A 105,632-nucleotide genomic window follows, 5' to 3' on the forward strand; every position below is an offset into this window, starting at 1 on the left:
TCAGAAGGTTCAATGACACCATATTTAGACACTTCTTCATGCGGCACTTTCATAACGGCAATTGTTGATGCGTGGGTTTTATCATAACGATCAATCAATTGTTTGGTTAATGGTTCTTTGTCATCCATTAAGTCGTCGCCAAGCATAACAGCAAAAGGCTCATCCCCAACGAAGCGGCGGGCCTTTAAAATAGCATCTCCTAAGCCGTTTGGATATGGTTGCCGAGTAAAGTACAAATTAACACCCAAATCGGTAATATCTTGCGTTAACTTAAGGAGTTTATTTTTACCTGTTTTGGCTAAGTCCTGCTCAAGTTCTGGGTTGGAATCAAAATGATCCTCAATTGAACGCTTATTTTTGCCAGTTACGATTAAAATATCTTCGATACCTGATTTTTTGGCTTCCTCAACGATAAATTGAATCGTAGGCTTATCAACAATTGGCAGCATTTCTTTTGGCATTGCCTTAGTTGCTGGTAAAAAACGGGTGCCAAGACCTGCAGCTGGAATAACTGCTTTTCTAACTTTCATAAATACACACTTTCTATTATTGATGACGTTTTTGCTGAATGTAAGAAGCAATTCGACCTGATGAATATTCTAAATCACCATATTTGATTCTAGTGATTGTCGCGTTAATGCTTGTTCCAAATAAGAAAAGCAAAGAAATAATGTTCAGCCACAACATGAAAATAATAAAGGTTCCAATAATGCCATAGTTTTCCCAACTGATAGGAAAATGATGCAAATAAAAGCCAAACAAATAAGACAGTGCTGACCAGCTAAGAACCGTAAAAATTACGCCAGGCCAAATAATTCTTTTCCGCAGCTTAATATTCGGCAAAACATAATTAAGATAAGCTACCGCAACTACCATCATCAGAATGATGACCGGATAGCGATAACTAAATATCTTTTTAATCTCTCCAACTGAAATGGACATAATTGGACGCAAGAACTCCAATACTTGCTGACCAAAAATCATTACTAAAGCAATTGCCGTAAAGACAATAATCATGAGCGCCGTCAAAAGAATAGTAAATGACCTTGTCCACAAAAAATTCAGAAAGGATAATTTTAACTCAACTGCATGAACGCCATAGAGTCGGTTCATTCCAACTCTAATTGCATTTACCATGTTCGAGAAAGACCAAATGGCCAAAATAATACCGAATGAAATATATCCGGTCGAATTATTTTTCAGTAAAGTGTTAATAATTGGCATGATATATTTGGAAACCTGATCCGGAAAAATAAGGTCCAAATAGTCTGCAATTGGCTCTGTATTGATATGAAATAGTGGCAGAACATTCCCAACAATAATTATGATTGGAAAGATTGAAAACAAAATATAATAGGCAATTACAATTGAACTTTGAAAAATTTCACCTTCAGCAAGCACTGAAGACAACTTTTTATAAAAAGAACCTGCTTGCTCTCTAAAGCGCCTGACAGAAGTCTTCATCCATATACCTTAGTCATCCATCTCATCAAAATGAGGCAAGTATTTTTCATAACCATCATATGGCTTTTGCAAAGTCAAAATCTTAGGACCATCTTTGGTAATTGCAAAAGTGTGTTCAAATTGGGCGGCTTTTGAACCATCTGAAGTAGCATAGTAAACCCAATCATCATTTGGATCATCAACAGTTCTTTGATCAATATGCCAATCGCCGCCTGCTTCAACCATTGGTTCACATGTAATAGTCATGCCCTCACGCAGGCGAAGACCATGACCGGCTTTCCCCCAGTGTGGAACTTCAGGATCTTCATGAATAGATGGTTGAATGCCATGACCAACTAATTCGCGAACGTCACCATAATGATGCTCATCTTCAACAAAAGTTTGAATAGCATGGCCGATATCACCAATTCTGTTGCCAAGAACAGCTTGATCAATCCCGAGATACATTGCTTTTCTGGTAGTTTCGATCAAATCTTGATCTTCTTTTGAAATTTTGCCTACAGGATAAGTAGTACATGAATCAGTTTCATAGCCATTAAGGTTGCAAGTTACGTCAACCTTAACAATGTCGCCTTCATTTAAAATGCGATCTTTTCTTGGAGTTTGGTGTGCAACTTCATCATTAACTGAGATGCAGGTACCATATTTATAGCCTTCGAAACCTTGTTCTGAAAGACGGCCACCCTTTGATTTAACGTATTTTTGGCACCATTCTTCAATATCCCAAGTTGAAATACCTGGTTTAATTACATCACGCAAGCCTTCAAACATTGATGCAAGAAGTCGGCCGGACTTTTGCATTCCTTGCAATTCACGAACAGATTTTATCGTTATCAAAATATTCTCTCCTCATCAAAAAAATAGTTATTTTTATTATAGCGTTTTTTAAAAGTTTGCTAAAGGATTACGATAATTATCAGAAATTATGTATAATAAAGGTTATATATGAGACGCATGAAAGGTAGAGTTATCATGAAAGCCAAAATTGTTTATGCCAGCCTGACTGGTAATGACGAAGATATAGCTGACATGCTTGAAGAAGATTTACAAGACTATGGCTTTGAAACAGACTCAAGCGACGTCAGTTTTGCGGATGCAAGTGAATATGAGGATGCAGATTTATGCATTTTCATTACCTACACTTACGGCGAAGGCACGATGACCGATGATTTGGCTGACTTTTACGACCAACTGAAAGATATTGATTTAAACGGCAAAGCTTTTGCGGTGATGGGTTCAGGAGACAAAACCTATGGTGAACACTTCTGTGAAAATGTTTTTGACTTCGAAAAAGCATTTAAAAAGTGCGGCGCCAAAGAAATCACAGCACCGGTAACCATTGAAAATGCTCCAGATGATGACGATATTGCGTTAATCGATCAAGCCGCAAAGGAAATGAATGAAAAACTAAATGGATAAAAATATGCAGCAAAATAAACGGGCTGTGGTTAGCGACGAAAAAAATATTCGTCATTTGGGGCAAAAGCTAATGAGACGTCATAGAAATTTATGTGTTTACATGCTTTTCGGTTTTGTCGCGGCTCTAATCAATACTGTGGCCTTCATGATCTTGCATCAGTGGTGGCACAGTGCCGTGGTGATTTCCAACACGATTGCTTTCATCGTTTCTAATTTGGCTTCTTTTTACTTTAATCAAAAAGCTGTCTTTATCAACAATGTCGACCATGAACATTCAACTTGGCATAAACTAGTAGCCTTTTTTACTTATAGAATCATTTCACTGATTCCAGATACATTGATTATGTTGGTTGGTCTTTCATGGCTCCATCTTAATGCCTTGCTTGTCAAAATTATTGATCAAATTTTAGTCGGAATTTTCAACTATCTGACGACCAGATCAGTCTTCCAAAAGCAAGAACATACAATGATTGAACGAGCAAAAATTCGGCTGGAACAACAAAAAGAAAAACATGAACACAAAAAAAGCAATGAGTAATCAAAACTCATTGCTTTTCTTTTATTCAAAATCCTTTGGTCTTGGACCTGTCTTGTCTGAGAAGTAGTATGCAATATCATCCATGATCCGATCAGCCGCATGACCATCCCCATATGGATTCTTTGCATTGGCCATCTTGTCATAGGCATCCTTGTTTTCCAAAAGCTCAAGCATGTTCTCTCTGACTTTATCCACTTCTGTACCCACAAGTCTTAAGGTTCCGGCTTTGACTCCTTCTGGGCGCTCAGTGGTATCTCTTAAAACAAGAACGGGCTTGCCAAGGCTTGGTGCTTCTTCTTGTACACCGCCGGAATCGGTCATGATGAAGTATGAACGTTTAGCCAAATTGTGGAAATCGACCACATCCAATGGTTCAATCAAGTGAATTCTCGGGTCACCGCCAAGAACTTCGTTGGCAACTTTTTGCACTCTTGGGGATAAGTGGACTGGATAAATGATTTCCACATCATCATGGCTGTCGATAACCTGCTTTATGACTTTGAAGACGCGGCGCATTGGTTCACCCTGATTTTCGCGACGGTGCATGGTTACCAAAATCACTTTGCTCCCAGGCGTAATTTCATCCATCACAGCGTGATGATAATCTTTTTGCACAGTTTCATGAAGAGCATCGATTGCAGTATTACCGGTCACAAAAATGCCATCTGGTTTGTGATTTTCTTTTAACAAATTAGACTTAGACAATTCAGTTGGTGCAAAGTAAAGATCAGCCATATCATCAGTCATTTGCCGGTTCATCTCTTCAGGAAACGGTGAATACTTGTTCCAAGTACGAAGTCCGGCCTCAACGTGGCCCAAAGTCGTTTGTTCATAAAAAGTGGCTAAGCTGGCAGCAAAACTTGTTGTGGTGTCGCCGTGAACTAGAACGATGTCTGGCTTTTCTTCTTGGATGACTTTAGCTAAATCATTCAAAACTTTTGAAGTAATATCCTCCAAAGTCTGGTTCTTGTGCATAATGTTAAAGTCATAGTCAGGCTTAATTTTAAAAATATCCAAAACCTGATCCAGCATTTCACGGTGCTGCGCACTAACAACCGTTACTTCATCAAAACGCTCATCTTTTTTCAGTTTTAAAACAAGCGGTGCCATTTTGATTGCTTCTGGACGCGTACCGAAAACCGTCATTACTTTTATTTTTTTCATTACGCTTTTTTTCCTTTATTTCATTGGATTAAGCATGATCACTGTCACTAAGCCCCAAACAAGAAATACACAAATTAATGCTGTGTATAACAAATATTTTCTTGTCTTTGGTGGCCGATTTTTATCCAAACCAAAAACCAGGCAAAAACAACCAATAATAATTGCGGCAGCTGCTAATAATAAATAAAGCATAAGTCTCTTTCTTATCCTAACTATTAAAAAATATGATCCTGGTGAGATTTGAACCCACGACACACGGTTTAGGAAACCGATGCTCTATCCAGCTGAGCTACAGGACCAGCACAAATTAACTTTATCATAAAATGACAGTTAATTCACTATGTAATAGATTAATATTTCCGACTAAAGAACGTCCGCGGATGATTCGTATCAGCGATTTTATCAGCAGCAAAAACAAACGGTGCCCAAATCGCCAATGCAATTAACATGTTGATTATTGCCAAGATAATTGCTCGCCAGTCATAATTGCAGGCCAAAAAGGAATTAAAAATCGGCGGCACAACCGATGGAACGGCAACTTGAACCGGATTGACCAAGCCCATAACGGTTATCCAATAAGAGAAAGCGACATTAACCAAGGGTGCCAGTATAAATGGAATAAAGTAAATTGGATTCAGAACAATGGGTAAACCAAAAACAACCGGTTCATTTATATTGAAAATTCCTGGAGCAAGTGCAACTTTGGCAATCGTGCGGTAATCACTACGTTTTGAAAATAGCAGAATCGCAATAATCAGCATCAATGTACCGCCCGTTCCGCCAAACCAGGCAAAAGAATCAAATGATCCTCTTACCCAAATAAATTTCGGAACTTGAGCATTTCGAGCAGCCGTGACATTGACATTTTGCGCAGTTAACCAAATTGAATCCAAAATTGGCGATAAAACAGCCAGACCATTTAGGCCGAAAAAGCCAAAGACTTGAACTAGCAGCGTGACAAGCATGACCACACCAAAGCCTTGACCTAATTTGACTAAAGGAATTTGAATTGCTTTCAAGAGCCAGTTGCCAAAATAAGTGCCCACAAATGTCTGAAAAAGATAATTGATTGCACCTACACCAAAGATTGCAAGAATTCCTGGAATCAAGGAATCAAATGCAGCTTGTTCAGCATGCGGCAAATTGGCCTGCAAATGAATCATGATCCGTGCTTTATAACATAATACATAAATGCCAAAGCCGAGTGAGCCGAATAAAATGGCAGTGAATATTCCCGTGGTTGAAAATTGCTCAATGCCAAAAGCTTGTTTGACCGTAACGTTTTCACCATGAAGCTTAATCTGTGCATAATTGGCAACGCTGATCATAAAACTGGACAATGAAATAATTGCTCCAGCCAAACGATTTGCTTCAAATGTCTTTGCCAACTGATAACCCAAGGAAACCGATAAGAATAACGCAAACAAGGCAAAACTGCCGCGCCAAACGATATTGCTGATTCTGGTCAACGGCTGCATGGCAAAAGCAAAGGTATCCCAACCCAATTGTGTTCTAGCAGCATCAATCAAGCTTTTAATCAGGACCGCTACTGATCCAGCAATTGTAATCGGCATTACTGAAACAAAAGCATTCCTCAAAGCTACCAACCACCGAATTTGAGCGATTCGGTTAGCAATTGGCAACAGATTATTCTCCATCCAATAAACTAATCGATTCATTTTTTCACCTTCAAATAATGTGGATGATAACCTTTACTCTTGTTCTTTCTCTTCTTATGCTTTTTAACTTTGGCAGTGACCACTGCCGTTGCCTCTTTTTTCTTTAGTTTTGGCTTCTTTTGCGTCAAATGATAGCCCGCAAAATAAACTCGCTTAACTTCAACTTCTCCAGCCAATAGCTTTTTCAGATCACGAAAATCATGATCATCGCCTAAAGTAACAACATAGCCTTCTTTATTCATCCGACCCGTTCGTCCAGCCCGGTGAAGGTAGGTATTAACCTCGCTTGGAATCTCATAGTTAATTACATAAGTTAAACCTGGAATATCCAAACCTCTCGCCGCTAAATCCGTTGCCAGCAGCAATTTGGTTTTGCCATTTGCTAAATCATGCAAGGCTTCTTCGCGACGCTGCTTGCTAAATTCATTAGCCAACAATTCAAATTTGGTTTTGGTGTGGCCGAAAATTCCAGCAAATCGGACCATAGTTTGATTTGAATCAAAAAAGAGAATCCCCTTAAATTGATCAAGTTTGGTCATTCTTTGCAAGAATTCTATTTTATGAGCATTATCGACTTGCAAGAAGTAGTGTTTGGTTGTCGTCTTTTGCTCTGGACGCACATCAATTAGTAAAAAGCGGCGGGCAAAAACATCTTCGGCATCCTGCGTTATTTCGGAATCAGTTGCGCCAAACAGCAAAATCTGTGCCTCACTTGCAAGATTCTGCCCTAATGAACTAAGCAATTCCATCTTAGTAAATTCCAATATGTCATCAGCCTCATCGATAACCAATGACTTAATCTGGGCTACTTTTATACGTCCGCTAGAAAAGAAGTCAAAAAAACGTCCTGGAGTGGCAACAACTACCTCTGGATGCTTTTTCTTCAGTTTATCTTCTTGACGCCCGCGATTACCAGCACCTACCAAGGACACTCCGCTTAAGCCTAGGGCATGCAAATAAGGATTAATTGCATGTCTGATTTGAACGGCTAATTCAGTAGTCGGCGCAATAATTACAGCGCTATTTGCTTCGCCCTTTTTGATTCTTTCCAAAACCGGCAACGCATAAGCTAATGTTTTACCAGTTCCTGTTTTAGCCAGGCAAACACAGCTGGCACCATTCAAAATGGCGTCATAGCTTTCTTTTTGAATTAAGGTTGGTGTTTCTTTATGTTCTTTTGCGAGAACTGCTTTAATTTTTTCTTGATACATTATTGTGTTAATTGTCCATATTTCTGTTTATATTGAGTAACCGAACCGTTATAAGAAAACATCGTTACTCCCTTTTCCAAGCCACTAACATCCTTGACTCGACCATTAGTAGTATAACGCCAAAATGCATATTTCATTTTATTTGGCTGCTTGCTGCCAGACGTGATAAATTGCGTTTTTGCCGGGAAAAATTTTGCATAATGATAATCGACCGCTACAATCACTTTCTTACCTGATTGCATTAATTTTTCTGCAAGCTGCCCCATTTTGCTTAGGTAGCTGCTCTTTGTACTGGCAACAGCCGGAATAAGCATAATTGGCAAACTGCCAGAATTATTGCCGACTTTTTTAACAAAATATTGATACTGCTGCTGAGGTGTTGACTGATTGCTAAAGTAAATCTCCGTGCCAAAAGCCAGCTTCGTTCCTTGAATCTGATCACGATAGGACAGATAGTTATCATCAAAATAAGATTGTCCTTGTGTGCCGCGCAAATAAACAAAAGAAATTCCGTTTGCCTGCAATTTATGCAAATCAATGTAATCAAAATCCTGCGTCAATTCTACGCCGATGACACTGGTATTCGAATTGCTGGGCAAGGTTGTTTGCCGGCGAAAATTAAGAAAACCGATGAAAAGACCTGCCACTGCTAAAACAAGCAACGTTAAAATCAACGGCAAAGTAAATTTATGATGAAACCTCTTCATCGCTTTTTCCTCCCTAACTAACTATTTTAACCAATCTTTTCTTCTATACCAAGCCCTTAATATTTTGTATAATAAAAAGAGTTTGATTTATGTTCTTTTCTGAAAGGTTGATACAATGAAAAGACAGATTTCCTTCACCCAGGCTCTGGCGACCGTAGTCGGATCAGTCATTGGTGCTGGAGTTTTTTTCAAAATAGGTACAATTACGGCCCAGACAGGCAGTACTTCAATGACCTTGTTTGTCTGGATATTAGCCGGAGTAATTTCAATTGCTTCCGGCTTAACCGTTTCTGAAATTGCGGCCAGTTTGAAAGTCAACGGGGCAATTAAATATTTAGACTATACATATGGCAGAGTGTGGGGCTTTCTCTTCGGTTGGGCACAAATGATCGTCTACTTTCCCGCCCAAATCGGAGCCTTAAGTTCTATCTTTGGCGTTCAATTTGTTTCTTTGTTTGGCATCTCCAATAAATTTTCCAATCTAATTGCGATTTTACTGGTTCTATTCTTATTTGGAATTAACCTAATTGGAACGAAAGTTTCCAGTAAAATGCAATCAGTAATTACGGTATTAAAAATTATTCCAATTGTTTTAATCATTATCTGGGGAATTTTCAATCAAAATCGAATCAATATTCAAATTTTGCCACTTACAGTTGGTGCCGGCAAATCAATGGCTGGTGGCCTAAGTCAAGGTCTTCTTTCAGCACTTTTTGCCTTTGAAGGCTGGATTGTAGTTACTAATCTCGCCAACGAAGTAAAGAATCCTGAAAAGGACCTTTCAAGAGCCATTATTGCTGGATTGTCCATTATCACTTTGATCTACGTACTGATCAATTATACCTTTTTGACTGTTCTGCCAATTCATCAATTAGTCAATAACAACAACGCTGCTTTTGAAGCATCGAGTAAATTATTTGGTCAATTTGGCGGCAAATTGGTAACTGTCGGCATTTTGATTTCGGTCTATGGTGCAGTTTTAACGCCTTTATGCTAACAGGGATGAGAACGCCGTATATTCTTGCTCAGGACAATTTGCTCCCTTATTCTAATAAGATTGGTAAAACTAATATCCATACTGGTGTACCAATTATTGGCGCCGTAATCGTCAATTTGATTGCAATCATTATGATTTTGCTAGGCAACTTTAATGTTCTAACTGACATGCTGGTCTTTGTCATGTGGACCTTCAATACAATGCTTTCAATTGCAGTTCTTGTTTTGCGCAAGCGGGAACCTGAATTAAAGAGACCATTCTCGGTTCCTTGGTATCCATTGATTCCACTAATTTCAATTATCGGTGGTGTTTTCATTGTTGTTTCCACAATTATCAACCAATTCATTCTTTCAATGATTGGAATTGGCTTAACCTTGCTAGGAATGCCAATTTATTATTACAAGCAAAAACAAAATAAGGCCAACAATAATTTAAAGAATTAATTTTTGTAAAAAAACCTTGCCGCTTTTGGGCAAGGTTTTTTATTTACCTTTTTTAATTACTTGGCATATTTATCAATAATTTCTGGCTTTAATACACCGATATAAGGAATATTACGATACATGTTTAAAAAGTCTAAACCGTAGCCAACAACAAATTCGTTGCCAACTTTTGAACCATAATAATCGACTGTGACGTCAGTTGTTCTGCGAGCGTCCTTATTCAAAAGAGCACAGCACTTAACGCTCTTAGCTCCGCGACCCTTAATTAGGTCCCTCATAAACTTCAACGTTAAGCCAGTATCAACAATATCTTCGATAATCAACACATCGCGATCTTTGACATCGGCACTAAGATCTGTCACTACTTTAATTTTTCCAGTAGATTCAAAACCATTGCCATAACTGGAAACATCAAGGAAATCTAATTGATGGGCAACATCCATTTGCCGGGTAACATCAGTTAAGAAATAAATTGCGCCTTTTAAAGCACCAACAACCAATGGTTTTTTGCCAGCATAATCTTCAGTTAATTGCTTGCCCAAGCGGACGCACATTTCATGAATGTCATCTTCAGTGAATAACTTATGATCAATAATTTGATTAATATTATCTGCCATTTTGTTTAAATATTCCTTTACTAATAATCATTAATAAATACTCGATAAAAGTGATTATAACATCTTTATATAAAAAAGCGCTAGTCTCAGCGCTTTCTCTTAACCTTTTTAAAAATTATGCTTATTCTTGATCAGCATTTTTTTCACTTTCAGGTTTAACAATAAACCATCTCATAAAACCTTGCTCAATACTATCAAGTTTGAAATTGTAACCTTCAATTGTGATGGAATCACCCTTTTTAAGATCAGGATAATGTTCCATCATATAACCACCAATAGTAATAATATCGCTATCTTGAAAGCTCTTCAAATTAGTATGGAAGTAGCGTTCAAAATCATACAGGGTAGTTTTACCAGAAACGTGAACATTGCCTTCTTTATCCTTAATGATGTAATCATCAGAAACATCATCAATTTCATCTTTAACGGAACCAAAGAGCTCTTCATAAATATCTTTATCAGTTACAATTCCGCTCGTACCACCGTATTCATCAACTACCAAAACAATTGGTGTATGTTTTTGAATCATCAAATGCAAAATATCTTGAATTGGCATTGATTCAGGTACAGCAATAATTGTCCGAATAATTCTGGTTACAGGGACGTTGTTGTCCACTTGGTTTTGCTGAACTATGTCATAAGCATAAACATAACCAACGACGTCGTCTTTATCATTATCACGAACAACTGGAAAACGACTGAATCCTTCATCCAAATACATTTTAAGGGCTTGTTTAATTGTGTCAGTTGAATCAAGAACCGTTAAGCGTGTCCGGTCAGTCATAATGTCCTTTGCAACTTTATCATTAAGCTCAAAGGCACGTTCCATGTAAGTTAAATCATATTTATCAAGTGATCCACCATGAACGGCATTTTGCGATAACTTAATAATTTCAGACTGTGAATAAATTTCGTTTTCTTCGTCAGCCGGCTGGAATCCCATTAACTTTAATAGTCCATTGGAACTCTTGTTTAAAAGCCAAACAAACGGATAAACCAAGGTATGGAACCATTGCAGCGGCGTAATGATACCCATTAAAATTTTGACCGGCATATCAATTGCAATATTCTTAGGCACGATTTCGGTAACGACAACTTCCAAGTAAGTTAACAAAATCAAAGCTAAAATAGTACTGACTGATTTTACCAATGAAAGATTCATTGGCGTCAACTTAAATAGTTTTTCAAGAATGGCAGCAATTGTATCACCCGAGAACCAACCTAAAATAGCACCAACTAAAGTAGTACCAACCTGGGTAGTTGACAAATACTCATTCAGATTGCGAACCATATGCAATCCCCGTTTTACTTTTTTCTTGTTGCCCTGACCATTACTAAGCATATCTTCAAGTTGACTGGCACGAGTCTGCACTAACGCAAATTCGGCAGCAACGAAAAAGGAAGCAAAGATAAAAATAATCAGTGTTGCAATCAAATTTTCAATTATTTCAGGATCACTCAAAATTTTGTCACCTTTTTAATAAGAATTTATAAAATCTTCCGTTTACTTTCATTCTACCATTCTTATAAAAACTTATTTACTCAACTTATAAATCTTTTCAAATGGTACTCTGTCTGGGTAGAACTTTGGATCATTTACTTCTGCACCATTGTCGCGATAGCCAAGTGCAATTGCCATTCCGACCATTTCATTTTCAGAAATGCCGGCATATTTGCGAACCAGGTCAGGATAAGAAACCGATGAGTGCGCGGGCATTACTGAAATACCGTTATTAATTGCTGAAAGCTTCAAGCTTTGTGCAAAGATTCCCAAGTCAAAAACAGACCAAGCTGGGGAAATCTTAGGAATGGTCAAAAATGCAATTGCTGGTGCATTAAACATTTCCTTATTTGCTTCATTAAACAAATTAAGCTTATTTCTAAAAAAAGTATGTCTGCGAAGCACCCATTGTTGCCATGTTGCGACTTGGAAAAGTATCCCAATCAAGCGAAAGCATTGATGCAAAGTCTTCGCTTGGCTCTTTGCCAGAATCAGCGTTTTCCATTTGTGCCTGCTTTAATTTAGCTAAACTGCCACCCGTTACCATGTAGACGTGCCATGGTTGAGAATTAAGCAAGGATGGTGAATGCTGCGCATCTTTAACAATTTTAGCCAGCAATCTTTCATTTACTTTCCGGTTAGTAAATTTACGGGTTACTCTTTCCTTTTTAAAAACTTCATCAAAATCCATTTAGAAGGCCCTCCTTATTTCTTAGTTTAAATTATATTAAAACCAGAATAATTTTTCTTACTTTTGCTCTTCTTTCTTTGCTTTTTTTTCGGCCTCTCGCTTTTTAATTGCTTCTCGCATCGCCAAGTCATTCTTGTGAACAGTATTAAGAGCCGTTATTGTCAATTCTAAACCACCAATACAAATTAATATTAGACCTAATGGAAACAAAAAGAAGAAATGCGGATTATTTTTTAATGGCGCAACAATCCCCCAACAGAGAATTCCTGCAATCATAATTACAATTCCTATAACAACACTTTTGGTACTTGGTCTATATCTTTTCATAAAATCACTCTTTCAAATATTTCTTTAAGGCTGTTACCTGCTTCTGCCCTTCATTAATTCCAATCTGGTAAATGCGCTTTAATTCATCCTTATTAGTCTCAACCGTACCAATTTCAAGCGGATATGGCGGACGAATCACAAAAATCTTCTTTTCCTTTTCTTGCCGTTCAATTTCATCAAGACAGCGATTATAATCTTGTGATCGTGTTTTTATTTTCTTTAAAATGGCTGGATATTGCCGTAAAACCATTTTCTCAATTGGCCACAATTTATCTTTGCCTTTGCGATATTCTCTAGGCTGAGTAGTTATCACGACGTTTAAATCATAATGCTTTTCTACAAAGGTCAATGGTATTGAGTCGGAAACCCCACCATCAAAATAGTAATGTCCTTTAATGGCGACAGGATGTGCAAAAAATGGAATAGAAGCCGAAGCTCTAACCCATTCAAGGTCCGTATAACTGCCATCCCTTAAAAGATGATAGTCAGCTTCACCAGTCTCAACATCAGTGGATACGCTCCAAAATTCCATTGGATTTTCTCTAAAAGTTTTTTTATCAAACGGATCGTACTCTTCAGGAATCAAATGGTAGCAAAAATTTGCCGCATATAAATTGCCCGATTGAAACCAAGACTTCCAACTGGCATAACGTGGATTGCCAGCAAAACGTAAATTATAACGCAATACTCGTCCAGGCTGTTTAGATTTCAGATTAACGCCAAAAGCCGTACCAGCTGATACGCCAACTGCTCCGTCAAAAGTTACATTGTTTTTCATCAAGACATCAAGAACGCCAGCGGTAAACATTCCACGCATTGCACCGCCTTCAAGAACTAGTCCCTTTTTCACCTGAACACCTCCATATTTACTCTACTTATTATTTTATAACAAAAAAGTCCCGACTAAACGTCGGAACTTCAAAACTATCAAATTACCTATTATCAAATTGAGGTTAATTTAACTCTCGGGGGGGAAAAATATTTAACAAAACAATTAGTTAAAATGAATAGTTTGTGCTTTTTCGGAATGCTGAATGCTTCGCTTTTCAATTGGATCAACAGCCTTAAGCAGATCCATGTTAGTGTAAACAACAATTACACTGTCATCATAACCGGCATCAGTAATTTGTTTCAGGTCCATTGTGGCTAACTGATCACCTGCTGAAACTTGATCGCCTTGTTTAACATTAGTAGTGAAAGGAGCACCTTTTAACTCTACTGTATCAAGACCTAAGTGAATTAAAAGCTCAAGACCCTCTTTAGTTTTAATTCCAATTGCATGCTTAGTTGGGAAAACAGTAGAAATTTCACCGCTTACAGGAGCATAAACATTGCCATCATTTGGCTTAATTGCAAAGCCATCACCTAACATCTTTGTTGAAAAGACGTCATCTTTAACATCAGTAATTGGCATCAATTCACCACTTACTGCTGCTAAAACTTCAGTACCAGTAGCTTTCTTTTTCTTAAAGAAATTGAACATAATTATAACCTCAACTTTTTATAAACTCATTAAAAGGATAAATCCGAAACAAATTACTAAAAACAAACCGGAAACAATGCTGACAACTGTTACTGTTGCATCACGCTGCCCATTCTTAAGACTTTTTGCTTCGTGAATTCCAATTAAAGCCATCACAAAACAAAGGAAATTGCCAACAAGAATTTGACTTATAGCTTGCCACATCATGAAGAAACGATAATTCTCATAAGTTTCAAGCACTTCTTGTTCCTTCAGTAATAAATAGTATCCTGTCATCAAATCAACGAATGCGATGATCACACCCACTGCAACCGCTGGTTGTTTGAACATTACTGTCCATGATTGCTTGCTAGCGAGAATGCGCATTTCAATCATTAACCAAAGAGCAATTGGGATTAAAAACAAGATGTAAGAATACCATTCAATGGTTCGATTTGCATCTAAATGTACCGTTCTTGCAATTCGGTCAAGTAGATTCGAAAATTTGCGTTTACTTACTGCCCACATCACGGTTCCTCTTTTCATTATGAAAGGCTGAATAATCACTAACCAATAGATCAACTAAACAATAGGCTGGAGTAAAGGCAACCTCTTGGTTATCTTCAGGTCCTTCCAAAAAACTACAGTTGGAAAATACATATTGTATTTCGTTAAAGATGCTAATTTATTTTGCTTCATGTTGGTTAATGAAACCAAAACAAACTTATCCGTCCGCAACTTCAATTTTGCAATTTCTTCATTGATGATCTTACTGTCACCCGAAAATGAAATAATGAATAGTACATCACCTTTTTTAGCATTTCGACTTGCAGCCTTAAGCTCATCGACAGCAGAAGGCAAAATTGTCGTATGTAAACCAACCATGAATAACTCATGTGAAATGTATTGTGCAATTAGCTGCTGTTCCCATCCAGTTGAAAAAAGATAGACCATGCTTGCATTATCAAAAGCTTGATATAGATTTTTCAAATTCAAGCTATGAAAATACTTTACAACATCAGCTGTTGCCTTTAACAAATCATGAGCAAAATCACTATGGGCTCTAATTGCTCGATTCTCAGACGAAGCAAGTTCATGGAGATCAAACTTTAATTCACTATAACCACTAAGTCCTAATTTCTTGCAGAGTCTGAAAATAGCGGATTCTGAAACATACAGTTTTTTTGCTAATTTAGACAAACTGAGTTTGCTGCAAGATTCTGGGTTATTTACAACAAATTGAATGATCTTTTTTTCAGAATCATTCAATTTATCGTTATTATTTAAAATCATTGTTTTTAGATTTGCCATAACTCGTGCCTTTAAATACATTCAAAATGTAAATATATTTTAGCACAAGTTAACAATCGCTTACAATTACATTAAACTCTTCATGTTATCGACAATTTGATCTGCGTCTAAGCCAACTACAATGTCAACTTCTTTTTCATTATCTTTACGTTCGACTTCTTTAGCATCGTACTTCTTGAAGTCAACATCGTTAGCAACTTTGCTCATATCAACAACATGAGCTCTTACTCTAGTTGAGCAGCTGATCAAATCATTAATATTGGATTCGCCACCAAGCAAGTCGAGGTAAGCAGTAGCTCTTTCAATATATGGATTATCTTGAGCAGTTGATACTTGAGCAGCGCTTCCGCTTTGTTTTATCAAGTCGTTCATTTTATCAAGAACTTGAGGAACATCAAGACCTACAATAACTTGAATAGCTTTACCATGGTGAACAACGTTAACAGCCTTGTTTGCCTTGAATTCTGAGTCAGGAGCAACCTTGCTTGGATCTGCAACAGATACACGTAATCTAGTAGCACATGAGCTCAATTCGGTAATGTTTGAAGCACCACCTAATAAGTCAAGGTAAGCAGTAGCTCTGGCAATGTAAGGATCGCTAGCATCTTTGCCAGCTTCCTTAGCAGCCATCTTTTGTTTGTATTCTTTCTTGTTAATAAGTTTAACATCTTGATCATCAGCTTCACGACCTGGAGTGATGTAGTTAAACTTTTCAATCATAATCTTGAAGACGAAGTAAGTAATAATACCGAAGATAATACCAACGATAAATTGCATTACATAAATCTTCCAGTGGTGTTCCCACAATGGCAACCAGTTCTGGGATGCGATACCAATAGCACCGTCTGACATGAAACCTCTTAAACCAAATGCGTACATCACAGTGTTCATCGTAGCTGACATTACTGAGTAAACAACCCAAAGAACTGGAGCTGCGAACAAATAGGTAAAGTCAATAGGTTCAGTAATACCTGCTAAAACTGAAGTTAAAGCAGCTGGGATAAGCAAAGCTGAAGTTTGCTTCTTCTTGTTCTTCTTAGCAGTTGCGTAGAAGGCAAGACAAATAAATGGAACTAAGAATACTTTTTCGTTACCGTAAAGCTGGAATCCTTCCATTGGTGCTAATTGAGCCAAAGGACGAGAACTTGCGGCATATTCTGCCAAGTGCTTCAACCAGTATGGTTGCAAACCACCGGCAACAACGGCTGGACCGAACTGGAATGGAATGTATACCAAGTGGTGAAGTCCAGTAGGAATCAAAATACGGTTTAAGAAGTTATAAACCCAAATACCGATAAATCCACTGCTTACAATGAAGTTTTGCATAGCGGCAATACCGCTTTGGACTTTTGGCCAGCCCCAGCAAGTAAGAAGTGCTAATGGAATCATTGCAAAGAATGCAAGGAAATAAACATAAACTGAACCTTGGAAAATACCTAACCAATCAGGCAACTTCTTATCGAAGTATTTGTTGTGAAGCCATCCAACGATCAAGGCAACTACCAAGGCACCCAAGATACTGGTATCAAGAGTCTTAATACCGGCAATGGTAGTCAAACCGTTGTTAGTAGCGTTTGAGACAATTTGAATCTTGTCAAAGTTTGGAATACCAAATGCGCTGCCCCAGTGTGACAACATAGCACCGATAAAGTAGTTATAAGTCAAGTAAGTGATTACTGACTCCATGGCAGCTCTACCTCTAGCTTTGTTAGCTAAACCAATAGGTAAACCTACCGTGAACAAAATTCCTTCTTGGTTGAAGACTGTCCAACCACCGGCTGAAATTGTATCCCAGATGTTGTACCAAGTGGTACCTGGGTTTGCAAGTGAACCGAACAACGTTGCGTTATTGAACAAGCTACCAAGAGCTACGACAATACCCGCAAATGAGAATAGCATAACTGGGACGAACATCGCAGCCCCAAAACGCTGTATTTTCTGCATCATAATTATTTCACCTCTAAAAACTATTTAAGTTCTGGCCAATATGGTTTATTAACAACCATCATGTCATCAAGAATCTTCTTAGCAACGCTTGCATCTGGAACAGTCTTGTTCAAAGTGAAGGCTTGAAGCATCTTGTTGTATGAATGTTCAACATATGCATCAACAACTAATTTTTCACAAGTTTGTTGTTCCATCATCAAGCCGCGTTGGAATCTACCAGCCTTACCAGTAGCAAGTGGTTGAATACCATCTGCGCCGTAGAGGCAAGGAACTTCGACAATTGAATCTGGATCCATATTGGAGATAGCACCATTGTTAGGACAGTTGGCTAAGAACTTTTCATGAGTGTTGTAAGCAATTGCGTGGCAAATATCTACAATATATTCTGAGTGAAGTCCTGAAATGTCCCAAATGTTATCTTTAGCAGTACCAGCTTCAACAATTCTCTTGCATTCGCCAAAGACAATCTTTTGACGGTGTTCAAGAATTTCATCAGTACGAGTGTGCTTTGGATTTGCATTAGCAACTTCGTATTGTGGGAAGTAGTAGTATTGCATGTAAGTGTTTGGCAAAGTGGTTGGATCTAATGAGTAGCAGTCTTTAGCTTTCTTAAAGGTTGCTTCCCAACTAGCTTCAGTATCTTTATCATAGTCGCCGCCAACCCAGTAGCCATTTTTAGAAACGTAGTCCTTAAGCTTAGGCATTAAGTCTTCGCCAGTCTTCTTATTGCGAACTGACTTCCACCAGCCGAAGTGGTTTAAACCATAGTAAGTGAAGTCTAAGTCGTGGAATGAATCCAAACCACAGATCTTAGCCATTCTGTTCATAATGTCGATAGGCATGTCACAAATGTTGATAACCTTTGCATTTGGACGAAGACGACGACAAGCTTCAGCAACAATGGCAATTGTGTTTGAATAATTAATCATCCAAGCATTTGGTGAATACTTTTCCATCCAGTCAATAATTTGAATAATTGCTGGAATAGAACGTAAACCATAGGCCATTCCTCCGGGTCCGGTCGTTTCTTGACCATTAACACCGTACTTCAAAGGAATCTTTTCGTCTAAGCTTCTCATATGATACTTACCAACACGAATTGAACCCATTACGAAGTCAACATCAGTAAAGGCTTTCTTTGGATCGGTGGTGTATGAGAACTTAATTTGTGGCGCTCTTTCTTTAATGATGATTTCTACGGCTTTTGCAATTTTTTCTTGACGTTCTGCATCGTTGTCATAGAACTTTAATTGTCTAAGTGGAAACATGTCTTGACTTTTGATCAAGTCAAGCACGAAGCCTGGTGTAAACGTGCTACCGCCACCGGCGATAACTACCGAATACTTCTTATCATTAGCCATTTAAAATTACCTCTCAATATATCTAAAACCTAAGGCTAAATCGAATGATATCAACTTTTGAAAAGCCTTATTAAGCAGTCAGCTAACTTACAGTTTTATTTATACCATAATTTTAGAGTTATGTAATCGCTTTCTCTGACTATTGAAAATTTATTTCAGCGTTTGAATGATTTGTTTCATTTTATGAAATATATTTCAAAGCTAAAGAAAATTATTAAGCCTTTATTTTAAGACTAAAATAAACTGATGTATAAGTGCTTTCTTTTGGTACAAATGTTATTTTATTTGAGTTATAACTTGACCGTCAATTTTGATGCTTGGAATTCGTTTCAGTATTTACGAAACTCTTACATGCTCTAATAAATAAAGACAAAATAAAAATCACAGCCTTTCAACTGTGATTTCTATTAATCTATTCTATTGTTTTGTCCTAATTAAGACCTTCCCATTTCCATCCGGTAACTTCAGGAATATCCTTACCATTATCACGAATGTATTGATGGTGCTTAGCAAGCAAGTTATCCATTTCATTTACAAAGTCCGCATTCTTGCCAGCCAAACTTGGAATGCTTTCAACAGCATCTTTAGCCAAATCGAAACGATCAAGGTGGTTCAAGACACGCATATCAAATGGAGTAGTGATATCACCATTTTCTTCATAGCAGTGAATATGAACATTGTAACGTTTACGGCCGAACCAGATTGATTGCATCATGCTCTTGTAGCCGTGCCATGCAAAAATAACTGGAACATCGCTTGGGAATAGACGATCAAATTCTTCTTGTGAAATAGCGTTAGGATTATCCGTCGTGTTCATCAATTTCATGACATCCACAACATTGATGTAGCGAATCTTAAGTTCTGGGAACTTCTTGTGCAAAATATCAATCGCTGCTAAAGTTTCCAAAGTGGGTTCAGTTTCAGTTGAAGCAAAGACAACATCTGGTTTTGCACCCTTGTCAGTTGAAGCCCAATCAATGTAGCTTAAGCCTTTGTCAGCAAGTTTTTCAGCTTCTTCAATTGAGAACCATTGTGGACGAGGTTGTTTAGAAGTTACCAAGACGTTGATACATTCACGATCTTGAAATGCCTTATTAGATACAGCAAGCAAGGTATTTGTATCTGATGGCAAATATTCATGAATCAAGTCTGGACGATTCTTTTCATATAAGTGAGTCAAAATACCTGGATCTTGGTGAGTGTACCCATTATGGTCTTGTTGGAATGCTGTTGAAGTTGCCACGAAGTTAAGAGCTGGGTAATCGTGACGCCAATATTGTTCCTTAGCTTTACGAAGCCATTTCATGTGTTGCGTAAGCATTGAATCAACTACGCGACCGAATGCTTCATAAGTTGCAAAGAAGCCATGACGACCAGTCAAAACATATCCTTCAAGGAAGCCTTCATCTTGGTGTTCTGATAATTGTGAGTCAATGATGCGGCCGCTTGGAGCCAAGTTTTCATCATTTGGTTCATGAATTTCTGGTTCCCATTGACGCTTTTGATCATCAAGTAAGCTGAACAACCGGTTGGACTTAGATTCATCAGGTCCAAAGCCTCTGAATGTATCAGGGTTAAGTTTAGCAATTTCATCCAGATACTTAGCCCATTCAACCATGTCTTGTGCTTCCATTTGACCTGGCTTAAATTTCAAAGCATACTGGCGGTAATCTGGCAAATTCAAGCGCTTAGGGTTCTTACCCCCATTAGTGATTGGGTTCATAGCCATTCTGTGATCGCCCTTAGCAGTGTTTTCGGTAACGATTTCTTTAGGAGAGCCGTCTTCATTGAACAACTCTTCAGGCTTGTAGCTCTTAAGCCAATCAACAAGCATATCCTTGTGTGTCATATCGCCTTGTGCGACTGGAATTGGAATTTGGTGAGCACGGAATGAGTTTTCAATTGGGTTGCCATCCAAGTCCTTCTTTGGGCCAGTCCATCCCTTTGGGCATTGGAAGATAATCATTGGCCAATGTGGCAAACTTGCGTCATTGTTTTCACGAGCATGCTTTTGAATAGCTTTGATTTCTTCAATGACTTCATCCATGGTCTTAGCCATTTCTTCATGAACTTGCATTGGATCCTTTTCACCATCGAAACGGCCACCCTTAAAGACAGAAACAAAATGTGGATCCCAACCCATGCCGCGGAAGTATTCAGTTAATTCTTCATCGCTCATTCTCGCAACGATTGTTGGGTTAGAAATCTTGAAACCATTAATTTGCAAAATAGGAAGAACGGCACCATCTTTGATTGGATTGATGAACTTGTCACTGAACCAACTTGCTGCAAGTGGGCCAGTTTCAGCTTCACCGTCACCGATTTCAACAGCGGCAATTACATCAGGATTATCCAAAATTGCACCGATACCATGTGAAAGTGAGTAGCCCAATTCCCCACCTTCGTGGATTGATCCTGGAGTTTCTGGAGCAGCGTGAGAGGCAACACCACCTGGGAAACTGAAGCGCTTGAATAATTTTGCCATACCCTTTTCATCTTGAGTAATTTCTGGGTAGCGTTCAGTGTATGAGCCGTCAAGGTATGAGTTAGAAACCATTACTTGGCCACCGTGACCGGAACCTTCAATATAGAACATATCTAAATTATATTTCTTAAGTACACGGTTTAAGTGAGCGTAAATAAAGTTTTGTGGAGCAATTGTTCCCCAGTGACCGATTGGCTTTGGCTTTACATCTTCAGCAACTAAAGGGGTCTTAAGAAGAGGATTCTTCATTAAGAAAAGCTGCCCAACTGACAGATAGTTGGCTGCACGCCAGTACGCGTCAACACTCTTTAAGTATTCTTTTGAATCGTAATCGACTGACATTTTCTTCTCCTTTTAAATAATTTTGAAAAGCTGATACATTTATATTGATATTTTGACTACGACTATATAATACCAATTTCTAGCAAAAGTTCAACTATTTTTTAAATTGGTACCTTCCAATTATGATAAGTGCTTTATTTCTGCTGTCACGCTTAAAAGATTGTTATAAAAGCATTTATCATTTTTGGGCTAAGTGTTTGCTTTGCGATATGCTTAATAATGCTTATTTAATACTGCTAAAATGCTTACTAAACTAAATAACTTTTTGAAAAGCTGTTAGCCTTTGAGATGGAGGAAGAAAAATGACTCAAAAAGAACGTTTGCTAGAAATTAAAGAAATGCTAAAAAGCAGCATCGGCTTTCTACACGAAAACTAGCTGAACATTTTAGCGTCGCCTTTGATACAGCAAGACGCGATGTATTGTGATTAACTTCAAGCGGTCAAGCCGTTCGTATTCACGGCGGTTTGATGGAGCTTGAACATAATACCGTTCCAGACTTCTTAGTCAGAAGTCAAATTCAATCCCCCGCTTAAAGAAAAAATGGCTAGAAAAACCAAGCGTTTTATTCATCCTGGGCAGTTAGACTTTATCGCTCCTTCGACAACCTTGGAGCAGCTTTGCCATATGATTGCTGGCATTGATTTACAAGTTGTCACTAATTCAGTTGATAATGCTTTTGCTTTGATGAATTCTCCACTTCCTGGTGTAACGATTTTAGGTGGCAAGCTCTATAAAAAAGATCATTATCTTGCTTCATCTGATGCTCTAGAGCAAATAAAAAAGCTGCGTTGAAGCGCAGCTTTTATCGGAACATCCAAAGTTTGTCAAGATGGTATCTAATTCTTCCCCTTACTTATCAGCTCCATTGAGCAAAATTGATGTCGTCATTACTGACACGCCAATTCCTACTGAATTTAGAAATGCGTTTACTGAACGGACGCAAATTATTCCGGTGATGAGGAAGGATAGTTATGCTTAGTCTCTTTAACAAATTTAATCCTAATCAGCAAAAAAGAAACCGATGAAGTTTATCAATTATTGCAAAAATTTTATGATAGCTTTTTTGGCAATATGTATGGCCATGAAGCATTTGCCGTTAACGAGTCAGCAGCAAAAGCTGATGAACGAATTGAATTTAAAAACAAAGCGGGTAAGCTTGAGCTATGTTTACACCAGTCCCCTGAATGATGCCAAACAGTTCATGCCTTTCTAAAGACCTGTTCTAATTACGATGAATATAAAAAGAGTGCAAGCCGCACATGGTTTGCACTCTTTTTTAACGATTTAAATTGACGAAAGTATTAAACCGCATGTAATGATAATGAACGCGCATATTAGAAACTTCAAATGGCGTCCCATCATCCAAGAAGAAAATCCCTTCCATTACCCCTACAGGTTCTGTTGACTTCAACTTCATTTTTTCTTGATCTTCTTTGTTTGATGGCTCAACAGTAATATTCAAAAAGGATTTCGTTACTGTTTTATTCTGTTCATCTTCCAAATAATTAAACAAAGACTGCTGCAAGGTTTCTGGTTTTAGTTCCGGCATAATCTTGATCGGCAAATAGCCGCGCTCAATTAGGAAAGGCTGCTTATCTAGCAAACGCAGACGTTTAAATTCATAGACAAAATCATTTTCATTCAGAAACAGGTCCTGGGCAATCTCCTTGGGAGCCTTAATAACATGAAAATCCAGCAATTTAATTTGCTGCTTTTTGCCTGGAACTTTAAAACTATCTGTCAGTCCCAAGTTTGATCCTTCATAGCGAAATAATGCTTGGTTTTTCAAATACAGCGGATTGATAAATGTGCCGCTGCCGCGTTTTTTAAAAACAATTCCCTGATCAGCCAGCAGCGCTAACGCCCGCTTCATTGAAGAACGACTTACTTGATAAGTCTGAGCTAAAGTCCGTTCATCAGGAAGGCGCATCCCATTAAAACTATTACTCAAAATTTTGTGCTTTAAATCGTGCATCACGCTGCGATAAACATAATCTGCCATTTATTTTATTCCTTGATCTGCTTGGTTAATACTATTAGTAAACCAGCGACTAAATTTCTCAAGATCAACATCAACTGCCACTTCGGCATTCGGCTGACCACTCATAAAATCAATTACGCTTGCTCCATAAGTAAAACGACCGGCAAGTTCAATCTCTACTCTCGCCTTTTTTATCACAAAAGCCTCAGGACAAAGAATCAGTGCTACTGCGGTTGGATCGAAAATCTTAATTCTTGGATCGCCATCTGGTTCTTTAATATGCGAAAACAAGCCGTACAGCATCTTGCCAACCTCACCGCAATTTTTAATTTCTTCCATTTGTTGCGGCGTAATGTGAGTTTTATTGCCAATTTCCAAAGGAGCTACCTTAATTTCAACCCCGCTGTGGAAAACCACTTGAGCGGCTTCTGGGTCGCCAGCAATATTATATTCTGCAAGTGGACTGTGATTGCCGCGTCCAATATTGCCACCCATGATTACGATTTGAGCAATATTTTCTACAACGTTTGGATATTGTTTTATTAAAAGCGCAAAATCTGTTAACGGTCCAATGCCGAGCAAAGTTACCTTTTTAGGACTATCCATAATGGCATTGTGCATAAGGGTTGCAGCCAGACCTGGGACAAGCAACTGCTCATTTGCCTCAGGAAAATCATAACCTGCGACCCCAGTCTTGCCGTGAACCGAAGCGGCAGAAATCATTGGTGCGACTAGTGGTTGATTTGCACCTGCAACTACCGGAACTTTTGTATGCAAAAATTCTTCTAAATTTAAAGTATTCTGCAGAGTATATTCTAGTGCAACATTGCCCCAAGTTGGCACCAGCATTTTGACATCAAACTCAGAAGCAAACAAGCTGATAGTCATGGCAGCAATATCGTCAATTCCGGGATCTGTAGAAATAATTAATGGCTGTTTTGTCATTTAAATCGTCCTTTCAGCATTTATTCGTGTAAGTTAATCATACCAAAACTCGACTGGACTTGTTGTTTTTATTCAAATAAAAAAGGAATGGGCAACCATTCCTTTTCAATCTTTATAATTTATTTTCTCTTGTCTTCGATGCTGCCATCACTGTGAGCAATGATCACTTCATCGCACATGTCCAAGAACAAGCCGTGTTCAACTACGCCCACCGTATGATCCAAATAGTCAGCCAATCCATGTGGTGCTGGTACCGGATCAGCGGCCAAATCAATGATGTAGTTGCCATAGTGCGTTACGTAGCGCTTGCCGTTTTCATCCTTGCGCCATTGCGGCTTTAATCCTTCCTGCTCGAACTTTCTGAAGTTTTGTTCACAGGAAATTGGCAATACTTCCACTGGAAGCGGGAAGCCGCCCAAACGATGAACTAATTTTGATTCATCGACAATCCAAATAATCTTCTTGGAATTGATGGCGACGTTTTTCTCCAAAGTCAATGCACCACCGCCGCCTTTGATGCCGTCCAAATTATCAGCCACTCTGTCGGCACCGTCTACCGTCAAATCGACTTGATCAATATCGGCCAGTTCGTCTACTTTGAAGCCAAGCCCTTCAAGCTGCTTCTTGCTACGGTTGGAAGTGGTGACGATATGCTTTAAAGTGAAGCCCTCTTTTTCTTTTCTCTGTCCCAAGGCATCGATAAAGAAGGCAACGGTTGAACCGGTTCCAACGCCTAAAACCGAACCCGGCTTAACAATTTCGGCTGCCTTAGTGGCTGCTTCTTTTTTTAACTGATCTTGTTGCTTTTTGTCCATTTTATTTCTCCATTAAATCTTTAACTTCTTTTGCTGTTGGAATTGAAGGCTGAGCTCCCAAACGCTGAACGGCAATTGAGGATGCTCGACTGGCGATTACTGCAGCCTGTTCAATATTGGTTAAATCCTTATTTAAATTGCCAGCCAAAAATCCAAGGAAGGTATCACCAGCAGCAGTCGTGTCAACGGCGCTTACTTTAAATGCTGGCACTAATTTTTCAGAAACGGCAGTAGAAATATAAGCACCTTTGTCACCATAGGTGATTACTACATTGCTGACGCCCATTTCATGCAACTTGGCAGCACTAAGCTTTAAATCATTCTCTTCATTGATTTCAATCCCAGTAATTGCGGCACTTTCAGTCTCATTGGGTGTGATAACATCGGTTAACTGCAACAATTCTTGTGGAATATTTTTAATTGCTGGAGCTGGGTTTAAGATTGTGACTGCACCTTGCCGCTTTGCCAATTTAAAAGCCTCAATCGTTGCCTCAAGCGGAGTTTCAAACTGAGCAATGACGCAATCTACTTCACCAAGCAAATTGCTTGCAGCATCAATATCTAAAACGCTCAAACTATAATTGGCGCCATGATCAATAATAATGTCATTTTGACCATTGTCATTTAAGGTAATGTAAGCATGACCTGTATTTTGTCCAGCAGTTGTTTGTATATATTCAAGGCTAACACCATAATTTTTCAACTGCTTAAGCATGAATTCACCGGTACTGTCTTCACCAACACGCGAAATAAATTGTGTTTCGGCACCGCTTTTTGCGGCAGCTACAGCTTGATTAGCTCCTTTTCCACCAGCAGCCATCGTTACCTCAGAAGCATTGATGGTTTCGCCTGGTTTAGGAAAATCCTTTACATGCAAAGTTGTATCCACATTGCTTGATCCAACAACAACAATTTTTTTCATCTTATGCAATCCTCTTAATTAAGCATTTTTATCAAGTCAATTATAACAAAAAAAGCACTTTCATCGGTGCCTTTTCCATTCTTTTACCATTTATCTTTAAAGCAAAATGCCGCCATTTACAAACCCATGCAGGCGTTTAGCCTCCCACTTGAGAGTATTGGAATCATCAACTTGAGAAATCTTATAGCCAACAAAATATGGGGAAGCGTAAAAACGTGGAATAATCTTGCAGCATGTGCCTTGACCATCATTGATTGGATAGAAAAACAAGTTATAAGAATCCACACCATGTGATAAAACTGAGCGGACATACTGCGTTCCTTTTTGAATTAAATCTGCCCAGATATTCAAATCTTGATTATGGTGCGTCAAAATATTAACTTCTTGATAGCCTTGCACCGGATAGGCCGACAAATTCATTTCAACATCCCCGGACTTGCCTACTTCAAACCCTGTAAAGTTTCCAGCTTCAATATCCTGGTAGCCATCTTTGTGATATAAGCCAACGATCTGCATATGCGGATGAGTCAAAGAACCATCTGACTTAGGACCGAAGTTCTTATACCAAAGAACGCTCTCATATTTGCCAGAATTATTCATTTTTTGAAAACATTTGAGTGCAAAAGCCATTAATTCTTCATTTTCTTCACGGGTATAAGTGGAAACATCCCCTTGGTGATCGCTAGACTCAATTAAAATGGTTTGGTCAGTATCCTGTAGAGTTGGATACTTGTTCTTGAGCCAGATCATGTCGCCCTTTTTATCATAAATATTTTCCAAATGAGCTACATCACAGAAAGGACAGCCTACACTCTTATTGCCCTGCCGGTTGCCATAATCATAATCGTAAGGCTTACGTTTACCAATTGAATAATTATATACTAAGGGATTTTTGTCCATATTCTCACCTAAAAAATAAAATTTATCTACACAATATTTATATTCTTAATTTTAATTTTATTTTGTCAACTGTCATAGGAACATTAATTTAAATAGTCACTTCAAAAGTACGTTTTTTATGCTAAAATGAACGCTGTAAGGTTTTAAAAAGAAGGGAGAATTAAGTTATTATCATGAAACTTATTCATAAAGCAGCTGCAGTTGCAGCATTAGCAGCAGCTGCATTAGGCTTGAGTGCATGCTCAAATAGCCAAAGCAGTTCATCATCTACTAAAATTCCAACCAAAATTACTAAGAAGACAACTGTTACTTTTTGGTATTCATTAACAGGTTCCTCACAAAGTGCCTTAAAGAAATTAACGAAAGAATTTGAAAAGAAGAATCCGAATATTACTATTAAGTTGCAGAGCCAGGGTGGAAACTATTCTGACTTGCAAGCCAAGTTAACTTCTGGTCTGCAATCGCCAAAAGATTTGCCAACCATTGCTCAAGCTTATCCAGATTGGCTATATAATGCAGCCAAAAATAAGATGCTGGTCAACCTCACTCCTTATGTTAAAAATAAGAAAATCGGTTGGGGTTCATATAAGAACAGCAAGATCCAAAGTGGACTGTGGAACGGTGCAAAAATCGGTGGAACTCAATACGGCGTTCCGTTTAACAAGTCCGTTGAAGTGCTTTTCTACAACAAGACTTTGCTTGACAAATATGGTGTCAAAGTTCCAACCACAATGGCAGAATTAAAGACAGCATCACAAAAGATCTATGAAAAGAGCAATCACAAGGTTCGGGGCATGGGCTTCGATGCTTTGAACAACTACTACATGCTTTCAATGAAGGAAAACGGCGTTAGCTTCAACAAGAATCTTAACTTTGCTAGTTCCACTTCCAAAAAAGTCATTAATTACTATGCCGATGGCGTTAAAGCTGGCTACTTCATGCAAGCCGGAACTGAAAAATACATGTCTACACCATTCAGCAACGCTCAAGTTGCGATGTTTATCGGTTCAACTGCTAACGAAGCTTACGTTAAGCAAGGTCTTTCAAAGAAATACACTTACGGCATTGCACCACGTCCAAGCAAATTGAACGTTCAACAAGGTACTGATATTTACATGTTTAGTCACGCTACTGCTACTCAAAAGGCAGCCGCCTTCATGTATATGAAATTCTTAACCAGCAAATCTTCTCAACTTTACTGGGCTCAACAAACCGGTTATATGCCTGTTAACTCAGACGTTTTAAATTCATCAACTTATAAAGCCGATAAAAGCAGCAAGGTACCTGCAATTTTAGCAAAAACTACCAAGAATCTATACTTCTTACCTGTAACTAAGAACGCTACCTCTGCTTATGACCAAGTAAATGCCAATATGCAATTTATCCTCGCTTTAGCTGCTAAAAAGCAAAGCTGGAACAGTGCAATTACTACTGGCAAGAGCAAACTGGACAGTTCTTGGAATCAATAGAATATTAAAGTAAACAAAAAGGACTTAGTTTTTCAAGGCTAAGCCTTTTTTAGTCATTTTTATCTTTTAAAGGGCCTGACTTGTTCAAAAAATCATTAATTTTTGACCAGCCACGCTTGTCTGGCCAACGCTGCTGCAACTCTTTAAATTTGCGATTGGCAAGCTGCCGTATTTCGCCAGCCTGGCCCATTTTTTCAACGGAGTGTGCCAAATCATTTGAACGGGACAACAATTTATGCTCACTCATGCTTTCCTGCAAAAAGGCGTCATCAACTTCCCGCAGCTTCACATTGCCATTTTCATCAAATTGATAACCACCCCATAAGTGCTGTTTGATTGGTGGCATCTTTTCACTATCGACATAGCACAATTTGCCAATCATATGGTGACTGGCAGTAATTCCTAAAGTTACCGGATCATAGATATCAACATAATTATAAATCTTCTGTCTCATCTCATTCACGCGGTGGCGCTGCCTCTGATCCAGCAGAAGCCAGATATTGGTTCCTTCATAAAGATATGCCCCGGCAATTCGATCTGGGTGACGACAATTAGCTAAAGCATACTGCGCATTGATAGCGCCTAAAGAATGACCATAAACGTAGAAGTGCTCACCCTTATATTCATGAATAGTCTGATTAAGCAGATGAGCCGCACTTTTTAGTTGACTAGGAATCTTTCTTTCATTGGCCAGTAATGCGACCAAAATCGGTAAGTTGGTTCGCAGCCATTCATCCCTCCAAGTGGTAGGATTGCCTTTTGCGATACCGTATGAGCCCTTAAAAAGAATAGTAATTTCTCTTGTATTAGCAATTACAAAAGCTCGCAAACCATCTTCTTCATAAACTGAATTAGTGACAATTCCGATAAAATGATGATCGATTTCAACTTTTTGTCCCAATTTCAGTTCTTCGTAAGACTTCTTGGTTAATTCAATTCGCTGTCGATCAGTTAATTGTTTATTAATATCCATCTTTTTTCCTGCAAAAAAATACTAGTTACCTACTTAATCTTAGCATGCAACTTAGTATTTTCTTTTGTATTTATTTGTATTTTTTTAGTCCATCTTAAAACGTTTTTGCAGGTAGCTGGCAAACATCGACAAACAGAAGCAAACGATGAAGTACATTACCGCAATAATTACGTACATTGGAATAATATACGTAGTGTTTTGACTATAAATAATTTGTGCGTGGTAAAGAAGTTCAGGCAAAACAATAATCGTTGCCAAAGAAGTATCCTTAACTAAGGAAACAAACTGTGACAATAAAGCTGGAATCATGTTATGCAAAGCCTGTGGCATCACAACGTGATACATTGCCTGACCAAAGGTCATTCCGTTGGAACGGGCTCCTTCCATTTGTCCAGGATCAATTGATGAAATACCACTACGAACAATCTCAGCCAGCATTGCGCCTTCAAAAATAACCAAGGCAATAATCGAAGCCGCCGTTTGATTGGTAACAATTCCCAATTCTGGCAGACCGAAATATGTAAAGAAAATAATCAGCAGCAAAGGCAAGTTACGAATAATATCAATAACAAAACCTACAATTGCTGAAACATATTTGATCTTCATATAACGCAAGAGACCGAAAATCAATCCCAGGACAAAACTTAAAATAATCGAAATCAGCGAAACATAAATTGTTACCCACAAACCTTGTAATAAGAAGTGGATATCAACCCATGAATAAGCATGAATAAAAGTTTCCATTTTTCTTCCTTCCTATCCTAGTTTGCGAGTTTCTTCTCTAAGTGGCGCAAATAGTAGCTTAATGGCAAGGTCAAAACCAAATAGAACAAGCCAACTACAATATAAGTGTCAATTGTTTGAAAAGACGCAAAGGCAATCAACTGAGCCTGATACATTAAATCAAAACCGGCAACAAAGGCTAAAACTGAAGAGTTTTTGATTAAGTTAACAAATTGGTTGCCTAGTGGCGGAATAACAATTTTCATTGCCTGTGGCAAAATAACATAGCGCATTGCTTGTATATAAGTCATTCCGTTTGAACGGGCACCTTCCATTTGGCCCTCACCGATTGAATTAATACCTGAGCGAACCGTTTCAGCAATAAATGCGGAAGTATACAAGGTTAAGCCAATCGTACCTGATTGAAAACCAGAGAGCTTAAAGAAAAAGCGCGGAACAATCAAATAGAAGATCATCACAATGACCAACAAAGGAATATTTCTGAAAACTTCGATATAGATGTGTGCAATAATGCGTACAAATTTTGGTGGGGCAACTTCAAGCATAGCAAAGAAAATTCCCAAAATTAAACTAAAAATTAGGGCAATCACACTACACAAAATCGTATTCCAAAAACCTGTTAGAAAACTAGACCAGTTGTTTGTAAGAATCGACCACATTACTTCAACAACTCCTTCACATCAAAGCCTGGAATACCTTTGAACCATTTATTGATTAAACGATTGTAGGTACCATTTTTCTTAAGTTCAGCTAACGCAGTATTCAAATGATTTACCATTTGTGTCTGGCCCTTGTTAATGGCAATTCCATATGGAGCATTTGTATAAACGCCACCAACCAATTTATAGCCAGGATTTTCTTGAGCAATACCGGCAAGCAAACCATTATCAGTAGTCAAAGCAACACCTTGTCCAGCTTTCAAAGCCGACATTGCCTGACCATAGTCATCATATTGAAGCACTTTAGCTTTAGGTGCATATTTATGGACGTCGTCAACCGCCGTCGTCCCTTTAACGGCTAAAACGGTCTTGCCATTCAACTGTTTAACATTAGTAATTTTGCTGCTGTTTGGAACCAATAATGAAGAACCAGCTGGGAAGTATGGATTAGTAAAATCAACTTGCTTGGCTCTTTCTTTAGTAATAGTCATCGTTGCCAAAACAGCATCAACGTTATGATTCTTAAGCAAAGGAATTCTAGTGTTGGCAGTTGTCGTTAAGAATTCAGCATGAGCAGAGCTGCCTAACATTTGTTTAGTAAGTGCTTTGGCCAAATCAATTTCAAAACCTTCGATTTTTCCGGTTTTAATATTAGTCAAGCCGAACAACCGAGTATCTGCTCTAATTCCCCAAACAATCGTCTTGCTTTGCTTTACATGCTCGTATGTATTATCGTTTTTCTTCGTACAACCTGCCAAGGCAAAAACCATCATGAATCCTAGCATCAGCAGGATAATCTTTTTTAATTTTTTCATGGTTTACACCCTTAATCTTTGGAAATGACTTTGCTTAAGAATTCACGTGCACGTTCGGTATTTGGATGTGCGAAAAATTCTTCTGGCTTCCGATCTTCCAAAACATGACCTGCATCAAAGAAAATCAAACGATTGCTTACTTCACGAGCAAAGCCCATTTCGTGAGTTACAACAACCATTGTAATTCCCTGTTCAGCAACATATCTCATAACATCAAGCACATCCTGAATCATTTCAGGGTCAAGGGCACTAGTTGGTTCATCAAACAAAATTACCTTTGGCTTCATTGCAAGTGAACGCGCAATTGCAACACGCTGCTTCTGACCACCAGATAATTGTCTTGGATAAGAGTTAATCTTATCGACCATACCAACTTTTTCCAAATATTGCATCGCGATCTTTTTATTTTCATCATCAGGACGCTTTAAAACAATCTTTGGGGCTAAAGTAACATTTTCAAGGACGGTGTGATTATCGTATAAATTAAAGTGCTGGAAAACCATGCCCACATTTTTACGAATTTTATTGATATCGGTCTTTTTATCAGCCAAATCATAGCCAGTAACCAGCAATTGACCTTTATTGATCTTTTCCAGACCATTCATCGTACGAATAAGCGTACTTTTACCTGAACCAGAAGGTCCAATAATAGAAACAACTTCACCTTCATTAATTTTTAAATTAATATCCTTCAAAGCGTGAAACTTGCCGTAATATTTATCAACATGTTTAAATTCAATGATTGGTGTCATGGGTCCTTATCCCTTCCTTTAAATTCATATAACTATTATTCTACCTTTTTTTCAGAAAATGTAAAAGAAATCTTAATTTATTTCCAAACATTTTGATGATGCGTTCTACTTATTGTTCATTATTTACTAATCATTTTTAAATTTGTACACTCAATTATCCGGCCTTCAATTGCTTGCAGTCGATTCTTTTGCACAAAGTATTGTCATGATCAGTCTTTATAGTTAAGATGATATTGAAATGAAAAAAGGAGAATAACATGACACAACTTGATAAACCTGTAATTATCGGCATTGCCGGTGGTTCAGGGAGTGGTAAAACAACGATCGCACATGAAATTGCTGATGAAATTAATGCTGATGACCATATCACCATTATGACGCAGGATTCTTACTATAAAGATAATACTGGCGTTCCAATGGCTGAAAGAAAGAAGATCAATTATGATCATCCAGATGCTTTTGACATGCCGCTTCTTGAAGATCAGCTCAATCAGCTGCTTCATCGCAAGCCAATTGAAATGCCAACTTATGACTTTACCGCCCATACTCGCAGTGAAAAGACCATCCATGTTGAACCATCCGATATCATTATTTTGGAAGGGATTCTGGTTTTATTCAATGAAGCTATCCGCAATCTGATGGACATTAAAGTATATGTCGACACTGATGACGACATTCGCTTTATCAGACGATTGGAGCGGGATATGAAGGAGCGCGGCCGTTCTCTTGACTCCGTTATCAATCAATACTTAAGCACAGTTAAGCCGATGTATCATCAATTCATTGAGCCTACCAAGCGCTATGCTGACATCATCGTGCCTGAAGGTGGAGAAAACGATGTGGCAATTGACATGCTGACAACGAAAGTCAGATCTGTTCTTTCCCACAAATAATGAATACAAAAAAAGCCTATTAGTTCTGATTTTGCCAGGCACATAAGAAGTCCACATTAACGGGTATATTAAGTCATAAACCTCGATTGCCGTCCATGAGATGGTATAAGCAAACATAATCACAATTTCATTGCTGGTAACACACGTTAAAGCCATGAAAATTGCCGTCATTGGTGGCAAAATCAACAAAATTTTGCGGTAACCCAATTTGTGAACCGTGGCAATCATCAAAGACATCAAGATTGCCGTTGCGGCATTAAAAATATTCAAACTTGAAATTAATTGTGGTGCAACAATTTTGTAGTAAGAAAGAGCTGCATCATTGGTAATTCCAGTGACTGCACCTAAAATGCCATATATCAAAAGGTAAATGATGACATTTCGTTTATAACGCGGGTTCCAGTTCTTTATAGCCTCCGCTCCCTCTTGTTTTTCCTTACTGGTCAAAAAAATCCTCTCCCTTTCGCAACTGCAAGCGCTTATCTCTACCTATACTATCGTAGCACTAAAAGAGAGAAGTAAAAAAACGCTTATGCAAGTTCAGGCTTCAAAATTCGATCAAACAAATTAGTAATCAGCTTAACTAGGACACCATCAAACAGTAAGGCAGAAACAATTCCAGCAATAAACATTGCAACTTGTAAGTTGAAGCTGTATTTATACCAGCCATACAAGAAATATTGTGGAATATAAGCACCAAGATTGGCAAAAAAGGCACCAGTTAAGACGCTTGCCCATGAAAAGTTGATATAACGCTTTTTCTTAGGAAAAAACCTATTTCATTAGCAGCACCCTGAATCAATCCTTCCAAAACCGTCAGCGCGCCCCATTGCCCGCCAATTGCCATTTCAACAATAGATGCCAATACTTCGCCAATTGTGCCCGATCCGGCCGTGGGAACAAAATACATTGCAAGCGGTGCTGCCATAAACCACAGACCAGAAAATATCATATCCATCACTGGTGCATAACCTGTGGGCAAAAGCGCTAATTTAGACAGATTATACAAATTGTTGAATCCATAAGTATAGACTACGCCCATGATTATTCCAATCAGTGCTACCAAAATAACTGCTTTAACATCCCATTTCGATGATCTTTTAAACATAAAAAATACTCCTAACTAGCTAATATTAATAAGCCAAATAGGAGTACAAGTTATTTGCATTATTTCACTTCCCTTGCGCAAGTATTATCTTGTTCAGGTTCAAAGGGTATCATCTCAGCTTAACAGCACCCCTAGCGACTTACTATTCATTAATTCATTTCTTTTATTATAACGTATTTAATCAAAAGCAGTTTGATCAGTATACAACTTATAATAGAAACCATGTTCTTTTAGCAGTTTTTCATGGCTGCCTTCTTCAATTACCGTACCGTTTTTCAGTACTTCAATTTTATCTGAATTCAGGATCGTCTTTAAGCGGTGGGCAATAACAAAACTCGTTTGGCCAGCAATCACTGCATCCATTGAAGCATCAGGTTTGCCATAACGAAGTCCTGCAAGATGATGCCAACAATAAATCTCTTAAATTTCATTTTTATTCTCCCTAAAATTCGTATTATTTGAATTTATGCATCGAGTATAGCAAAGCTCGTCATAGCTTTCAACACATTTTATTAACATTTTAGGTTTTTATTTATTTAATATTCGTTTTTATTAAAAAGAAGCAAGTAGCTTTTAATTTTCATTAAATTTTCTTAGAAATTATGTAGTAAGATAAATGCATTATCAAATAAGGAGGGGTTTACGTGAACAACAAAAAGCCAATTTGGAAACGAAACTTACTAGTGCTCTCAATTGCGGTTTTTATCGCTGGAATCGCCTTTTCGGAAGTTATGCCGTTTTTGCCGCTCTATATTGACACTTTAGGGACTTTTACTCATCAGCAATTAAACTTCTGGTCCGGCTTTGTCTTTTCTGGCATTTATTTTGTTTCGGCAGTTGTATCACCTTGGTGGGGCAAGCTTGCAGATAAAAAAGGACGCAAGCTGATGACTTTGCGTGCTTCACTGGGAATGGCGATTGTTCTTGCTGCAATGGGATTAGTGACAAATGTTTGGCAACTGTTCTTCTTGAGAATGCTGCAGGGATTTTTTGCTGGCTTTGTTTCCAACTCCAATGCCTTGATTGCCACTGAAACGCCTAAACAAAATTCCGGACAAGCCTTAGGGACAATGGCATCTTCCTTTACGGCAGGCAACTTGCTCGGGCCTTTTGTTGGTGGAGCCTTAGCCTCAATGTTTAGCTATCGGATTACATTCTTTGTCACTGGTGGTCTTTTACTAATCTGTTTCTTGCTTTCCCTCTTCTTTGTCCATGAAGAGGGATTCAAACCAGTAACAGAGAAGAAATTGGACAAAGCAAGCGGCGTTATTCATGAACTTAAGAGTCCTGCCCTTATTTCTGGACTGTTGCTTACTACATTGATTATTCAAGCAGCAAATAACTCTATTAATCCAATTGTTTCCCTTTATGTCAGACAATTAATGAACAATCATGGCAATGTCGTCTTCATTTCAGGCATTATTGCCGCCTTACCGGGAATTGCAACCTTCTTAGCTGCTTCACGTTTTGGCGCATTAGGCGATAAAATCGGAACGCAAAAGATAATCGTTGCTGGATTTATTGGTGCTACAATTCTCTTCTTTTTAACGGCCTTTGTGCAAAATACTTTGGAATTGGGTATCCTGCGTTTTTTGGTTGGCTTTACCGATGCTTGCCTGTTTCCTCAAGTGCAAACTATGCTAACCAAAAATTCACCAGGCAAAGTTACAGGAAGAATTTTTTCATGGAATCAGTCTGCAATGTATATCGGTAATATCGTTGGACCGCTTCTGGGATCGACGATTTCCGGCTTTTCAAGCTACAGCATGGTCTTCATCGTAACTGCCGGAATCGTGGTTTTGAATTTAATCTTGTTTAGAATCAACGTTATTAGAAATATGGGATAAATTTTTACTACAAATAATCCTGCAGGCAAAAGTTAAAATAGTAATTGACAAATTTATTAAAAGCTAGTTAAATAAGAGGCAAATAGGAATGATGACCTTTAAATTTAGTCCCGTGAGGCTAAGAAGGAAATCTGCGTTAGTCATGCTTTTTGTGCATGCTCCAGAAAGACCATCTTAGACTCAGTGTCCAGAATGGTCTTTTTCTTTTCCGGTCATCATCATGAAAGGAAGATGTTATGTCAAAACAAATAGTTGACGCAATCGGAATTAAGCGTGCTTTGATGCGAATGACATATGAAATTGTCGAACGCAACAAAGGAACCAAAAACTTGGTTTTGATTGGAATTAAAACTCGTGGTTTATATCTGGCCCAAAGAATTGCCGGAAATTTAAAACGCCTGGAAGACGTCGACATTCCTGTAGGTGCCCTCGATATTTCCAAGTATCGTGATGATTTGCCAGAAGATGAAAAAAAGAGCATGATTCATAATCAACAGCTTGATTTCGATATTACCGACAAAAACGTAATTTTAGTTGACGACGTCCTGTTCACCGGTCGGACAATCAGAGCTGCACTTGATGCTTTAATGGATCAAGGTCGCCCTGCCAAAATCAACCTGGCAATTTTAGTTGATCGTGGTCACCGCGAATTGCCAATCAGACCTGATTTTATTGGAAAAAACATTCCAACTGCTGTCGATGAACAAGTTAAGGTTTCGCTAACCGAAGTTGACGATCAGGATGCAATTTCTTTAATCAAGTAATGATTAACAAAATTGGGAGTAAAAATGAACGAGAATAATATGAAAAACTTTCGCAATCCGGATGCGATTTTAGATGTTTATGAAAAGCCGGAATTTGCGCAAGGTGTCCTGCTTTCATTGCAGCACATGTTTGCCATGTTCGGCTCAACGGTTTTAGTACCGATTTTAATCGGAATTAGTCCAAGTATCGCTCTTTTATCTTCAGGTGTTGGTACTCTGGTGCACATGCTTTGCACTCGCTTCAAGATTCCTGCATACTTAGGTTCAAGTTTTGCCTTTGTAGCTACAATGCAAGCTTTAATGAAAACAGATGGATATCCAGCCGTAGCCCAAGGTGCGATTGCTGCTGGTTTGGTTTACGTAGTCGTTTCAATCATCATCAGCCAAATTGGTTCAGCTTGGGTAAATAAAGTTTTGCCACCAATCGTTGTTGGTCCAATCATCATAGTTATCGGACTTTCATTGGCTACAACTGCTGCTAACGATGCCATGCTTAAGAATGAAAAATACGATTTAACCTACTTCGGCATCGCAATCTTCACTTTGGTAATGACTTTGATCTTCCAAATGTGCTTTAAAGGCTTCACTAGTTTGGTTTCAATCATGCTTGGTATCATCTGCGGCTACTTGCTCTCCTGCGCTCTGGGAATCGTTGATTTCTCTGGCGTACAAAAAGCTGCCTGGTTCTCACTGCCAGCACTTGATGTGCCTGGTATTTCCTACCACTTCAAGTGGTATCCAGCTGCTATTTTAGCAATGGCTCCAATTTCCTTTGTTACTATGACTGAACACATGGGTCACATTATGGTTTTGAATTCCTTGACCAAGCGTGACTTCTTCAAAGACCCAGGTCTTCACCGGACAATGCTGGGTGATGGTCTGTCAACGATTATTGCTGGTTTCATTGGTGGTCCTCCTACAACTTCTTATGGTGAAAACATTGGTGTCTTGGCAATGACCAAGGTTCACTCAGTTTACGTTTTAGCTGGTGCCGCTGTTTGTGCCATCATCTTCAGTTTCGTAGGCAAGCTTGCCGCTGTCATCGAATCAATTCCAATGTCAGTAATCGGTGGGATTTCATTCCTGCTTTTCGGAACAATTGCTTCTAACGGTTTGAAGATCCTAGTTGATAACAAGATTGATTTTGGTGAAAAACGCAACATGCTGATTGCTTCAGTTATCTTAGTAATCGGTATCGGTGGTGCCTACTTGCAACTTGGCAACTTCCAATTGACTTCTGTTGCTCTTTCAACCATTATCGGTATGATACTTAACTGGATTTTGCCAAAACAATCTGCCAGTGAAAAAGCCTTGGAAGAAAAGAACAAGGAAAAAAAAGAAGGTAAAATTTACCAATAAAATTACCCATTTTGAATATCCAAAAAAAGGGAGGCAATCAATTTGCCTCTCTTTTTTTCTTATTTCTTTTAATGTTTATGGTGCAGATAAATAATTTCCCCGGTAATAATTACAATTAAGCCCGCTAAAGCAAACAGATAATCCATGGGTATCAGGGAAAAGTTCTCGTGCGGAAATCCTTGTTTATCAACATATTCCACTGAAATGGATTTAATAAAAAGGCACAACGCACCCATTAGCATAATGGCAAAACCAATAATCATGGTAACCATATTGAACTTTGCCTTGCGATTTTCATCCATATCTTTGATTAGCTTTTCTGTCATCTTGTTCATATTCTTGTCTCCTAAAATCAATTTATCTAGAGAGATATGAAAAATAGAACTAATCTCAATCAGCATTTCAAGATCAGGCAAATTACGGTCATTCTCCCAATTAGAAACGGCTTGTCTAGAAACACGCAGCTTGCTGGAAAACTGACTTTGCGATAATTCCTTTTCTTAGCGCAGCTGCTTAATTTGATCACTAAATTCCATTTTTTCACCTCTCATTTAGAATCTTAGGTCGACTCTTTTTGTCAAACAAGAAAGCGTCGCTGGCATAGACGACAGCGACGCTTGACACTTTAGTTTTCTACTTTAAATTAATAAAAGCCAAAGCTCATCTGCTTTAAAGCTTTAACAAATCCAGATTTATTAAATTTTTTGCCTGTAGTCAAAGCTTCAAACTCTCCATCTTGATCTTTTAATTTTTGATCGGTACGATAGAAGCCATTACGCTCATAAAATTTGAGACGACTCACTCTCTGCTGATAATTTTTGGCAGTTGGCACAACCGGCTCAATATCAATCACAATTGCCTGGTCCGGATATTGCTTCTCCAAAAGAGATAATATTTTCGTACCATAGCCTTGACCTCGCAAATCCTTGTTGACGGCTAAGTAAGTCAAATAAACGGTTGAATCGCTAATGACATAATAGGCAATACCACAAAACTTGTCTTCATCATAAAGCACATTCTTGCCCGTAAACAGAATATGCTTTTTAACTAATTCTTCTTTTGGTTATAGTGGAAATTTAAAAACAGCGCAATAATCAATAAAATAGTTGAGCACAACATAATGTCTCGCAATCCAGTATAGAAAATATTGCGCATGATTGGCAGCAGTTCAATTGGCAAGTGAACCGCTGCCTTGGCATCACTCAACTTATTCATCATGCCCATCGTTACTTCATGATTCGTTGACACGCCTCTAGCTAAGGCTAAATTCATGATTATGCCATAAATCGCAGCCATAACCGTTTGAGCCAAAATTCTAATTAAATAGGACAAGGAAGTTGCAGGTGCCATATTTTCCTCACCCGCATCAACTTGAACCTTTACCTGCAATAAAACAAAGATAAAACCTACACCAAAGCCAGAAAAAGTAGCTAAAGCCGTAATTATCCAGAAGCTTGTATCGCTCGGTATTAGGACCATTGAGAGGCTAGAAATCAGCATGCAGATAATTGCCATGAAGATTAATGTTCGGTCGTTAAAGCGCTCTTTAAGCGGGTTAACGACCAAAGTACCAACTGTATCTGCGATTGAGTTGGGGATCAGAGTCATCCCACCGATTAAGGCTGTGGTTCCCAATAGCCCCTGTGCCCACATTGGCAGGTAAGTATTTACCGCTAAAAAGGCGCCCCAAGTAAAAGTAAAAAGAAGCAGATCGCCGACCAAAGCCCTATTTTTAAACATGCTAATTGGAATTACCGGATTCTTTTCATGAATTTCGTATTTGAAGAAGAAAATCAGAATGACAATTCCTAAAATAATCAAGCCAAGAATAATCGGCAGACTGGCAATCCCCAGCAACTGAATTCCTAGTAAAAATGATACTAAACCGCAAACTACCAAGAGTGAACCCAAAAGATCAAAGTGGGATTTTTCTCTAACTGCAGTATCTCGATAGTAGCAAACAGACAACAGTGCCGCAATTAAGCCAATTGGAATATTGATATAGAAAACCCAATGCCATGAAAAGGAGTCAACCAGATACCCGCCAACTAATGGACCAACAATTGCTGCAACACTGAAGCTGGCACCAATATAGCCCAAGATCTTCGTTCTCTTTTTAATATTGGTAAAAATCTGCCCCGCCATAATATACGGAATCGATCCCATACCACCGGCTCCGATTCCCATGACCGTCCGGGCAGCTAAAAAGAAATACATATTTTGAGCAAGTCCTTGAAAGAGTAAACCTAAGACAAATAAAAGCAGAGATAATTCAAAGGCAGCCTTATTGCCGATTTTTTCACCCACTTTGCTCCAAATCGGCGTTGAAACCGACATCCCGAGCAACATAAGTGCAATAATCCAACCCATAAATTTAATACCATGCAAATCAGCAATAATAGCCGGAATAGCCGTGTTGATTATCGTACTATCTAATCCAGCCATGACATTCGCCAAAATCATCGCATAAGTTACCATGGTAACCTGCTTCTTAGTCATAACCTTACCCTTTTCTAAAAAATGCCAAAAATAAAAAGATTGAGACATTTTTCTCAACCTCTTTATGCTCTATCAATAATTATGCTTGCTAATTCTAATTATGACAAGTATTTTTGGGAAGATTTCTTCCAGTTGTAATAAAAATTAAGCGCTGTGGCAATAAAAAGCAGAATGCAGGATACAAGCATGATTTCTTTAATTCCTGAATGAAAAATCACTCTCATTTCTGGAAGCAAATGCTGTGGCAATGTTTTTGCAGTTGTCGCGTCACTCAATTTGTTCATCGTGCTCATCGTAATATCTCGATGGTTGGCAATTCCGTGCTCAAGCGAAAGATTCATGATGACCCCATAAATCGCGGCCATCATTGTTTGTGCCAAGATTCTGATCAAATATGAAGTAGACGTTGCTGTTGGCATATCTTTCATTCCCGCATCAACCTGTACTTTAACTTGCAGTGCAACGAAAATAAAGCCAACTCCGATTCCGGAAAAGGCAGCTAAAACTGTTAACAGCCACAGAGGCGTCTGCAACGTTGCTAAAAACATCCCGCCTGAAGAAATCAGCATCGTGATAATCCCGATCATCACCAAGGTAAAAGTACGCACATGCTCTTGAATGGTTGCAACAGTCTGCGATGCGGTAATTTCTACAATTGAATTAGGTATCAGCGTCATCCCACCAGCTAGAGCCGACATTCCTAGCAATGCCTGGGCCCACATTGGCAAATAAGCATTGATGGCAATGTATGCTCCCCATGTAAAGGCAAAGAGCATGAAATCACCGTTTAGATCATGCTTTTTAAAAATTGTTAACGGAATAATTGGATTTTGTGCTCTTTTTTCTCTCTTAAAGAACGCAAAGGTCGCTGCAATACTAATCAAAATCAACAAGGCAACAATCCAGTTAGAAGTGATCCCCAACAATTGAATACCTAGCAAAAACAAAATTAGGCTGCTAACCAATAAACCAGCACCTGGCAAATCAAAGACTGGTGAAGTCTTAGGCGAAACCGGCTTATAAAAGATTAAACAAATCAGTAAAGCGATAACCCCAATTGGAATATTGATGTAGAAGACCCAGCGCCAAGATAAGGCATCAATCAAGTATCCGCCCACTAATGGGCCGAGAATTGCAGCACCGTTAAAACTAGCAGTCAGCAAGCCTAAAATTTGTGTCCTGCGTTTAATATTTTTAAAGACATAGCCAGCAATAATGTATGGCAGCGAACCCATACCGCCGCCACCAATTCCCATGATCATTCTTGATACCAAGAAGAAGTAGATATTTGGTGCAATGCCTTCAAGCGCCGAACCAAGAACAAACAACAACAAAGAAATTTGAAAGGCTGCTTTATTCGTAATTTTTTCGCCAATTTTGGTCCAGATTGGAATCGACACCGACATCCCTAACAAGTAAACGGCAACGATCCACCCCATGAATTGTATCCCATGCAAATTTGAGACGATTGCTGGAATAGCCGTGTTGGTTATAGTTCCATCTAGACCGGCCATCACATTTCCCAGCATCAGTGCGATGGTTACCATTTTGATCTGCTTTTGAGTCATTATTTGCCCCGCTTTTTGAAAAAAGAAAACACATGTATTACACATGTGTTTTAATGAATCATTTTTATTATAAGCTAAATTCTTCTTTTATCCTACTTGCTGTATACTTCTTTTTTCAAAACACCAATATAAAGCAAATTGCGGTAAAGACCATTATAATCCAAGCCATAGCCAACTAAAAATGCGTTTGGTGCCGTAAAGCCAAAATAATCAGCGTGAAAATCGACTACTCTGGTTTCTGGCTTGTCGAGCATGCAGCAAGTTTCGACGCTCTTAGCACCACGCTTTTTCATTAAATCGGACAAATACTTCAAGGTTCTGCCCGTATCAATAATATCTTCCATGAACAAAACCGGGCGTCCTTTAACATCTGACTTAATATCTTGAGTGACAGTAACCTTGCCAGTTGAACTAGTTCCAGCATAGCTTGAAGCTTTGATCGGATCAACGGTTAATTTAAAATCGAGGCGTTTAACCATGTCCGCAGCAAAAATCATTGCTCCGTTCATAACTGGGATAACGATTGGCTGTTGGTCCTTGTATTTCTTATCCAGTTGCTGAGCCAGCTCGTCCATTCTCTTATTTAATTGCTCTTGATTAAATAAAATTTTTTCAATATCGTTGTTCATTGTTTTTTTCCTCTCGATTAATTAATGATCAGATTTTACCACATAAATTGACTTTTTTCATAACTTTTAGATAAATTATTCATATTTTTACAGATTTATTAGAATAATATCCATTTAATTGTTCGTCTTTTTAAAAATAAAAAGGACATTATTAAGAGTGCTTTTAACGCTCAATTTGAACGAGTTTGCCTATCACGCTTTGTGGGACATCGCCTAAAGCCAGTCGGTTGGCACTGCTCACGAGTCTGGTCCGCTACCCTTGGTCTACCCTTATCATTACGCGACGTGGGTACTGTTTTAGGGCTTTCTCGTTAGAAAATTACGGCTGGGAAAGAACTCATACACTACTTTTGTACTCCCTGCAAGCCAACCAAATCTAAGCAAAAGCGCACACGTAACTTTCCTTATCATGCACCTAACAAATGGCAGCAATTCAAACAGTACAACCAACGTGACGTTGAAGTTGAAATGGAAATCACCCAGAAGCTCGAACGCTTTCCCGTTCCAAAAAATGAATGGGGAAACTACTGGATGGATCAGGATATCAATGATCGTGGTATTCGGATTGATCAACAACTGGTTAACAACGCCATCAGATGCCAGAAAAATTTCCACGATCAATACTTGCAAGTTTCGCAGAAACTAACTGGCCTAGCCAATCCCAACCCACCATTACAGTTGAAGGATTGGCTTCATCAACAGGGAGTAAAAACTAATTCGCTCTCGAAGGCTGCAGTAACTCAGCTTTTACATACTACTACTGGTACGGTCCATCAAGTTCTAAGTCTGCGTCAGCTGTTATCAAAATCTAGTGTAAAGAAGTATCAGGCAATGTAAAAAGCAATGTGCCAAGATGGTCGTGTCCATGGACTCCTGCAATTTTATGGTGCCAAATCGGACTGGCCGGTGGGCTGGGCACTTAGTACAAGTACAAAACCTTCCTCGAAATTCAATGCCTGACTTAGAGGACATCTACTGTGCATCCGCTAGTCAGATGTTCGGGGTTCCCGTTGTTAAGCATGGGTTAATGGTGGACTCCGGCAAAAGGGTAAGATTGCTGAGCTTGCACTAGGCTATGGTGGTTCCATCGGTGCACTCAAAGCGATGGGTGCCACTAAATTGGGTTTAACCGAGGAAGAATTACCCCCGTTAGTACAAATGTGGCGTAATGCCAGCCCTCATATAGTGCAGTTTTGGTGGGATATCGACAGAGCAGCAAAAGAATGCATTAAAACACATCTACCGCAAACCACTCACGGAATGAAGTTTATTTATCGTAGTGGCTGTATGTTCTTACGATTACGGTCAGGTCGCAACCTTTGCTACCCCCACAACCCAAGATTGGTACTAACCGTTTTGGTAGCGAATCAATTACCTTTATGGGTATTAACACTGTTAAAAAGTGGTCCCGTATTGAAACCTATGGGGCAAAGCTCGTTGAAAACATTGTCAAAGCAGCCAGTCGTGACTTGTTAGCTGAAGCAATGCGACGCTTAGAAGCTACTAGTAACTCTATTGTCATGCACATTCATGATTTCGCCGTGATTGATGCTCCAGCTGATCGTTCATTAGAAAAAATAGTCAAGATTATGACCGATGACTACAATCCACGTAAGGATCTGCAGCCGGGTGATCTCGACTACGAAAAGTTAAAACGTTCAATGAAAGAGTTCGGCTACGTTGATCCAATAATCTGGAACCAACAAACTGGTCACGTAGTCGGTGGACACCAGCGATTAAAGATTCTCCAGGATGAAGGAATCAAAGAAGCTGAGTGTGTAGTCGTCAACTTAGGCGAAGAGAAAGAAAAAGCGCTGAACATTGCGCTCAACAAGATCAGCGGTGATTGGGATAAGGATAAGTTAGCTTTGTTGATGACTGACTTGCTTGCTGCCGAAGATGATACTCATGACGACAATTTCGATGTGGGTAGCGAATTGAATAAGCCAACTTTCTCTAAGGTAGGCGATCTCTGGCACTTGGGACGACATGCCCTACTGTGCGGTGATGCCACGAAAAAAGAGAGTTATCAAAAGTTACTTGATGATCATCAAGTTAATCTTGTCCTTACCGATCTACCTTATAATGTCGATTATCAAGGCAAAGCCGGCAAGATTAAGAACGACCATCAAGATGATGATAAGTTTTACCAATTTTTACTAGCCGCTTTTCAAAATATGAATACTGCAATGGCTAATGATGCCAGCATCTATATTTTACATGCCGATACTGAGGAATTAAACTTTTGGCGAGCATTTCAAGATGCTGGTTTTTATTTATCTGGTTGTTGTATCTGGAAGAAATAATCCCTAGTCCTAGGACGTTCGCCCTATCAATGGCAACACGAACCAGTTCTTTATGGCTGGAAACAAACTGGCAAACACGAATGGTACACCGGTCGGAAAGAATCCACTATCTGGGAACTTGACCGGCCAAAGCAAAGTAAAGAACATCTGGTGGTTCTGGATCTACTCTCATTGCTTGCAAACAGATTGGCAAGGATGGCAATCTTTTATCCCTAGATGAGATTCCTGCTGGATTAGTAACACATCTTAAGCAACAGGTATTCACACCCAGCGAGACGGTCAAGTTGAACATAACATATCGCCGCAATGAGCTTACTTACCAAGATCTAGATAACCTACGCCATTTAATCTGGGCAAAAGGATAATTAATCAAAGACGCTTGCCAACTGAACTCGTTGCCTCTCACAATTGATGACCAACAAGTAACCTTCGATTGGTTCACCGAAGTTAACACCGATGACGCTCCAGCTTATCAACAATTGGTCGATAAGTTAGTGCGATACGCAAAGAGTCACCAGCGAATTATGTCAACGCGCCGTGATGAAAGTAATGAAAAATATGCTTTCCGCTGCTTTTTACTGCGTTTGGGTTTTATTGGTCCCCAATACAAGGCACAACGGAAAGTGCTACTCAAAAATTTAACTGGATCGGCTGCTTTTAAGAACCAGGAGACTTAGTCATGAACAGAATCAAAGATGAATTAGCCAAACGTGATCGTATTCGCCAACAGGTTTTACAAATTCGCAATACCGGTGAAGTAAATATGTTTGATGTCGAAAACGTAAAACGACTCGCTTACTACTATAATTGCCACGATCTGATCGACTATTTGACCACTGACCGTGCCGGGTACGTAAATTTGATATTAACTGGCAAGTTTAATTAATCATCAGCCAAGCATTGAGTTAATTCTCAGTGCTTTTTTAGTACAACTGAAAGGATGTGATGCCCTCTTGCGAAAACTAAAAGATTATAAACCCACTCAGTTCATGGCTAAGAATTCGGTCTACAACAAAGACGCTGCCGATTTTGCAGTTTCATTTATCGAATGCCTATGCCATACCAAGGGAACCTGGGCTGGTAAGCCTTTTGACCTCATCGACTGGCAAGAAAAAATTATTCGTGATGTCTTTGGAATCCTAAAACCAGATGGCTATCGTCAATTCAATACTGCCTATGCAGAAATCCCAAAGAAGCAAGGTAAATCAGAACTAGCTGCCGCCATCTCGTCGGCTCAAGTGAAAACAGGGCGCTCAACATTACGAAACGCTTGATCCCATTTTTAGCGGCCGCCTGCATCAGTTTCACCGCCCCGAAGGCATCCGTCTGTAGCAAGTCCGTGGCGCCCGATCCAGCGGTAAAGTAAATCACTCGTTAATTTAGTTTCAACGTGACCGGATGCACCGGCAATAAAGATCTTCATTTTAATTTCACCTACTCATCGCAAAGATTATTTCACTTACAAGTGTAGGTGCGATCCTATAATTACGGTATTACTTAATTGTAATACTGCTATACAGCGAACGCATGGCAGGCGGCTAATACATTCTTAAACAAATTGCCCCAGATACTAATCATTTTTCAGAGTGAAAGCACTTCACACAAATGATTCCACGGTATTTCGCACAAGCCATTGTGACTGCTGTGCAAAGGTGGTATTATTATTCCCAATAATACGAGGAGATGGTCTACATGTCACAAACAAACACATTATTCGTCATGATTGCTAGTATTCTGGTGTTACTGATGACGCCAGGGTTAGCATTTTTCTACGGTGGTCTAATCAATCACCGGCATGCCAATAATATGCTGCTCACTATTTTTATGATGTGTGGATTGGCCGTCATTCTGTGGATTACGGTCGGTTACTCCCTCTCGTTCTCCGGCAACCACTGGGGGATAATCGGCAACCTGCATAACATACTGATGATTAACGTCTCCATTAACGCAGTCACGAAAACCGGGATCCCGATCGGTGACTACGCCATGTTTTTTATGATGTTTGCAATCATTACCCCAGCAATCTTTTGTGGGTCGGTGGTTGGTCACGGACGGTTTCACTTCCTAATCATCTTCACGATCTGCTGGTCGATCTTCGTCTACTATCCGCTGGTCCACATGGTTTGGGCACCGCACGGCTTTCTCGCCAGCCTCGGGGCGGTTGACTTTGCCGGTGGCTTGGTCGTCCACGTCAATTCCGGGATCACCGCCTTGATCCTTTCCGCATGGGTCGGCCGCCGCAAGGAAGTTTACTCCCACCACAACAACCTTTCCTGGGTCCTAATCGGGACAGCGCTATTGTGGATCGGCTGGTATGGCTTTAACGCCGGATCCGCCTTGGCCGTGGATGATACCGCGGTTCAGGCCATGTTAACGACCACCATTGCCTGCTCAACGGCAATGGTTACCTGGATGCTGCTGGACCGCTACCGGTTGAACCACGTTACCCTTGCCGGTGTTTGCAACGGGGCAGTCACCGGGCTCGTCGCCATTACTCCCAGCGCCGGCTATGTTACACTAGGTGGTTCGATGATCATCGGCATGGTCGGGGCCATGATCAGCCAATCGTTTATTACCCAGGTTAAGCCACACTTAGCGATCGATGATGTTATTGACGCATTTGGCTGTCACGGAATCAGCGGCATCTGGGGAAGCATTGCGACCGGTATTTTTGCGAGTCACCAGATCAGTGACCAGGTACCCAACGGCCTACTATTCGGCGGTGGCTTCCACCTGTTAATCATTCAAACGGCGGTTACATTGTTAACGATCACCTTTATCACTATCATGGATATAATCCTGATCAAGACCCTGACGATTGCGCTCCCCGTCTCGATTGACAGCAGGAAAATTTGCCGCGGTTCAGAGTAAGAATGCATAGAAATAAGGCACTAGCGCCAAATTCATGAAGCTAGTGCCTTATCTTTATTTTACCGGCTTCTTCAATAAATCATTGAAGCCTTCCCCGCCGCCTGGGCCTGCTTTTCGGTTAAGCCCACCTGTGACAGTGGCGGCTCGATGAAGACGCTAGTCGGAACCACACCCCGGTTGGTCGTTTGGCGCGTCCCGTCACCAAAGAGTTCGTCCTTGATGATCCGAAAGTCGTCTAACGAAATGTAGGTAAACTGGGGGACCGCCCTTTACGTCGCCGATGGCCCAAACATTTGGAACGGTAGTATGAAGATGAGGATCAACCTTGATTGCGCCCTGGTCCGTCAACTGGATGTCGGTATTTTAGAGGCCCAGGTTTACGGTTCCATCCGCTGGATCCATGAAAAGCAAGACTTTGACACCACTAAGCAGCCTGAAAAGCCAAAGCAAGTTAAGAAGGCTACTCACCCTCGTCATGACTACGAAAAGAAACTTGATTATGATTTGAAGCAACGAATCGTCCTTGTCATTACTGGCGATCGGGAACATTCACAAGAATTAAAGACAGTGATTGACAAGCACCACGGTGTTTACCACGCCCTCGATGCTTCAATGGAAGACAAAGTATCGAGCAGCAAGATGAAGCGTGAAATCCGTGAAGCCGACTTTGTAGTTGTCTGCATCGATAAAATCCATCACCGAATTAGTCAACTTGCTAACCACCACGCTAAGCGGTACGACAAGCCATTAGCTATTGCTAACACTACAACCAATACTGCAGTTGAACGGGCAGTGGCGCGTGCTTTAAACGGTGATCCAGCCTACGCACAAACTAGCGAAGACATGGCTAATTACCAGGAAAAATAAAAAAATTCTAAAAAAGTTATTGACAACTATTAAAAAATAGTTAGAATAATAAACAACAATTTAATTATTCGATCGCAATGAGAAAGAAGAGTAAATTATCGATAGCCTTCAGCGAGTCTCGGTAGGTGGAAGGAGACAGGTTCAACTTTAATTGAAAATCACTTTCGAGCTTAAGTCTTAAGAGATAATAGTAAGACTTAATGGTAGCACCCATTATAGTGCTAGCGTATCGCCCATGTAGTCCCGGGCCGTACGTATAAGGTATTGTCAGCAATGATAATACGAAGATAGGGTGGTACCACGCTCGAGCGTCCCTTAACCAAAGTAATTTTGGTTAAGGGACTTTTTTGTTGGGATCAAAGCAATTATTTTATGCTTTTATATCCTAGGAGGGAATTATTTATGCAGGATTTAACAACAAAAAAGCTAACATTTAAGCAATATTTAGTTGTTGCATCATTACTATTCGGGTTATTCTTTGGTGCCGGGAACTTGATTTTCCCCTTACACCTTGGTCAACTAGCTGGTGCGAATTGGGACCCAGCTGCTTTAGGTTTCCTAGTTACAGGGGTTCTTCTCCCATTACTTTCCGTTTTCGCCATCGCTGTTACTCGTGCTGAAGGGGTTTACGATGTTGGTCGTCCACTCGGTGCAGTATTCGCCCTTGTCTTCATGGTTTTGATTCACGCAACCATCGGTCCATTATTTGGTACACCACGGACTGCTACTGTTTCATTCACCGTTGGGGTTGCGCCTTTCGTTCCTAAGGCCGCTCAAGGTTGGGCATTACTCCTTTTCTCAGCTGTCTTCTTCTGTTTAGCATTTGCCTTTTCTTACAAAGAAAACAGCATTCTTTCTAATGTTGGTAAGGTATTAAACCCTGTTTTCCTTGCCCTCTTGTTCTTAGTATTCGTTGTTGCATTTGCTAATCCTTTAGGTAATCCTGGTTCTGCTCCAGTAACGAGTGCCTACGTTCACAGTGCTGTTACAAATGGTTTCCTTGAAGGTTACAATACCATGGATGCCCTTGCTGGTTTAGCATTCGGGGTCACTGTTGTCACTGCTGTTAGAGGGATGGGCGTTCGCCGTCCTGGTGCTGTTTCTAAGGTTGTTGCTAAGTCAGGTGTCCTTGCAGAAAGTGCCATCGGTTTCATCTACCTTCTCCTAATCGTTTTAGGTGCAATGTCACTTGGTCGGTTCAAGGTTTCTGCTGATGGTGGGGTTGCCTTCAACCAATTAGTTAATGCCTACGCTGGTGTCTTTGGTCAAGTTGTTCTAGCATTCTTATTAACCGTTACTTGTTTAACTACTGCCGTTGGTTTAGTTGCTGCCTTTGCTCAAGACTTCCACAAGCACTTTCCAAAAGTTAGTTACCATACTTGGTTAGCACTTAGCTGTCTTGCTTCATTCTTGACTGCTAACTTCGGATTGGATCAAATCATCGCTTGGTCAACTCCGATGTTGATGTTCCTATACCCATTATCAATGGTTCTTATCCTCTTATCCGTAACATCTCCATTATTCAACCGTGACGGTGTAGTTTACTTCTTTGTGGTTCTCCTAACCGTTGTTCCAGCGTTTGGTGATATGGTTGTTGCCTTCCCTGCTGTTGTTAGTCAAAGTTCATTTGGCCTTTGGGTAGCCGGTGTACGGAAGATGATGCCACTTGCTTCAATGGGACTCTCATGGGTTGTCCCAGCACTTGTCGGTTTAGTAGTTGGTCTCCTCGTTCACTTCTTCCGTCGCAGCCAAGTTAATGTTCACCAAACTGAAGTTAACTAATTTCCAATACAATTGATTTTAGCCAAATAGAAAAAGCGCCTGAAATGCATTGTTGATTGCACTTCAGGCGCTTTTTGATCACAAACTGAAACTTGAAAGCACGAAAATAGCCCGGAGCTCTGATGAGCTCTGGGCTTTTCGTACCTAAATTAGTTTTACAACACTCTTGAAATGATATTTTGTACGTTTGATGGGATGGTGTGCATGAATTGGTCAATTTTATCTTCGATAAACTCATTACCAGAGCATTTAAGAACGGAAATTAGGTATACCAATGCGCAAATGAACGTAATATCAGGTAATTAATTCGTGAAGGAATAGAACAAATCGCCTAATGTTCTATCGTCGGTATTCAATCTTTCTTGCCATGCCAACAAGATATATGCTAGCTCTGTTATTGCAATGTAACATTTGTAAAAATACTAATAAAAATTGTTAATCCTTTTATTTTTAGGCTCTTTGTCAATCGGTAAGGATGAAGAGAATTTGGAGAACTAGACTAAGCCACCTTGTCTATTGGTCTAGTTCTCCTTTTTTGTAATTCACGAATCATGAGATTAGAAGTCTTCAACGAAATGAGAATCCTAATCCGAAAATGGAAGAAGTTGCGATAGCCATATGCGGTCCGTTTGATTATCTTGATTTTATTATTAGTGCCTTCGATCGGCCCGTTGGTTAGTCGGGTGTAAAAGCTTGCAATAATCTCCTGGCGGTGCTTGGTTAGTGTTCGCTTAACTCGTCTAATAACGTTTTGTAGATTATTCCGCTTAATTAACTGATCTAACAAAGTCTAACTACTAACGATGACCAGCAGACAGCTTTTAAAGAGTACGAAAGTGCCAAGGCTTATGAAAAACTGTGCGCTTGAATTATTTAGGGTTGCATACAGCGAATTAAAGTGTTATAGTTAGTTAAATTGACATGTACGGAAGTTATAAGTATCATTCATCTTTGCTATCTATTATCTTCTTAGATGTTAATTCAATTTGGTTACTTTGGTTTGATTCCTAGGAGGATATATATATATGCAAAATGGTACTGTAAAATGGTTTAATGCTGATAGGGGCTTTGGGTTTATCACTGGTTCAGATGGTAAAGATGTATTCGTACACTTTTCATCAATTAAAACTAACGGTTTTAAGAGTCTTGAGGAAGGGCAAAAAGTTAGTTACGATGTTGAACAAGAAGATCGAGGACCTCAAGCGACTAATGTTGTTCCACAATAATTTGTCTAATATTATGAAGAACTGCTTTTGATGGAGCAGTTCTTTTTTATGGCTCTTCGTCAAGAAGTACTGATAGAAAAATTTGAATAACTTTTCAAACAGCTTGTGTCTGAGATTGGACATTAGCTGTTCTTTTATTCTTCCAGTTGATGGCAAAGTATGAGTTAGGAAGGGCAAGCAGGATTCGAGCCCGAAAATTAAAGAAGTTACGAAAGCCATAAGCAGTTCGTTTAACGTACAATACCCCTTTTACGAAGCCAAACTACACGGCCTTGATGAAATCAACAAATTAGTCGAATTGCACAAGTATGGCGTAGTTGACTTTGATAAACAATTGGTTCGTCGCTTGGTAGAAAAAATCACCATCTTCCAACGCTACATGGAGTTCACGTTCAAAGATGGTGAAGTAATTAGAGTTAATATGTGAAATTTATGGTGTACGGCACTCAGCTATTTTAGCTTTTTTAGAAGTTGATCCACAGCAGCCTTGATTTGAACCTGAGCAATATCAAACACTTGAATATTCTTGAAATCTTCCTGCCCTAAGATTAACGGCAATTCGGTACAACCCAAGACTACACCATCAAGGTGATCTTTTTGAACCATCTTATTGATAATTGTCATTAACTGCTGCTTAGTCTCATTCTTAACAATACCGTTTTCGAGTTCGTCTACAATTTTTTGATGAATTATGGATTGATTATTTTCACTGGGACGGCAAACTTCAATTTCGGCCTCTCAAAATGGTTTGATGAAAAAGTCATTTTGCATTGCAAATTTGGTGCCTAGTAAAGCCAATAGTTGAAGGTGCAACTGTTGGGCAGCCGCTACCGCTGTCTCGACAATGCTTAACAATGGCAAATCAGTGCGCGCTTGAATCTGATCAAATAATAGATGGGGCGTATTGCCACACATCAATCAAAAGTCACACCCGGCTTTCAATAAATTATTGGCCGCAGCTCCTACATAACCGTCGACTTTATCAGTCGCGATCCGCTCCTGATACCGCTTAATGATTGCCGAATAATAATTCATTGTTGCTTCTGGGCCTATACCACCGATAATGCCTAGTTTCTGCATCTGGATCATCCCCTAATTATTTAGAATTATTTGAATTCTTCTTTGCAGGTCTGGAATTACCTGCTCCTCGAACCATGGATTTTTTGCCTCCCAAATTTTATTTCGTGGTGACGGATGAACGCTTGGAAAATAGTCTGGCAGGTATTGCTGATAATTCCTGACAATATCAGTCAACCGATCTTTATATCCTAGGTGAAGGTAGCTTCTCGTCGCATAAGCGCCCACTAAAATGGTTAACTGAATATCAGGCATTAATTTCAATAGCTGTGGATGCCAATTTTGAGCAAATCCTTTACGCGGTGGGAGATCACCAGACTTGCCTTTTCCGGGATAATAAAAATCCATTGGTAAAATTGCAATCATTCCAGAATTATAGAAAACGTCTCTCGAAACCCCTAACCAGATCCGAAGACGATCACCACTAGGATCATCCCAGAATTTCATTTTTTCTTGGGCAATTCGTCCTGGTGCTTGACCAATGATATTTATTCTGGCAGATGAAGAAGCATAGTAAAGTGGCTTGATCCCTTGCTTTGTAAAAGATTCGTTATCAGGATCTGCTTGAATTTCTTGAAAAATTTTTTGAAATTCACTTTGCATATAATATGACCCGCCTTTCTCTTATTTTCTAAACTGATATAACGTGTATATTATCAACTAAGCAATAATTGCCTAATTAAACTAATTTTCTAATAATTCAATTCGACGTAATTGACGTTTCAGTTGACCTTGCTTTTCTAATAAAGCAAATTTACGAGACAGGGTCTCAGGTGTTGTTCCAAGGTATAAGGCTAAGTCCTTCATTTTTAAGGGTAAGGTAAAATTATTTTTACCAATTTCATCTGCATATGTTTGTAAATACTTTAATAACCGGTCTTCAACCTTCGGCAAAGCCAACAAATGAATTTGTTTTTGCATTTCCGAAACTTTAACAATATTTAGTTCCAATAATCGAATACTTAATTCTGGTTGTTTATGCATCAGCTTCAGTAGATCCTGCCGTTTTAATAAACAAATTTCACTGTGTTCCGTAGCCTCGACGTAATTATTGACATTTTTTTGACCAAAAAGCCAATTCTCACCAATATAATCACCTGTATGCAAGATTTGCAAAACATTCTCATAGCCGTCTTCATCTAAGGTGTACTGCTTAGCGTTACCATCAGCGACAATTACTAAATTATCATTTATCGTTGGATCAATTATCACTTCACCCTTTTCATAGTTTTTATGCTGAACTAATTTTTCGATTTGCATCTTCTCATCCTGAGGTAAAGCATTAAATAGTGGTACTAAGTTAACACATAAATCAGCCATTAAATTCATCGTCCTTTAATTAAAAGTCATCATCGTCGTCTTCGACATACAATCCTTCTTTTAGTTCATGACCTAAGAAGTCTTGAGTTACCCGAATTTGCTCCTTAATCCAAGCCATTAAATTAGTTAAATTAGCAGATAATTCTAGCCAACTTTCATTGTTAGCTAAGGCAATTGCCTTAGTAATGAAGAGCGTTTGCGTATCAAAATCTTTTACCAAGGCAAACAATTGCTTATCACCTGCTAAATATTTACTACTACCATCTTCTTCTAGCATAGTATATTCCTTAAATTGAGCTGTAATTGTTGGAATACTTTCACCATTATTAACCAATAAGTGACTCAATTGGTCAAATTCCTGACGTTCATAAGCAATCCAATCAGCAGCTTTTTCGGCTAAAAAAAGACTAGCAGATCCTTTAGCAAATAAGTTAGCTTGGTTAATCTTTAAAGAATGGATTAACAAGTTAGAAATAATGTGACCAGTCATGGCAGCTGCAGTTGGCTGATGGTGATCAAGGTCGCTTTGCTTCAATTCCGCCTGGTATTTTTCTTCTGCATTCATCAGTTAAGCTCCTTTTCCTTAATTCCTTGTACTTCATAACCCATTTTTTCAATAGCTGTCTTGACGTCAACAGCTTTAGTCTTATCAGGATCCAACGTAAATTTTAGCTTTCCTGCATTGAATAAAACTTTGATTTGGTCGGTTCCATCCAAACTACCAACCGCCCTTTCAATTTTGCTTAAGCATGAAGGACAGGTCATGCCAGATAATTTCATCATTACTTTTTCCATGATTAAATTCCCCTTCCTTATTAATTTACATATCTAATGATACTTTGTTTTGTTGATTATAAACTTGATGATCGTCAATTTTGTTGAAATTTGATTAATCTCATCCCGTTCAAGATAACAATTAAGATGCTAAATTCATGAATAAACATCCCACTTGCCATTTCAACATAACCCGCAAACAAACCGATGAACAACAATAAGACTGTCAGTAAAGCCATCACGATATTTTCATTCATGTTCAAAATTGTCTTCTTGGATAATCCAAGGGCATAAGCGATCTTTCGCAAGTCATTTTTAACTAAAACTATGTCTGAAACTTCAATGGCAACATCCGCTCCACTACCAACGGCAATTGCAACATTAGCATTAGCTAAGGCCGGACTATCATTGATCCCATCACCAATAAAAGCAATATGGTGTCCCTTAGCTCTTTCTTTTTTAACAAAAGCAGCCTTGTCTTGTGGCAACATTTGACCATGAACTTCATCGATTGGCAACTTCGCCGCAATTCGTTCAGCAGTTTCTTGATTGTCTCCAGAAAGCATCACTAGCTTCTTAACCCCTAATTCTTTTAAGTGGGTTAAGGCATCATTAGCTTCTGAGCGCAATTGGTCTTTAATGCCAAAAACAGCTAATTGACTTTGGTCCTCATTGGCAAAAGTGACAATTGAATTACCTAATTGACTCAAATGATCAATTGTTTCACCCAATTTTGCATTGGCACGAGTATTTTCAACAATTAATTTTTGATTACCTAAATAATATTTTTGATTATTTAAAGTGGCGATGATTCCCTTACCCTTAACAGTTTCCACTTTAATTGAAGCTGGCTTTTGTTTATTTAATTTGGCAATTGCCTGAGCTAAGGGGTGGTTACTTTGACGCTCAATTTGAGCAGCTAATTTAATAATTTCATCTTTGGGCCCATTTAATACCTCAATTGCACTAACTTCTGGATGTCCAACAGTCAAAGTGCCGGTTTTATCAAAAGCAATTTCATCAATCCGATGAGTTTGGTCCATCACTTGCGACCCTTTAAACATAATGCCATTTTTAGCACCATTACCGATACCAGCAACTGTAGATACTGGCACACCAATAACTAAAGCACCTGGGCAACCCAGCACCATAACTGTAATAGCCAGCCTAAGGTCTTTAGTAATTAAACCTACAACGATTGCAATTATAAGTACGGCGGGAGTGTAATATTTGGAAAACCGGTTAATTAACTTTTCTGTATGTGACTTTGTATCTTGTGCTTCTTCAACTATTTCGATAATTTTACCGAAAGTCGTATCTTCACCGACTGCGGTAGTTTCGACAGTCAATGTACCGTTTTCAAGGATAGTTCCTGCATATACTTCATTACCGGCTTTTTTATTAACTAATTTAGATTCACCGTTAACACTGGCTTCATTAAGATAACCAGAACCTGAAATAACCTTGCCATCGACTGGAACCTGATCACCAGTTTTAACTAAAATCTTCTCACCAGGATCAATGAAATCGACGTCTTCTTTCTCAGTTGAGCCATCATCTTGAACAACTAACGCAGTCTGTGGTGCCATTTTGGTTAAATCAGCGACGGCTGACCGCGTTTTCTTTAGGGTTAATTCTTCCAGTACATCTCCTAACATGAATAGCCAAGTAACAATGGCTGCTTCATTAAATTCACCAATAATGAAGGCACCGATTACCGCCAGCGATACTAAAACATCAATAGAAATTAATTTAACCCTTAAAGATGAAATAGCCGTCAAAACAATTGGAAGCACTCCGACAATCCCCACGATAAGCATTAAAGCCTGGTATGGTAAATTCATGTGCAATAGCCATTTAGATCCTTCAGCAAGCAACAGCAAAATAGTATTAACAAGCAAAAGCTGCTTTTTGTACCTCATAAAAAATTGTTGTAACTTAATCATTTTTCACCTCTTCCTTTCTTGACACTACACATTATAGGTAAAAAACAATTTAGGTGACTTGACTGTTATCAAGATACTAGTGTCTTTTTATATTTATCTTTTAAGCAAAAAATCACAGTTTTATTGTGTAAATTTCGTTTAATAAAAGAGAGAATATACAAAAAAGACTAGAAACCATGCAAAAAGCATAGACTCTGGCTTTCAAATTTCAGTTCTATAAAAATTAATGTGCCAATTTAATCTCTCCAGCAGCAATTGGCAAAGTTGTATGTGCATCATAACTCATAACATTACCAGCAACGCTAGATGGCAATTTAAGATCCGCTGGTACGCCGTGAACATAAACTACTCGTTTGTCTAATTGAAGATCGTCACTACCAAATGCTTGCTTAAATTTTGCTTGTAAATCTTTTAATGGGACATCCTTATCATATTCATAATGACCGTATTTATCTGCAACCGGGTAGCCATCATGGGGAATGTTCATTTCTTGTGGTGCATCATCAAAAGGAACCATCGTTGTCCCAGATACTGCCTCTGTTTCAGGTAAATCAATAAAGCCATCATGATTCACGTCCTGCATTAGCGTCGGAACATGAGCTTGTTTCCCATCTGGAAATCTATGGAAATGTTCCCAATGTTCAATATTGGCAGGCTTATCAAACATTTCCACATGAATATGAAGACTATTACCATTTTCACTGAATGTTGCTATTCATGCGCCTGTGTTTCAATTTTATCCGCATTTATTGGTTTAATTTTTGCAATATAGTCAACCATATTTCTCATCCTTCCATTTGATTATTGCGATATAAATCTAGCATAAAAGCATTTTACAAAATTGATTAGAATCAATAAATTAAATCTTTGATTATAAATATCTTTAATAATTAACATCCATCATCTTATCGTCATGTCAACCATTACTGCTTCTCTCATCAACTTAACCAACTCAACTCCCCAAAACGGACACTTATCTACACAACCTAAAAATCCAGCACGTTGTCCACTTGATCCTCTAGCTCAACAAGCAAAAAGTGTACTAATTCCAATCACCAAAAGAGGAATTAGTACACTTTTCATCTATCACAAACACCGTCACACCGGCGTTTGTGAGCTATTCTTCTGTGCGTTCAAGGACCGTAACAGATTCCACATGCGGAGTCTGCGGGAACATATCTACCGGACTTATTTCATCAAAATGATAGCCCTTTTCTTGGAGCAACTGCAGATCACGGATTTGTGTGGCAGGATTGCATGAAATATAGACAATCCTCTTCGGCTTAGTAGCGGCAGCCGCATTAATAAATTCAGGCGTTAATCCTTTTCGTGGCGGATCAACAAAAATCACGTCTGTCTTAAGTCCTTCACTAGCCCAGCGTGGCATTACATCTTCTGCCTTGCCAGTGACATATTGGGCATTTTCAATGCCATTCAATTTTGCATTGGCATTAGCATCTTCTACCGCTTCACGAATCGTTTCCATTCCACGAACCGCCTTAACATGCTTAGCTACGCTTAAGCCAATAGTTCCGATACCAGAATAAGCATCGACAACAACGTCATTTGCCTTTAAATCTGCCTTTTTAATTGCCAAATCATATAAACGCGGCGTCTGTAAAGAATTGATTTGGAAGAAGCTCTTTGGTGAAATCCGGAATTCAACATCCCCGATTTTATCAATCAAATGATCTTCGCCCAAAACAACATAGTCATTTCTGCCCAAAATTACATTCGTCTTCTTGGGATTGTAGTTCAAAATGACGCTGCTTATTTCTGGAATTTGACTGATTTCAGCGGCTACTTTTGGCAATTGTGGAAAATCTTTATGCAGGCAAACCAGAATCACCATTAGTTTGCCATTAGCCTTGCTGCGTCGAACATCTAGGTAACGCACTTCACCTTTGTGATGAATTTCATCGTAAGCCGGAACTTCATATTTCCGCAAAATATCACGTGTAGCAACTAAAACGCGATCAATTTCAGGATCAGTTGTAAAGAAATTGGTCAGAGGAACCAGATCATGAGAATGCCGTCTGAAGAAGCCAATTTCAAGCTGACCATTAACTTCTCTAACTGGTACTTGTGCCTTATTGCGGTAGCCGGTTTGTTCAGGACTAGGCAAAGTTTCATTAACTTTAACTCCGTCTAAGTGAGCCTTCTTAAGCAGATTAACAACTTGATTGCGTTTAAATTCAAGCTGCTTATCGTACTTAATATGCGCTAAAGAGGCCAAACCAGTTTGTACCCACTGATTCAATTTGACATTGATTCGATCAGGACTTTCTTTAAGAATCTTTTCAATTTTGGCAAAAGCAAAACGCTTTTTAACTTTCAAAATTTTTGCCTTAACCGTTTCGCCTGGCAAAGCATTATTTACAAAAACGGTTAAGCCCTCATAATGAGCCACTCCCATGGCTTCATAAGAAAGGTCAGTAATTTCTAGTTCAACAATTTGATTTTTTTCCATTTGACTCGCTCAATTCCTTCACAAAACTTTTACCGATAAAATGCTGTTAAAGCCTATCTAAAAATTTATTTGCTTCATCTCGAGAATGAAAAACAAACTGATTTTTATTCGGAAAACGATTAAGAGTAGCCCGCAGCTTGGGTAACTTATCGGTCTTAAAAGTTTGGATATAATTCATAAATTCAGGATCCTCTTTTTCTTCGATCCAAGGCATATCAGGACGTTTCTTGCCTATTCTGGCTCGCACGCCGTTTAAACAAACTTCAGTTGGATAATCTAACAAAAGATGGTATCACATCGCAATAAGCGCATCGGTAAAGAAAAACTATAATTGCCATCCATAATCCAAGTTGGTTTTTGCAATTCTTTAGCTAGACGTTGATTAAAAACATCTCTTGAAACAGTTGTTTTATCGCTATTCCATAGCAAGCGATCAAGATAGCAGATCGGCAAGGCAGTTTTCTGATTTAGTTTTCGACTAAAAGTGCTTTTGCCACTACCCGGACAGCCTAATACCAGGACTCTTTTCATCATATCACCCCTAAATCGTTCTATTACTAGTATAACTTATTTTTATTTTCGAATTGAGTGCGAAAGAAAATTATTTTGATGAGAAGTATTGACAGCTTTTTTTAATCTTGCTATCATAATGCACAACAATAAATAAACAAGTAGTTGCTTCGTTCAGCGTTCAGAGAACTGGTGGTAGGTGCAAACCAGACAGGCGAAATTAGCGAAATACATCGTAAAGCGAGTCGTTCGGAAATATTCAGAGCCGTTATCATCTGATAGAGTTTGAGGCCTATTCCTTAAAATATGGGTGGTACCGCGGTTGTTTAATCGTCCCGTTGACATTATTGTCAGCGGGATTTTTTGTTTGGAGGGAAAAATATGAAAAAGAAGGTTTCTTTTAGTGAATCAATTATCATCCTTGTAATCTTGCTTTTAATCCTGGGAACTGCCGTTATCAAATTTGGGCTTTCCCCAGAAGTACCAGTTTTATTCACAGTCTTGCTATTAACTTTTTGGGCCAAAATTCGCGGCTTTTCTTGGCAAGATATTCAAAACGGAATTAAAGAAGGGATTAGCGTTGCGATTATCCCTATCTTTATCTTTATTTTAATCGGAGCTTTGATCGGGCTTTGGATTCAAGCCGGAATTATTCCATCAATCATGGTTTTAGGTTTCCATTTGATTAACGGCGAATTCTTCCTGCCATCAGTCTTTGTGGTTTGCTCCATCGTTGGGGTCGCAATCGGAAGTGGCTTTACCACTATTTCAACGGTTGGAATTGCCCTCTTTGGTATTGGTGCCAGCATGAATGCCAATCCTGCTTTGGTAGCTGGTGCAATTATTTCCGGTGCGGTCTTTAGCGATAAAATGTCACCCCTTTCTGATTCAACCAACCTTTCATCAGCAGTCGCTGAAAGTGAATTGTTTGCTCACATTAAGAATATGATGTGGTCCACTATTCCATCTTTCGTTGTTTCCTTCATTCTCTTCTGGATTCTAGGCAGCAGTGGTCAAATGGACTTAACTAAGATTGAACGTACATCCAGCATCTTGCAGCAACACTTTGTAATTAGTTGGTGGGCAATTGTACCAATTATCTTAATGCTGATCTGTGCTTGGAGAAAAATCCCTGCAATTCCTACTTTATTTATTAATATTGCAGCCACTGTAATTATGATTTTTATCATTAATCCTCATTTTTCAATTACAGCGCTAAATAATTTAATTATGAACGGCTTTGTTGCTAAAACAAGCGACAGCTCCGTCAACAGTCTATTAACCCGTGGTGGTATTTCCAGCATGATGGGCACTGTAGCTTTGATTATCTCAACTCTTTCTTTGGGCGGAATGCTGATGAAGTTCAACATCGTTCAAAGTGCGATGGAACCTCTTGTTAAGCATTTGAAGAAACCTGGTCGTTTAATCACAGTTACTATTCTTTCTGGTATCTGCATCAATCTTTTCGTTGGTGAACAATACTTGTCTGTAATTTTGCCAGGACGTGCTTTCAAATCTGCCTACGATAAAATTGGTCTTGCGCCTTTAGCTTTAAGTCGTGTGCTTGAAGACGGTGGTAGTGTAATCAACTACTTGATTCCTTGGGGTGTTGCTGGTTCATTTGCCGCTTCAACCTTGGGCGTACCAGTTTTAGCATTCTTGCCATTTACCTTCTTCAGTTTACTGTCACCAGTTTTCTCCATTATCAGTGGTGTAACTGGAATCGGCTTAAAGTGGTCAAAGAAGCCTACTAAATAATAATTAAATTTTAAGATTATCCTTTAATCCTTTCTATTTTTGTGATAGCTTATTAATGAGTATCTCTATAATAGAAAGGATCTTTTTATGGATAACTTTTCAAGCAATCCTGGACGTCGTCAAGTTCAGGACATCTCAGCTGTTAATAGTTTTTTGACTAAAACTTACAGCATTATGGCTTTAGCTGTTTTAGTCTCAGCTTTAACTGCATTTTTATCAACTACCGTATTTAAGGCGGCCTTTGTCGCACTTTTCAGCAACAAAGCTTCCGCATGGATTATTTTGTTCTTGCCTTTGATTCTTAGTTTTGCAATCAGCTTTAGAGCAATACGCAATCCAGTTGCAAGTTTTGTAATGCTGATGATCATGGCTGTAGCCTACGGTTTGACTTTTGCGATCATCTGCGCCGCTTACACTGATGCTACAGTTGCAACTGCCTTTGTATCAGCCGCTGCAGTCTTTATCACAATGGCAGTTTACGGTACGGTCACTAAACGTGACTTGGACAACATCGGCTCTTATGGCACCGCTGCTTTGATTGGTTTCATCGTAGCAACTATTGTTAACATATTCCTCAGAAACCCAATGATCACTTACATTTTCGCCTACATCGGTGTTTTGATCTTTGTTGGTTTAACTGCTTGGAATGCTCAACAAATGAAGACAATTTACGCTAAGTATGCTGATCAAACCAATTCTTTAGGTTTGGCTACTGCTGGAGCTTTGCAACTATACCTTGATTTCGTGAACTTATTCATGTTCTTCCTTCAAATCTTTGGTATGGGCGGCGACCGTCGTTAATCAGCTTTAATTTAAGCAAAAAAAATAAGTCTAGTTTTTCAACTAGGCTTATTTTTTTAACTCTTAGCAACCAACATAAAATTCAATGTGCTGCTTTAAGTTATCAAAGCTTACTGGACAATAGCCGCCAATTTCTCCATCAAGGTTAACCGGCAAATCTTTTCCTTCACTCTTGCCAATTAATTCAGCTTTAAGACTTCTGGTCTTAGTGTAGATAATATTCGGATCATCTACATGCTTGCCATTTAACGCAAGGGCCATCAATTTCAGCAAATTGCCAGGATCTGATGGCTTGACAACGATTAATTGGAATAAACCATCACTTAGCTGTGCATCTGGCATAATTTGTTCAAAACCACCAATTGAATTGGTCATTCCAAGCAAGAACATTGATAATTTACCTTCATAAACTCCATCATCATAAGTTAAGCGCATTTCATTTTCGGTTAAATGTGGCAGCATTTCTGCCCCTTTAATCAAATATGCAGCGTAACCTAAAGCTGATTTAATCTCATAAGGAACACCATAGGTTAACTCGGTTAAAGAACCACTAGCGGCAATATTGACAAAGTATTGCGTTTTTTTGTTAAAACATGCCTTGCCAATGTCCATTTTGCGCGTTTTATTTTTCAAAATGATCTTAGCAGCATCCGGGATATTATCACGCGGAATGCCCAGTGCTCGAGCGTAGTCATTAGTAGTGCCGGCCGGAATAATTGCCATCTTTGGTCTATCTTCCAAAAAAGCGATTCCGTTTACTACTTCATTAATTGTACCGTCGCCACCAGCAGCCACAATCAGGTCAAAACCTTCTTTGGCAGCACGTGTAGCTTCATTTTGGGCACTCATTTTTTCTGGCGTGGTTCTAAAAGCACTAGCTTCATAACCAGCCTGTTCGAGAACATCCAAAATATCGGCCACATTTTTTGGCATTTGCTCGCGACCGGAGACAGGATTATAAATTAATCTTGCTTTACTAGTCATAATTACTACCTTTTTTTCTAGAATTAAATTAACGACTTGCTAATTCTTTGTTCAAAAGCTTGTTAACAACCTTTGGGTTAGCCTTACCACGAGTTTGCTTCATGATCTGACCAACTAAGAATCCAATTGCACGGTCCTTACCATTCTTGAAGTCTTCAACAGATTGTGGGTTATCATCAACAACCTTCTTAACCATTGGTTCCAAAACCGAAAGGTCTGATAATTGAACCATGCCTTTTTCTTCAACATACTTCTTAGGATCAGTACCGTTCTTAACAGTTTCAGCAAAGACTTTCTTGGCAATCTTGGATGAAATAGTACCATCTTTGATCAATTTGATCATTGCTGCCAAGTTTTCTGGCGTCAACTTAATATCAGCCAAAGTTACGCGGTTATCATTCAAATAACCGTTAACTTGCGTGTTCATCCAGTTTGCAGCCATAGTTGGATCTGCGCCAGCAGCTACAGCAGCATCGAAGAAGTCTGAGCTTTCCTTGGTTTGAAGCAAAACGTGAGCATCATAAGGCTTAATGCCAAACTTGTTAACGTAGTCATCGTAGCGTTCAAAGGCTGACTTAGGCAATTCTTTAGCGATTTCGTCAATCCAGTCTTGACTAATATGATCAGGAGCAATATCAGGTTCTGGGAAGTAACGGTAATCAGAAGCACCTTCCTTAACACGTTCCAAAACAGTCTTGCCTGTTGCTTCATCAAAACGACGAGTTGAAAGTTGAACGTGACCACCTGACAGAAGAACTTGTTCTTGACGCTTTTCTTCGTATGCAAGAGAACGACGAACGTGATCAAATGAGTTCAAGTTCTTCATTTCGACCTTGGTACCAAGTTCCTTTTGTCCAGCTGGACGAATAGAAATGTTGGTGTCGACACGCATTGAACCTTCTTCCATCTTAACGTCAGATGCACCAGTAAACTGGACAATCTTACGTAATTTTTTAAGGTATGCATATGCTTCATCTGGATCAGTCATGTCTGGTTCAGAAACAACTTCAAGAAGTGGAACACCTTGACGGTTCAAGTCGACATATGAAAATCCATTAGTACCGTGAGTGATCTTACCGGCATCCTCTTCGATGTGCATTTCGTGAATACCGATCCGCTTCTTCTTTCCGTGAACTTCTACGTCAATGTAGCCGTCACGAGCAAGTGGTTGGAAGAACTGAGTAATCTGGTAAGCCTTTGGGTTATCTGGGTAGAAGTAGTTCTTACGGTCAAAGTGAGTAGTTGGCAAAATGTGAGCGTGAGTTGCCAATGCTACCATAATTCCTAACCGGTAAACATTCTTGTTAACCATTGGTAAGACACCAGGCATAGCCCAATCGATAACGTTAGTTTCGGTGTTAGGCTTGGCACCATAAGTTACTGGTGAAGGTGAGAAAATCTTACTCTTGGTCTTTAATTCGAAGTGGACTTCTAGTCCGATAGTCGATTTAAAATTCATTCAATTAATCCTCCATTCCAGTTGGTCTTTTTTCATAAAACCTGTTGTTGCGTTCAACAAAGTCAGCAGTCTTGAAGACATTGCCTTCATCAAAACGCTTAGCCATAATTTGTAAGCCGACAGGCATACCATCAACTAAACCAGCTGGAACACTAGCTGCAGGAATACCTGCTAAGTTTGCAGAAATAGTCAAGATATCATTGTTGTACATCTTAACTGGGTCTGAAACTTCTTCACCAATACCAAATGCTGGAGTGGTGGTTACAGGCCCTACAATGACATCATTGTTTTCAAAAATCTTATCAAAGTCGTTGCAGATCAAAGTTCTAACCTTAGCAGCTTGTCTGAAGAACTTATCGTATGAACCAGCTGAAAGAGCAAATGAACCTAACATGATCCGGCGCTTAACTTCTGTACCGAAACCTTCTGAACGTGATTTTACATAAACGTCAAGCAAGTTCTTAGTGTCCTTAGCACGGTAGCCATAACGAATACCATCATATCTTTGAAGGTTTGAAGAAGCTTCACTTGAAGCAATGATGTAGTAGGTTGGAACTACATACTTAGTATGTGGCAATGAAACTTCGGTGATGATTGCACCATTTTCCTTTAAAAGATCGATTTGCTTTTGAATAGCTTCACGCATATCACCATCAACAGCATCCATGTATTCCTTTGGTACAGCAACGCGAAGGCCTTTGACATCTTGACCGATAAACTTGGTAAAGTCAGGTACTTCACGAGTAGAAACAGTAGAATCATGTTCGTCAGCACCAGCAATGACATTAAGAACTTCAGCTGAGTCTTTTACACGCTTGCTCATAACACCGATTTGATCAAGTGATGAACTGAAGGCAATCAAGCCCCAACGTGATACACGACCATAAGTTGGCTTAATTCCGAAAATACCATTAAATGCAGATGGTTGACGAATAGAACCACCAGTATCTGAACCAAGAGCAGCAACAACTTGACCACTAGCAACTGCAGCTGCAGAACCACCGGATGAACCACCAGGAACCTTGTCCAAGTTCCATGGGTTATGGGTAGCACCAAAGTATGAATGTTCAGTTGATGAACCCATCGCAAATTCATCCATGTTGGTCTTACCGACAAAGGTTGCTTGTGCAGCCTTTAATTTGCTGATAACAGTTGCATCATACATTGGCATAAAGTTATCCAAAATATGACTTGCTGCAGTGGTTTTCACACCATTGGTAACAATATTGTCCTTAATTCCGATTGGAATACCAGCTAACTTGCTCTTTGAAAAATCAAGATTTTCAGCTGGCTTGGCATCATCTTCAACAGTGATCCAAGCATTTAACTTCTTGTCAGTATCTTTAATGTTTGCAACAGTATCTTTTGCTAATTGATCTGCTGAAATTTCACCACTGGCAAGTTTTTTGTTTAATGAGTCAATAGTTTCGTTTAAGTAATTCATTACTCGTTATCGTCCTTCTCAATAATTACAGGAACCTTAATGAAGCCATTAGCTTTTTCAGGAACATTTTTCATTAAAGTTTCGCGATCTTCACCTTGCCAATGTTCAGGTTTGTCTTCTCTAAAGACAGTATCACGATCAACAACTTGAACAGTTTCATCAACACCTTCAGTATCAACTTCTTGAAGTTGACTGGCCATGTTAATGATCGAACCCATTTGTTCAGTAAATTTACCGATTTCATCGTCGCCAAATTCAAGTCTTGAAAGTGTAGCAACGTGTTTAACCGTATCTTCTGTGATTTTCACTCAAATGCCTCCTATTCGCCGCCATAAATGTGGACTTGATAACTACTATCTGCTGTTTCTTTTGCAATCAATGCTTGAACATCATTGACAGAACCAATCTGAATTTCGATGGCCGTGTCATTAGACAAATATTTCTTGGCTTGTGACAAAACCAAACGTGTAAAGCTTTGAATTTGTTCATAGCCATAAAACTGAGTAGTAATTGAAATATTTTCTTGCGTCAACTTGCCATTTTCATAACGCAAAGTTGCCGTTACCCCACTAATATTAGGGAAGTAATTTTGAACTGATGTCTTAAAACTACTGAAGCTTGAAGCATCGCTGCTACTTACAGCTTTAGCACCACCAACTGTCGGTAAAACTTGTGTTTTTTCCGAAATTGATTTCCATTTAGTTATTTTACTACTATTAGCGCTAGCTGTCCCGTAAGCAAAATAACTTCCTCCAACTAAAGAGTCTTTTGAGGTACTGGAGAACAAGCCAATCGTAATTGGAACATTCTTCAAAGCCTTCTTCTTGCGCAAACGGCTAATTATTTCATTAGCCATTTTGATACCTTCGCTTCTTTGTTTGCTGCGCGAAATAGTCACTGAATATTCTGCGCCGTTTTTGGTCTTGGTGTAATAATCAACGGAATTCATCGCAAGGCCAAGGCTGATTCCACCCAAGCTGTATTTTGAGCCAGAACCAGTTAAATAATCCTGCTCGACTATTTCTTCAAGGTAATACGGATTATAGTGTTTCTTCGTACCAGCTGTCGGATTTAAACCAGTTGGATTGTTCTTGGATTTACGTGCCAGCCAGTCGGTGACAGTGGAAGCGTCCAAGTATTGACCTTCTTGGAAAGTATATGAACTAGTTGGGTAAGTCGTTTTAGAAATATTAACCAATCCCCGTTCCAGGCTGTGCGTATCAACGGAATTATCGTTATCAGTTGCCGTTAAACCGTCAATTGGTGACACTTGGTAGGTACCATTTTTCAGCAATACCGTATAACCGTTTTTACCTGTATTGGTCGTTTGATTTGTCTTCTTTTTTGTATTACTAGTAGTTGTTGCATTATTGGCTAAACTTGAATTCTTTAAATTGCCACAACCGCTTAAGGTAACTATCGCCCCTGCAAGGGCTAAAACTTGCAAATATCTTTTCACAATTAGTGTTTCCTTTACTTAATTTGTGCAATTGCTTCTTCTTCGGTCAAGGTTGGTACGCCTAAACTTTGAGCTTTGGTAAACTTGGAACCAGCATCCTTGCCATAAATGACATAGTCAGTTTTATGAGAAACAGATCCAGTTACTTTGGCTCCTAAAGATTGCAACCGCTTGGTAAATTCACTTCGTGTATAATGCGCTAATTTACCTGTTAATACAACCGTTTTATTCTTAAAGAAATTGTCGGCTATTTCGGCTTCCGTCTCATCTTGACCGAGATAATCCATGTTCAGGCCACTCTCTTCAAGCTCTTCAATTAATTTTTGAACAGCTGGCTGAGCAAAATAGGTTGTTAAACTTTCGGCAATCGTCGGTCCTATTGTATCGATTGCTGCAACTTCTTGCACGTCTGCGGCCATAATCTTAGGAAGATTTTTAAACTTTTGCGAAATTAAGCGAGCAACCTTTGCTCCAACATGGTCAATCCCCAATCCGGTCAACAATAATTCAACTGAATTTTGCTTTGACTTATCAATCGCTGTCAAAAGATTATTAATCGATTTTTCCTTAAAGTGATCGAGCTGCATTAAATCATCTGGAGTCAAATGATACAAGTCAGCAACATTATGAACCAAATCTTTGGCAATCAATTGCTTGACGATTTTAGGTCCTAGACCGGCAATGTTCATCGCCTGTCTTGACGCAAAGTGGATAATGCCCTCTTCTAATTGAGCTGGACAAGATGGATTTATGCACCGCAAGGCTACTTCACCCTTTAAGTGAACCAATTTTTGCCCACAAGAAGGACAAGTTGTTGGAATTTCATACGGCTTAGAGTCGGCCGGGCGCTTGGACAAAACAACTTCGGAAATTTCAGGAATAATGTCACCAGCCTTATGCAACTTAACGGTATCGCCAATTCTGACATCTTTTTCTTTTAATAAATCAGGATTGTGCAAAACCGCACGCGCAACCGTTGTTCCCGCTAGTTGAACTGGATCCATCACCGCTGTCGGCGTCACTACACCGGTGCGGCCCACGGTCCATTCGATATCACGCACTACTGTTTCTTGTTCTTCAGGTGGAAACTTATAAGCAATTTCCCAACGTGGAACTTTAACGGTGCTGCCTAATTCCTGCTCAATGCCAAGATCATCAACCTTAAGAACGATCCCATCAATACAATAGGGTAGGCTATCACGCTTGGCCGTGTATTCATCAATAAAGTCAAAGATTTCATCTAATGTTTCTAGCTTGCGACCAGTTTGATTGGTGTGAAAACCCAATTTATGCATTTCTTCGATCGCCTGATGCTGACTAGTAATGCCCTCAGGCGGATTTACCCAAGTATAAATAAAGGTGCTTAAATCCCGCTTTTTTGTAACTTTGGCATCTAATTGCCGAAGTGAGCCAGCCGCTGCATTCCGCGGATTGGCAAAAACTTCTTTGCCGTTTTCATCCCGCTCTGCATTTAATTTGGCAAAAGCTTCTTTACTCATGTAGCATTCGCCACGCACTTCAATTGTTAACGGCTTTGGCAAAGTTTGAGGAATATCGCGAATAAAGCGCGCATTAGCGGTAACATCCTCACCGACTTGACCATTTCCTCTGGTTGATGCCCGCATCAAACGCCCATTTTGATATTCAAGCGACAATGACAAGCCATCGATTTTTAATTCAACATTGTAAGCTACCGGATGACCTACTTGCTTTTGAATTCGCTGATCAAATTCTCTTAACTCTTCTTTTGAAAAAACATCACCCATTGAAAGCATTGGAATCGGGTGTGCTACTTTAGTAAATTTCGTGTCAATTTTTCCGCCGACTCTTTGAGTAATTGAGTCCGGGGTTACCAATTCAGGAAAATCTTTTTCTAGTTCAAGCAGACGATTGTATTTTTGATCGTAAACGTTGTCTTCAACTTCAGGTGCGTCTTTTGAGTAGTAAGCCTCAGCCCATTCGTCCAGCTGCTTACGCAAAGCCGCAACTTCGGTTTTAGCTTGATCAAGAGTTATATCAGCCATTATTTTTCCTCCCTATAAAAAATCAACCTTAGCTTTTATTATACCTTTTTGATTGGTGCAAAAGCAGCTAGCAGCCGTTTAACGCCCTTGTTTGCAAAAGCAATATCAAGTTCCATGTCTTCGCCTTCGCCGTTGACCTTCATAACAACTCCGCGGCCCCAAACTTTATGTTCTACCTGATCGCCAACATGCCAGCCCTTCTTTTCAGCTCCAACTGCTCCTGAAGCCTTTTTAGCAGTTGTGTACACCTGTGCTCGTGCATGTTCATCATTGCGAGCAAATGGTGCAGTTTGTGCTTGAAAGTAGCTTTGACCAATAAAGGTATTGCCAGCATTAGGATTTTCAACATTCAGATCTTTAGCGTCGATTTCAGCTAAAAATCTTGAAGGCGGATTATTCTGAATTCGGCCATACATCATTCTAGAGTAAGCATTAGTCAGATACAGTTCTTGCTTTGCTCTAGTGATTCCAACGTAAGCCAACCGGCGTTCTTCTTCCAATTGACTTTCATCCATCATTGATCGTGATAATGGGAAAAGTCCATCTTCCATTCCGATTAAAAAGACAACCGGAAATTCCAAACCTTTGGCAGCATGCAAAGTCATCAATGCAACTTGATTATCATCATCGTCTAAGTCATCTTGATCACTCAATAATGATACTTCTGCTAAAAAGTCGCTTAATTGATCGGAATCATCATCTTCAGCTTCATAATGATCATCAAATCTCTTGGTTACTGACAAGAATTCATCCAAGTTTTCCAAACGCGTATCAGCATCAATATTATGTTCGGCCTTTAACGCGCTGGTGTAATCGAAATCATCCAAAATCTTTTCAGTCAAGCCAGTAACACTGTGATCTTTGGCAAAATTAATGGCATCATGCAATTTAGCAGCAAAGTCACTCAATTCTTGCGCAGCTCGATTTGAAATAGTGGACATCCCCACTTGATCCATTGCTTGCAGGGCATTCAAATTGTTTTCATTTGCAAAAGCCAATAACTTATCAACTGTTGCCGCACCAATTCCACGCTTAGGGGTATTGATAATGCGGTTTAAACTCATGGTATCAGCCGGATTAGAAACTAATTTCAAATAGCTCATAACATCTTTGATTTCTTTTCGATCATAGAATTTATGACCGCCAACAATTTGATATGGTACATTTGACTTCACGAAAGCTTCTTCGACCGTACGCGATTGAGCATTGGTCCGGTAAAGAACGGCAAAATCTTTGTAGCTGCGCTTTTGATCTTTAACTTCTTCTTGAATTTTAGAAATAATGTAGTGAGCTTCATCATCACCGCTTTGAGCTTTATAGTAGGTTACCTTTTCGCCTTCACCGCGATCAGTCCATAAATTTTTGGACTTGCGGTTTTGATTGTTTTTGATGACAGAATTGGCAGCTGACAAAATGTGGCCGGTTGAGCGGTAATTTTGTTCCAACTTGACTGTACGCACGCCATCGTTTTTATAGTCGGACTCAAAGTTCATGATGTTTTCCATATTGGCACCACGCCAGCCATAAATTGACTGATCGGCATCCCCAACAACGCAAATATTTTTATATTGAGCAGCCAAGGCATGGGTCAACTCATATTGTGCTTGGTTCGTATCCTGGTACTCATCCACCAAAATGTAGCGAAACTTGTTTTGATAATAATGCAAAGTTTCCTTATCTTTTTTAAACAAAACCAGCGTCTGCATGATCAAATCGTCAAAGTCCATAATTTGATCGCGTCTGAGCCGTTTTTGGTATTCTTGATAGATCTGGGCAACCATTTTTTCAAAGGGAGAAGAAGCACTCATTGCAAAAGCTTCTGTCGTCAATAAATCATTCTTGCCATTGGAAATCGCGGATAAAATTCTACGCGGATCATACATCTTGGGGTTGATGTTGAGATCCTTTTCAATATGCTTAACCAGCGTAAGCTGTTCGGCTGAATCTGCAATTGAAAAATTATGACTGTAGTTGATCTTATCAGCATCTCGCCGCAAAATCCGAACGCATAAAGCGTGGAAAGTAGACATCCAAATACTCTCAGCTGCTGGGCCAAGCAGTTTTTGTTCACGTTCGCGCATTTCATTGGCTGCCTTGTTAGTAAAAGTAATCGCCAAAATATTCCAGGGATTAACATTGTTTTTTTCAACTAAATACGCAATCCGGCGCGTCAAAACCGAAGTCTTTCCCGATCCGGCACCAGCAACTACTAGTAATGGACCTTCCGTGGTTTCAACAGCTTGCTTTTGTTGCGGATTTAATCCAGCTAAAATTGATTCTTCGCTCATCCTGATTCCCTTCACAAAAATTATTTAAGAAAATATAGCCCTAATATTATAACAAAGAAAAAGAGCTTGAAACAAATGTTCCAGACTCAATCATTAACGCTTTTACTTATCATATTTTTGCAAGTTATACTGCTCAATCAGGCTCACCAATTTAGCAGCATAATTTGGATCTGTAGCGTAGCCATCAGTAACCAGTTCCTTGGCCTGCTGCTTGTAATTTTTAGCAGCTAAAACATGCTTGTACTGCTTGTGATTCCAAGTGGTCCCATTCTGGAATAAACGCGCATGAGCTCGAATTGAAGCCTCGCAGGAATCATAAATTTGAAAGCGCGCTTTAACGTTCACCCACTTGCCTTTGACGTATTCTTTTGTAACCAAAACAACAGAAGTATTAGGATTGGTTCCTTTAATGCCAAACAGATTGTTGTATTTCTGCGATAAATCGCTTTGACCGTAATTGCTTTCTAGACAAGCCTGAGCAATCGTAATGCTTGGAAGCAAATCATATGATTTATCGACTTCTTTAGCAATTGGCCCTATTTTTTTGATAAAAGCTTTCCGCTGACGCAAAAGCTTTGCTTGTTCCTGCTGCTTTTGCACCTGCTCTTGTCTTATTTGTTGAGACTGCAAAGCTTGCCGCCGATAATATCTAAAGCAGATGAAGGCGACCAGTAAAACAACCAGAATTAAAAATGTTCTTAAAATAATTCCCATGCTTTTGGAAATTCGATGTTTTTTGCGTTTTTTTGCCATATAATTTCCTGTCTTTTCTTCAGATCTGTTATTAAATAAAGTATAAACTCTTCAAAATAAAAGAAAATATTTGTTAATTATTAGTATAAAAAAAGAAGCCGCTCATCAGCGACTTCTTATTGGTGCGGGCGAGAAGACTCGAACTTCCACGATCTAAAGCGATCACAAGATCCTTAGTCTTGCGCGTCTGCCATTCCGCCACGCCCGCGGTACTTAATTATATTAACCCAAAAAGCAGAATCGCGCAAGGAAATATTAAAATTTATTCATTTTTTTACCAGCTTCAATTTACCGTGGCAACGACCGCAGCGATACCTGCGCGTATTAAGACGGCGCACGCGCGGATATTGCAAACCGCAGTTTTGACAAACATACAGATAATGGCGTTTTCTGGTCTTTCTTAAACCAATGTCAGGCGCATAGCGACTGCCACCTACTCGTTTAAGCAAAACTTTAAAATCATGATCACGATGCTGATAGCCCAGACCTAATAAATGCAAATGATAGTGACATAACTCATGCTTGATAATGCCAACTAAATTAGAATAATGGTCTGGCGTTAAAAAGTGAGCATTAAATTCAAGATGATGATCGTCCAAATGGTAGCGGCCACCGGTTGTAGTCATACGCCGATTAATTTTTATTAGGTGTAAAAATGGCCGGCCGAAGGATTGCAGCGATATTTGTTCAACTAATTTTTGCAGTTCTTCTTCATTCATTAGCTTCGAATATATTTAGCATACAAAGCGGCCTGACGTTTGGTCTTGATTCTAACCTTCAAAGCCGTCACAATTTTGCGTTTCAGCGGCTTTTCTCCTTCCATCCAGGTTCCAGTAAAGACGTGAATAGTCTTTGAATCCTCTGAAGGATTGCATAAAACGCCATCTGGATATACATGGATGCCGGTTTCCAGCATTTGTTCTTGATTGTTCGGCTTGGCACCGTATTTTTCTTTCAAAATATCAGAGACTGAAACGGTGTTGACGCCAGCCATTTGATCCTTGCTGTCAAATTCGAAATTGCGATCATCATAATAAGCCAGCATGTCCTTGAGCAATGGATGATGTTTTTCAGCACCAAAAACAGCCGTGAACGGATTCTCTTTATTTTCAAAGCCGACAAAAGCATGATTATCAAGCAAGCTTTCCAAATTGTCGAGCACCAGAACATCGGTATCCAGATATATTCCGCCTTGTTCATAAATTGCTTTTGCCCGAATATAGTCAGATACAAAAGCCCATTTTTTTGCTTTATAGGCTTGTTCGACATATTTATTTTCATGAATATCAAAATTGTCTTCATTCCATTCAACAATCTTGTAATCCTGCAAATGATTTTGCCAGGTCTTCATGCAGCGCTGAATGTTCTTGGGCTTAGGATTGCCACCTACCCAAACGTAATGAATGATTTTTGGAATCATCGTTATCCTCGCTTCAAAAATTTCTTAACTAGTGCGATCAAATCTTGATTAAAGTCTAATTTCATAATAAACATCAATGCCAAATAGATAGCAAACATGATGATCGATTTAACTGCCATATTGATAAAGGCAGAGTTAATCAGATTTGGCATCAATAATCCAATTACCAAAGTAACAATGGCAATTAAAAAGTACTTCGGAATGTCCTTGAACGAATACTTAAAGTCATAGCCATCGCGAACAATCCACAAGCGAAGCAATAACACAATAAACTCGGTGATTAAAATTGCCACCATAGCACCTGCCGCACCATATGGCCGGTCCAGCAAAAAGCTCAGAACCACTTCTAAAATAGCACCAATAATTACTGGCAGTGCATAATCTTTATCGCGATGGTTGGCTAAGGCAAATTGGTTTGCAAAAACCCCACCAGTTGGAATCATAATAATCGTCAACGTGAAGAAAAACATCAGCGGCGTCATTGGAGTATATTTTTGACCAAAGAAAAATGGTACAAATTGCTTGGTATTAGCCATGATAATTACTGAAAACAAAGTTCCCAGCATGACCGTAGCCTCTAACGACTTTTTCAAAACAACCTGCTGCGTTTTTTTGCCTTCACTTGCCATTTTAGGCATGATAACCAACGAAATACTGGTAATTACTCCCAAAATCATATTCGAAATTCGTTGTGAATTATCATAATAGGCAACTTGCGTTGAATTCTGAAAGATACCCAAAATTGGCTTATCTAGCGAAGTATAGATCTGCGTAGCAATTTGAGGAATCAGCAGCGTGATAATTGATCTGATAGTTGTCCGATATTTATAAAAATGAGCCACAGGTTTACCCACATATTTGTGGATATCAAACCAAAAAACAAAGGAGCCCAACATTGTGGAAACAGACATAATCAACAAATATTTCCACAAGTCGCCTGGTGATTTTACCCAAAGCAAAATCAAAACAACGCTAACCAGCTTAACAGCAGTATTTTTAAGAACGACGCGCCCGAAATCTGCTAAACCTTGGAAGAACCAAGAGATATCCACTTGCGCAGAAATCAAATATGGTGCCATCAAAATAATGTAGTTCCAATATTGAATGTGGAAAAGATTAGTGATTGCCAAAACAATGATAATCGTCACTAAACCAGCAATGCCTTGAAAATACCATAAGCCCCAAAAGGCATCAGTCAAGTCCTGTGGCGTACCATAAACCCACGTCCGTGAGATCGTCCGCATACCAATATAGGACACTGACAAGGTACAAAAGACCATCAAAAATTGCATCGTATTATTAACGCTGCTATAAATACCATAGGTTTTAGGCCCTAAAACCCGTGACAAATAAGGTACCGTGATTAATGGTACCAAAACCAAAAAGATTTGATAAACTGCGTTGTAAACGATATTTAAAAATGTTCTTTTCAAAACGTTTCACCTAGTTAACTTTTGTCATGCAGGCAAATAATTTTTCACAGTAGTTTTCGCCCTTAACCTCTTGTGTTAAATGCAGCCAATACAAACGACGATCCCTAATCTGCTGATTATCTGGTTCCCTCAGAGCTTCAAGCAGCTGAGCTTGTGAATTAACTTTAATTCCTGGCGTTATTTCCTCATATGGGCTGAGCAATAAACCACGTGTTTTTTCATATTGTTTAAGAAAATTAGTGACAAAGATAATCGGATTGTTCAAAAGAAGATAATCAAAATAGATTGATGAAAAATCCGTTAGCAAAAAGTCCGTATCGCCCAATAATTCATACAGATCATAGTTGTGATCAAATAAATAATCATTATTTAAAAAGGCAATGTTGGAGTACTTGCTCGAAAAGTCAGCAAACATGCGCATTTCATACGGATGCAATTTAACGATCAAATATTGGTGCCTTTCCTTTAATGCCGCGTTTAACTGTGCGACATCAAAATCAGCGAATGCAAAAAAGTTGCCCGCCTTAATTTGCGCCATAATCTTGGGATCATCTAATTCGTACCTAAAAGTTGGCATATAGATGCCGATCTGCGCCTCAGCATCTGTTTGATGAAACAGGTCTTGCAGCAATTCTTCTTTAGTAATAATGGGCTTTTGCAAATAATCAAGTCTTGGGAAACCAACCTTATGATATTTCTTGCCCTCAACAGCGATGCAAGCACTCATCAAAGTTTCATACAAATCAGAATTAGAAGCCACAATATCGGCATATTTATGCCACAATTTTTCATTGCGACAGTTGTCTTTTCTTCTCGTATTATTGGCCATAATACCCATGCGCTTCAATGGAACACCGTGCCACAATTGAATATTCAGCTGCCCCTTTTTCACTTTAAAAGGCTGGTGGGTCGTAACGATATAGCGAGCAGAGCCAATCTTTTTCCAGGTCATACGATCTAGATGAGAAGAAGGCCAAGGCTCAACCAGAGTTACCTGATACTCTGGATGGTTGAGCTGCAAATATTTGTAGAACAAATAGCCATTAGAACCTGATCGCCCAGCACCATTCAAGATGACCACTTCATTCGGCTGAATCGGATTAAAATAAGCGAAAATCTTCATTAAGCAAAGATAGACGCGAAAAAGCAAACTTTTCATAATCTCACTAATTTTCTTTTACTTTATTGGTATATTTTAGCAGACATTAATAAATTAACTATCTCAAATAAGAATCTTTACTGATTCTTCAGACCTATCTACCATCATACTATTTTATCAGTAAAAAAATAAGAGGCAGACAAATTATCCACCTCTTATTTACTTGCAACTAAATTAACGCTGCTCTCTTCTTTGGAAGAACTTTACGATTTCTACAATCACGATCATGCACAAACCGGCACCGAGAACTACACACCATTGAGCTGCATCTAATTCGGTAACATCAAAGAATCCAGTCATAAACGGCAATTCAACAGCAGCCATAATCACGGCAGCAATCAAAATTGCCCAGTTAAACCATTTGTTTGAGAAAGTATGCTTTCTAAAAATTGATTCATGAATGTACTTAGAATTAATGGCATGGAACAACTGAATCAAGCCTAAAGTAAGGAAGGCCATCGTCAATGCATCCCCATGTTGCAATGCAGCATTACCAACATGCGGACCAACGTGAAGTCCTAGTTGGTAGGCACCAAGCACCAAAATACCTTCAAGAATTCCTTGGTAGATAATGGAGCTGGCAACACCGCCGCTAAAGAAGTTGGACTTACGGCCACGTGGCCTGCGCTTCATAATGCCATCTTCAACTGGCTCAACCCCAAGGGCAATTGCTGGCAAAGTATCAGTTACCAGGTTGATCCAAAGAAGTTGAACTGGTGTCAAAATATCCCAACCAAGCATCGTCATCATAAAGACTGTCAAAACTTCACCAACATTACAGCTCATCAAGCAAAGAATTGCCTTTTGAATATTGCTGAAGACTTTACGCCCTTGCTTAACCGCTTTAACGATTGTGGCGAAATTATCATCAGCTAAAATCATATCACTGGCACCTTTAGAAACTTCGGTACCGGTAATCCCCATGCCGATACCAATATCAGCCTGTTTCAGACTTGGTGCATCGTTAACACCATCACCGGTCATGGCAACAATCTTACCATTGGCTTGCCATGCCTTAACAATTCTTACTTTATGTTCAGGCGATACTCTTGCATAAACGCTGTAGTCACCGACGTGCTTGACGAAGTAATCATCGCTCAATTCATCCAGCTGGGCACCAGTTAAGACGCGCTTGTCTTGACCAGGCTCTAGAATGCCTAATCTTTCGGCAATGGCCTGAGCCGTAACTTGATGGTCACCAGTAATCATAATGGTTCTGATACCAGCACTGTGAGCTTCTGCAACGGCAGCCTTTGCTTCTGGACGTTCTGGGTCGATCATGCCGACCAAACCTGCAAAGATTAAGTCTTGTTCAACATTGTTGGTTGATGGATCATCGTATGGCTTGTCGATTTGCTTATATGCCAAGCCCAAAACACGAAGGGCTTCCTTCGCCATATCCTGGTTGGTTTGCAAAATGTCTTTTCTTTGCTGTTCAGAAATTGGTGTAACTTCACCGTTGATTGCAACCGAAGTTACCCGCTTCAATAACTCATCTGGCGCACCTTTAACAGCGACAAAATATTGATCACCATCTTTATTAACGGTACTCATCAGTTTACGTTCAGAATCAAATGGCACTTCTTGGATTCGCTTGTATTTTTCAAGCATTTGATCAACATCAATATTTTGATCGAATGCATATTGAATCAATGAGGTTTCAGTTGGGTCCCCTAAAAGATCGCCACCATTTTCAATCTTAGTATCATTGGCAAGTACCATTGCCAATAGTGCCGGATTATCTTCATATATTTCGTCATCAGCGCTGTGAATCTCGCCACGATAGTAGATTTTTTCTACCGTCATACGATTTTGAGTCAAAGTACCAGTCTTATCTGAACAAATGATGTCAGTAGCACCTAATGTTTCAATGGCCGGCAATTTTCTTACGATCGCCTTATGCTTAGCCATCGTTTGCGTTCCTAGGGCCAAAATAATAGTAATAATTGCTGGCAAACCTTCTGGAATTGCGGCAACAGCAAGTGAAACGGCAACTAAAAACATGTCGATCATCAGCTTGTTGGTTGGTTCAGTTCCTTGCTTAGTGAACATTCCCACTACGAAGACAACCACGCAGATTGCTAAAATCATGATGGTTAAAGTCTTGCTAAGCTGATTTAAGTTTTCTTTCAAAGGAGTATCAGTTTCATCGGCATTATTTAGCATCGTAGCAATCTTACCAACTTCAGTGTTCATTCCAGTGTGAACAACTACACACCACTTCCGTAGGTAACATTGGTATTTGAATAAGCCATGTTGATTCGATCGCCTAAAGCAACATCTTTTCCTTGCAAGGTCTCGTCGCTCTTTTCAACAGGAACAGATTCACCAGTCAAGGCAGATTCTTCAATCTTCAGGCTATGTGCTTTTACCAAACGCAGATCGGCTGGAACCACGTCACCGGCTTCTAATAAAACCAGGTCGCCAGGTACCAAATCTGTACTTGGGATTTCAACAATAGCACCGCCACGCCGTACATGCGCATTTGGCGTTGCCATTTCTTTCAAAGCTTCAATTGCTGCTTCAGAACGTGCTTCTTGGAAGACGCCCAAAATTGCGTTCAAAATAACAACAATCATAATAATAGCAGCATCGGCCCATTCTTTAGCAACTACTCCAGATAAAATAGCCGCAATGATCAAGACGATGATCATAAAATCTTTAAACTGGTCAAGAAAACGCATCAACATGCTCTTTTTCTTTTTGGCAGCCAAAGCATTCGGACCATATTCAGCTAATCGTTGCTTAGCCTGCTCATTAGTTAAACCATCAGCAAGAGACGTTTTCATTTCTTGCTCCACATCGGGAATTGACTCGGTGTAATAGTTTTTAGCCAATTATTTTTCCTCCTTCTTAACAAAAAAGAGACCTATATACTCTAAGCATATAAGTCTCACAAATTAAGATAAGTCCAGAAGATTTTCTTCGGGTGTTGGGCTTATCGCAATTACTTGCTGTTACTCCCTTATGACAAGTTAATTATAAGTAAATTTTCACGGTTTCACAAGAAAAATCGTATAATTTAACTTACTTTTTGTAGAAGTCATCGAAAACAGTTACTGGCAAATGACGCTTATGCTTGCTCTTGTTCCAGAGCTTTTCAATTTGCTCAGCTGATTTTTCTGGTACTTCTTTGCCTTCCAAATAATCATCAATATCCCGGTAAGTTACGCCTAAGGCAACTTCATCTGGCAAGTCTGGTTTGTCTTCTTCAAGATCAGCAGTTGGTGCCTTTTCGTAAAGGTGAGCTGGGCAGCCCAATTCTTTCAAAAGCATCTTGCCTTGACGCTTATCCAAACGGAACAATGGCGCTAAGTCAGCCGCACCATCACCATACTTGGTGTAAAAACCACAGATGTTTTCAGCAGCATGGTCGGTACCAACAACAGCACCTTTATTAGCACCAGCGATTGCGTATTGAACAACCATTCTTTGACGAGCCTTGATATTGCCTTTATTAAAATCTGTAATCTTTTGTCCAGCAGCTTCCAGCACTTTAACCATAGCGTCGACTGGTTCCTTGATATTAACAATCAAGTCTTGGTCTGGCTTTTGAAAAGCAACTGCATCGGCAGCATCATCGGCATCAGCTTGAACGCCATAAGGCAAACGGACAGCGATAAATTGATATGAATCATCGCCGGTTTCTTGGCGCATTTCTTCAATGGCCATCTGGCACAATTTGCCAGTCAAAGTTGAATCTTGACCGCCTGAAATACCCAAAACGTATGATTTTAAAAATGGATTTGCTTTTAAATAGTCCTTCAAGAAATCAATTGAACGTCTGATTTCCTTTTTTGGATCAATTTCGGGCAAAACATGTTCATATGCAATAATTTCTTTTTGTAATTTTCTCATCGACCAAAGCTTCTTTCTCTAATCTTACGACGAATATCTTGGATTAGGTTCATCTTACTCTCGTACAAGTTTTTTGACAAATCGACCGGATATTCCTGCGGATTCAAGCTACGCTTATATTCATCCCATAATCCGTCCAAATTATCGGCAACAAACTTTTTAATTTCTTTAAGTTTTGGCTGCTTGTAAACCAGTTGCCCATCCTTAAAAATATCATGCAAAAGCGGAATTGCAGTATAATCGGTTACCACTTTATTGATATAAGTATATTGTGGATGGAACATGAACAAAGCGTTAAATTTGCGCGGATCTTCATTTGCTCGACTGACCCAGTCGCCTTCATTCTTTTTTGCAGTATTGGCGCTGATCCGCCAAACTTGCTTCTTTCCTGGGGTTGAAGCCTTGATTGCATTAGAGGAAATCTTCATCGTATCCCGCATAGCATGAAATTCATCTTCGATGGCTACAAGTTTATAAACTGCACCCAAAGCTGGCTGATCATAGGCGGTAATATATTTTGTCCCAATGCCCCAAGCGTCGATTTTTGCACCTTGCATCTTCAAGTTGGTAATTGTGTATTCATCAAGGTCGTTAGAAGCAAAAATTTTAGCATTTGGATAACCGGCATCATCTAATTCCTTGCGTACTTGTTTAGAAATATAAGCCATATCGCCGGAATCAATTCTAACGCCTAAAAAGTTGATCTTATCGCCCATTTCGTTAGCAACTTTAATTGCATTCGGCACACCGCTTCTAACGGTGTCGTAAGTATCAACTAAAAAGACGCAATTCTTATGAGTTTCAGCATAAGCCTTAAAGGCTTCATATTCGCTGCCAAAAGCCTCGACCAAGGAATGAGCCTGGGTTCCTGAAATCGGAATGCCAAAAAGCTTGCCGGCACGAACATTGCTAGTTGAGTCAAAGCCGCCAATATATGCAGCTCTAGCACCCCAAATGGCAGCATCAGTTTCTTGTGCACGCCGTGAGCCAAATTCCATCAGGCCATCATTTTGAACGGCGAGCCTGATTCTTGCCGCCTTAGTAGCAAGCAAAGTTTGAAAATTGATCACATTCAGGATCATCGTTTCAACCAGCTGACATTGAGCAAGTGGTCCTTCAACCTGAAGAATTGGTTCGTTGGCAAAAACCAATTCTCCTTCTTTCATTGAACGGATCGTCAATTTTAGCTTCAGATTACGCAAATAATCGATAAAATCATCATTGTAGTCTTCAGTTTCCTTTAAATATTGCAAATCGCTTTCTTTGAAATGCAAGTTTTGCAAATATTGAATAATGTGTTCAAGTCCTGCATAAACAGCATAGCCATTGCCAAAAGGCTCTTTACGATAAAATACTTCAAAAACGGCATTACGCTCAGCAATCCCCTTTTTGAAGTAGGTGTACATCATATTAATTTCATACAAATCAGTGTGTAAAGCTAAAGAATCATCTTTGTCTATTTCTTGATAAAGCATTTTTTTCTCTCAAATAAATCATGATAGCTTGCCTTAATTATACTTGTTATTCGATTTAGGGGCAATTGATTAGTGTTTGGCTAACTTGTCATATACTTTTTGAATCGAAGCCAGCTGTTTTTCAACTGAAAAGTTGGCTGCTACATACTTCTTTTCCCGCAAAGCGACAGCCTTCAAAGCAGCTGGATCCATATTGACTGCACGTTTTATTTCTGCAGCAATGGAGTCAACATCGCCAATTTTGGCAATAAAACCATGTTCCTGATCCGGAATCATCATTTTTATATCACCGATTGCGGTTGACAAAATTGGAAGCTGATTGTCGCTGGCCTCAAGCAGTACCAGTGGAAAACTCTCTGAATAAGAAGTCAGAACGGCTAAATTCATCCGCCGGTATAAGTTGCGTAATTGCTTCTGCGTCATAAAACCGTGAAAGGTTACTTGCGGCGATAATTCTAGTTGCCTGGTTAGAGCTTTCAAATTTTCTAATTGGCTGCCATCACCGGCGATGTGCAAACGAACATGCGAATCGTCCAGCTTTTTAATCGCCTTCAGCAGCAATTCCTGGCCCTTCACTTTTTCCGTTCTGGCAACATTAACGATATTGAAGTAAACCTGATCATCATATTTGGCTGGAATTTCGCTATCATCATGGAAGAAAATGCCGTTGTAGATAACATGCACTTTAGCGGGATCAATTTTTGCTTTTTGTTCAAGCAAATCGGCAAAGTGTTTAGTAACTGCGAAGATGCAGTCGGCCTTGTGAAGGGCACGCAAATTCAATTTGGTGAAAATTTTACCCATTAAACCGCGACCTTCAAAATCCAAATAAGGATCTGAATGGACAGTAATGCACCAAGCAGCCTTAATTTTGGTATGAATCAAGGACAAAAAGAGGTTGGCCCGTGCACCATGAGTATGGACGATCTGATAATGCCCATCATTAATAAAAGTCCGCAATCTTTTAAGCGCAGCCAGGTCATAGCGGCTTCCTGCACCTAGGACATGGGTTGTAATCCCTGCCTTTCTTGCTGCCGTTGCGACTGGTCCTTCAGCCAGCGTTAAGAGTTCAAAATCTTTTCCCTCATTTTTTGCTTCTTTTAACAAATTCACAATGTGGGTTAGACCACCGCCGTTTTCTAGGCCGGCATTCACATGCAGAACTTTCATTAATTATTTGTTTCCTCTCTTAAACTGATGCACTCGTACAACAAATTTAGGCAAAACCATCATTCGCTTAAATCTGGTTGGATTAGTAATCAAACGGTAGAACCATTCCAAATGCGTCTTTTGGAAAATCTCCGGTGCCCGTTTTACTTGACCACTGAAAACATCGAAACTGCCGCCAACTCCCATCATTATGGCAGGAGTCAAATTGCGACGCAAAATCGCCAGCAGCTTTTCTTGCTTAGGAAAACCTAATGCTGCAAAGACCATATCAGGTTGGGCTTTAGCGATGCGGTGAGCGATGAGATTCAAATCTTGGCGGAAGTAGCCGTCTTCTGCACCAACCAAATTGATATTTTTATAGTTTTTGGCAATTTTGGCTTGAACAGCATGAATAACTTCTGGCTTCGCACCAATTAAATAAACTCTGAGTCCACGCTCGTTGGCAATTTTCATAAACCATAAAAACAAGTCGTAGCCCGTTACCCGTTCTGGCAGCGGCTCGCCTAGCATTTTAGCAGCTTTGACAATGCCAATTCCGTCAGCTGTGATATAGTCTGCATCCTGCTGTAAAATTTTCATAAATTCAGGATTTTCATTCGCAGCCATCACAATTTCCGGATTGGCAGTAACGATAAAAGTCGACTCGTGATCATTGAGCCGCTTCACAAATTCATTTTGAAACTGATCAAACGTCTTATTATCAAAGTTAACGCCTAATACATTTACTTTATCCATGACAAATCCCTCATTGTTCCTTTTTCTTTTATTTTATCAAAAGCCACAGCCAACTGCTCTAAGTTTTACCTTTTCTTCAATTATGTTATTATTAATTCGTTTAATAAAGTAGGAGCCAGAACTATGAAGAAAGTTATAACATACGGAACCTTTGATTTATTGCATTATGGCCATGTGCGTTTATTAAAACGGGCTAGAGAATTAGGCGATTACCTTATCGTCGGTTTGTCCACTGATGAATTCAATGAGTTCAAAAAGCATAAAGAAGCTTACAATACTTATCCTGAACGCAAATATATTTTAGAAGCAATTCGCTATGTTGATAAGGTCATCCCCGAAAAAGATTGGGATCAAAAAATTGCTGATGTAAAAAAGTACGATATCGATACTTTTGTGATGGGCGACGACTGGAAAGGTAAATTCGATTTTTTGAAGCCTCACTGCAAGGTAGTTTACCTGCCAAGAACGCCAGGTATTTCTACAACTAAAATTAAAGAAGATTTGAAATAAAAAGAGCCCCGTTTCACTGATTTGTGAAGCGGAGCTTTCTTTTTATTTTGAAAAAGTAAATTCAAATCTTTCGGCTACATAGCGAGCACGCGTGTACTCAAACGGACGACCATCGGCTAGTTCAGTTACCTGCCGTCTAGTGATCAGAGCCTCGCCCTTTTTTGCCTTCAATAAACGGGCATCATTTTCATTGGCAATAGCCGCAGAAATATGTTCCGTAACTCGGCCGATCTGCAAATTGTTTTTTTCTAAAGTCTCATACAAGTGCGTTGAAATGTTTTCTTTCGAATCATTTTTAACCAAATCATATGGAACCGTAACCACTTCGTGACAAATTGGCGTTTGATCTGCATATCTGATTCTTTCCATCCGCAGAACGTTCATATTTGTCTTCAACTTTAAACGTTCTTTTTCAGAAAGAGATGGCTGGCCAACTTGATAAGAGATCAACTTGCTGGAAGGAACCTGCCCATTAGCTTCAGTAATTTCAGTAAAAGACATAATCCCTGACATCTTTTCTTGTACTTTTTGGCTAGCAACATAAGTACCACTGCCCAGACGTCGTTCCAAAATTCCTTCATCTTCCAAGGTCTTAATTGCTTGACGCAAAGTCATTCTCGATACGCCAAACTTGGCTGCCAATTGTCTTTCGGCAGGGATTCGGTCTCCTACTTTATAAACATGATTTTCAATGTCGCGCTTGATTTGATTATGTATTCTGATATACATCGGCTCTTCCATGGCACGCACCTCCAAACTCATTATCAATTATAAGCTAAATTGGTCTATATTGCATTGGATAATGATATTTGTTTTCAGCGCTATTTCTTTTTAGCGGTCCAGTGCATCCCAAAAATTCGCACATTTGGCTTTTTATTGCATTCAATTTCAATATTGCTGCGATCGCTGGCCAGAACATTGATATTGAATTCGGCATCGTCTTGAACGGCCAGATCTGCGTCATTCGCATTTAAAACCACGTCATGACCTGCTAATTTTGCCTGATCGCTCAATGCTAAAAAGTATTCATAATCCATATTCCCTGAAAAGCTGACTCGGGTTGCATCGGCCACAACATTATCCTGAAAGTCAGCATGCGCCAAAATTTGCGACGTCATCATTGTGATTTTTGCTTCATTAATTGCCACCAACCGGTTCAAAGTTGAATTTTGAATAATCGTCCGCGTTTTCTTATCAAGATAAACGCCGCCGGCAAAAGTGGAATTAACGATATTGCACCAGCAATCATCACTGATATACAAACATGAATCGTCTTCAGCCAACACCTTAGTATTAAGCATGTTCATCCATGTCTGACCATGAAGAAGAACGTAATCAAGCTGAGAATTATTGATATCTAATTCGCAGTTGGTTTTAGTAAAAGTATTAGTTGAACCGTGAATTTTAGAATTATTAATAATCGCGGTCCCTTTGCCTTCTAAAGCTAAAGCACAGTACTCAGTTGAAGCGTAATCGATAATGGCGTCGTTCATTTCTAAATGAAAATCGGCATCGGCAAACATGGACAAGGACCCATTCATAATTTTAGTTGAATATAGTTCAAGCGTAACCTTGCCGTTGCAAGCCACAGCAGCAGTATCAGTACCTACGCCTTTAACAATGCAATTGCGCAAAGTCAAATAGCTACTGGCTTCTGGTGGCACAAACAGACTGTTGTGATCAGTATTGGTGTTAATGCACAGATTTTCCAATGTTACATAGCGGCTATCTGCAGAAACAGACACATAGCCCAAGATCGTTGTATCTTCAGGAGTTGCGCCCATCCCTTTAACCGTAATATCAGTTAAGGTAATTCCTTGTGGTAGCTGATAGAATCCTGGCTCAAGAAGTAGAACATCATCTGCTCTTAAATCTTTTAAGGCTTCATGCCAGTCGGTTTCGCTGCCACCGGCACCGACTTTAACTATTCTTGCCATTCAGTCAATCTCTCCTATTACTATTTTGTTAATTATTTTTTACTTCTATTTAATTTCAACATTCCAGTAGTAAGCAACATTGCCATATGGTGAAAGTTTAAATCCTTTAACTTTTGACTTCAACAAGTATGAAGCACCAGCTTGGTATAAAGGAGCAGCAAAGGCATCCTTTTTAATCAATTGGTTTTCGGCAGCGATTAAAGCTTGCAATCTTTGCTTAGGTCGAGCAGCATAAGTTGAGCGTGCAAGATCGATTTGATGCCAGAAATTCTTGTTCTTGTAATCTTGCTCCAAATTGAATAAACCACCGACAGTTAAGAAATCAAGCGGATCTTCATAACTTGGCTGCCAAGTACCATAAACGAAATCATAAGTGTGATTTGTCGTATTAGACAAACGTGACTTAAGCGGAATTGAGCGAACAGTAATCGTCAAACCTGGCAGATTCTTCATCAAATTACTTTGGATAAATTCACCAACACGTTTAGCATCATCAACATCTGAAGTTAACAATTCAAGACTGATCTTCTTTTTGCCTAATTGCTTTTGAGCAATCTTCCATTCCTTACGAGCTGCAGCAACATTATAAGTTACCATATCACCAGCATCTTTACGATAGTCCTTGCCAGTGGATGGATCGGTAATAAAGTTGGAAGCAACAATTCCGTTAGATGGACGACCAGCATGCAAAATAGTGTTAACCAGTTGTTTCTTATTGATTGCTTCGCTAATGGCTCTTCTGACGTGGACATTACCAGTTGTCTTACGTTTAATGTTGAAAGTCAAATAGCCATTGGTTGGCGTAACTTTGGAATGATATTCCTTGTTGTTTTGATATTGCTTAACAAAATCTGAACTTAATGGAACATAGTCTAGGCTACCACTTCTGAATAAGTTAACGCCAGTAGAAGTTGTTTGTACTACTTGTACGTTGACACGCTTAAGTTGAACAGACTTCTTGTTCCAGTAATTCTTGTTCTTTACAAAGGACCACTTTAAGTTGGAACCAGTCCAGCCCTTAACAACGAACGGTCCATTGTAAACTAGGTTACTGCTGCTGGTACCATATTTGCTGCCAAGTTTTTTAACGACTTTGGTGTCTTGAGGATAAAATTGAGCACCTTCAAGAATTTCTGGCAAATATGGAATAGGATCAGCTAAAGTAACTTGCAGCTTGTACTTGCCAAGAGCTTTAATTCCAAGAGAGTTGACTTTGGCCTTTCCTTGAGTAATTTTGGTCCCGTTCTTAATAATGGCGTAGCTGTCACTGTCAAGAGAAGAGTTTTTAGGATCAACGGTTCTGCGCCAAGCTGTTACATAATCTTGGGCAGTAACCGGATCGCCGTTTGACCACTTGGCGTTTTTACGCAAGGTGAAAATATAAACCTTTTGATCCTTGGAACGGGTAACTTTAGTGGCACCGGCTAATTGCGCCTTATTGTTTTTGTCAAAACGGTACAACCCTTCCATGGAATTCTGCAAAACTTCGGAACTAGTAGTATCCCCGTACTTGCTAGAATCCAAGGTTGAAATTTCATTGGAAGCAGCAGTATTCATTGTTTGTGAATTACTGCTGGAAGAGTTGCTGGAATTAGAGCAGGCAGACAAAACCCCAGCAGCTAACATAACGACAATGCTCAATAGAAATTTTCTCTTAGTTTTCATAATTTTCTTACTTTCTTCTTACTTACAATTTTAAAGTATAGTTAAAAAGCTTCCAATTTTGAAATATTTAGACTCAATAAATAAAATAATTTTTAATTATGAAGGTAAAAAAAGACAAGCCATAAGCTTGTCTTTAATCGGGTTGGGTGTTCGTTTCGAACAATTGGGTTAGCTGGATTCGAACCAGCGCATGATGGTACCAAAAACCATTGCCTTACCACTTGGCTATAACCCATTCGATTGAACTTTTACTTGTTGTTCAATGCACCAGCTGAATAAATTCAGCAATGGAGGCCAGTGGATTCGAACCACCGAACTCAGAGAGAGCGGTTTTACAGACCGCCGCGTTTAGCCACTTCGCTAGGCCTCCGTAACAGCACGTTTATTATAATAACTAAAACGTGCTGAAAATGCAAGTATTTTTTAGGATAAACGAATATAGCCTTCTCCGCCTTTAGCAAAGAATGAGCCGGCAACTACAGCAACATGTGCTTTTTCTGCCAATTCATAAATGAATTTAGTATCATCTTGTTCAAAGCCAGCTGGAATTTTGGCGAAGATGTTGATGGTACTGTAGGCATTGTAAGTGTTGCCTAAGAATTTACCATTGCAGATAAATATCTTATCGTTCAAGGAAAAGAGAATTTGCACCACAGCGGCGCATACTTTCCCTTACAACATATATTATATCTTGCATCACATTTTTATTCCATAAATCGGCTTTCATTACTCTTATCTGTGATGCACATCTACTATAACCAATGAACTTTACGAAGCAATTAACAAAGTATTACAGAAATTGCACAAAAGCATAGTATTTTTCTAAAGATAAGACACAATTATAGTCAAATAGATTAATATACAGCACCATTTTGCATCTCTACAATTGTGAAATACTAATCAAAAGCCACAAAATTTAAGCACAAAAAAAGCTTTAACATCGATATTTCCACGTATCGACGTCAAAGCTTAGCCCTATTGGGTTAGCTGGATTCGAACCAGCGCATGATGGTACCAAAAACCATTGCCTTACCACTTGGCTATAACCCAATCTTCAAACCTTTTACTTGAATTGGTTCTATTTGGATGATCACTCAATCACCCAACAGGTATAAGTATAGGTGAAACGGGGTAATGAGTCAAGGAAAAATTTAAAAAATATTATTTTTGTACTTCATCACGAATCCGCATGATCTTCTTGTAATCATTGGTAAATAAACCGGCCACCCCTAACTTGCAGTAGTGTTTGGCAAGCCAAGAATTATCTACTGTCCAGATTCGTTCAGTCACCGGCTGGGAACTGCGCAAATAATGCTCTGGATGAATCCCAGCAAAATGATTCTTCTTTGTGATCTCAGCTGGGTGCTTCAATCCTTTAACCAAATAGCAATATTCTTCATCAGCATCTAGTTTCTGTGCAATCTTCAAAGTCTCATAATTAAATGAAGAAAAAATAATTGGATGCACAAAATGATACTTCTTAGCTAAATCCAGTACCGTCTTTTCAATGCCCTGATCATGAACCTTATTGGTTTTAAATTCCAAATTGATATAAAGGTCCTTATCTTGCAAAACATCAAATAGCTCACTCAACTTGGGAACTGGTTCGCCATTAGCCAAATGAAACTTTCTGATTTCAGCTAAAGTGTAATCTTTGATATAGCCCTTGCCATCAGTTGTTCGATCAATCTTTTCATCATGCATGACAACAGGAACGCCATTTTTAGTCAAATGTACGTCGAATTCGACGCCCTCACCGCCATGACTGACAACATAACGAAAACCTTCCAAAGAATTTTCCGCAAATTTAACCGGATAACCACGGTGGGCAAAAATAATCGTCTTTTTCATTTTGTTAGTCCATTACGATTGGTCCTTGAACGGCCATCACATCACGAGTTAATTCATGAAGCTGCTTGTCCATAACAATGTCTTCGCTGCCCTTGATATAGTCAACGAACCACTTGCTCTTAACGTGCTTGTCATAAGCTTCGTCATTTGCATAAACTTCGAAGAACAACCATTCATTTTCGTTTTCTTTATTTGAACCAGCCATCAAAATTTCAACGCCTGGTTCTTGGGCAATTGCACGACGCATTTCTTTCTTCACAGTTGCTGCGAATTCATCATGTTTGCCGTCAGCAATTTCAACCTTGGCAACACGGATGACGAACTTGTCTGCGTAAGCATCAAGTGCTTCCTTAGGCTTAGTGGTGATCCATTCGCCGTTTAAATCATAAACCTTCTTGCTGGTTGCCATGTTGCTAATGGTCTTGTCGTAGTGGTCGAAATAGTTAGCCATGCTGTGAATTTCATAAGCCTTTGGGTTTCTGTAAAGTTCAACAATGTAGTTGTCTTCGCCTTCAGTGTCTTCATGACCGCTAGCTAAGAGCAAAGTGCCTTCTTCAGCTGGAATTGAGTTTTCAAGTTCTGCTTCTTGCTCTTTTCTAAAGCCGGCTCGGTCTTCTTTTTTGATTTTTACTTCACTGATTTTAAAAATAGGTTTGTTGTCCATTTTTACGCCTTCTAATAAATAAATTAATCTCCGAGTTCTATTCTAATGTTCTTTAGCAAAAATGGAGAAAAATTTTTCACTACTGTTTATTGTTTAACTGTCACTCTTCTTATTGCGTCAAAATCTGATTTATTTTTCATTAGGACATTTCTTAAGTCTAATTCATTTTGAATTTTGAAAAAGTAATCATCAGAAATTCCGAAATATCTGCCTAATCTAATCGATGTATTCAGCAGTAATTTTTCTACGATCATGCAAAATATCCTGAATTCTAGAAACTGGCACATTTATTATCCCCCCTAATGACAATCAACTATTTCAACATTGTAGAAATCACCGTTACTGTAATTATAGCAAATTCAATATTGTTTTTGACCTAATTTGGTTAAAGCTGAATCACAACTACCTTGCATGCAGTGACGTGCTTCAAAATAAGTTTGTCCAGGTTAAACTAAATAAATCGTAACTGCCATTATTCAACCTTCTCTGCAGGCCAAACATAATAATCAAAATGCGGCTGGTCGTTTTCAAACGTCAATTTAACAATGCTGGCATTAGCGAACCAGTTAAATTCTTGCCGGTTGGTAAAAGTGCGCACGTATTGTGCCAAAATATCCCCGTGCCCAGTAACTAAGGCTGTTTGACCATCCTTCATTTGACTAAGGATTGTTTTGACAGCGCGTTTCATGCGTAGCAAAACATGTTCATCAGTTTCCATGGTCGGATCAATATTTTTATTGTTATAGTTCCAAGGAAGCAGGAACTCATCGCGCCCTTCAAAAATGCCGTAGCTTTTTTCGCGCAAATCTTTCAAACGCGTGTAGTCCATTTGGTGGTCCATAATAATTTCCAGCGTATCACTGGCTCTTTCTTGCGTCGACGAAAAAGCTATATCGAACTTGATGCCTTTTTCTTTAAAATAATCCCGCGCTGCTTCAACTTGGCGAATTCCCTTGCCATTAAGGGGTGAATCGCAGCGGCCTTGTACTTTATGATAATAATTGAAATATGTCTGCCCGTGGCGAACTAAATAAACTGTCTTGGTCATCTTTTCCTCCATGATGCAGCTATTATAACAAAAAAAGCACGCTGAAGTCAGCGTACTAAATAAGCTATTAATTTACTTTGAAATTAAGGTTGTATTTTGGATCATTAACGGCAAAATGCGGCACGCCAATAAAGTGCAAACTGTAAACTTTGCCGACCTTGGAAATGCTAAAGCCGTAGTAATCATAGTCGCCATCATGAGGTGAGCCTTGCGTATTAAAGAGGTCACCAGCGTGTTCCCATTCGCGGTAGTAGGACTTTTTGCTAATAGCTTTTTCATTTGGACCAGTATAACCGAAGATCATTTGCTTTAAGGCAAAATAAATATTTTTCTTCATCTTGGTCATCGTAATTTTAGTCCGTGGTTCGTAGTAGCCTGCCATATCTTCAACGTAGTTATCATCAAAGTTTAAGCCATTCTTCTTGCAGGCACGGACGATTCCGGCAACATAGTGGTCGCCATTGTTAATGCCACGCTTATTGGCAACGTATTCTTTAGCAATGTCTTTAGCTAGTTTTTGCGCGCCGGAGCTGTAAACCCATTTAGGCAGGCCAAGCTGGGTGCGTGCTTGATTGATTAAGCGCAAAGAAAAACTTGTCAGCTCTTGCAACTGCGCCTTTGTCAACTTATTAGGATTAATCTTGGTCCGATTATCCTTTGCACTTTCACTAGCGTTAGTGCGGCTAAAAGTATTTTCTTTCATGCCCTTCATTGAGGCTTTGATAAATTTAGCACTAGGCTTGCCTTGATATGCTTTAAGCAGTGCTGATTTAGTATAACCAGCCGGCAGTTTGATTTTGGCTTTGGCATATTTGGTCTTAGCCTGAACCGTTGGTACTGGCAGGAGGCTATCTTTAACGCTGACCCCGCCGAAAAAGAGCAAACTAGCTAAACTAATTACGGTTAAAAATTTTTTCATCTTCACCATTTTCCCTATTTATCAGAATATAAATCGTATTTTAACACGGAAGGCTCCTGTTTCACTATACATCCGCTAGTTTTATTGGAAAAGAAAAAAGCCTGGGTTAAACCTAGACTTAATTGAGCAAAATTTGTTTATTCTTCTGATAGGGTTAAATTTTCTACTCAAAATCAACTAAATCATCAAGTGGATATCTCGTCGTCGTAATCTCGGCATCAGCCTTTGGATCATGCTTGCCAATTGCAATTGCCATCACCGGCACATATTGCTTCGGATCAAGTCCCATTACAATAGCAGCCTTTCCTGCATCATAGCCAGCCATTGCATTAGTTTCGTAGCCATGTTCGCGGGCAACCAGCATAAATTGCATTGCCGCAAGCGAAGAATCGACCATTGAATCAGCAACCAGCATTTCTTTAGGTGCTTTTTCATAAAGCGGCATAAAAGTATTCAAGGCCGCCTCCATTGCTTCTTTAGTTACATTCTTTGCTTTATACATGCTGTGCCACAACTGACTGTACTTCTTAAAGGCAAGCGTATTGCCAAAGAATAAAACGACGGCAGAACTATTGTCAATTTGCGGGAAATTGAACTTCATAAAATATTGATGCAGTTTTTTTCTGCCTTCGTCAGTATCGACAACAATGAATTTCCAAGCTTGCAGATTGCAGGCAGATGGTGCAGTAATCGTTTCTTGCAGCATTTCTTTGATTTCAGCGCGACTAATTTTTACAGTCGGATCAAATCTGCGAACAGAATGTCTTTCCGTCAGAATTTGGTGAAAATCGTTATTAACTATAGCCATAATTATTCTCCTATTGTCAAAATTGTTATCGCTTACATAGTTTAATAATATCATGTTTTAGATTCCATTACATTAAAAAAGTCTAGGCAAAACCTAGCCTTAAAATTATTCTTCTGTTTAAAAATTAATACCAGCCATTAGCTTCCCAAAAAGCTTTAGCTGCAGTCCATGAACCATAACGGCTTTGAACATAATTATCAGCGGCCTTTTCTTGGTTAGCGGCAGAATAGTCACCATTTAAGTATGCAGATGAGAGTTGATATTTACCAATGTAAGAACCGTTTTGAGCGGTGTATGAACCACCAGATTCTTGGTTAGCGATCCAAGCCTTAGCTTCTGCTTCTGAACCAGAAACAGTTGAGGTATTTTGACTTGAAGCAGTGTAGTTTTGCGTTGGTGCTTGAGAAGAAGCGGTATTTTCAGTTTGAACTGGTTTTTCCTTAACTACCTTAACCCATTGGTTCTTGCCCAAGTCGTACCACTTGTCGCCTTTTTTGTCATAAGCAGTTTTGATAACTTTCCAAGAAGTACCAGCATCCAAAACTTGCTTTCTAGCCTTCTTGCCCTTCTTGTATGAGTTGTAAACTTTAGTGTCCTTGTGAACTGTGTATACTGAAGCATCATTTTCAACGATTGCAGCTTGTGCTTCATTATTTTTAGTGTTGCCGATGGCAGCAATGCCGGCGATTGATAAAGCGGCAACAGCAATTGATTCTGTAAAGATAGATTTAAGTTTCAAAAAATGTCTCCTTAGTAATAAGTATTTTCTTTTTTCATTCTGTCTCACATCTGATAGTCCTTAATCATACTGGTTGAAAGTTTCAAAACTATAACAGAACCATCACTTCCAGATTAAGAAATTATTACTCAAAATAATACATTCGTAATATTGTAACAATAAATGTAGCAAAGCACTTTTTAAAAAGAATATGATAGTACCAAGACTTGTGAATTATTTTGCATAATAAAAGTACATGTGTTTGCTAGTAGCAAGTTGATCTTCTTTTACAAAATATTGCAATACTCTTGAAAAAATGTTCTTTGCTAAATAGTTGTCATATAATAAGTGTGAGATTCTGAATAAAGCGAGGTAAGAATAATGACTAAGTACGTTGTTAAGTTAAGCGAAGAAGACTTACAAATTATCAAGGATTGTCACTCAAAGAGCCCTTCAATCATGAAGGCAATGAATGACGCTAAAAAAGTTGAAGACTAATTAAGTTAATTAGTTACCTAAAAAAGAGCTAGGCAAGATGCCTAGCTCTTTTAGTTTGTATTTAAAAGCGTAATTTCTAAAATCATTTATCCAAAATCTCGAATTTTCGGACTTAATTCCGTAAGAGAAATATCAGTCATTTCCAAGATATTTCGTTTAAATTTGACCGGATATTTAGCACTTATTTTAGCAATAATATCTTGAGGATTATTATTAAAAGAAGTATTCTCTTGAATATTTTGGTACGTCTCTCCTAAATCAGTCAGAGTGAAAGAATTTGAATCTTCGTCAAGATAAAAAACAATATTATTTGAAAAAGCATCTAAAATTGTCGTATAAATTTCCATACGATGTAAATCAATTCGATCAAAAGTTATTTGATTATTATTCCAGTCTTGCCAATTTTTTCGATCCCCATCGTAGTTAGGTCTGTCATATCAATCATGGTTCACATCTCCTTTAATCTTAATTGTAAATCTGATCCATATTTAGTATTTGTAAATTATAAAGTTTTAATTAGTGATTCAACACAGTCAATCGAATTATCAAAAATTAAATAAGGCAAAGAATAACATTTCATATAACTAAAATGTCTCTTACTGGGTGAAAACTCATTTATATCATAAATATTGACACGCGGTCCTTTTACAATAGTTCCATTTAAATTTTTATGAAATTTATTATCCAAATTGATTCTAATCAAACTTAAGCCAGTTTTTGCATCATGAAGATTAATATGTGAATTAAACTTATCATAATAAGTACATGTTAATACTAATTGCATCCCTTGTTTTTAATTTTAACTGATTAATTGAGTTTCTACTAATTATTAAATTATATCTTTGTGCTAATTCTTTTAACTCAAATAAAAGTTTATTAGCTTGTTTTTGTGTTAATAATAATTGATACATTTTTTAAACCTTCATCTTTAAATACGAAAAAAGATGAGAAAAATTGCATCAATTCAAATATTTAGAAAAAATTAAGGTTCCTAAAATCATTCACCAGAAGTCAGCTTAATACCTACAATTCCGATTATTAATAATCCAACAAACAACAATGTAAATCCATTGAGATTTTCATGAAAAAGAAAAATTCCCACCAAAACTGAACCTACTGCACCAATTCCTGTCCAAACCGGATATGCAATACTAATAGGCAAATGTTTCGTTGCAAAAATTAATCCCGCGAAACTAAGAATCATCCCAACTATTGTTAAAAAAGAATAGAATAAATTGCTAAATCCCTGACTCAATTTCATCATTGTTGACCAAAAAACTTCAAACAATCCTGCAATAATCAAACAAATCAAAGACATTGATTATACCTTTCGCACAAAAAAAGATAGTAACTACTTTCTTCAAAGACCTAATGAAAGCAGTCGCTATCTCGCTTAATTTTCCTCGGGGGGGAATATTTACTTTTTACGACAACATCTTAACAAATTATTTTTGTTTCAGCAAATTTCTTTGGAGTTAACTCCAAAATTTTTAGAAGACAATCTTTGCTATAATAAAAGAAATTGATGACAAAGGATCTTTTTATGAAAAAATTTACGCAAATAATGCGCCACTACGCCTACTTCTTGCAGGCCCTGCTTGTAGTTGCACTTGGACTATTAGGCCTATTATTAATCGCCCTCTTATTTAGAGAATTATTGCCACTCTTCCAAGCCCTGTTTTCGACTTCGATTTCCAAGAGTAATGCGCAAATCATGGATGAAATCATCGTCTTCTTCCTGTTCTTCGAATTTACGGCGATGATTATTTCAGCACTGCTTCATCACGGTCACACTAGTCTTGAATTCTTGCTGGGCCTTGGCGCCACCGCTTTAGTGCGAGGACTAATTACTAATCACAGCAATATTGAAGAAACGATTGGCATTGCGGTTGCAATCTTAATTTTAATCGTTAGCATGGCTATTTTTCATAAATATATCAAAGATGAAATGTAAGAAAAACGATCAGAATTTTGTTCTGACCGCTTTTTTTTTAATTATAAAATTTATCAAACAAGTCCTCGACACTCACCGAAGCAAAGGAATACGGAATCTGCTTCTTAGTTAAAGTACTGAGCATCTCGCCTAATTCTTCTTTAGTTAATTTATTGCTATCAATTAAGAGCATCTTGTCGGGTAGCTCTTGATAAGCAATTTTTCCTAAAATGTCTTTTACTTCTTGATCGGCGCGAATCTTCAAATACAAGTCGCGCTTTTCTTTTACCCGATAATCTTCAATGACGTGCCCATGACCCAAAAATAAAATGCGGTCTGCATAGCTTTGCAAATTGTTGAGCAGATGTGAAGCAATGATAATCAGCTTGTTTTCTTGGCGCAATTGCTCCAAAACTTTCGAAATCAGTTCGACGTTCTGCGGATCAAGCCCGTTCATTACTTCGTCTAGGAGCATCACCGGTGTATCGGCGGCTACAACCATGGCAAAGCAAAGCCGCTGCTTCATGCCTAAAGAATAGGTCTGCACTTTTTGATCGACATAATTTCCCATTTGCAATAATTTGATAATGTCATCAACCTTCTTTTGTTGGTTGCGCCATAAGTCAGCATATAAGCACAAATGGTCGCGTCCCGTCATAAAACCAAACAGATCGCTTTGCTCAGGAAAGGCACAGATTCTTTGATGTAGCTGCATGGTCATTTTTTGATTTTGATATTTTAGGCCATCATACTCAACCTCGCCTTCTTGCGGCGTTAAGTTGTGCAGAATCACATTCATTAAAGTTGATTTCCCAGTACCATTTGGCGCAACTAGGCCAATAATTTCACCTTGCTTAAATTCCAGATTTAAGTGGTCGAGTACCCTTTTCTTGCCAAAAGACAAGACAACATCATTTAGTTTCAACATTCTTTTCACCTTACCTTACAACTGGAATATGACGGGATTTACTACTGAGCAACAAACAAATTTCAATAATCGCTAGGCAAATAAGAAGCGACAAAATTCCTGCTTCAAAGCCCCAATTAGGCGAACTCATCAGATATGCCAGGTTGCCCGTTAAACTGTCACCAATCGTGAAATAGGTCATTGGCAGTTTTTTCAAAAATGGATAGACATAGCCCATCCCGCTTGAGAAATAGAGAACTTTAGCGCTAACTACAAGCAGACTGCTTAAACTGCCAGCAACATAATCATTGCGGAAAATCAGCGACAAAAGAATTGTTAAGCGAATGGCAATTAAGACGATGATTAAGGCAAACATTAAAAATTCGCAGAAATATTGTCCTAAAGTCAGCGTGACAAATGGGACTTTGGTTTGTCCAGTATAATAGGTCGTTTGTAAGTTAAGCGATCCAAGACCGTAACGCGGAGATAGACACAAAATAGTGACTAAGAAGGCCAAGACAAAGTCAAAGAACACAACCACCTCAACCACGGCTGTTTTCAGCCATAAGATCGTGCCTTTGCCCAACGGAATATTTTTCAAAACCGTCCGATATTTTTGATCGTTGGTCACCACGTCAGCCGCAAAAAAACAGACAGTTATTAATAAAACTAGCACCGTCCAGCCTTGTAGCGATTGCTGCAGCCGCTGCAAAGCAGTGCGCTCTTCAATGACATTTTGATTCAAATTGGCTTTACTCTTGAGTAAACCGCGGTAAAAGTAAACTGTTCTTGAATACCCATGGTGGCCGTCAAGAATATAATTTAGACCGCTGCTGTATTCACGCGGATACAAAAAGTTTTTGTCAGCATTATAAAAAATCTGATAATCGATAAATTGGTGCCACCTCATCGAATACTTGACATATTGCCGCCAATTCTGCGTTTTGATGGACTTTAAACACATCCGGTCGTCTTTTAAAACCTGCGGATAAGTTTTCACAGCGGCAACGGCGCCGTCACTTGGCGTATAGTGCATACCAGGTTGGCGCGCCTGCTCAATTTCTTTTTCTGAATGCTTCAAAAAGACGCTGTAATTGCGATATTCGGATCTAATCTTGTAGTAATCGACGCTTTCAATGACATGGTGATTAGGCGCACTGATAAGGCCAAAGTAAAGCGCCAGAACTATGGTTAGGATAATTAAACCAATGTTTTTGGGATTGAGCAAAAAGGCCTTTAATTCAAAAGTGAAATATTTGCGCTTCATTTTGCAGCCCTCCCTACACTCCATCTAAACAGCAAGGCAAAAGTCCCGGCCCAAAGGAGCAAAATTACGATGGCACTAACAGCATTTAAGTAGGAAAGTCCTGTTTGCTTGGCAATCGTGCCTGAAAGAACATTGCCGATATTGACGTAAGCTGAAGGCAAGAAGCACAAATAGCGCAAGAGTTTACCTGGCAAAAACGATAAAACATAGACTACGCTGCCTACTAAGATCGTTAAATAAACGTTTTTTAGAAGCTGATTGAGAAACATTGCTAAACAAGTGATAAAGATGCCAAAGGCGATCGTATACAGCAAGAAGATGAGAAAGTATTGCCATAAGGCAATGGCACTGATTTTATTTAAATAAAAAACTACCGGATAACTAAGACTGCTGAAACTGTTGCGCAAACCCGCAAATAAATAAGCTAGAATGACGGCAACTATTAAAGGAACAAGCGTTAGCACCAAATTGATCGCAATTTTGCCGCGGATTTCGTCGTGAATCAGATATGGAATATTCTTTAAAAGCGTTGGGTGGTTCAAATTCATCATCCAAGAATCTGCTGCTAATAAAAGCAGGTAAAAGAACATAAAGATACCGAAAATAGAAAGCAAATAAATGACATAAGTAGCCGAACTCTTGTCGTTCATGACAATCGGAATTTTGTGCCTAGCTAAATAGCGGTAGGTTACTAGCCGCTGCTGCAATTCAAATTTAGGCGGAACGACCAATGAATAAGCACCGCGATAATGAGTACGGTAGCCCTTGAGCATTTCTTCATTTAAGTTGGTCATGCTTTGCAAATAATCTTTCGGGCTGTTAAAGACCTCACTATTTTGAATCAAAGCAATGCTAGCCTTTTGCGCTGAAAGATTATTATAGGTTGCGCGATAGGTTTTCTTTCTGAGACTGCTATTATCAAAATAATCCATGTTGATATCAAGCGATTGGTTGTAGGCTTGCCATTCAACGACTCCGTCTCCGATGCGCTGCAACTCAACAACAAATAGGAACAGTACTGAGAATATAATTAGAAAACTAACTAACAAAATATTTTTCTTTGCTTTATGTGCAATTGTAAAATTGGCCTTAAAGTAAGTTAAATTCATGCTTCAGCATCCTTTTAAAGAAAAGACTATATTAATTTTTTCTTAAATAGTTGCTTTTATTATGAAAGTTGGACGCCCTTTCGTCAAGGGCAAATTAAGGCATAAAAAATACCCAGCAAATAATTTGCTAAGTCTTTTACTATGGTCAAATATTCAGTTGAAACAAAATTAAAAGCAGTTAGTTTATATCAAAATGGAATTGGGACAAGAGAAATACGAGCAAGATTAGGAATTAAATCGGATAGCCTTATTTATCCTTGGATAGAACAATACAAGAAGCATGGCAAGAAAGGGTTAAAAACTAAAAGAACCAAAAATAAATATAGTGGTCAGTTCAAGCTTGAGGTTTTAAACTGGAGAAAACAACATAATGAAAGCTATCAAAAGACCGCTGCGCACTTTAAGACGCGATTATAACTTAAAAATTAATCATAAGAGAGTTTATCGCCTAATGAGAGAATTTCATTTGCTCGCTAGAAAATATAATTTACGTGCAGGCAAATATGTTCTTGAAGGTTTAAACAAAGTGTTTGAAAGCAGACCTGAAGGCCTGAAATATCGAATGACGGTCCATAGTGACCAAGGAGTGCAGTATCAATCAAATATTTATCGTCATACTTTGCGTAAGCATCGTGTCTTTCAAAGCATGTCGCGCAGAGCAACCTGTCATGACAATGCGGCAATGGAAAGCTTCTTCCACATTATGAAGGTGGAAATGGATTATTTTACTCATCACTTTGAAACCAAAAAGCAGCTTGTCAAAGCCATGAAAGAATGGATAGAATACTATAATCACAAAAGAATCGGACACAAGCTAAAAGGCCTAACTCCGATAGAATATCGGAATCAGACCTTAAGTAAATTTATTTAGAAATTAACGTCCAGTTTTAGGGACTAAATTCACATTAAAGTTAGCTGCCTCATTTGAACCTTGTTCAAAGGTTTGATCTTGAGCATCCAAAACCTTGTGAACTTCAACATAGAAGAAGTGTGAACTTTGACCATTTTGATTTGCTTGACCATGGTTGGTGAGTTTTAAACCACTCTTAGTGCCATATGAGTAGTAGGCAACTGGAACTTGGTCGTTAGTGTTATCTGGGTTTACTGAGTAACCGTATTTTTGCAAAACTGCTTGAATTGCGGCTAAGTTAAGATGGTAAGTACCACCTTGGTATAAAGTATTGTTATTGCCAAATTCATAACCAGAATTAGTAATTTCCATGACATCGCCAATCTTTGGCAATTCGTTTGCAAAAGCCGAGTCATCGATTAAGGTGTATGAACCGTCATTGTTACGAACAGTCAAATTGTAACTGTCGTTAGCAACTTGATCTTCGGTCAAAACTGTCTTTGGTTCGTTGACTGTATGAACAAGAGTCCTAGTATTATAATTAGCTGGATCAATAACGTTTATATTGTCCGTACCCTTTTCATTAACAACAAGTGGCACATTTAATCTTGCAGTTACACCAACAGGAATTACACCTTTAAAACCAATTTGATGTGCAACTGAAAGAGCATCTTTAACATGTTGACTAACCATTTCATCATAAGTAAGCCATTTATTATTTTGATCAACATAGTAAACAGTCAAAGCATTGTCTTTAATAAATTCAACGTTAGCGGCTTTGTCAGTGTCAACTTGCAAAGTCTTGTTTTGACGTCCAGCATCATTTGTCCATGAATTGATCATCAAACTAGCAATATCTTGCCAACTATTAGGATTGTTGTCACCTTTAGTACCAATTTGAATATCTTTCTCACTAACATTCTTAAGGGTTAAATGAGCTTCAATGTCTTCATCATCTTTGGCATTTAAATCAGCAGTGTTAATCTTGCCAGCAGCTGCTGAATGAACTTCTTCAGTTTGGTTGCTATTCGTATTCTTCGCACTAATAGAATAATCATATTCAACTGAATTCTTATCATTAACACCTACAATTGAAGCATTGTCTTTACCTTGACCACTAACCTTGTTAGCTTGTGCATCAGTATTTGAAGCCTTAGTAGTTTCAGCTTGAGCATTTGCACTTTCTTCTGTCCCAGTCTTTGCAGAAGAAGTGTTATCTACATCTTTGTTATTTGGATTGGAATTTGATTCAACTACTGCAGCCTGACCTCCTTTGCCTTCAGCAGCATGAACTTGATTACCATTTACACTTAAGAATGCAAGTCCTAATAAAACAGAAGCAGCACCAACAGTTAACTTTCTAATTGAAAAGCGTTGTCTCTCATTTGCTTGGTTTAAGGACAATTGTTTTTTTATTTCTCTCTAACATATCTTCAGTCTCTCCTTATTACTCTGCTATATTTATCTCTTCATTCCTTACGCTGTTTACAATAACATGTGTTATTTATAATACAAGTAAAAAAGTGTCGAAAACGTTGATCTAAAGATAACTGCAGGCACTTTTTCATCATCAAAAAGTACCGCTGTTTTTGTCATTAAATGTGACTAGTGCCTACTAATATTGAGCTTTTAATAAAAAACAGTTTAGAAGAAAAATTCCTCTAAACTGCTGATTTTCATTGAAAAAATTTTTTATTTTCTTTTTACAATAACGCTCTTAGGACTATAATCTCCGTTATTTTGGGCGTCGACCATTACCTTTTGTTCCTTTTTAGAAGTCAAAACAGTGGCCGAGAATTTGCCATCTTTACCCACAACAACGGAATTTAATGTCTTATTGGTTTTGGCATCCCACATCACAATCGTTAATGAACCTTCTTCGCCAGGATCAGAAACCTTGCCTGAAATTGTAGCTACGGTGTGTTTCTTATTATATTTAACCTTATTCAAAGTAATGGTCTTCTTCACCGTCGTCTTCTTTGCAGCTTTCATATGAACGTTCACGCTAAGGTATCCATCGCTACTTAAAATAAAGTTTTGTGCTTTTGCTTGAAGCGGCACGTTAATCTTGAATTGACCCTTCTTATTAGCATTGGTGTTCTTGCCCTTCTTGGTATCCGTACTAATCAAGCTAACTTTGGCATCTTTTTTGGCCGTTCCTGAAACAGTTGCCAGACCGTTTTTGTAAGTCACTGAATTTAATTTAAAGAAGCGTTTATTGTTCTTTTTGACCTGCAAATCGCTTGCTGAAAGAATTCCCAGCTTGTTCTTCATTGTCAAGATACGTTTGACCGAACGATCGATTTGCTTTTTGGAAATTTTGCCCTTCTTAACAGCCTTTTCAATTGCTGGAATTGCCTTAGCATAATCAGCTGACATCAGCATATCGTTGCCAGCTTTGACGGCTAAAACTTCAACGCTTTCATTGCCATGTTTTTTAGCAAAATCTTGAATTGCTCCCATTTCCAGCGCATCAGTGACAATGACGCCCTTAAAATTGCAGTCCTTGCGCAGCATTGTAATGATTTTTTTAGAAAGAGAAGCTGGATAAACCGGATCAATCTTGTCATAATTGACGTGGGTCACCATCACCGAATCAGCCCCAGCTTTAATTCCAGCCTTGAATGGCAAAATATCGCTTTTCATCAACTGCGACTTAGTTTTAGTCACATAAGCAAAACCAGTATGCGTATCAGCCGCATCCCCATAGCCTGGGAAGTGCTTCAAAGTGGCGGCTACCAAATGATTATGCTGCCAAGCTGGTACCACTTGCTTGATGTAGTTAGCGACAGCGCGATAACTATTTTTACCCATTACACCGCCAAAACCACGCTGATAAATAAAAGAACTGGGATCATCACTGTAATCTGCGTCAGGTGCATAATTCCAATTGATCCCTAATTTATTAAGAAGCGTCGCATTTTCACGCGCATATTGCACAACTGCTTTCATGCCGCTTCCCTTTTGAGCATTTTCAGCATCTTCATATTGATCACGCGGGAACTTGAATTCATCACCATTTTGTTTAGCCAAACCGCCGTGGGTTAATCTTGAAACTGAGCCGCCTTCTTGATCAATGCCAATTAAAAGTGGCAATTGAGCAGCCTTTTGATAATTAGCAATTTTGCTCTTAAATTGGGCATCGGTATAATTCTGCATATCTGCATCGTAAACGATGTAGCCGCCTAAATTGTATTGATAGGCATCACGTTCAGCCTGACCAAGCTTTTGCGGGGTACGAGCAATGAACATTTGTCCAATTTTTTGGCGCAAGCTAGCTTTTTTAATATAATTATCGATCTGCTTAGTCGACGCTGCTTGAACAGTGTTAGCACTAGCCCCGCCTAAACAAGCGGCCAGCGTCATCCCTGCTATAGCAGCAGTAACTGCTTTTTTGAAAAATTTCATTCTAATGTCCTCTTAGCATTATCACGAAAGCGTTCTTTGTTGCTTTCAGTTTATCTGCTCGGGCAGCTTTTGTTAATAACAGGAAGATTACAAAAAATGACCCCAAAGCAACTTGCTCTGGAGTCATTTCTTGTAAGGTATATTGTTTCGGATTTATAAATGAGCTAGAGAAGAATCAAAATATTTTTGATTCAAGTTAATCATAGTTCAGGTTATTTTTTAGTCAATTAATATGCTCAAACCTTTTCCTAACGTAACGCATAATCTTAGCTTATTAGAGCATACCATTTATATAAGTTTATTATTTTTTCATTTTAAATAAAATAGTGAAATAACCAAAATTATCGCTTTGCTATCTTTTTTACTGAATCTCTTAAAATAAACTTGCTTTTGCAAACTATCATCAGCTCTCAAACAAAACATATACAAATGAAAAAAGCATCTTTGCTCATGTTGAGTAAAGATGCCTTTTAGATTTTTTAAATTTTTGGCTCTATAATTTTTCCTGTTGATGGCTTATCTCTGTGATAAGCTGTTAACAGGTTTTTATTTCAAAAAAAAAGAGGACATAGTCCTCTTTTATAAAAATCTATCAGGCCGTTCTGCTTCAGCCGGCCAATTATTATTCGTTTATTTAAACAGAGAGTCCTCTGCCGCTCACATAAAAAAGCCCAATGCCACGCCAAACACTACTGTATTTACAATGCTTCCAAGAGAAAGGTGTTCACCGCGCTCATTCAATTCTCTGCGTGTCAGAGCCATGAAGACATTTGACAAGCAATCCCGAGAATACAAGCTTTTGAAATCTCTATGGAGGCTCTATTTGAAAAAATATGATGATTTGGACAAGATTCATCCGCA

The 105,632-nt window shown here is 38.9% G+C and carries 91 protein-coding genes, 5 tRNA genes, 22 pseudogenes, 1 riboswitch and 1 other annotated feature (1 of these 120 only partly in view); of the genes and pseudogenes, 26 read left to right on the forward strand and 92 right to left on the reverse strand.

Annotated features, from left to right (window positions below; genetic code table 11):
* The 3 genes in view from galU to map are tightly spaced (at most 16 nt apart) and all read right to left on the reverse strand, a layout consistent with a single transcriptional unit that may run on beyond the window.
* Window positions 1–530: the 5' portion of a UTP--glucose-1-phosphate uridylyltransferase GalU gene (gene galU / locus HMPREF0493_RS07265; RefSeq protein ID WP_006352679.1), read on the reverse strand. It extends 361 nt beyond the left edge of the window; the window shows 530 of its 891 coding nt (coding positions 1–530); it begins with the start codon at window positions 528–530; its stop codon lies beyond the left edge, outside the window.
* Window positions 531–546: 16 nt separating this feature from the next.
* Window positions 547–1,464 carry a YihY/virulence factor BrkB family protein gene (locus HMPREF0493_RS07270; protein ID WP_006352680.1) on the reverse strand — a complete coding sequence of 306 codons (918 nt, stop codon included), beginning with the start codon at window positions 1,462–1,464 and terminating at the stop codon, window positions 547–549.
* Between the two features lie 9 nt (window positions 1,465–1,473).
* The gene (gene map, locus HMPREF0493_RS07275; protein ID WP_006352681.1) at window positions 1,474–2,301 is read right to left on the reverse strand and encodes a type I methionyl aminopeptidase; all 828 of its coding nucleotides are present in this window, start codon (window positions 2,299–2,301) and stop codon (window positions 1,474–1,476) included.
* A gap of 135 nt (window positions 2,302–2,436) precedes the next feature.
* Between map and HMPREF0493_RS07280 the strand changes: the two genes are divergently transcribed.
* Complete coding sequence (locus HMPREF0493_RS07280; protein ID WP_040457417.1) at window positions 2,437–2,883, forward strand: flavodoxin; 447 nt, start codon at window positions 2,437–2,439, stop codon at window positions 2,881–2,883.
* A 4-nt stretch (window positions 2,884–2,887) separates the two neighbouring features.
* Complete coding sequence (locus tag HMPREF0493_RS07285; protein WP_040457446.1) at window positions 2,888–3,421, forward strand: GtrA family protein; 534 nt, start codon at window positions 2,888–2,890, stop codon at window positions 3,419–3,421.
* Between the two features lie 21 nt (window positions 3,422–3,442).
* Here HMPREF0493_RS07285 and wecB read toward each other — a convergent pair whose 3' ends face one another.
* From wecB to HMPREF0493_RS07315, 5 genes are all read right to left on the reverse strand, one after another.
* A complete protein-coding gene (gene wecB / locus HMPREF0493_RS07290) occupies window positions 3,443–4,585 on the reverse strand; it encodes a non-hydrolyzing UDP-N-acetylglucosamine 2-epimerase (RefSeq protein ID WP_006352684.1) in 1,143 nt (380 codons plus the stop codon).
* Between the two features lie 225 nt (window positions 4,586–4,810).
* A tRNA-Arg gene (locus tag HMPREF0493_RS07300) sits at window positions 4,811–4,884 on the reverse strand.
* A 51-nt stretch (window positions 4,885–4,935) separates the two neighbouring features.
* Entirely contained in the window at window positions 4,936–6,264 is a 1,329-nt protein-coding gene (locus tag HMPREF0493_RS07305) for a PTS sugar transporter subunit IIC (protein WP_006352686.1), read from the reverse strand.
* Window positions 6,261–7,475 carry a DEAD/DEAH box helicase gene (locus HMPREF0493_RS07310; protein ID WP_006352687.1) on the reverse strand — a complete coding sequence of 405 codons (1,215 nt, stop codon included), beginning with the start codon at window positions 7,473–7,475 and terminating at the stop codon, window positions 6,261–6,263. Before HMPREF0493_RS07310 ends, HMPREF0493_RS07305 begins: the two co-directional genes overlap by 4 nt.
* Window positions 7,475–8,182, reverse strand: a complete 708-nt coding sequence (locus HMPREF0493_RS07315) for a GH25 family lysozyme (RefSeq protein WP_006352688.1) — start codon at window positions 8,180–8,182, stop codon at window positions 7,475–7,477. The genes HMPREF0493_RS07310 and HMPREF0493_RS07315 overlap by 1 nt, the downstream gene beginning before the upstream one ends.
* A 115-nt stretch (window positions 8,183–8,297) precedes the next feature.
* Between HMPREF0493_RS07315 and HMPREF0493_RS07320 the strand changes: the two are divergent.
* A pseudogene (locus HMPREF0493_RS07320) lies at window positions 8,298–9,622 on the forward strand (APC family permease).
* 56 nt (window positions 9,623–9,678) lie between these two features.
* Here HMPREF0493_RS07320 and hpt (HMPREF0493_RS07325) read toward each other — a convergent pair.
* The 11 genes and pseudogenes from hpt (HMPREF0493_RS07325) to HMPREF0493_RS07375 form a co-directional block, all read right to left on the reverse strand.
* Complete coding sequence (hpt, locus tag HMPREF0493_RS07325; RefSeq protein WP_006352691.1) at window positions 9,679–10,239, reverse strand: hypoxanthine phosphoribosyltransferase; 561 nt, start codon at window positions 10,237–10,239, stop codon at window positions 9,679–9,681.
* Between the two features lie 121 nt (window positions 10,240–10,360).
* A complete protein-coding gene (locus HMPREF0493_RS07330; protein ID WP_006352692.1) occupies window positions 10,361–11,701 on the reverse strand; it encodes a hemolysin family protein in 1,341 nt (446 codons plus the stop codon).
* Between the two features lie 72 nt (window positions 11,702–11,773).
* Window positions 11,774–12,431, reverse strand: a pseudogene (locus HMPREF0493_RS07335) (nitroreductase).
* A gap of 57 nt (window positions 12,432–12,488) precedes the next feature.
* Complete coding sequence (locus HMPREF0493_RS07340; RefSeq protein ID WP_006352695.1) at window positions 12,489–12,758, reverse strand: hypothetical protein; 270 nt, start codon at window positions 12,756–12,758, stop codon at window positions 12,489–12,491.
* 4 nt (window positions 12,759–12,762) lie between these two features.
* The gene (locus HMPREF0493_RS07345; RefSeq protein WP_006352696.1) at window positions 12,763–13,608 is read right to left on the reverse strand and encodes a patatin-like phospholipase family protein; all 846 of its coding nucleotides are present in this window, start codon (window positions 13,606–13,608) and stop codon (window positions 12,763–12,765) included.
* Window positions 13,609–13,752: 144 nt separating this feature from the next.
* Window positions 13,753–14,241 (reverse strand): PTS sugar transporter subunit IIA, encoded by a 489-nt coding sequence (locus HMPREF0493_RS07350; protein ID WP_006352697.1) that lies wholly within the window; start codon window positions 14,239–14,241, stop codon window positions 13,753–13,755.
* 18 nt (window positions 14,242–14,259) lie between these two features.
* Window positions 14,260–14,748, reverse strand: coding sequence for a hypothetical protein (locus tag HMPREF0493_RS07355; protein WP_040457419.1), 489 nt, complete (start codon window positions 14,746–14,748; stop codon window positions 14,260–14,262).
* Between the two features lie 54 nt (window positions 14,749–14,802).
* Window positions 14,803–15,531: a MurR/RpiR family transcriptional regulator gene (locus tag HMPREF0493_RS07360; protein WP_228117008.1), complete on the reverse strand. Its 729-nt coding sequence runs from the start codon at window positions 15,529–15,531 to the stop codon at window positions 14,803–14,805.
* 66 nt (window positions 15,532–15,597) lie between these two features.
* Window positions 15,598–17,478 carry a PTS sugar transporter subunit IIBC gene (locus HMPREF0493_RS07365; RefSeq protein ID WP_006352700.1) on the reverse strand — a complete coding sequence of 627 codons (1,881 nt, stop codon included), beginning with the start codon at window positions 17,476–17,478 and terminating at the stop codon, window positions 15,598–15,600.
* 20 nt (window positions 17,479–17,498) lie between these two features.
* Complete coding sequence (locus HMPREF0493_RS07370) at window positions 17,499–18,839, reverse strand: family 4 glycosyl hydrolase (protein ID WP_006352701.1); 1,341 nt, start codon at window positions 18,837–18,839, stop codon at window positions 17,499–17,501.
* 430 nt (window positions 18,840–19,269) lie between these two features.
* Complete coding sequence (locus HMPREF0493_RS07375; RefSeq protein ID WP_006352702.1) at window positions 19,270–21,666, reverse strand: phosphoketolase family protein; 2,397 nt, start codon at window positions 21,664–21,666, stop codon at window positions 19,270–19,272.
* A 302-nt stretch (window positions 21,667–21,968) separates the two neighbouring features.
* On the opposite strand from HMPREF0493_RS07375, the pseudogene HMPREF0493_RS07380 reads away from it, so the two are divergent.
* Window positions 21,969–22,647: pseudogene (locus tag HMPREF0493_RS07380) on the forward strand (DeoR/GlpR family DNA-binding transcription regulator).
* Between the two features lie 297 nt (window positions 22,648–22,944).
* Here the strand turns inward: HMPREF0493_RS07380 and HMPREF0493_RS07385 are convergent.
* From HMPREF0493_RS07385 to HMPREF0493_RS07405, 5 genes are all read right to left on the reverse strand, one after another.
* Window positions 22,945–23,670, reverse strand: a complete 726-nt coding sequence (locus tag HMPREF0493_RS07385; protein WP_006352705.1) for a GntR family transcriptional regulator — start codon at window positions 23,668–23,670, stop codon at window positions 22,945–22,947.
* Window positions 23,671–24,594: a nucleoside hydrolase gene (locus HMPREF0493_RS07390; protein ID WP_006352706.1), complete on the reverse strand. Its 924-nt coding sequence runs from the start codon at window positions 24,592–24,594 to the stop codon at window positions 23,671–23,673.
* Window positions 24,595–24,713: 119 nt separating this feature from the next.
* Window positions 24,714–25,409, reverse strand: a complete 696-nt coding sequence (gene rpiA, locus HMPREF0493_RS07395; protein ID WP_006352707.1) for a ribose-5-phosphate isomerase RpiA — start codon at window positions 25,407–25,409, stop codon at window positions 24,714–24,716.
* 1 nt (window position 25,410) lies between these two features.
* Entirely contained in the window at window positions 25,411–26,331 is a 921-nt protein-coding gene (rbsK, locus tag HMPREF0493_RS07400; protein WP_006352708.1) for a ribokinase, read from the reverse strand.
* A gap of 96 nt (window positions 26,332–26,427) precedes the next feature.
* Window positions 26,428–27,231, reverse strand: coding sequence for a DUF4931 domain-containing protein (locus tag HMPREF0493_RS07405; protein WP_006352709.1), 804 nt, complete (start codon window positions 27,229–27,231; stop codon window positions 26,428–26,430).
* Between the two features lie 173 nt (window positions 27,232–27,404).
* Between HMPREF0493_RS07405 and HMPREF0493_RS07410 the strand changes: the two genes are divergently transcribed.
* Complete coding sequence (locus tag HMPREF0493_RS07410; RefSeq protein WP_006352710.1) at window positions 27,405–28,700, forward strand: extracellular solute-binding protein; 1,296 nt, start codon at window positions 27,405–27,407, stop codon at window positions 28,698–28,700.
* Between the two features lie 49 nt (window positions 28,701–28,749).
* Here the strand turns inward: HMPREF0493_RS07410 and HMPREF0493_RS07415 are convergent, their stop codons facing one another.
* The 5 genes from HMPREF0493_RS07415 to HMPREF0493_RS07435 form a co-directional block, all read right to left on the reverse strand.
* The gene (locus HMPREF0493_RS07415) at window positions 28,750–29,673 is read right to left on the reverse strand and encodes an alpha/beta hydrolase family protein (RefSeq protein WP_006352711.1); all 924 of its coding nucleotides are present in this window, start codon (window positions 29,671–29,673) and stop codon (window positions 28,750–28,752) included.
* 84 nt (window positions 29,674–29,757) lie between these two features.
* On the reverse strand, window positions 29,758–30,417 hold the full coding sequence (locus HMPREF0493_RS07420) for an amino acid ABC transporter permease (RefSeq protein WP_006352712.1): 660 nt from the start codon (window positions 30,415–30,417) through the stop codon (window positions 29,758–29,760).
* A gap of 17 nt (window positions 30,418–30,434) precedes the next feature.
* Window positions 30,435–31,076 (reverse strand): amino acid ABC transporter permease, encoded by a 642-nt coding sequence (locus HMPREF0493_RS07425; RefSeq protein WP_006352713.1) that lies wholly within the window; start codon window positions 31,074–31,076, stop codon window positions 30,435–30,437.
* Window positions 31,076–31,891, reverse strand: a complete 816-nt coding sequence (locus HMPREF0493_RS07430; protein WP_006352714.1) for a transporter substrate-binding domain-containing protein — start codon at window positions 31,889–31,891, stop codon at window positions 31,076–31,078. Before HMPREF0493_RS07430 ends, HMPREF0493_RS07425 begins: the two co-directional genes overlap by 1 nt.
* Before the next feature lie 11 nt (window positions 31,892–31,902).
* Window positions 31,903–32,643, reverse strand: a complete 741-nt coding sequence (locus HMPREF0493_RS07435; RefSeq protein WP_006352715.1) for an amino acid ABC transporter ATP-binding protein — start codon at window positions 32,641–32,643, stop codon at window positions 31,903–31,905.
* 257 nt (window positions 32,644–32,900) lie between these two features.
* Between HMPREF0493_RS07435 and udk the strand changes: the two genes are divergently transcribed.
* Window positions 32,901–33,536: a uridine kinase gene (gene udk, locus HMPREF0493_RS07440; RefSeq protein WP_006352716.1), complete on the forward strand. Its 636-nt coding sequence runs from the start codon at window positions 32,901–32,903 to the stop codon at window positions 33,534–33,536.
* 21 nt (window positions 33,537–33,557) lie between these two features.
* On the opposite strand, the pseudogene HMPREF0493_RS09115 reads toward udk, so the two are convergent.
* The 3 pseudogenes from HMPREF0493_RS09115 to HMPREF0493_RS07450 all read right to left on the reverse strand — a co-directional run.
* Window positions 33,558–33,989 (reverse strand): annotated as a pseudogene (locus HMPREF0493_RS09115) (MFS transporter); the annotation flags it as partial.
* Window positions 33,990–34,066: 77 nt separating this feature from the next.
* Window positions 34,067–34,644: pseudogene (locus tag HMPREF0493_RS07445) on the reverse strand (ECF transporter S component).
* Window positions 34,645–34,696: 52 nt separating this feature from the next.
* Window positions 34,697–34,787: riboswitch (TPP riboswitch) on the reverse strand.
* Between the two features lie 34 nt (window positions 34,788–34,821).
* Window positions 34,822–35,022 (reverse strand): annotated as a pseudogene (locus HMPREF0493_RS07450) (ABC transporter ATP-binding protein); the annotation flags it as partial.
* A gap of 266 nt (window positions 35,023–35,288) precedes the next feature.
* Here HMPREF0493_RS07450 and HMPREF0493_RS07455 point away from each other — a divergent pair.
* From HMPREF0493_RS07455 to HMPREF0493_RS07465, 3 genes are all read left to right on the forward strand, one after another.
* Window positions 35,289–36,491 (forward strand): MFS transporter, encoded by a 1,203-nt coding sequence (locus tag HMPREF0493_RS07455; protein ID WP_006352720.1) that lies wholly within the window; start codon window positions 35,289–35,291, stop codon window positions 36,489–36,491.
* A 236-nt stretch (window positions 36,492–36,727) separates the two neighbouring features.
* A complete protein-coding gene (pyrR, locus tag HMPREF0493_RS07460) occupies window positions 36,728–37,255 on the forward strand; it encodes a bifunctional pyr operon transcriptional regulator/uracil phosphoribosyltransferase PyrR (RefSeq protein WP_006352721.1) in 528 nt (175 codons plus the stop codon).
* A gap of 24 nt (window positions 37,256–37,279) precedes the next feature.
* The gene (locus HMPREF0493_RS07465; RefSeq protein ID WP_006352722.1) at window positions 37,280–38,614 is read left to right on the forward strand and encodes a uracil-xanthine permease family protein; all 1,335 of its coding nucleotides are present in this window, start codon (window positions 37,280–37,282) and stop codon (window positions 38,612–38,614) included.
* A gap of 68 nt (window positions 38,615–38,682) precedes the next feature.
* Here HMPREF0493_RS07465 and HMPREF0493_RS09280 read toward each other — a convergent pair whose 3' ends face one another.
* The 6 genes and pseudogenes from HMPREF0493_RS09280 to hpt (HMPREF0493_RS07490) form a co-directional block, all read right to left on the reverse strand.
* Complete coding sequence (locus tag HMPREF0493_RS09280; RefSeq protein WP_338324002.1) at window positions 38,683–38,949, reverse strand: DUF3955 domain-containing protein; 267 nt, start codon at window positions 38,947–38,949, stop codon at window positions 38,683–38,685.
* Window positions 38,950–38,979: 30 nt separating this feature from the next.
* Window positions 38,980–39,099 (reverse strand): annotated as a pseudogene (locus HMPREF0493_RS09285) (helix-turn-helix transcriptional regulator); the annotation flags it as partial.
* 158 nt (window positions 39,100–39,257) lie between these two features.
* Window positions 39,258–39,650 (reverse strand): GNAT family N-acetyltransferase, encoded by a 393-nt coding sequence (locus HMPREF0493_RS07475; protein ID WP_040457421.1) that lies wholly within the window; start codon window positions 39,648–39,650, stop codon window positions 39,258–39,260.
* A gap of 11 nt (window positions 39,651–39,661) precedes the next feature.
* Window positions 39,662–41,113 carry an MFS transporter gene (locus tag HMPREF0493_RS07480; RefSeq protein ID WP_040457448.1) on the reverse strand — a complete coding sequence of 484 codons (1,452 nt, stop codon included), beginning with the start codon at window positions 41,111–41,113 and terminating at the stop codon, window positions 39,662–39,664.
* A gap of 98 nt (window positions 41,114–41,211) precedes the next feature.
* Window positions 41,212–42,681 (reverse strand): MFS transporter, encoded by a 1,470-nt coding sequence (locus HMPREF0493_RS07485; protein WP_040457423.1) that lies wholly within the window; start codon window positions 42,679–42,681, stop codon window positions 41,212–41,214.
* A gap of 92 nt (window positions 42,682–42,773) precedes the next feature.
* Entirely contained in the window at window positions 42,774–43,310 is a 537-nt protein-coding gene (gene hpt / locus HMPREF0493_RS07490) for a hypoxanthine phosphoribosyltransferase (protein ID WP_006352727.1), read from the reverse strand.
* A 147-nt stretch (window positions 43,311–43,457) separates the two neighbouring features.
* Here hpt (HMPREF0493_RS07490) and HMPREF0493_RS09385 point away from each other — a divergent pair.
* The 5 genes and pseudogenes from HMPREF0493_RS09385 to HMPREF0493_RS07515 form a co-directional block, all read left to right on the forward strand.
* Window positions 43,458–44,525 (forward strand): annotated as a pseudogene (locus HMPREF0493_RS09385) (DNA polymerase family A protein); the annotation flags it as partial.
* Window positions 44,526–44,899: 374 nt separating this feature from the next.
* Window positions 44,900–45,981 (forward strand): annotated as a pseudogene (locus tag HMPREF0493_RS08790) (site-specific DNA-methyltransferase).
* A gap of 30 nt (window positions 45,982–46,011) precedes the next feature.
* Complete coding sequence (locus HMPREF0493_RS08870) at window positions 46,012–46,293, forward strand: hypothetical protein (RefSeq protein WP_006352731.1); 282 nt, start codon at window positions 46,012–46,014, stop codon at window positions 46,291–46,293.
* Window positions 46,294–46,295: 2 nt separating this feature from the next.
* Window positions 46,296–46,502, forward strand: a complete 207-nt coding sequence (locus HMPREF0493_RS07510; protein WP_006352732.1) for a DUF5049 domain-containing protein — start codon at window positions 46,296–46,298, stop codon at window positions 46,500–46,502.
* A gap of 67 nt (window positions 46,503–46,569) precedes the next feature.
* A pseudogene (locus tag HMPREF0493_RS07515) lies at window positions 46,570–46,845 on the forward strand (terminase large subunit); the annotation flags it as partial.
* Here the strand turns inward: HMPREF0493_RS07515 and HMPREF0493_RS09120 are convergent.
* Window positions 46,832–46,987: pseudogene (locus HMPREF0493_RS09120) on the reverse strand (NAD-dependent dehydratase); the annotation flags it as partial. The pseudogenes HMPREF0493_RS07515 and HMPREF0493_RS09120 sit on opposite strands and share 14 nt — an antisense overlap.
* Before the next feature lie 321 nt (window positions 46,988–47,308).
* Here HMPREF0493_RS09120 and HMPREF0493_RS07520 point away from each other — a divergent pair.
* Complete coding sequence (locus tag HMPREF0493_RS07520; protein WP_006352735.1) at window positions 47,309–48,487, forward strand: ammonium transporter; 1,179 nt, start codon at window positions 47,309–47,311, stop codon at window positions 48,485–48,487.
* A 92-nt stretch (window positions 48,488–48,579) separates the two neighbouring features.
* Here HMPREF0493_RS07520 and HMPREF0493_RS08795 read toward each other — a convergent pair.
* Window positions 48,580–48,850: pseudogene (locus HMPREF0493_RS08795) on the reverse strand (FAD-dependent oxidoreductase); the annotation flags it as partial.
* Between the two features lie 18 nt (window positions 48,851–48,868).
* On the opposite strand from HMPREF0493_RS08795, the pseudogene HMPREF0493_RS09125 reads away from it, so the two are divergent.
* Together HMPREF0493_RS09125 and brnQ are read left to right on the forward strand one after the other, a co-directional pair.
* Window positions 48,869–49,354 (forward strand): annotated as a pseudogene (locus HMPREF0493_RS09125) (DUF2325 domain-containing protein); the annotation flags it as partial.
* Window positions 49,355–49,422: 68 nt separating this feature from the next.
* Window positions 49,423–49,673: a binding site (T-box leader), on the forward strand.
* An 83-nt stretch (window positions 49,674–49,756) separates the two neighbouring features.
* Window positions 49,757–51,136 carry a branched-chain amino acid transport system II carrier protein gene (gene brnQ / locus HMPREF0493_RS07530; protein ID WP_040457426.1) on the forward strand — a complete coding sequence of 460 codons (1,380 nt, stop codon included), beginning with the start codon at window positions 49,757–49,759 and terminating at the stop codon, window positions 51,134–51,136.
* Between the two features lie 499 nt (window positions 51,137–51,635).
* On the opposite strand, the pseudogene HMPREF0493_RS08480 reads toward brnQ, so the two are convergent.
* Window positions 51,636–51,923, reverse strand: a pseudogene (locus tag HMPREF0493_RS08480) (transposase); the annotation flags it as partial.
* A 238-nt stretch (window positions 51,924–52,161) separates the two neighbouring features.
* Here HMPREF0493_RS08480 and HMPREF0493_RS07535 point away from each other — a divergent pair.
* Window positions 52,162–52,362: a cold-shock protein gene (locus tag HMPREF0493_RS07535; protein ID WP_006352739.1), complete on the forward strand. Its 201-nt coding sequence runs from the start codon at window positions 52,162–52,164 to the stop codon at window positions 52,360–52,362.
* Between the two features lie 94 nt (window positions 52,363–52,456).
* Here the strand turns inward: HMPREF0493_RS07535 and HMPREF0493_RS09290 are convergent.
* A pseudogene (locus tag HMPREF0493_RS09290) lies at window positions 52,457–52,597 on the reverse strand (ISL3 family transposase); the annotation flags it as partial.
* Between the two features lie 18 nt (window positions 52,598–52,615).
* Between HMPREF0493_RS09290 and HMPREF0493_RS09225 the strand changes: the two are divergent.
* A pseudogene (locus tag HMPREF0493_RS09225) lies at window positions 52,616–52,789 on the forward strand (recombinase); the annotation flags it as partial.
* Between the two features lie 23 nt (window positions 52,790–52,812).
* Here HMPREF0493_RS09225 and HMPREF0493_RS08490 read toward each other — a convergent pair.
* From HMPREF0493_RS08490 to HMPREF0493_RS09140, 11 genes and pseudogenes are all read right to left on the reverse strand, one after another.
* Window positions 52,813–53,277, reverse strand: a pseudogene (locus tag HMPREF0493_RS08490) (aspartate/glutamate racemase family protein).
* A 3-nt stretch (window positions 53,278–53,280) separates the two neighbouring features.
* Entirely contained in the window at window positions 53,281–53,442 is a 162-nt protein-coding gene (locus tag HMPREF0493_RS09130) for a hypothetical protein (protein WP_155800043.1), read from the reverse strand.
* Window positions 53,443–53,454: 12 nt separating this feature from the next.
* Complete coding sequence (locus HMPREF0493_RS07550) at window positions 53,455–54,042, reverse strand: uracil-DNA glycosylase family protein (protein WP_006352743.1); 588 nt, start codon at window positions 54,040–54,042, stop codon at window positions 53,455–53,457.
* A gap of 81 nt (window positions 54,043–54,123) precedes the next feature.
* On the reverse strand, window positions 54,124–54,759 hold the full coding sequence (locus HMPREF0493_RS07555; RefSeq protein ID WP_040457430.1) for a Crp/Fnr family transcriptional regulator: 636 nt from the start codon (window positions 54,757–54,759) through the stop codon (window positions 54,124–54,126).
* Between the two features lie 19 nt (window positions 54,760–54,778).
* Window positions 54,779–55,324 (reverse strand): hypothetical protein, encoded by a 546-nt coding sequence (locus HMPREF0493_RS07560; RefSeq protein WP_004893552.1) that lies wholly within the window; start codon window positions 55,322–55,324, stop codon window positions 54,779–54,781.
* Window positions 55,324–55,554, reverse strand: a complete 231-nt coding sequence (locus HMPREF0493_RS07565; RefSeq protein WP_006352745.1) for a heavy-metal-associated domain-containing protein — start codon at window positions 55,552–55,554, stop codon at window positions 55,324–55,326. The genes HMPREF0493_RS07560 and HMPREF0493_RS07565 overlap by 1 nt, the downstream gene beginning before the upstream one ends.
* Before the next feature lie 74 nt (window positions 55,555–55,628).
* The gene (locus HMPREF0493_RS07570; protein WP_006352746.1) at window positions 55,629–57,479 is read right to left on the reverse strand and encodes a heavy metal translocating P-type ATPase; all 1,851 of its coding nucleotides are present in this window, start codon (window positions 57,477–57,479) and stop codon (window positions 55,629–55,631) included.
* A gap of 223 nt (window positions 57,480–57,702) precedes the next feature.
* A pseudogene (locus HMPREF0493_RS07575) lies at window positions 57,703–58,259 on the reverse strand (hypothetical protein).
* Window positions 58,260–58,596: 337 nt separating this feature from the next.
* Window positions 58,597–59,949, reverse strand: coding sequence for a 23S rRNA (uracil(1939)-C(5))-methyltransferase RlmD (rlmD, locus tag HMPREF0493_RS07580; protein WP_006352748.1), 1,353 nt, complete (start codon window positions 59,947–59,949; stop codon window positions 58,597–58,599).
* 46 nt (window positions 59,950–59,995) lie between these two features.
* Window positions 59,996–60,232: a P-loop NTPase family protein gene (locus tag HMPREF0493_RS09135; protein WP_006352749.1), complete on the reverse strand. Its 237-nt coding sequence runs from the start codon at window positions 60,230–60,232 to the stop codon at window positions 59,996–59,998.
* Entirely contained in the window at window positions 60,226–60,483 is a 258-nt protein-coding gene (locus tag HMPREF0493_RS09140; protein WP_006352750.1) for a P-loop NTPase family protein, read from the reverse strand. Before HMPREF0493_RS09140 ends, HMPREF0493_RS09135 begins: the two co-directional genes overlap by 7 nt.
* Before the next feature lie 357 nt (window positions 60,484–60,840).
* Between HMPREF0493_RS09140 and nhaC the strand changes: the two genes are divergently transcribed.
* Window positions 60,841–62,217, forward strand: a complete 1,377-nt coding sequence (nhaC, locus tag HMPREF0493_RS07590) for a Na+/H+ antiporter NhaC (RefSeq protein WP_006352751.1) — start codon at window positions 60,841–60,843, stop codon at window positions 62,215–62,217.
* 87 nt (window positions 62,218–62,304) lie between these two features.
* The gene (locus tag HMPREF0493_RS07595) at window positions 62,305–63,018 is read left to right on the forward strand and encodes a Bax inhibitor-1/YccA family protein (RefSeq protein ID WP_006352752.1); all 714 of its coding nucleotides are present in this window, start codon (window positions 62,305–62,307) and stop codon (window positions 63,016–63,018) included.
* A gap of 63 nt (window positions 63,019–63,081) precedes the next feature.
* Here the strand turns inward: HMPREF0493_RS07595 and HMPREF0493_RS07600 are convergent, their stop codons facing one another.
* The 18 genes and pseudogenes from HMPREF0493_RS07600 to HMPREF0493_RS07685 form a co-directional block, all read right to left on the reverse strand.
* Complete coding sequence (locus HMPREF0493_RS07600) at window positions 63,082–64,002, reverse strand: diacylglycerol kinase family lipid kinase (protein WP_006352753.1); 921 nt, start codon at window positions 64,000–64,002, stop codon at window positions 63,082–63,084.
* 28 nt (window positions 64,003–64,030) lie between these two features.
* Entirely contained in the window at window positions 64,031–65,461 is a 1,431-nt protein-coding gene (gene gatB / locus HMPREF0493_RS07605) for an Asp-tRNA(Asn)/Glu-tRNA(Gln) amidotransferase subunit GatB (RefSeq protein WP_006352754.1), read from the reverse strand.
* A 4-nt stretch (window positions 65,462–65,465) separates the two neighbouring features.
* Window positions 65,466–66,905 carry an Asp-tRNA(Asn)/Glu-tRNA(Gln) amidotransferase subunit GatA gene (gene gatA / locus HMPREF0493_RS07610; protein ID WP_006352755.1) on the reverse strand — a complete coding sequence of 480 codons (1,440 nt, stop codon included), beginning with the start codon at window positions 66,903–66,905 and terminating at the stop codon, window positions 65,466–65,468.
* Complete coding sequence (gene gatC / locus HMPREF0493_RS07615) at window positions 66,905–67,213, reverse strand: Asp-tRNA(Asn)/Glu-tRNA(Gln) amidotransferase subunit GatC (RefSeq protein WP_006352756.1); 309 nt, start codon at window positions 67,211–67,213, stop codon at window positions 66,905–66,907. Before gatC ends, gatA begins: the two co-directional genes overlap by 1 nt.
* An 11-nt stretch (window positions 67,214–67,224) precedes the next feature.
* Complete coding sequence (locus HMPREF0493_RS07620) at window positions 67,225–68,364, reverse strand: CamS family sex pheromone protein (protein WP_006352757.1); 1,140 nt, start codon at window positions 68,362–68,364, stop codon at window positions 67,225–67,227.
* Window positions 68,365–68,378: 14 nt separating this feature from the next.
* Window positions 68,379–70,388, reverse strand: a complete 2,010-nt coding sequence (ligA, locus tag HMPREF0493_RS07625; protein ID WP_006352758.1) for an NAD-dependent DNA ligase LigA — start codon at window positions 70,386–70,388, stop codon at window positions 68,379–68,381.
* A gap of 38 nt (window positions 70,389–70,426) precedes the next feature.
* The gene (gene pcrA / locus HMPREF0493_RS07630) at window positions 70,427–72,676 is read right to left on the reverse strand and encodes a DNA helicase PcrA (protein ID WP_006352759.1); all 2,250 of its coding nucleotides are present in this window, start codon (window positions 72,674–72,676) and stop codon (window positions 70,427–70,429) included.
* 102 nt (window positions 72,677–72,778) lie between these two features.
* The gene (locus HMPREF0493_RS07635) at window positions 72,779–73,429 is read right to left on the reverse strand and encodes a glycoside hydrolase family 73 protein (protein ID WP_006352760.1); all 651 of its coding nucleotides are present in this window, start codon (window positions 73,427–73,429) and stop codon (window positions 72,779–72,781) included.
* Between the two features lie 120 nt (window positions 73,430–73,549).
* Window positions 73,550–73,637, reverse strand: a tRNA-Leu gene (locus HMPREF0493_RS07640).
* A 58-nt stretch (window positions 73,638–73,695) separates the two neighbouring features.
* Complete coding sequence (locus HMPREF0493_RS07645; RefSeq protein WP_006352761.1) at window positions 73,696–74,148, reverse strand: SprT family protein; 453 nt, start codon at window positions 74,146–74,148, stop codon at window positions 73,696–73,698.
* Window positions 74,148–74,849: a glycosyltransferase family 32 protein gene (locus tag HMPREF0493_RS07650; RefSeq protein WP_006352762.1), complete on the reverse strand. Its 702-nt coding sequence runs from the start codon at window positions 74,847–74,849 to the stop codon at window positions 74,148–74,150. Before HMPREF0493_RS07650 ends, HMPREF0493_RS07645 begins: the two co-directional genes overlap by 1 nt.
* A 2-nt stretch (window positions 74,850–74,851) precedes the next feature.
* On the reverse strand, window positions 74,852–76,282 hold the full coding sequence (locus HMPREF0493_RS07655; RefSeq protein WP_006352763.1) for an oligosaccharide flippase family protein: 1,431 nt from the start codon (window positions 76,280–76,282) through the stop codon (window positions 74,852–74,854).
* Window positions 76,283–76,292: 10 nt separating this feature from the next.
* Complete coding sequence (locus HMPREF0493_RS07660; RefSeq protein WP_006352764.1) at window positions 76,293–77,441, reverse strand: CDP-glycerol--glycerophosphate glycerophosphotransferase; 1,149 nt, start codon at window positions 77,439–77,441, stop codon at window positions 76,293–76,295.
* Window positions 77,442–77,615: 174 nt separating this feature from the next.
* Window positions 77,616–80,278: pseudogene (locus tag HMPREF0493_RS07665) on the reverse strand (calcium-translocating P-type ATPase, PMCA-type).
* Between the two features lie 190 nt (window positions 80,279–80,468).
* Window positions 80,469–81,299 (reverse strand): ammonia-dependent NAD(+) synthetase, encoded by an 831-nt coding sequence (gene nadE / locus HMPREF0493_RS07670; RefSeq protein ID WP_006352767.1) that lies wholly within the window; start codon window positions 81,297–81,299, stop codon window positions 80,469–80,471.
* The gene (locus HMPREF0493_RS07675; RefSeq protein WP_006352768.1) at window positions 81,296–82,774 is read right to left on the reverse strand and encodes a nicotinate phosphoribosyltransferase; all 1,479 of its coding nucleotides are present in this window, start codon (window positions 82,772–82,774) and stop codon (window positions 81,296–81,298) included. The genes nadE and HMPREF0493_RS07675 overlap by 4 nt, the downstream gene beginning before the upstream one ends.
* Before the next feature lie 69 nt (window positions 82,775–82,843).
* Complete coding sequence (locus tag HMPREF0493_RS07680) at window positions 82,844–83,944, reverse strand: glycosyltransferase (RefSeq protein ID WP_006352769.1); 1,101 nt, start codon at window positions 83,942–83,944, stop codon at window positions 82,844–82,846.
* 3 nt (window positions 83,945–83,947) lie between these two features.
* Entirely contained in the window at window positions 83,948–84,679 is a 732-nt protein-coding gene (locus tag HMPREF0493_RS07685) for a WecB/TagA/CpsF family glycosyltransferase (protein ID WP_006352770.1), read from the reverse strand.
* Between the two features lie 123 nt (window positions 84,680–84,802).
* Between HMPREF0493_RS07685 and tagD the strand changes: the two genes are divergently transcribed.
* Window positions 84,803–85,189 carry a glycerol-3-phosphate cytidylyltransferase gene (gene tagD, locus HMPREF0493_RS07690; protein WP_006352771.1) on the forward strand — a complete coding sequence of 129 codons (387 nt, stop codon included), beginning with the start codon at window positions 84,803–84,805 and terminating at the stop codon, window positions 85,187–85,189.
* 42 nt (window positions 85,190–85,231) lie between these two features.
* On the opposite strand, the gene HMPREF0493_RS07695 is transcribed toward tagD, so the two are convergent.
* The 16 genes and pseudogenes from HMPREF0493_RS07695 to HMPREF0493_RS07770 all read right to left on the reverse strand — a co-directional run bounded on the left by HMPREF0493_RS07695 (window position 85,232) and on the right by HMPREF0493_RS07770 (window position 96,615).
* Window positions 85,232–85,930: a GntR family transcriptional regulator gene (locus tag HMPREF0493_RS07695; RefSeq protein WP_040457432.1), complete on the reverse strand. Its 699-nt coding sequence runs from the start codon at window positions 85,928–85,930 to the stop codon at window positions 85,232–85,234.
* Window positions 85,931–86,010: 80 nt separating this feature from the next.
* Entirely contained in the window at window positions 86,011–87,126 is a 1,116-nt protein-coding gene (locus HMPREF0493_RS07700; RefSeq protein WP_006352773.1) for a hypothetical protein, read from the reverse strand.
* Between the two features lie 45 nt (window positions 87,127–87,171).
* Complete coding sequence (locus tag HMPREF0493_RS07705) at window positions 87,172–88,752, reverse strand: peptide ABC transporter substrate-binding protein (protein WP_392391081.1); 1,581 nt, start codon at window positions 88,750–88,752, stop codon at window positions 87,172–87,174.
* Between the two features lie 202 nt (window positions 88,753–88,954).
* Window positions 88,955–89,026, reverse strand: a tRNA-Gln gene (locus tag HMPREF0493_RS07710).
* A 53-nt stretch (window positions 89,027–89,079) separates the two neighbouring features.
* A tRNA-Tyr gene (locus HMPREF0493_RS07715) sits at window positions 89,080–89,161 on the reverse strand.
* A gap of 56 nt (window positions 89,162–89,217) precedes the next feature.
* Window positions 89,218–89,352: pseudogene (locus HMPREF0493_RS08495) on the reverse strand (pyridoxal phosphate-dependent aminotransferase); the annotation flags it as partial.
* Between the two features lie 417 nt (window positions 89,353–89,769).
* Window positions 89,770–89,841 (reverse strand) — tRNA-Gln (locus HMPREF0493_RS07725).
* Between the two features lie 111 nt (window positions 89,842–89,952).
* On the reverse strand, window positions 89,953–90,642 hold the full coding sequence (locus HMPREF0493_RS07730; protein WP_006352776.1) for a glycerophosphodiester phosphodiesterase family protein: 690 nt from the start codon (window positions 90,640–90,642) through the stop codon (window positions 89,953–89,955).
* Between the two features lie 4 nt (window positions 90,643–90,646).
* On the reverse strand, window positions 90,647–91,306 hold the full coding sequence (locus HMPREF0493_RS07735; RefSeq protein ID WP_006352777.1) for a putative quinol monooxygenase: 660 nt from the start codon (window positions 91,304–91,306) through the stop codon (window positions 90,647–90,649).
* A 472-nt stretch (window positions 91,307–91,778) separates the two neighbouring features.
* Complete coding sequence (locus HMPREF0493_RS07745) at window positions 91,779–92,354, reverse strand: histidine phosphatase family protein (protein WP_040457436.1); 576 nt, start codon at window positions 92,352–92,354, stop codon at window positions 91,779–91,781.
* Window positions 92,355–92,421: 67 nt separating this feature from the next.
* Entirely contained in the window at window positions 92,422–93,282 is an 861-nt protein-coding gene (locus tag HMPREF0493_RS07750) for an SEC10/PgrA surface exclusion domain-containing protein (protein WP_006352780.1), read from the reverse strand.
* Window positions 93,283–93,436: 154 nt separating this feature from the next.
* Complete coding sequence (locus HMPREF0493_RS07755; RefSeq protein ID WP_040457438.1) at window positions 93,437–94,081, reverse strand: nitroreductase family protein; 645 nt, start codon at window positions 94,079–94,081, stop codon at window positions 93,437–93,439.
* 124 nt (window positions 94,082–94,205) lie between these two features.
* A complete protein-coding gene (apf, locus tag HMPREF0493_RS07760) occupies window positions 94,206–94,820 on the reverse strand; it encodes an aggregation-promoting factor (RefSeq protein WP_040457440.1) in 615 nt (204 codons plus the stop codon).
* A 563-nt stretch (window positions 94,821–95,383) separates the two neighbouring features.
* Window positions 95,384–95,644, reverse strand: coding sequence for a DUF1828 domain-containing protein (locus tag HMPREF0493_RS07765; RefSeq protein WP_006352783.1), 261 nt, complete (start codon window positions 95,642–95,644; stop codon window positions 95,384–95,386).
* A 155-nt stretch (window positions 95,645–95,799) separates the two neighbouring features.
* Complete coding sequence (locus tag HMPREF0493_RS09390; protein ID WP_392391083.1) at window positions 95,800–96,081, reverse strand: DUF6978 family protein; 282 nt, start codon at window positions 96,079–96,081, stop codon at window positions 95,800–95,802.
* Between the two features lie 213 nt (window positions 96,082–96,294).
* Window positions 96,295–96,615, reverse strand: coding sequence for a DMT family transporter (locus tag HMPREF0493_RS07770; RefSeq protein ID WP_006352786.1), 321 nt, complete (start codon window positions 96,613–96,615; stop codon window positions 96,295–96,297).
* A 225-nt stretch (window positions 96,616–96,840) separates the two neighbouring features.
* Between HMPREF0493_RS07770 and psiE the strand changes: the two genes are divergently transcribed.
* Complete coding sequence (gene psiE, locus HMPREF0493_RS07775) at window positions 96,841–97,251, forward strand: phosphate-starvation-inducible protein PsiE (protein ID WP_040457442.1); 411 nt, start codon at window positions 96,841–96,843, stop codon at window positions 97,249–97,251.
* A 37-nt stretch (window positions 97,252–97,288) separates the two neighbouring features.
* Here psiE and HMPREF0493_RS07780 read toward each other — a convergent pair whose 3' ends face one another.
* Genes HMPREF0493_RS07780 through HMPREF0493_RS07790 form a run of 3 tightly spaced genes read right to left on the reverse strand, consistent with a single transcriptional unit; the run spans window position 97,289 to window position 100,513 of the window.
* Window positions 97,289–98,158, reverse strand: coding sequence for an ABC transporter ATP-binding protein (locus HMPREF0493_RS07780; protein ID WP_006352788.1), 870 nt, complete (start codon window positions 98,156–98,158; stop codon window positions 97,289–97,291).
* Between the two features lie 10 nt (window positions 98,159–98,168).
* On the reverse strand, window positions 98,169–99,404 hold the full coding sequence (locus HMPREF0493_RS07785) for a hypothetical protein (protein ID WP_006352789.1): 1,236 nt from the start codon (window positions 99,402–99,404) through the stop codon (window positions 98,169–98,171).
* Window positions 99,401–100,513 (reverse strand): hypothetical protein, encoded by a 1,113-nt coding sequence (locus HMPREF0493_RS07790; RefSeq protein WP_006352790.1) that lies wholly within the window; start codon window positions 100,511–100,513, stop codon window positions 99,401–99,403. The genes HMPREF0493_RS07785 and HMPREF0493_RS07790 overlap by 4 nt, the downstream gene beginning before the upstream one ends.
* A gap of 141 nt (window positions 100,514–100,654) precedes the next feature.
* On the opposite strand from HMPREF0493_RS07790, the gene HMPREF0493_RS08500 reads away from it, so the two are divergent.
* Both HMPREF0493_RS08500 and HMPREF0493_RS08505 read left to right on the forward strand, forming a co-directional pair.
* Window positions 100,655–100,930 (forward strand): helix-turn-helix domain-containing protein, encoded by a 276-nt coding sequence (locus HMPREF0493_RS08500; RefSeq protein ID WP_006352791.1) that lies wholly within the window; start codon window positions 100,655–100,657, stop codon window positions 100,928–100,930.
* A 142-nt stretch (window positions 100,931–101,072) separates the two neighbouring features.
* Window positions 101,073–101,384: pseudogene (locus HMPREF0493_RS08505) on the forward strand (transposase); the annotation flags it as partial.
* A 3-nt stretch (window positions 101,385–101,387) separates the two neighbouring features.
* Here the strand turns inward: HMPREF0493_RS08505 and HMPREF0493_RS07800 are convergent.
* On the reverse strand, window positions 101,388–102,767 hold the full coding sequence (locus HMPREF0493_RS07800) for a YSIRK-type signal peptide-containing protein (protein ID WP_006352793.1): 1,380 nt from the start codon (window positions 102,765–102,767) through the stop codon (window positions 101,388–101,390).
* A 288-nt stretch (window positions 102,768–103,055) separates the two neighbouring features.
* Complete coding sequence (locus HMPREF0493_RS07805; RefSeq protein ID WP_006352794.1) at window positions 103,056–104,771, reverse strand: glycoside hydrolase family 3 protein; 1,716 nt, start codon at window positions 104,769–104,771, stop codon at window positions 103,056–103,058.
* Between the two features lie 730 nt (window positions 104,772–105,501).
* Here HMPREF0493_RS07805 and HMPREF0493_RS08710 point away from each other — a divergent pair.
* Window positions 105,502–105,632: pseudogene (locus HMPREF0493_RS08710) on the forward strand (ISL3 family transposase); the annotation flags it as partial.

It is taken from the genome of Lactobacillus amylolyticus DSM 11664, from assembly GCF_000178475.1.
Classification (GTDB): domain Bacteria; phylum Bacillota; class Bacilli; order Lactobacillales; family Lactobacillaceae; genus Lactobacillus; species Lactobacillus amylolyticus.

Excerpts from the sequence above, each read along its gene's own strand:
- HMPREF0493_RS07375 (WP_006352702.1), bottom strand. The coding sequence starts at position 21,666 with ATGTCAGTCGATTACGATTCAAAAGAATACTTAAAGAGTGTTGACGCG.
- HMPREF0493_RS07520 (WP_006352735.1), top strand. The coding sequence starts at position 47,309 with ATGTCACAAACAAACACATTATTCGTCATGATTGCTAGTATTCTGGTG.
- HMPREF0493_RS07405 (WP_006352709.1), bottom strand. The coding sequence starts at position 27,231 with ATGGACAAAAATCCCTTAGTATATAATTATTCAATTGGTAAACGTAAG.
- HMPREF0493_RS07770 (WP_006352786.1), bottom strand. The coding sequence starts at position 96,615 with ATGTCTTTGATTTGTTTGATTATTGCAGGATTGTTTGAAGTTTTTTGG.
- HMPREF0493_RS07410 (WP_006352710.1), top strand. The coding sequence starts at position 27,405 with ATGAAACTTATTCATAAAGCAGCTGCAGTTGCAGCATTAGCAGCAGCT.
- HMPREF0493_RS07700 (WP_006352773.1), bottom strand. The coding sequence starts at position 87,126 with ATGGCAAGAATAGTTAAAGTCGGTGCCGGTGGCAGCGAAACCGACTGG.
- HMPREF0493_RS07685 (WP_006352770.1), bottom strand. The coding sequence starts at position 84,679 with ATGGATAAAGTAAATGTATTAGGCGTTAACTTTGATAATAAGACGTTT.
- HMPREF0493_RS07280 (WP_040457417.1), top strand. The coding sequence starts at position 2,437 with ATGAAAGCCAAAATTGTTTATGCCAGCCTGACTGGTAATGACGAAGAT.
- rpiA (WP_006352707.1), bottom strand. The coding sequence starts at position 25,409 with ATGGACAAAAAGCAACAAGATCAGTTAAAAAAAGAAGCAGCCACTAAG.
- HMPREF0493_RS07485 (WP_040457423.1), bottom strand. The coding sequence starts at position 42,681 with ATGACTCAAAAGCAGATCAAAATGGTAACCATCGCACTGATGCTGGGA.
- nhaC (WP_006352751.1), top strand. The coding sequence starts at position 60,841 with ATGAAAAAGAAGGTTTCTTTTAGTGAATCAATTATCATCCTTGTAATC.
- HMPREF0493_RS07310 (WP_006352687.1), bottom strand. The coding sequence starts at position 7,475 with ATGTATCAAGAAAAAATTAAAGCAGTTCTCGCAAAAGAACATAAAGAA.
- HMPREF0493_RS07730 (WP_006352776.1), bottom strand. The coding sequence starts at position 90,642 with ATGAAAAAGACGATTATTTTTGCCCACCGTGGTTATCCGGTTAAATTT.
- gatA (WP_006352755.1), bottom strand. The coding sequence starts at position 66,905 with ATGAATTACTTAAACGAAACTATTGACTCATTAAACAAAAAACTTGCC.
- rlmD (WP_006352748.1), bottom strand. The coding sequence starts at position 59,949 with ATGGAAAAAAATCAAATTGTTGAACTAGAAATTACTGACCTTTCTTAT.
- HMPREF0493_RS07420 (WP_006352712.1), bottom strand. The coding sequence starts at position 30,417 with ATGGAAACTTTTATTCATGCTTATTCATGGGTTGATATCCACTTCTTA.
- HMPREF0493_RS07365 (WP_006352700.1), bottom strand. The coding sequence starts at position 17,478 with ATGATGCAGAAAATACAGCGTTTTGGGGCTGCGATGTTCGTCCCAGTT.
- HMPREF0493_RS07535 (WP_006352739.1), top strand. The coding sequence starts at position 52,162 with ATGCAAAATGGTACTGTAAAATGGTTTAATGCTGATAGGGGCTTTGGG.
- pcrA (WP_006352759.1), bottom strand. The coding sequence starts at position 72,676 with ATGAGCGAAGAATCAATTTTAGCTGGATTAAATCCGCAACAAAAGCAA.
- HMPREF0493_RS07600 (WP_006352753.1), bottom strand. The coding sequence starts at position 64,002 with ATGACTAGTAAAGCAAGATTAATTTATAATCCTGTCTCCGGTCGCGAG.
- HMPREF0493_RS07435 (WP_006352715.1), bottom strand. The coding sequence starts at position 32,643 with ATGACACCAATCATTGAATTTAAACATGTTGATAAATATTACGGCAAG.
- HMPREF0493_RS08500 (WP_006352791.1), top strand. The coding sequence starts at position 100,655 with ATGGTCAAATATTCAGTTGAAACAAAATTAAAAGCAGTTAGTTTATAT.
- HMPREF0493_RS07385 (WP_006352705.1), bottom strand. The coding sequence starts at position 23,670 with ATGGCAGATTATGTTTATCGCAGCGTGATGCACGATTTAAAGCACAAA.
- HMPREF0493_RS07675 (WP_006352768.1), bottom strand. The coding sequence starts at position 82,774 with ATGCTTTATCAAGAAATAGACAAAGATGATTCTTTAGCTTTACACACT.
- HMPREF0493_RS09140 (WP_006352750.1), bottom strand. The coding sequence starts at position 60,483 with ATGATGAAAAGAGTCCTGGTATTAGGCTGTCCGGGTAGTGGCAAAAGC.
- HMPREF0493_RS07755 (WP_040457438.1), bottom strand. The coding sequence starts at position 94,081 with ATGGCTATAGTTAATAACGATTTTCACCAAATTCTGACGGAAAGACAT.
- HMPREF0493_RS07645 (WP_006352761.1), bottom strand. The coding sequence starts at position 74,148 with ATGAATGAAGAAGAACTGCAAAAATTAGTTGAACAAATATCGCTGCAA.
- HMPREF0493_RS07285 (WP_040457446.1), top strand. The coding sequence starts at position 2,888 with ATGCAGCAAAATAAACGGGCTGTGGTTAGCGACGAAAAAAATATTCGT.
- HMPREF0493_RS07780 (WP_006352788.1), bottom strand. The coding sequence starts at position 98,158 with ATGTTGAAACTAAATGATGTTGTCTTGTCTTTTGGCAAGAAAAGGGTA.
- hpt (WP_006352727.1), bottom strand. The coding sequence starts at position 43,310 with ATGAACAACGATATTGAAAAAATTTTATTTAATCAAGAGCAATTAAAT.
- HMPREF0493_RS07750 (WP_006352780.1), bottom strand. The coding sequence starts at position 93,282 with ATGGTGAAGATGAAAAAATTTTTAACCGTAATTAGTTTAGCTAGTTTG.
- HMPREF0493_RS07745 (WP_040457436.1), bottom strand. The coding sequence starts at position 92,354 with ATGACCAAGACAGTTTATTTAGTTCGCCACGGGCAGACATATTTCAAT.
- HMPREF0493_RS07340 (WP_006352695.1), bottom strand. The coding sequence starts at position 12,758 with ATGAAAAGATATAGACCAAGTACCAAAAGTGTTGTTATAGGAATTGTA.
- nadE (WP_006352767.1), bottom strand. The coding sequence starts at position 81,299 with ATGAGAAAATTACAAAAAGAAATTATTGCATATGAACATGTTTTGCCC.
- HMPREF0493_RS07315 (WP_006352688.1), bottom strand. The coding sequence starts at position 8,182 with ATGAAGAGGTTTCATCATAAATTTACTTTGCCGTTGATTTTAACGTTG.
- HMPREF0493_RS07765 (WP_006352783.1), bottom strand. The coding sequence starts at position 95,644 with ATGGAAATTTATACGACAATTTTAGATGCTTTTTCAAATAATATTGTT.
- HMPREF0493_RS07370 (WP_006352701.1), bottom strand. The coding sequence starts at position 18,839 with ATGGCTAATGATAAGAAGTATTCGGTAGTTATCGCCGGTGGCGGTAGC.
- psiE (WP_040457442.1), top strand. The coding sequence starts at position 96,841 with ATGAAAAAATTTACGCAAATAATGCGCCACTACGCCTACTTCTTGCAG.
- tagD (WP_006352771.1), top strand. The coding sequence starts at position 84,803 with ATGAAGAAAGTTATAACATACGGAACCTTTGATTTATTGCATTATGGC.
- HMPREF0493_RS07570 (WP_006352746.1), bottom strand. The coding sequence starts at position 57,479 with ATGATTAAGTTACAACAATTTTTTATGAGGTACAAAAAGCAGCTTTTG.
- rbsK (WP_006352708.1), bottom strand. The coding sequence starts at position 26,331 with ATGAAAAAAATTGTTGTTGTTGGATCAAGCAATGTGGATACAACTTTG.
- HMPREF0493_RS07790 (WP_006352790.1), bottom strand. The coding sequence starts at position 100,513 with ATGAATTTAACTTACTTTAAGGCCAATTTTACAATTGCACATAAAGCA.
- udk (WP_006352716.1), top strand. The coding sequence starts at position 32,901 with ATGACACAACTTGATAAACCTGTAATTATCGGCATTGCCGGTGGTTCA.
- HMPREF0493_RS07695 (WP_040457432.1), bottom strand. The coding sequence starts at position 85,930 with ATGGAAGAGCCGATGTATATCAGAATACATAATCAAATCAAGCGCGAC.
- HMPREF0493_RS07270 (WP_006352680.1), bottom strand. The coding sequence starts at position 1,464 with ATGAAGACTTCTGTCAGGCGCTTTAGAGAGCAAGCAGGTTCTTTTTAT.
- HMPREF0493_RS07555 (WP_040457430.1), bottom strand. The coding sequence starts at position 54,759 with ATGGCTGATTTATGTGTTAACTTAGTACCACTATTTAATGCTTTACCT.
- HMPREF0493_RS07635 (WP_006352760.1), bottom strand. The coding sequence starts at position 73,429 with ATGGCAAAAAAACGCAAAAAACATCGAATTTCCAAAAGCATGGGAATT.
- HMPREF0493_RS07660 (WP_006352764.1), bottom strand. The coding sequence starts at position 77,441 with ATGAAAAGTTTGCTTTTTCGCGTCTATCTTTGCTTAATGAAGATTTTC.
- HMPREF0493_RS07425 (WP_006352713.1), bottom strand. The coding sequence starts at position 31,076 with ATGTGGTCGATTCTTACAAACAACTGGTCTAGTTTTCTAACAGGTTTT.
- HMPREF0493_RS07510 (WP_006352732.1), top strand. The coding sequence starts at position 46,296 with ATGAACAGAATCAAAGATGAATTAGCCAAACGTGATCGTATTCGCCAA.
- HMPREF0493_RS07650 (WP_006352762.1), bottom strand. The coding sequence starts at position 74,849 with ATGATTCCAAAAATCATTCATTACGTTTGGGTAGGTGGCAATCCTAAG.
- HMPREF0493_RS07560 (WP_004893552.1), bottom strand. The coding sequence starts at position 55,324 with ATGAATGCAGAAGAAAAATACCAGGCGGAATTGAAGCAAAGCGACCTT.
- HMPREF0493_RS07305 (WP_006352686.1), bottom strand. The coding sequence starts at position 6,264 with ATGAATCGATTAGTTTATTGGATGGAGAATAATCTGTTGCCAATTGCT.
- HMPREF0493_RS07355 (WP_040457419.1), bottom strand. The coding sequence starts at position 14,748 with ATGTGGGCAGTAAGTAAACGCAAATTTTCGAATCTACTTGACCGAATT.
- HMPREF0493_RS07480 (WP_040457448.1), bottom strand. The coding sequence starts at position 41,113 with ATGACTAAGAAGCAGGTTACCATGGTAACTTATGCGATGATTTTGGCG.
- HMPREF0493_RS07705 (WP_392391081.1), bottom strand. The coding sequence starts at position 88,752 with ATGTTAGCTGCTGGGGTTTTGTCTGCCTGCTCTAATTCCAGCAACTCT.
- HMPREF0493_RS07595 (WP_006352752.1), top strand. The coding sequence starts at position 62,305 with ATGGATAACTTTTCAAGCAATCCTGGACGTCGTCAAGTTCAGGACATC.
- pyrR (WP_006352721.1), top strand. The coding sequence starts at position 36,728 with ATGTCAAAACAAATAGTTGACGCAATCGGAATTAAGCGTGCTTTGATG.
- brnQ (WP_040457426.1), top strand. The coding sequence starts at position 49,757 with ATGCAGGATTTAACAACAAAAAAGCTAACATTTAAGCAATATTTAGTT.
- HMPREF0493_RS09390 (WP_392391083.1), bottom strand. The coding sequence starts at position 96,081 with ATGCAATTAGTATTAACATGTACTTATTATGATAAGTTTAATTCACAT.
- HMPREF0493_RS07415 (WP_006352711.1), bottom strand. The coding sequence starts at position 29,673 with ATGGATATTAATAAACAATTAACTGATCGACAGCGAATTGAATTAACC.
- HMPREF0493_RS07350 (WP_006352697.1), bottom strand. The coding sequence starts at position 14,241 with ATGTTCAATTTCTTTAAGAAAAAGAAAGCTACTGGTACTGAAGTTTTA.
- gatB (WP_006352754.1), bottom strand. The coding sequence starts at position 65,461 with ATGAATTTTAAATCGACTATCGGACTAGAAGTCCACTTCGAATTAAAG.
- hpt (WP_006352691.1), bottom strand. The coding sequence starts at position 10,239 with ATGGCAGATAATATTAATCAAATTATTGATCATAAGTTATTCACTGAA.
- HMPREF0493_RS09130 (WP_155800043.1), bottom strand. The coding sequence starts at position 53,442 with ATGCAGAAACTAGGCATTATCGGTGGTATAGGCCCAGAAGCAACAATG.
- HMPREF0493_RS07430 (WP_006352714.1), bottom strand. The coding sequence starts at position 31,891 with ATGAAAAAATTAAAAAAGATTATCCTGCTGATGCTAGGATTCATGATG.
- HMPREF0493_RS07785 (WP_006352789.1), bottom strand. The coding sequence starts at position 99,404 with ATGAAGCGCAAATATTTCACTTTTGAATTAAAGGCCTTTTTGCTCAAT.
- HMPREF0493_RS07360 (WP_228117008.1), bottom strand. The coding sequence starts at position 15,531 with ATGGCAAATCTAAAAACAATGATTTTAAATAATAACGATAAATTGAAT.
- wecB (WP_006352684.1), bottom strand. The coding sequence starts at position 4,585 with ATGAAAAAAATAAAAGTAATGACGGTTTTCGGTACGCGTCCAGAAGCA.
- HMPREF0493_RS07390 (WP_006352706.1), bottom strand. The coding sequence starts at position 24,594 with ATGACAAAACAGCCATTAATTATTTCTACAGATCCCGGAATTGACGAT.
- HMPREF0493_RS09280 (WP_338324002.1), bottom strand. The coding sequence starts at position 38,949 with ATGAACAAGATGACAGAAAAGCTAATCAAAGATATGGATGAAAATCGC.
- HMPREF0493_RS07805 (WP_006352794.1), bottom strand. The coding sequence starts at position 104,771 with ATGAAATTTTTCAAAAAAGCAGTTACTGCTGCTATAGCAGGGATGACG.
- HMPREF0493_RS07550 (WP_006352743.1), bottom strand. The coding sequence starts at position 54,042 with ATGCAAAGTGAATTTCAAAAAATTTTTCAAGAAATTCAAGCAGATCCT.
- HMPREF0493_RS07465 (WP_006352722.1), top strand. The coding sequence starts at position 37,280 with ATGAACGAGAATAATATGAAAAACTTTCGCAATCCGGATGCGATTTTA.
- HMPREF0493_RS07735 (WP_006352777.1), bottom strand. The coding sequence starts at position 91,306 with ATGGACAACAAACCTATTTTTAAAATCAGTGAAGTAAAAATCAAAAAA.
- ligA (WP_006352758.1), bottom strand. The coding sequence starts at position 70,388 with ATGGCTGATATAACTCTTGATCAAGCTAAAACCGAAGTTGCGGCTTTG.
- HMPREF0493_RS07565 (WP_006352745.1), bottom strand. The coding sequence starts at position 55,554 with ATGGAAAAAGTAATGATGAAATTATCTGGCATGACCTGTCCTTCATGC.
- HMPREF0493_RS07680 (WP_006352769.1), bottom strand. The coding sequence starts at position 83,944 with ATGAAAGTTCTGCATGTGAATGCCGGCCTAGAAAACGGCGGTGGTCTA.